Genomic DNA, 111,777 nt, shown 5'->3' with positions numbered 1-111,777 from the left:
GAGTAGATGCAACTCTGTTGAGTGAGGTTTCCGGGTGGGCGCCGGATTCGTCGATGATGGACGCGAAGATTCCGTCGCGAACTCGCTGTGACAGCGTCGGATCGGGGTACTGTTCCGGCCTGACGACGAGCATCAGAGCGACGCCCGCATTGGCGGACATCACCATCTGCGTAGCCACGTCGACCGATACGGTCAGAACACCTGCCGCAGCGCATCGTTCGAGAACGGATCGAAGTAGCGCCTGAGCCTGCAGGGCGGTGTCGGCGCTCTGGGCGGAAGGTGAGTGCATCAAGCGGTAGTGAGCGGGATGCGCGAGCGCGAAGGCGGTGTGCGCATCCCAGCCGGCCCGTAGATCGGCAACGGGGTCATCGGAAGGTGTCGCAGCGCGTTTACCTTCGAGGTATTCGAAGAAGCCCGCCTCGACGACGGCTGCGAGCAGACCGTCCTTGTCGCCGAACTGACGGTAGAGCGCGGGGGCGCCGACGCCGGCCATCTCGCACACGGCGCGGGTGGATATGTCGCCGTTGGGGGAGGTGTTGAGCAGCTCGGTTGCCGCGGCCAGAATCTTTGCTCTCGAACCCATGGAAACAACGCTAACACAAATATGTAATCGTTGCTATCGCCGGTTTGGTCGTGCGAACGAACTACAGACACAGGCGCCAGAACTTGATCAGATGAGTGAGCCGGTCCGGCCACGGTTCTGTGTGGAGTGACAGCTAGAGCCGTTCTGTTCTCACACTCTGAACGAAGGAATCCTGGTGATCGACTCGGAAACTACTGTTGCGCAGAATAATTCGCATTCCGGTTATCTGGGGTGGATTCTGCGGGTCATCAGTGTCGTGGCGTGCGCTGCGGTTGCAACGGTCGTTGTCTCGCTGACGCTCGGGCCGCCATTCGCGCGGGCCTGGGCACAGTGGGTTGCTCGTCATCTAGGTGGGGACTTCGAGACGGGAGTCGTTGTCGGATTTGTGACTGGGCTTCTGGGCACCGCTGTGACTTTGTTTGCAGCGCTGATGAGTTCGTTGGCGTGGCGGCGACGCGGTGGCCCGGCATTGTCGCTTGGTGTCGGTGCCATTGCCATGCTTGCCGTTATTCCTGGCGCAGTGAATTTGAGTATCGCGGTCGGTGCAGCAGGATCCGGTGTGAGGGCGGCGGGGAGGATCCTCGACGTCGACGGGCCGGCGTTTCGTGGAGCCTGGATAGCCGGATCTGTGGCGGGGCTGTTGCTGTATATGGCCGCGGCGCTGCTGTTAGGGAGGAGCCTTCGTTCGACGTTCGGGCCTGTCAGGCAGGTGGCGGCACCGCTCCCTGGGGTGGTCGGCTACACCGCCGATGGCCAACCCGTTTTTGCACAAGTGGGCTTCACATCGGACGGGATTCCGGTACTCGCAGATCAACTTGCAGCGCGCTATCCAGCGCGACCAGCGGTCGGCACGAATGCCTTGGCCATCGTCGCACTTGTACTTGGAATCTTCGGTGGAGTTCTTGCTATTCCAGTGGGGCATGTGTCGTTGAACCAGATTCGCCGTTCCGGCGAAAGTGGGCGCGGATTGGCAGTGGCCGGACTCGTTCTCGGCTATCTGTCCCTGGTCGTCGTCGTAGGTGTCGTATTCGTGGCTGTGTCCGCGGCCTATCGATAATTTGGGTCGCGCGTCAGAGTTGGGTGGGCTGGAGTGGCTCGATGTCGGAGGTGCGAGGTCCGAACAGGCCCATAGCCCGGGTGCGAATGGACGGTAGTGCTTCGTGGATGCTCCCGCCGAGGCGGTGGAGAGAGTTGAACGAGCGTGATTCCCAAACCGGAAACTCTCCGTCGGTGTCGCGTGATGCTGTGTCCCACAGGAGGGCGTCACCGTTTTCGCTCCATCCGAAAACCTGCAGCGAGTCGGGGAGTGACCAATCGCCGTCGGGTTCGATCATCCAATCGAACTCGTCATCCTGTCCTTCTCTGTAGACCGAATGAAGATGGGCGGTGAGGTTGCGGGCGCGCCCTTGCCAGCCGTCCGCAAATCCGGGAAGGACGGGCGGATAGATGAGCCAGAGTCCGAATGTCCGTGCCCAACCTGCGTGCCTGATGAATGCGCGATATGAATCGGGGAAGCCCTGCCGGTCGGGAAATCGATAGGAATCCATAAGGGCAAAATCGATATGCGCGAGCGTCGGTCGGCCGTCTACCGTCAGCGCGTTGGTTCCCTGTGCAAACACACCCTCAACGCTAGCAATAGGGGATACCGTGCCGCCCTTTCCGGCTATCGAAGCACGCCGGAATGGGTCACCGAGGCGTTTGCTCGGTGACCTCCGGGTTCAGAGTCGTGTGGTGGAGCGGAGGGGTTTCCGGTCGGGGTCGATGCCCGGTGGTGGGATGAACCAGGGCAGGTGATCGGTGCCCATTCGGATTTCCCATTTGCCGGTGAATCCGGGTTTTCGGTGCATCAGGGTGTGGTGGGTTCGGCAGAGTAGGACCAGGTTGTCCATGACGGTTGGTCCTCCTTTGGCCCAGTGTTGGATGTGGTGGGCGTCGGTCCAGGCGGGGACGCAGTCGCAGCCGGGGAAGGCGCAGCCTTTGTCGCGGGCGATCAGGGCGGTGCGTTGTGCTGCGGTGACAAGCCTTTTGAGTGGGGTGACGTCGAGTGGGGCACCGTTTTCGTCGAGGAGGACGCTGGAGAGCATGCAGTCGCAGGCGATCATGCGGGTGCGGCCGACGCTCAGTGGTCCCATCCAGGGCATGTGGCCGACATCGAGATCTTGTTTGTCGAGATCGTGAAAGTCGAGATCGAGCATGCCGGGATCGTCGTCCTCGGAGGGGACAGGTGTTGAGCCATCACCCGTTGTGGCGCATTCACGGTGGTAGGCCAGGTCTTTGGCGTTGATGTGCACGTTCAGGTGTGGGCGTTGGCCGCCGTCGATGCCGGTGGCAGCGTTGTCGAGGTAGCGCCGGATGAGTTCTGCCATGGCGTCTGCGTTGCGTGTGGCGGCGGGTCGTTTGTCGGGTGTGCCGTCTTCGGCGGGGGTGGGCATGGAGAGGTTGGAGAGGGCGGAGAGAAGCATTTCGCCGGTCACTCCGTCGAAATCGCCTCGGACGGCGACTCTTCCGTTGAGGGTGGGGGAGATGCGCAGTTCGTTGCGGTCGGTGTCTTCGCTTGGTGGTGGGTCGTCGGATTCGAACATGTGCTCGAGGACGCTGATGGCGTAGCGCAGTTTGACGGTGGTTGCTTCGGTTCCCGATGCTGCGGCGAGGAGTGTGTCGCGGCAGTACGGTAGTGCGGCGTCGGGCATTGCCTTGGGTGGGGATTCGCAGAACGCCACGATCAGTGCTGCGTGCTCGAAAGTGAGGTCACCGGCATCGAATTGGTCTTCGATCTCGGGAAACGACCGTAGCGCTTTGCCCAGGGCTGCGATTCTTCTGCCGGTGGAGATCTGCAGCATGGTGTGGTTCGCGAGCCATTGTCCGGTGCCGCGGTAGCAGAGTACTTGTTCGTCCGGGTTCAACGTCAGGGTGTCGACAGCGGCCACTCGAATGGCTTCCAGGCGAAGGATTTCCGCTGACGCGGTGATGGCGATCTCGCGGACGTCGCTGGGGTGAAGCCGCCACAATCGTCCGCGCACACCCACGGCGGAGTTGTTGACCACGTCGGTGACAGTATCTTCGTCGGTGATGTTGATCGTCATGAGAACCCCCCGTTCCACCTCCCATCATACTCGAACATACTTTCGAGTCAAGGGCTTTTTCGAGAAGGTGAGGTGGGCCCGGCCGTCGTGATTCTATTGTCCGAGAACAGGTTCCGTCGCTACTCGACTCGTTGGAGGAAGGGGCGAGGCCAGGCGCCGAGTGCGAGAACGGCGAGGATCGTCTGGACTAGTCCGGTGGTGAAGAAGATGCCCTGCAGTGGCGACCAGGCGAGAACGATGGCGATCTCGACGAAGATCCAGATCATCATGGTCAGGCCGGCGGCCGCGTGCAGGCCCCACGTCAGACGGAACCTGTTGTGCTGAGCGAAGAGCGCGGCGGCCTGGATGCCTCCGACGACAACGCCGAGGAGGATTCCGGGCCAGAAATATGAAGGGAAGACGGTTCCCTCGATCCACTCAGGAGGCAGGCCCATCCCGCCGCCGATCGTCAGGCCCGCCATTCCTACGAGCGCAGAGAGCAGGTTTAGCCACGCGATGGCGGACAGACCGATCCGGAGACCGCGTGGAGGGAGCGATGCGGACGTCATGCCTGACAACGATAGAGAGGGTCAGTCGAGCCCGTCCATGTTCCTGCGCGTTGCCGCGCTGGCAGCGTCGGCATCACCCGCGACGATGGCTTCCACTAGATCTCGGTGGGCAGCGGCTTCGTCGTCGATCGATTCGGGGTCCCGCGCCGCGACGTCGGTGATCACGTCGAGGGCCGAGTTGCGGAGCGTTTCGATGAATGAATCGAACACCATCGACAACACGCTGTTGTGCGCAGCATTCACCACGGCGCGATGTAGTTCCATGTCAGCGTCGACAAATTCTGTTGGTGTCGAAGCATTTTCACGGGCTTCGAGTGCTGCCTGTAACAGATCGACGTCGGCGGAAGTCCGGCGCATGGCAGCCAGGCGGCCCGCTTCCACTTCCAGAAGTCTGCGTACTTCGTAGACTTCGCGGCGGTCCGAGCGTTTGAGTTCTCTCTCGAGCTCTGTGACCGGTGTCGAGGACATGACGTAGGTGCCGGACCCTTGATGCGAGTAGAGCTGGCCCGACGCAATCAGTGCGCGAACGGCCTCTCTGCCGGTCGAACGCCCGACTCCGAGGAGTGTGCTCAGATCCTGCTCGTTCGGGATTTTGGTCCCGACAGGCCACTCGCCGTCGCCGATGAGGCGCGCAAGTTCGTCCGCGGCTTTCTGTACCAGCGACTGCTGCTTGATCTGGCGCACTGCCATGTGACTGCTCCTGACTGACTCGGTGAACCGCAATGGAGCGGCTCACCGAGTAATACTTCATGTCCTCCGATGAATCTTCAGACTACGGGGCCGTCTTTCGGTTTATCGAAGGGCGATGCTGTCCAGTTCGCGCTCCGTCTCGTCTTCCGGGTCGAGTCGTCGATCGCGCAAGGTGAATGCGATGACGGCGCCGACGAACAGCACTGCAGTTGTCGCCCCGATCGCCATGCGCGGTCCGAAGTGATCTGCCAGGTAGCCGAACAGCGGAGATGCGATGCCCCCCACGGACATCGCGAGTCCGAGCGTCACCCCACTTGCTGTGCCGGGGCGATTCGGTAGGTAGTCCTGCGCCAATGTCACCTGTGGCGCGAAGGGCAGGAACATAGCAAATCCGAGACAGACGATTCCCAATTCGGCAACTGCGACGTGCGGGGCGGCAGCGAGCAGTGCCAGTGAAGGTACCGCAAGCAGGTAGCCGAGTCGGATGGATGCGCGTCGACCACGACGGTCCGCGAGGACTCCTCCCAGTAGCGTTCCGGCCGCTCCTGCCAATGTGAAGGAGGACAACACGATTGCAGCGCTCGAGGACGATCCGTTCAGTGCGTTGAGCACGAACGGTGAGACCAACGACAGAGTGGTCACGTACGGAATTGACCAACAGACCGTTACCAGCACGAGTCGTGTGAACGAGCGCCAATCGTCTGACACGGGACCGTTCGCTGCCAGTTGCGCACTCAACGACTGGGCTGACTCGGCCGCACCCGTGTTGGCCGATCGCGACTGGGCGACCATCCACCAAATAGCCGCCACCACTGCAGGAACTGCGAGTAGATAGCCGCCGGACAAACCGAGTGAGCCAACCACGAGCGTGACAAACGGTGGCGCCAGCGAGGCGCCCAACGTACCGCCCACGGAGAACACGCTCATGGCTTTCTGTGAATGACCTCCAGCCGCGCGTGCCAAATTTGTGGCGGGAGGATGGTATGCGGCGATGCCGATGCCGGCCACGGCAATTGCCAGCCAAGTGACGATGTAGGTGGTGCTCATCGCTGCCACGACAATGCCTGCTGCGGCCGTCACAAAACCTGTGGGTACCAGCCAGTTTCGGCTCTTTCGATCGACCAGCATGCCGAATGCAGGTTGCACGACACTGGATAGTCCGGTCGCGGCGAGCGTGATTCCGGCGACCGCGGAATAGGAATATCCGCGTTCGAGCATCATGAACGGCAACAGCGCAGGCACAGCCCCCTGGTACAGATCGTTCACGACGTGTGTGCCGGTGAGAAATGCAACTTGCCCCTTCTTCATCTCCTTGGGCATCCCTTCGTTCAGGTCTTCAAGTCCTCAGGTCCTCTGAGGACTTGAAAGCTATCACGAACCCGCGGGCGCACGGTTGCGTTGGAGACCTGGATCTCATTCGAGACGACTGACTAACTCTCAGCAGTCGCGGCGTTGCGGGCGGCGAGTTGCGCGAAAGCGTGGGTAAGTTCTGGCGGGCCGACGACATCGATGTCGGTGTCGAATTGGTTGAAGGAGGCTGCCAGCGCCGTCCAAGACCATGATCCGGCTTCGAGACTGCACTGCTCGGGGCCAAGCTCTTCGACGATGCCGTCCCCGACAAAGGGAAGAACATAACTGGCTGGTCGATGGAGAACGACCTTGCCGTGGCACGGCCAATTGTTGATATGTTCCGATCCTTTGAAGCGCGCGGACACGTATTCGCTGACGTCGCCGCCGGGGATTTCCTTCGGCGTGAACCGGGGACCGTTCGGGGTGCGTGGGGTGATGCGATCGGCGCGGAAGATTCGCCAGTCGTCTCGCGCGAGATCCCACGCGACGAGGTACCAGCGACGCTTGGAGGTCACCAGATGATGCGGCTCCACTCGGCGCGGGGGTGTTATTTCGCTGTTGTCGGTTGAGTGGTCGTTCGAGTAATCGAAGCGGAACACCTCGCGAGCGCGGACTGCAGCGGAAATCGCTACGAGCACCTCTGGGGACACGGAGTCTGCGTCGCCGGAACCGGCCGAAATCGTGGTGAACGTGAGCGCGTCGAGGCGATGGCGCAGACGCGACGGCATCACTTGCCGCACAGTGGTCAACGCTCGAACCGCATCCTCTTCGATACCGACGCCGGTCAGCGTCGCCGCCTGCAGCGCAACTGCCAGTGCGATGACCTGATCGTCGTCGAACAGCAGGGGTGGCAGCTCGCTGCCGGCGTCGAGTCGGTATCCGCCGTCCGGGCCCATGGTCGCCGCAATGCGGTAACCCATCTCCCTGAGCCGGTCGATGTCGCGGCGGACCGTGCGATGGCTGATGTCGAGCCGCTCGGCGAGTAGAGCGCCCGGCCAGTCGCGTCTCGTCTGCAAGAGGGACAGCAGATTCAAGAGTCGAGTGGTGGTCGCCATGCGGTGAGACTACGACGAGTCTAGGACGAAAACAGTCCTATACGGCTGTGAGAGTCGACGTTGTCAGGGAAAACCCGAGCGACGTTCGTACCAGGAGCAGACATGAGCATCAAGACAACGACCCACCTCAACTTCCGCGGAGACGCCCGCGCGGCTCTGGAGTTCTACCAGTCCGTCTTCGGTGGCCAGGTCACGATCGCAACCTACGGCGACTTCGGGATGCCCAAGGAGGTGCCCGGCGCTGAGAACGTCGTGTTCGGCCAGGTGGAGACAGAGGACGGCTTCTGTGTGATGGCATACGACATCCCTGGACAGTCGGGCGGCTCGGCCGGCAACGCAGGCTCGACACACCGCGAGAACGGCACCACGATCACCGACCAACCGTTCTTCGTCTCGGTTCGCGGTGAAACCCTCGAAGAGGTGCAGAACTACTGGGCCGAACTCTCTGCTGGTGCATCGATCATCGAGGGTCTTGCCGCCGCGGCGTGGAGCCCCGGTTTCGGCATGCTCACCGATGCGTTCGGGGTGACGTGGATCCTCGACGTCGCTGCCGGCGAAAACCCGGCCTGATCATTCAGACGACAAAGCCGCTGGCACCAAAAGGTGTCCAGCGGCTCCGGCGCGTCGGTGCCCGTCTTGCGCCTCTCGGCAAGTGGCCACTCGAAGTGGCAATTCTGGGGTGGTACCCGGGGCAAAGAACCGAACACCGACACCATCTCCAACGAACCTCCACACGGAGTTATTCCATGCTGACTTGTGCCGCGGTCAATCGTGGTCCTGCTCATCGCTCAGCTCCAGCAGAGCTGGCGACAACGGCTTCGATTCTCTGAGGTGCGCGTCGTAGCACCTCGGGGATTGCCTGGGTATGAGATTCCCTGGTCAGTAGGCGAAGCACGAGAACGGCTCAGGCCCTCATCTCGGTGTGAGATGGGGGCCTGAGGTGAGGATCTGAATCAGCCGGTGACACCGGTCAATTCGTTGGGGGCGTGATCGAGAGTGGTCTCGGTCAGGATGCTGCCGTCCTCGAGGTCGACTGCGATCAGCTTCTTCGACGCTGGGTCGGTGACGTAAGCGGTGTGATCTTCTACGAAGAGCGCGGGCCTGGGCTCTTGCCATTTGGTGGGCTCGGTCCATGCGTCTATGACGGCGATCTTCTTGGTGACGACGCCGGTGTTCGGGTCGATGACGTGGATGGCGCCGTCGGTGCCGAGCACCAGTGCCTCTCCGTGTGGTCCGCGGCCGAGTGAGCGGAAGGTGTAGCTGGTGCCGAGGTCGACGAGCTTAAGTTCGGACGTCGTCGTGTTGGTCAGCGAGACCCGTTGCGGACGTTCGAGTTCGGCGTCCTTGTCGGTCTTGTAATCACCCAGCACGATGTCCGACTCCTCCGAGCCTGCCTGATTTCCGATGCGGCCGTATGCATCCGGACTCTGGACCTTGGTGATCGCTCCGTTCTTGTACACGAGCAACCCGTCCTGGCAGCCCAGCACGATGGCTTCGCCGGCAGCGACTGCTTCGCCGTGGACACCGGGGCACTGTTCGTTGCGCAGGATTTCCTTGCGGTCGGCATCGAGGATGGCAATGCCGTTGCGGGACTCCGAATTTCCGATGGTCGTCAACAGGCTGCCGTCGGCAAGTGCGACCGCAACGCCGTGATGGGGTTCTGGCGTGGTGTACGTCTCGACGCGGGGTTGGCGTTTTGCCAGTTGCGCCGGATCGAAGATCTCGACGAGTCCCGAGCCGTCGTTGAAGAGAACGGTTTTTCCGGCATGGCGTACGACGTGTCCGGGTTCGTTGGCTGCGAACTCGACCTCGGACATCGCGGGATCGGCTGTGTAGTAGTGGGAATGGTCGCCGTGGGCTGAGGACCACGTGCCGGTGTCGAGCACCTTGAACGCCTCACCCGACGAGATCATGACGTGGCGACCGTCGCCGGCCGGGTTGAGTCGCGTGAAGCCGTCGATCTTGGTCTCGCCGACCACGTCGAGCGAAGTTGCATCCAGCACCAGGACGCCACCGTCGTAGGAGACTGCGAGACGCGGTGTTGCCGAGGCTTGTTCGGTGGGTGCGGACGCGGTTGTCGTGGTGGTCTCCGACGGGGCCGAGTCCTTGTTGTCGGACGAGCAGCCCGTGACGAGGGCGAGTGAGAGGCCAACTGATGTGGCAAGGGTGAGGCGCCGCGACATGCGGGTGTTGAGGTGCATGGCTATAGATCTACTGCTTAATGTAAATGATTGTCAAAGTCGAGTATGCGAATGTTCGCATGTCGGGCGTGGGCACCGCGCTCGAGCATTCGCGAGCCGATGACCCCGAACACGAGTTCCCAGAATGGGCGTTCCGATATTGAGCGGTTGAGAACATGCCTGCGATTCTTTTGCCGCGTACGGAATCAGCCGCGTCGAACGCCTCGACATTGGATCATGGCCGTCGGCGTCAGTCATGACCCAGGATTCCAGGGCTGGCAGCAGGCCTGGGCATAGTGTGTATTTCCGCCCAGGTCGGCCGGTGTTCGAGTATGTGGGTCCTGATGTCGGACTGATACCGAGGACTCCGAATTCGGTGTTGATCAGGAATCCGGAACGCTCAGTATCAATCCGAAGGTCTCCGTCAGTGAGTGCATGGTCGAAGGGCATTCCATGCGCCACAGCGTTGTTGGCTGCCGCGCACGCGTAGTAGCCGAAGGGTTGCGCCCGAAGGATGACGCGTACGCGACGTAGCGACGGCTTCAAGGACCATGTCTTTGGCCCACTGATCCAACTCGAGCAAATTGGCGCCGACGGCGCTTCCGCTTTTAGTTCCAGTGCAGGTTAGGCGGCGTGGTCTTCATGCACCGGTGGGCCCGTGCCTCGCGACGGGGAAGCCGGTTTGGTGGCTTGAATTTGAGGTTCGTCTACTGCTCTCGGGCCGTCGCTCGTTCCGAGTTCAGGTGAGGTGGCGGCTGGGAGGCGTCAGCGTGGCTTCGACGCCCCATCAGGTAAAAGGCGATAGTGGCCGGCGTGATGGTTGCGAGCGCAACGTAGGACATGGCACTGACTGGAGACGGTGCGGGGAAGAAGATTCCGTTGAGATAGATCCATGAGGTTGCGACGGCACCGGCGATCAGTGCTGCGATTGTCACGGCGGTGGCTGCGCGCTCGCGGAAGAGGAGCATCACGGCGCCTATGCTGATGACGACGTATGGGCTCACCCAGAAATAGACGACCAGAGTTGACACTGCGTTATAGATGGAAGGAAGTGGGCCCGTGACGCCGATCACCAAAGTGCAAATGCCGAAGAGGCCACCGAGAATGATCAGCAGGATTGCGGAAACAGGGCTGTGAAATCGGGAGTGTATGCGTGTGAACCTTTGTGGTAGAAGCTTTTCGGCTGACAGAGTGGCGACGAAGCGGGATCCGTAGTTGACGAATCCGATCAGTGCGGCGAAGGTCGCTACGGCGACAACGAGGTCCGTCATTTGTCCCATTGCGGTCGGTAAGCCCGCATTCTCGGCCAGGGCGGCGGGGGATGATGTGCCGGAAAGGATTTGGTCGGACGTCTCCGTGATTCCTGGTGCCTGTAGGAAGGTTGCGATCACGTACAAGGTTCCAAGCACGATGGGGACACTCATCACGGCGGCCGGCACATTCTTCTTCGGGTCGCGGGTCTCCGCGGCCAGGGCCGCGCTCCCCTCGAAACCGACCAGGAACGCAGTTCCGGATGCGATGCCGGCCACGATCCCGCTGACGGACGCGCCCTGAAGAGTCAGTTGTTCCTGCAGATGTAGACCAGTGTGAATCGCGCTCGCCCCGGTAATGGCCAGCAAGAGTGGAAGACAAATCGCGGTGAGTAGGACCGCGATTACGATCGAAACATCTAGGCCGCGACAGGTGATCGCCGCGACAATTGCTGCGGAGGCGAGGTAGATCGCGATTTGTGCAGGGCGATCGAGGCCGCCGTCGATGCCGATAGATTGCAGGAAGCTACCGCTGTACGCGCCGATGACCAGCAAAATGCTTGCGACCATCGCCAGATACCCGAGGAACAACGAGGCTGCGATCAGTGACTGTGCCCATCGCCCGAATACTTCGCCGGCGTAGGAGTAGAGCGATCCGGAGGCGACATACCGGCTAGCGAAGACGGTTACTGCTCTGCCGACGCAGATGACTGTCAGCGCTGCGAGCAGAGCAGCTACCCAACCACCGAGTCCTGCGTTGAGGACCAGCAGCATTGGAAACGACGCCATGCCGACGGCAGGGATCATTGACGAGATGGCCAGCGAGGTCAGTTGAAGGCGGCTGAGATGGCCGGATTCAAGGTTGATGGACTCCGTATCAGTTTGTGCTACAGCATTATTCGACGAGTGATTCATATGTGCGTCCTTGAATTTGTGCACTGTCGAGTGCGGGCAGGGGCTATATGCCGGGATCGGCCGCGATCGCGCGTGTGAGGATCGGGATAGCCCTCAGGAGATGGTGATGTCAGTCACATGACTGAGTCGATCGACTGAGATTAGCTTCGCCCTTGCTGTTCGTCAATGAGTTCCGGGAAATTCCTTGAATGCAGCTGCGGGATTCGGATGATGACGGGCACGACTGCGGCCCGGCGCTGTCGATTGCAACGCCGGGTGGGAAACGGGAAAACTCTAGTGGGGCGGGTGGATCGAATCGATGATGCCGACGATTGCGGACGAGATGGCGTCGAGTTCGGGTGCGCTCACTCCGGTCGCGCCAGTTGCGAGATTTTGCATGTAGATTCCGTCGATTGCGCCGATCGTGTAGCGGGCGAGCAGTGTGGCGTCGCTGCCGGCGATGTCGGTTGCGTGCCGAAGCTCATCGGCGAAGGCGGATATGTACGTCGTGTAGCTGGCTCTGGCGAGTTCGGCCTTGTCCGGATTGCGCAGCGCCCACAGCAGCAGCTCGTATTGGGCGATCGGGACGTCCCGATCGGCGTGGAGAAGATCTTGGAAGCGTTCGAGCAATGAACGGATGATCTCTTGACGTGTCCAGCCAGTTGTCGGTACCAGGCGTGATCCCACTGTGGTGGCACGAAACATGTCGTCCACGGCGGTATAGATCTCTCCTTTGCCGTCGAAACTGTAGTGCAACGCAGCGAGGTTGACTCCGGCTTCGTCGGCGATGCGGCGGGTGGTCGCCGCGGCCAGTCCGTCGCGAATGATGACTCGGGCGGCGGCCTTGACGATCGCAGTCCGCCGCTCGGATGCTGTCAGATACGCCATTCGCTTTACCGTTCACCTTCTCGTTGTCGTGGGACTCCAGGGGTCGAGCGTATCGATGTCACTCAGCGTGCGTGACACCCTGGTCGATCCTTTATCCGCCCGGTGCGTTCCGGGTGCGTCGTTGCCGCTCTTCGGGATCTCTTGCAGTTTGCCTATTGACGCTAGCTCCGATCCGCCATAATCTCAGTCACATGAGTTAGTCACGTGACTGACTTCATTGCTCGACTATAGCGCTTGGCAGATCACACCAGGGCGAGAGCTGCGACATCGCACAAAACCGCGTCTCTCTGACGCGCAACCAAATCGCTTGCCCCATGCCCCGAAACTGGAGGGACCACCCCATGACCGACATCCGAGAGCGGGTGGATACAGATCCACCGCGACCCGATGAATCCCATACCCGGTGTGCGCCCGACGTCGCCGTCACGATGGAGTTCGACCCACCCCCGTTGGTACGAGCTGTCGTGACCCGCCTGCGCGTTGCTCTCGATTCCGACTCAGGCAGGAAAGCTCTCGAGGCAATGCCCCCCGAGGTCGACCTGCAGTCGACCAGTGATCCGCAAAGCGCGCGATTGACTCGAACAGCAACCGGCGTGCACGTCAGTAGCCCCGAGGGGTCGACAGTTCCTGTTGTCGGAATCAGCGTCGACGAACTGGCGATATCCGAGGACGAGCCCCTGGCGGGCACTGCGAATGTTGCCGCGTTAACCCCTCTTATCGAACCAGAGCCACCGACGCTGGACATCGCAGCGTGTGAATTCTGGGAGAAAGCTTCGGGCCTGCCTGGAATGCCCGGATTGTCATTGGCTGCTCTCGACACGGGCGCAGCCGTGCACGTGGGGCCGACAACGGATGCGTATGAAATTCACGGGCTCGAGATGGATCTACGTCGACTGCTAGCGGGTTTCGAGTTGTTCGTCTATTCCCTGCGCGCAGGGAAGTTCTACATCAAAGGCACGAACCGACAATTGTCGGTCGTCGCGGGAGCATCAATGAAGGCGGTCCTCCATGTTTGACACGACGAACCTCGGTGAATGGATCGGCAACAATTCCGTTCGCACGATTCGCGCACAAACCGTGACGTTGGATGGTGCCTTGGTCGGAAAACATCTGTCACCCAAAAAGTTTGAGTCCGGAGCGCAATCGGGCTGGGGATTCGCTGATATCGCCCTCGCAGTCGATCTCGGGAACACCGCTCAGCTCGGATTCGATTTCGGTGATTGGCGCGGTGAGATGCACGACGTCTTCCTTCGTCCCGATCTTACGACTCTGTCAACCGACGCATCACTACCAGGTCTCGCCACGGTGATGTGTGATCTGGTCGATCAACACGGGGCACCGCTTCCGGTGTGTTCGCGATCCACGCTCGCACGTGTGGTCAAAGAGCTTGCCGAGCTTGGATTTACAGGTAAGGCGGCCGTGGAGATCGAGGCCACGGTGTTCGAAGAGTCGATCGAGCAGGCCCGCGAACAGCGTTTCACGAACCTGCATCCACTCGGCGGTACCCAGGGCGCGATCTACCTGTTGAGCAGATCACGGGACTACACGACGCTCATGGACGCAATAGCTGACCGCATCGAACGGGCCGGAATCCCTTGGGAAGGCTGGGCAGACGAGTCCGCGCACGGCCAAATCGAAGTAAATCTCCCACCGACCGACATTCTCACCGCAGCGGACTGGTACGTACGAACGAAGCAGATCATGCGGGAAGTCGCCTACGAGCACGGTCGCACCATCACCTTCATGGCTCGGTGGTCGCCGGACCAGTTCGGGCAGGGCGCTCACATCAACCTTTCGCTTCAACAGGACGGACGGAACGCCTTCTTCGATGAAGTTGAGCCCTCGCGCCCGTCGGAGACGATGCGGAACTTCATCGGTGGCGTCCTCGACACAATGGCGGCGGCCAGTTCTTTCCAGTATCCGACCGTGAACTCATACCGCAGAATCGCAGAATTCGACGGACCTCCCACCACCGTCACGTGGGGTGTTGACAACAAGAGTGCGGCCGTTCGAGCCGTCTGCACGACCGAGAAGCTCTCTCGTGTCGAGTATCGCGTCCCGTCGGCGGACGTGAACATCTATCTGTCGATGGCATCGTTCCTTGCCGGCGGTCTGATCGGTCTGCGCGATCACAGCGATCCTGGCCTCGAATGCACCGTCATGGCCTGGGGATTGCCGCCGGGAACCCCGAAGTTGCCAGCCAGCCTCTCTCGAGCGATCGCGGAATTGAGTGGCGATGTAAACCTGACGGAGGTTTTGGGGCGAGAGCTGGTGGAGTACTGGATCGGCACGCGCCGGTGGGAATGGTTGCAGTTCTTCACCACTGGGGGAGACCCGGCCGCAGGAGTCTCCGACTGGGAGCTCGAACGCTACTTCGAGCACGTCTGACAACGAGGACAGGTCTGAAGATGAAAGCAGCAATACTGAACGCTGCCCCTGGTCGGCTCGAGTTCGAAGAACTCGACATCGACGTGGCCGGACCTCGAGAAGTTCGCATACGTACAGCAGCCGTCGGGCTGTGTCATACCGATCTGCACTACGTGGACGCGCTCTGGCGAACAGAACTTCCGGAGGTGCTCGGTCACGAGGCATCGGGCATCGTCGAATCGGTTGGGTCAGACGTCACGGCTGTAGCGCCTGGCGACCACGTCGTGACGTGCATGACAGCTTTTTGTGGCCGATGCCGATACTGCATTGCAGGTCGACTCACCCTCTGCTCCAATCATTCCCGCCTCCGCTCGCGGCCCCAGCCGGCGTTGACGACCAAGGCCGGGCGCGCAGTGGGACGAATGGGTGGCATCGGTGGATTCGCCGAACAGATGCTCGTGCACGAGAACAGCGTCGTCCGCGTCGACGATTCGGTACCTCTCGATCGCGCGAGTTTGCTCGGGTGCGCCACCATCACTGGCGTCGGGGCGGTCTGGCACAGTGCTCGCATCGAACCAGGGTCGTCGGTTGCCGTCATCGGTTGTGGAGGCGTGGGGCTTTCGGTAATTCAGGGCGCCCGGCTAGCCGGCGCGGCCCGGATCATCGCGATCGATGTGGACCAGCGAAGTATCGATCAGGCTCTTCGAGTCGGGGCGACTGCGTCAGTGAACGCGGCTGAGATCGAACCAGTCGACGCCGTACGCGCGTTGTGTCCGGGTGGGGTGGACTACTCATTCGAGGCGATCGGCCGCAGAGTCACTGTCGAGCAGGCATTCTCGATGCTCGCTCCCGGCGGAGTGGCCACGGTCCTCGGCATGGTTCCTGATGACGAGCCGCTGCGGATCACAGCGTCGGAATTGTTTTTCCAGGAGAAGCGATTGCAAGGCTCCCTCCTCGGGTCGAACCAATTCCCGACCGATATTCCGCGATTGGCCGAGCTGTACGTCCAGGGCCGACTCGAACTCGACGAGATGATCTCGTTGCGAGTCCCCTTCGGCGAGATCAACACAGGAATCGCAGCGCTTCGTGAAGGAGGGGTGAATCGTGTCGTCGTCGAATTCGCCTGAGCGTGCGCGTCGCCCATTGATCGGAGTGACCGGTCGGCGCTCGAGCGCGGAACGCCTGGCCGTCGAACCTCGGTACCGCCATCTCGAGTTCGACATGCACTACTCCGATTTTCCCACCCGGCTGTCGTCCGAAGGCGCCCTGGTCGTCCAAATTCCCTATGAGGCAAGCGGAATCGACCTGATTGAGCGGCTCGACGGAATAGTCATCTCTGGTGGGCAGGATGTTCACCCCGAAACACTGGGTATCGACGCCGCGCCCACCGACCCGGACAGTGACCCGCGTCGAGATGCGTATGAGATCGAATTAATATCGGGTGCAGTAGAACTCGGTACTCCACTGCTGGGTGTCTGTCGCGGGATGCAGATGCTGAATGTGGCATTGGGAGGCACGCTCGTGCCTGATCTTCCGACCATAGACATCAACCACAAGTCACCAGGACTGGGCATAGCCGAGGAGACCCACCCCGTACGGATCGCCACTGATTCGACGGTGTTCGAGATATACGGCGCACACGTAGAGGTCAACTCCTTGCACCACCAAGCAGTGGACCGGCTCGGCCCGGGCCTCACTCCCAGCGGGTGGGCTCCGGACGGTGTCGTCGAAGCGGTGGAGATGCGCGGGAGACCGATCGTCGGCGTCCAATGGCATCCGGAATGGCGCCGGAAGGACCCCGTCTTCGCATGGTTGGTCCAGGTCGCTCTCGCGCGAAAGGAAGTGCTCGATGGAGTTGCATGAATACTCGGACATGGACGCCACGGATCTGAAATGTCGACTCGACCGGAAAGAAGTAACCCCTGCTGAAGTGCGCGAAGCCGCACTAGCTGCAATCTCCCACGTCGACACGCACCTCGGTGCCACCGTCGGTCCTCCACTCGACCCACCACCGACGTATTCCACATCCGGTCCTTTCAGCGGAGTTCCGTTCGCGCTCAAAGATCTCCTGTGCACTGCGGCGGGGATAGCGAACGAGAACGGTAGCGCAGCAACCGCAGGCTATATCGCCACACGTGACTCCGATCTGATGGCTAGGTGGCGCGCTGCCGGACTGTCCGTGACCTGTCGCACTGCCACACCAGAATTCGGATTCAGCGCAACGACGGAATCGGCAGTGAACGGTCCTACCCGCAACCCCTGGAACCCACAGCGGGTCGCCGGTGGATCCAGCGGTGGCTCCGCGGCGCTCGTTGCCGCCGGGGCCTTGCCGTGGGCGCACGCCAACGACGCCGGCGGATCCATAAGAATCCCTGCCGCACTGTGCGGGGTGGTGGGACTCAAACCGACCCGCGGGCTCGTTCCACCCGGCCCGGATTCGGATGAACCGCTCTTCGGCCTCACGACTGAGTTCGCGGTCACCCGGACAGTTCGCGACGCCGCCGCGTTGATGGACGTAGTGCACGGCAGCGCACCGGGGGACCGGTACTTTCAGCCGCGTCGAAGCCCCGGCCACTACAGCCGAGCAGTCGGCCGGCGACCGAAAGGCCTCCGGATCGCTGTGTCGACCGAATCACCTGGCAGTCGTCACGCTGCGGACCCCGCCGTGACAGCCGAGGTGATGCGCATCGCGCGCTTGCTCGAACAGTTCGGCGGCCACGTCGAGAATGCGGCACCAGATGTTGACCCCGAACTGTTTCGGGATCTCAATCTCACTTTCTGGTCTGCGTCGATCGCAGAGTCCATGCGCGCACTGACCGGAGTACGCGCCATCGAGGACATGTACTCCTCGCTGGAGAGCTCGACTGCCGCCATGGTTCGTCACGGATTCACCGTGGAATGGGCGGACATCGCCCGCGCCCGCCGCTACCAGAATCACCTGACCCGTGGCACGGCGAGCTTCTTCGAATTCTTCGACCTCACTCTCACGCCCACCACACCGACGACCGCCTGGCACGTCGGCGAACTCGACTCCAACCGGCGGGGTATCACCGCCGGCGAGTGGGTGGACACCTTGGCGAAGTACTCGCCCTTTACTGCCATCTACAACGTCACGGGCCAACCGGCTATCTCCATCCCCACAGGAATGTGTGACGGACTGCCGATCGGAGTGCAGCTCGCCGCAGCTCCCGGCCGTGACGATCTGTTGCTTGCCGTGGCCGCGCAACTCGAGGAAGCCGTCCCATGGGCAGGCCGCGTCCCACCGATTCATGCCGGCAAGCCGCTCCTCCCAGAAACGGAAAAAATGCCGACCCTCTACTCGGAAACGGAACGCACATGAACACCCGCGAGGAATGGACACGATTCGCGACGTCAATCGAAGCACCATCGGCTATGTGGCTGAACGGTCAATGGTTCAACGGTGACGGGAGTGAGCGCCACTATGTCTTGTCCCCGCATAACGACACCGTCGTAACCAGCGTCCCGCTGGCCACTCACGCCGACGTCGACAGAGCCGTCGAAGGTGCTCGCGCGGCGTTTCTCGATGGCCGGTGGGCGAGGATCAGTGCGCACGAGCGTGGTGCGGTACTGCAGCGGTGGGCAGAGCTCGTCTACGAGCACCGCGACGAACTCGCTGCGCTCATCACACTCGAGATGGGTAAGCCGATCCAGGTGGCACGTGATATCGAGCTGCGCGCCGTCGAGAACACCTTCCGCTGGTATGGAGAACTGGCTGACAAACTCTACGACGAGTCGCCACGCGGCCTGATCGATGCGGTCGCGTTGGTGAGCCGTGAGCCGGTGGGGGTGGTCGCGGCGATCACCCCATGGAACTTCCCACTCACTCTCAGTAGTTGGAAGATCGCCCCTGCGTTGCTTGCAGGCAACAGCATGGTCATCAAGCCCGCTACACAGTCACCGTTGTCCTTGCTTCGCTTGGCTCAGCTGGGTTCGGCTGCAGGACTTCCCGACGGCGTGCTGCAAGTTGTCACAGGTAGCGGTGGACAGGCCGGAGCTGCCCTTGCTCGCCACAACGGCGTCGACTGTCTCACCTTCACCGGATCACCGGATGTCGGCAAACAGCTGCTGATCTACGCGGGTGAGTCGAATGCGAAACCCGTTCATCTCGAACTCGGCGGCAAGAGCCCACAGTTGGTATTCGCCGATGCTCCGGACCTCGCCGTTGCAGCGCGCACCGTGGCGTGGGCAATTACCTTCAACGCCGGACAGATGTGCACTGCAGGTGCTCGCTTGTTGGTCGAGGAAACGATCGCGGATCAATTCGTCGCCGAGGTGGTTTCGGAAATCAAGCGCTGCACTGTCGGTGACCCTTTCGATCCCGATACCCACATCGGGCCCGTCGCGAGTCGGGCGCATCGCGCGGACGTCCTCGAACACGCGAGAACTGCTCACACAGAAGGCGCAACGCTCGCCCACGGTTCGCTGCAGGAACGAGCAGGTTCGGGGGCGTACCTGGATCCGATCGTGTTCACCGATGTTCAGGCCGAGCACCGCCTGTTCATCGAAGAAGTTTTCGGACCGATCCTCGCAGTCACCCGTTTCACTGATGACGCTGACGCCGTCAGGTTGGCTAACGCCACACCGTTCGGTCTCGGAGCGGGGGTGTGGACGTCGAATCTCACACGAGCCCACCGGCTCACGCGCGAAATCGACGCAGGTCTTGTCTGGGTGAACTGCTACGAGGAAGGGGATCTCTCCGTCCCCTTCGGCGGTCGCAAACTCTCAGGCCACAGTGTGGACAAGAGCATCCATGCACTCGACAAATTCACGTCGACGAAGTCGACGTGGATCCATCTCTGAACAAAGGCACAGCACATGTCATCACGGGTCAACGACGGCCACATCGCGATCATCGGAACCGGGTTTTCCGGGCTGTGCATGGCGATCGAACTGAAGAAGAAGGGCATCGACGACTTCGTCCTGTACGAACGCGCCGACGATGTCGGCGGAACCTGGCGCGACAACACATACCCAGGGGCAGCCTGCGATGTGCCCAGCGTGTTGTATTCCTACTCCTTCGCTCAGAACCCGAACTGGACCCGTATCTTCCCGCCATGGTCGGAACTGCTCGACTATCTCAGATCTGTTGCTGCGCAGTATGATTTGCTGCCGCACATTCGCTTCGGTGTCGAGGTCTCCGAAATGCGGTTCGACGAGGACCGGCTCCGGTGGAACATCCAGTTCGCATCCGGCGAATCAGTGACGGCGGCCGTTGTCGTCAACGGCTCAGGGGGCTTGAGTAATCCGTACATCCCGCAGCTACCCGGACTGGAATCATTCGAGGGTGCCGCATTCCACTCCGCCAAGTGGCGACATGACCTCGACATGTCGGGAAGGCGTGTCGCGGTGATAGGTTCCGGCGCCAGTGCGATCCAGTTCGTCCCCGAAATCGCCCCGCACACCGAGACCCTGCATGTGTTTCAGCGATCACCCAACTGGGTCATGCCACGTGGTGATGCCGCGCTGTCGCCCGCCACCCGCGAAAGATTCTCACGGCGTCCTTATCGTCAACGGTGGCTGCGATGGCGGACCTACTGGGCATTCGAAAAGCTCGCCAGCGCCTTCCTCGGAAATCGCAAACTCGTCGAACAGTACCGATCCCAGGCGCTCGCCAATCTTCAACAGCAAGTGCCGGATTCGGACTTGAGGCAGAAGGTCACCCCAGATTACGATCCCGGCTGTAAACGTCGCTTGATATCCGACGACTGGTACCCCGCGCTGCAACGGGAAAATGTGCACTTGAACACCTCGGGGGTTTCCGAGATCCGCCCGCATTCGATCATTGACTCAGAGGGAGCGGAACACGAAGTCGACACCCTGATCTTCGCGACCGGATTCCAGGCAACCAGCTTCCTGGCACCGATGAAAGTATTCGGCCGCGAAGGAGTCGAACTCTCCGACAGTTGGCGCGAGGGCGCCGCAACAAAGCTCGGGCTTGCATCCGCCGCGTTCCCGAACCTGTGGTTCCTCAACGGCCCGAATACCGGTCTCGGTCACAACTCGATCATCTTCATGATCGAAGCACAAGCCAGATACATCGCTTCGGCAGTGCAGTACATGCGCCGAAAAAGTATCTCTGCCCTCGAACTCGATCGCACCGTCCAGACAGGCAGCTACGCCGCCACCCAAGAACGCATGCGCCGAACTGTATGGGCATCGGGTGGCTGCGACAGCTGGTATCAATCCGCTGACGGTCGAATCGACACCCTGTGGCCGGCCAGCACAATCGAATACTGGTTGCGCACCAGGCTATTCCGCAAGTCCGACTTCCGTGCACTGACGACAGGCAAAGGATGAACAACATGGACGTATCAATACTCGGCACCGGCTTGATGGGAACAGCTCTCGCTCAGGCGCTCATACGCAGCGGGACAAAGGTGACGGTGTGGAATCGAACCGCCGACAGAGCGTTACCCCTCGCTGCGGCTGGAGCCACAGTCGCCGAATCTCCACAATCTGCGATTGCGGCCAGCCCGCTAATCGTCATCAGTCTCCTGAACTACGAGATCGCCAAAGATGTCGTTACAGAAGCAGATTCGATTGCCGGAAAAATCATCGTCAACACCGCAACCGGTACGCCGGAGGAAGCGAACCAGTTCGCCGAGTGGATCGCAGGGCGAGGCGCTCGGTACCTCGACGGAGCCATAGCTGCATACCCGGAGGACATCGGAACCGAAAGTTCAGGGATCAACTATTCCGGAGACGAGGACGTGTGGGAGGACGTCCAGAGCCTTCTGACACCCATCGCCGCCCAATCACGATATGTCGGAGCCCGTCCCGGTGCCGCCAACGTGATCGACGCGGCCATGGCAGGCGCATTCTTCAACGTCGCGCTCGGTGCCTTCCACGAAGCAGCAGCGTACGTGCGGTCCGAGGACGTCGCGATCGCGGAGATGCGCCACAGTTTGCACCTGTGGACCGACAAACTTCTCGAACTCCTTCACGAAGCACTCAAAGCGTTCGAATCCGGAGAGTACGAGACCGATCAGGCAACCTTGAACGTATACGCAGCCGCAGTAGAAGCCTGGCAACAATCGATGCAGCGAGCAGGCCAACGCGCCGCTCTGATGACGGCGAATCTCGACAACTTGCAACGTGCATGCGCAGCCGGGCACGGGGACAAGGGCATCTTCGCCCAAATCGAAACACTCTCCGCCAACCCTCAATCCGCAATCTAAGGAGACATCAATGACAACCATGGCCAATCACCTCACCGCCCTGCCCTCGACAACAACAGTCGACGAGATCGTCGACGTGATCCACCGCGACGGCGGTGTCATCGTCGAAGATTTCCTCGACACCCCCCAGCTCGACGAGCTGCGCGCCCAACTTGGCCCCGTCCTTGAAAGCACCGGCTACGGAGAAGACGAATTCTTCGCCGGAACCCAAACGCGAAGAGCAGGAGGGCTGTTCGGTCGGATCGACCTCATGCCCGAGATCGCGCTCCACCCGCTCTACTACGGGGCCGCCAAGAAGATCCTTCAGGTGCCCCTGTCCGTCTGGGTCGGAGACGACCAGATCGAAATCACGCCTGATATCCAGATCGGTGTCACTCAGGCAATCGAAATCCACCCAGGGCAGGGTGCCCAGCGTCTCCATCGAGACGACACGAGCTTTCTGTGGCGCCACCCCGACTACGGACGCGAGGGCCGACTGCAGATCATGGTGGCGGTCAGCGATTTCACAGCAGAAAACGGCGGCACCCTCGTCATACCCGGAAGCCATCGGTGGGACGACCAACGGGGCCCGAAACAAGCCGAAGCGGCGCCGACCGTAATGCGGGCCGGTGCTGCCCTCATCTGGACCGGTTCTACGTACCACGGCGGTGGTAACAACTCGTCCGAGGCGCCACGGACCGGCTTGACGATGGCATTCGACCTCGCCTGCTTACGTCAGGAAGAGAACCAATACCTGTCAATCCCGCGTGAAAAACTGCTTGATCTTTCCGAAGAGGTACAGCGACTGCTCGGCTGGGGGTCCGGAGCGAACCTGATGGGTTACGTCGAACGGGGCGGTCAGATGATCGACGCACACGTTCTCCTCGAAAACGGCGCCGTCGAACTCCCGACTGCCCGCTGAACCCTCGATCCTGCACGTCGCTTGCCACCCGCAACCCAACTCGCACAGTAGTTTCTGGGTTTCGAATCGAGAAACATATCCGTCATGGGCGTACTCCAGCTGATTCACCTTGACATCGTGTGTCTCAGGTCAGGACTAGGCAATTGCCTAGTCCTGACCAAGGGTGCAGTATTCGTACCGCGTGAGCTACCGGTTCTTGAAGAACGAGACGTCGTCGTTGCCGATGAGGTCAGGGACCGTCCAGCCGTCGAGGTCGTATTCACTCAAGCACTGCTCGGCCAGTCCCTTCATGGAACTTGCGTGTCCACGATTCTGGGCTGCGAACAGCAGTTCGGCTTTGACGTTCTCGTGATTGCCGGAGTAGTTGCGCTCGTAGAGTTCGTGTCGGCCGCCGAACTCGGTCCCGATCGAATCCCACAGCGCCTTCATGACTTTCACGCGGTCGACGGCGGTGATGCCGTCGGAACCGCGAACGTACTTGTCGAGGTACGGACGCACGTCCGGGCTCTTGAAGTCGAGTGAACTCGAAGGCAGGTAGATCAAGCCCGACGCGACGTCCTGTTCGATGATCTCCTTGATCCGCGGGTACCCCTGGATCATGAACATTCGATAGGTGAGGCCGTACTCGAGCTTCGGGATCACCGAATCGCCGACCCACTGTTCGGGATCGCGTGCCATCGATTCGGTCAACGACCAGAAGAGGTTTCGCCACCCGATCACCTCACCGACACGGGTCTGGACTCCGCGGAAGCCGCCGGCGCCGGTGGCTTCGAGTGCCTTCATCAACAGTCCGGCGATGAAGTCGAGCTTGACGGCCAGGCGAGTGCAGCCCTGAAAGGTGAAGCGCGGCAGGAAGCCTGATTGAGGGAAGAATGCGTTGATCCGGTCGACGTCGCCGTACATGAAGACGTTTTCCCACGGAACCAACACCTTGTCGAAGACGAAGATGGTGTCGTTCTCGTCCATGCGACTCGACAGCGGATAATCGAACGGACTGCCCATCACCGCAGCATGTTCGGTGTACGAGGTGCGGCAGATCAGCTTCACACCCGGCGCGTCCATCGGTACCGTGCAGATCAGGGCGAACTGCTTCTTCTTGATCGGCAGACCGTAGTGAGCGATGAAGTTGTAGTTCGTGATCGCCGATCCGGTGGCGACCACTTTGGCGCCGCTGACGATCAAACCTGCGTCGGTTTCCTTCTCCACCTTCATGAAGACGTCACCGACCTCGTCCGGTGGAAGTTGGCGATCCACCGGGGGATTGATGATCGCGTGGTTCCAGTACAGAACCTTCTCCTGCGATTCGCGGTACCAGCGTTCGGCGTTGTCCTGGAACGGTGCGTACAACTCCTTGTTGGCGTGGAGGGTGCCCAGGAAACTCGCCTTGTAGTCGGGGGAACGGCCCATCCAGCCGTAGGTCATACGAGCCCACGTCGCTATGGCATCGCGTTCCTTGAGCAGATCGGCCGAGGACGTCGGAGTGCGGAAGAACGGCATGGTGACACCGCCGTTGCCCGTGTCCGTCGGAACGGTCAAGGCGTCCACGTGCTCGCCCGTATGCAGAGCGTCGTACAGCCTCGCGGTCATGCGGATCGGATTCCGGAACGCGGGGTGTGTCGTGACGTCCTTGACGCGATCACCGTGAAGCCAGATCTCGCGACCGTCCTGCAGGCTCGAGATGTACTCGTCACCGGTCATCGGTCGGGTGGCGAAGTTCTTCGTGCGGTTGGCTTCGCAATCGGCGGCCGGATTGACCTGTGGCGCTCCGGAATCTGCGGGATCGACGCCGGTGGGAGGAATTTCGGTGGTCGTCATGGCAAAGCCTTTCAGATCGTTTGGGGTGCGGGCTGAAGATGAATCGGGGTGAACGAAGTGGTGGCGTCGAACCAGCCGCTGTGGGGGTCGTCCTGACTTCCGTTCCAGACTGTGGTCGACGAGGTAGCGCCTAGATCGTGAAAAGTGCTTCGGTAGAACAGAAGCGGATCCTTGCCACTCGACTGAGCGTCGACGATCTCGCCGATGAAGATGATGTGGTCACCGCCGTCGTACTCCCTCCACGGGACGCACGAGATGGTTGCTGCGGCGCCGTCGAGCAGGGGAGCGGTCGGTCCGTCGATCCACCTCGGTTCGGTGCGCTGCGGTCGGCCGGCAAAATGCATGGCCGTGTCCACTTGGTCGGAGGCAAGGATGTTGACCGCAAACGGCGCGTTGCCGAGGTAGCCGCACGCCTTGGACTTGCGAGTCATCGTGATCTGGCACAGCCGTGGTTCCAGGGAAATGGCCGTGAATGCGGTGACCGTGGCTCCGTGTGGTTGACCGTCGGCATTGGTACAGGTGATGACGGTGACGCCGCTCGCGAATTGACCGAAGATTCCTCGAAGCTGATTTTGTTCCATGACCGGACCTCCTTGTCGGATGGCGGTTGAGTGAGAGTGCCGCGAAGTGCGGGAGGGAAGTAGTGGGCGACTCGCGCCGGGAGTGAAGACGAACGTACGGCGGGCGCAGGCTTCGGTCGATCCGTACAGCGCGGTGGCTATCCGGATTGCGCACCCGATCGCGGCCCGTACCCGTTTTCTCTTGGAAGTGACCGGGGACACAGTGTTCAATGATGTTCAGCGCCCTTGCTCGGCAATGTGGCTGGTCACGGGTCTGGAAGGTGAAGAAGGACGATGGTCGACTCCATGATCGGTACAGCTCCCCGCGACTGGGACGAGGCGTGTCATGCGGTTTCGGACGCCTATTTTCCGCACACGCTGACGCCGTTGTCTCGGCATGCGGCCAGTGGAGTCGGGGTGTGCACCACCGAGTTGGGACCGCTGAGGATCGCTCATATTCGGTGGGGAGCTGACGTCGCCGTCGAATCCGATCATCCCGGTGCCTATGGGGTGAACATCCCGCTCTCGGGCGAGCTCGAGTCGGTGTTCGCGGGCTCGCACGTGCTCTCGACGCAGGGTGTTGCGACGGTATGTCCACCCGACATCACGACGAGAATCACGCGGTGGAGTGCGGACTGCGAGATCGTCGGAGTCCGGATGGACCGTCAGTACCTCGACCGTGAGATGGAAAAGGTTCTCGGTCGACCCGGAATGCACTTGCCTGATCAGGTGGATCTTCGGGGCGACGACGGAGCCAGATGGCTGAAATTTGTTCGCTCACTGTCGGATCAGATACTCGGCCCGGTCGGCGTGCTGCACAACGAACTGGTGGCAGGTCAGCTCTCCGGCGCCGTGGTCACGGCATTCGTCCTTGCCGCAATGCCCGAAAGCGAGGACGCGGTGCGACACGCCAGGCCACGTATCGTCAAGCGGGTGCTCGACGAGATGCACGACGACCCGGCCCGCGTGTGGACCGCAGCCGAGATGGCGGAGGTGGCGGGCGTCAGCGTACGGAGATTGCAGGAGGGATTTCGGCAGTACGTGGGCCGGAGTCCGTCGGAATGCCTGCTCGACATCCGTCTCGAGCGGGTCCATGCAGATCTGGTGGATGCCGACGACTCGACGACGGTCACCGATGTCGCTGTGAGATGGGGTTTCACGCACACCGGACGGTTCGCGTCGTCCTTTCGGCGTAAGTACGGATTGCTGCCTTCCGAGGTGTTGAGGCGCTAGCTCCGGTACCCCATGTCCGCGCTGAGCTGATTCGCCTTCTCGACAAGGAACGGCGCGACGTCGGCGCGGAAAGCTTCCGGGGATGTTCGTCCGGCCGAGGTCGAACACGCTGTCACTCCGACGACGCTTCCACCGGCGTCGCGGACGGGAGCAGCGAGGGAAATCAGGCCGTCTTCCAGTTCCTCCGATGTGAGCGCGTATCCCTGCTCGCGCACCACCCGGAGGGCGGTATGGAATGCGCCTTCGTCGGTGATCGTGGTGGGTGTGAGGGCGTCGAACGTGGAGTTCGCGATGACGTTGTCGACGATTTCGGTTGGCGCCCAAGCTAGCAGGGCTCGACCCATGGAGGTGGCATATGCAGGCACTCTGGTGCCGACGCTGACGTTGATGCTCATGATCCGCCGGACGGGTACACGCGCGGCGTAGACCACGTCGACACCGTCGAGCACCCCGAGCGACGCCGACTCGTGGGTGTGTTCTGCGATCTCCAACAGACGAGGGAGCGCCGCCTCCGTCAAGGCATGTGATGCCGAGAAGTGCTGCCCGATGCTCAGAACGCGTGGGGTGAGCGACCACCGACTGTTGTTGCCGGTGACGTATCCGAGCTTCTGCAGCGTGAGGAGGATGCGCCGGACCGCTGGGCGGGAGAGACCCGTTTCGGCGGCAAGATCGGCGAGCGACGGGTTGGGGTTCTTCTCGTCGAAGGCCGTCAGCACAGCAAATCCACGCTCGATGCTCTGGATGTAATCGCGATCGTTCTCGCTCACGGAATGGCCTTTCATCTGCGGGTATGCCCGATCGGCGCCTTCGAAGGTTGACAAACCTTGTGACTGGGCGCACAGTACAAGCGTACGCACAGCGTAACCGATGTACGCAGAGCGTACAACCCAAACTTGGGGAGCCGACGCAGCCCAGCAGTACGGCACCCACCCGGTAACAGCCACATACGGCCCCGAGGAGGACCACATGACCACTTCCGAGAGCCCCACCGCAGTAGGTTCGGGTACTGCCGCCACCGACAAGTTCCTCCAGGAACGAGTCAGCGCGGACACCCCGCCCGAACGCGTCTCGGCCATCGCCAAGGACGTGCTCGAGGCACTCGCAGGCGTCATCGACAAGCACGGCATCACCTACCCCGAGTACCGCGTCCTCAAGCAGTGGCTCATCGACATCGGCCAGTTCGGCGAGTGGCCCCTGTGGCTGGACGTCTTCCTCGAGCACAACGTCGAGGAGGTCGCGTACCGCGGCCAGCACGGCACCAAGGGAAGCATCGAGGGCCCGTACTACGTTGCCGATGCCAAGACGTTGCCTGCCAAGTGTGAACTTCCGATGCGTGACAACGAGGTTGGATCGAAGCTGGTCTTCGAGGGCCAGGTTCGCGATCTCGACGGCAAGGGGTTGGGCGGTGCAACCGTCGAACTCTGGCACGCGGACGACGAGGGCTACTACTCCCATTTCGCGCCGCACATCCCCGACGGCAACCTCCGCGGAACGATCGTCGCCGACGACGAGGGACGCTTCGAGATCACCACGATTCAGCCTGCGCCGTACCAGATCCCGACCGACGGCCCCACCGGCTGGTTCATCGAGAAGGCCGGCTGGCACCCGTGGCGTCCGGCTCACCTGCACCTCATGGTGAAGGCTCCCGGTAAGCGCACCATCACCACCCAGCTCTATTTCAAGGATGGAGAGTGGATCGAGAACGACGTGGCAACGGCGACGAAGCCCGAACTGATTCTCGATCCGAAGCCAGGTGCCGACGGAACCAACCGGGTCACATACGACTTCGTGCTCGATCCGGCCTGATCCACAACTGCTCTGAAGAAAGTGATTTGATGACAGACCTGTCGATCGTCTCCATCGAGACGACCATCCTCGACGTTCCGCTGGTTCGCCCCCACAAGTTCGCCACCACGTCGATGACGGCGCAGCCGTTGTTGCTGGTCGCGATTCGCACCTCCGACGGGGTGATCGGATACGGCGAAGGAGTCGTTCCGGGCGGGCCGTGGTGGGGTGGCGAATCGGTGGAGACGATGCAGGTCATCATCGAGAAGTACATCGCGCCGGTGGTGGTCGGCAGGCGCGTGGATCACATCACCGCGATCATGGCCGACATCGAAAAAGTTGTTGCCAATGCACGATTCGCGAAGGCCGCAGTCGACGTGGCGTTGCACGACGCCTGGGCGCGTAGCCTGGGAGTCCCCGTGCACACGCTCCTCGGCGGGGCTTTCCGCGAGAGTGTCGACGTCACGTGGGCACTGGGTGCTGCGCCGGCGGACGAGATCATCGAGGAAGCTCACGAAAAGCTCGAATCCCGGCTCAATTTCAGCTTCAAACTCAAGATGGGAGCACTCGATCCAGCAGTCGACGTTGCGCGCATCGTCAACATCGCGCAGGCGCTGGACGGCCACGCCGGAGTCCGTGTCGACGTCAACGCACGGTGGGATCGCTTCACTGCCCTGCGGTACTTGCCGCAACTCGCCGAGGGTGGAGTCGAACTGATCGAACAACCCACTCCGGCAGACCAAATCGAGGTCCTCGCCGAACTCAGTAGGCTTCTACCGATTCCGATCATGGCCGACGAGAGTGTGCAGACCCCACACGACGCTCTGGAAATCGCCCGCCGGAGCGCCGCCGATGTCATCGCCCTCAAGACCACCAAATGTGGTGGCCTCCAGCGCAGCCGCGACATCGTCGCGATTGCCAAGGCCGCCGGTATCGCGTGCCACGGTGCGACGTCCATCGAAGGCCCGATCGGCACCGCCGCTTCGTTGCACTTCGCGTGCGCCGAGCCCGGAATCAACTTCGGAACAGAGCTTTTCGGCCCACTGCTCTTCAGTGAAGAGTTGCTTCAGGAACCCCTGAAGTATTCCGAGGGTCAGTTGCACCTCCCCGCCGGACCTGGCCTGGGAGTCGAACTGAACATGGACGCCGTCAAGACCTGGACCAGGAACTAGAGGATAGAAGAACATGGCACTCTTTCACGTTCGGATGGACGTCGATATTCCGCGCGACCTGGATCCGGAAGTACGCGCCGATACCGTCGCAACGGAGAAGGCGTACTCGCAAGACCTTCAGCGACAGGGAAAGTGGGTGCATCTGTGGCGAATTGTGGGACAGTTCAGCAACATCAGCATCTTCGATGTCGAGTCGGCTGACGAACTCCATGAGATTCTCTGGAACCTGCCCCTGTTCCCGTACATGACCATCGAGGTCATGCCGTTGACGCAGCACGGATCTTCGATCAAGTAGCCCGCCATGTCTGCCGTGTCTGCCAGGCCTCCGAGCCTGCCGGAATCTGTGCAGCAGTGGCACTGCGAGATGTCGGAGACCTTCGGTGGCCTGTGCCCCGAGAGTTCCGTCGATGCCGCGCCTGTCGGTACGGTCAGCGGCGTAAGTCTCGGGGATGTAGGCGCTTTCGACATCTCCGGTTCACCGCAGATACTGCGGCGGAGCGCACGCGCAGCAAAGCGACACGGTAGTGATCTGCTCAAGATCTGCACGGTCCGAACCGGGAGCGCGATACTGCGCCAATCGGACCGCGAGTTGACGGCCCCGCCCGGCGCGATGATTCTCTACGACGTCGAGCATTCGTACGCGCTGCGTTTCGACGGTCACTGGTCGTGCACCGTCATGACCCTACCGCGCAGTGCGGTGAGTCTGACCGAGCGAGAACTGAATTGCGCGCTCGAGCGCACCCACGACGGTCGGCGTGGGTCCGGTGCATTGCTGGAAAATTTCATCTCGGGCGCTGTTGCATCCCAGGTCGACGGCAGCGCAGCCGGGCTTCTCGGAGATGCTGGAGTCAATCTCGCTTCGGCAGTTCTGATGCAAGGATCTGCGCCCGCGACACCCGGACGTTCGACGCGAGAGGAGATCTTGCGATATGCGCTTCGGAATCTCGACTCACCAGACCTCTCGGTCGCGTCGATCGCCGGTGCGTTGCACCTGTCGCCGCGAACCGTTCAGCGTCACTTCGGTGACGGGGATCTGACCCTCAGTGCGCTGATTCGCCGCGAACGGTTGATCCGCGTACGCCGCGATCTCACCGACGTCTCACTGCGGGGTCATTCGATCTCCATCCTGGCCGCACGATGGTGTTTCCATGACGCACCAGCGTTTTCGCGTGCATTCAAAGCGGAATTCGGTGCGGCGCCGTCGGAAGTACGTAACTCGCCTGATCCGAACGCCCGCGAACGTCACTGATCTGTCGCATCCGAACAACAAACGTGTCCGATCACGACAACTGGGAGCCCGAATACCGGGGCAGAGTGTGTTCCAGATCGCTTTTCAGGCTCGCGAAGAGCTCAGGTCCACGAACAGCGAGGACCGCAGCGAAAGCTACGAATCGAGGAACGCATGACGAATCTGCTCGCTCATCAGCAATGGCACGGAAAGATTTTCGACGGCCAATGGATCGACGGAGGCGGTGACACCGTCGAGTCGCTCGAACCGGCTACCGGCGAGGTGCTCGGTGTGATCGGCACGGCGACTGCTGCGGATATCGATCGAGCGGCACACATCGCGTCGGCCGCGCAGCCGGCGTGGGCGGCGACGATCGGGCAGGCTCGCGCTTCGGTGATCCGTAAGGCAGCGCAGATTTTGGAAGCCGAGCGAGCCGAGGTGGAGCGCTGGTTGATCCGTGAAGGTGGTTCCGTACCAGGGAAAGCCGCATTCGAAGTTGATCTTGTCATCTCCGAACTGTGGGAAGCCTCGGCGCTGCCGACACAGCCGTTCGGGCACCTCCTGCCCGCCAGCCAGGAGGGGCGCACGAGCATCGGTCGCCGGGTGCCCCTGGGTGTGGTCGGCGTGATCAGCCCGTGGAATTTCCCGCTTCTCCTCGCCATGCGCGCTGTCGCCCCCGCCTTGGCACTCGGAAATGGCGTCGTTCTCAAGCCGGATGTTCAAACCGCGATCAGCGGGGGTGCGGTCATCGCGGAATTGTTCACGTCCGCAGGTCTTCCCGAAGGCCTCCTGCATGTGCTCGCCGGTGACGCGGCACCTGGTCAGGCATTGTGCGAGAGCCCGAGCATCGCGATGGTGTCCTTCACGGGTTCGACCGCCGTCGGCCGTCAGGTCGGGGCAACTGCCGGTCGCACGCTCAAGCGTGTCTCGCTGGAACTGGGTGGGAACAATGCGCTGATCGTCCTCGACGACGCAGACCTGGATGCCGCGAGCTCGGCGGGCGCGTGGGGTTCGTTCCTGCATCAGGGGCAGGTCTGCATGACCGCAGGCCGCCACATCGTGTTGGAATCGGTCGCCGATCAGTACCTGGACCTGCTGGCCAAGCGCGCAGCGGTCCTGCCGGTCGGGGATCCCAATACAGGCGACGTCGCTCTCGGACCGCTCATCAACGCGCGGCAGATTGCGAACGTCGATCGAATCGTCCAGGGCACCAAGGCGGCCGGCGCCGAAATCCGCGCCGGTGGAACATACGAAGGGCTCTTCTATCAGCCGACCGTCCTGGCCGGAGTCACCTCGGACATGCCCGCGTTCCGTGAAGAAATCTTCGGGCCCGTGGCGCCCGTCGTGATCGTCAAGGACGAAGACGAGGCAGTCAGGACGGCCAATGACAGCGAATACGGTCTGGTTGCTGCCATTCAAACACGATCGGTTGAACGCGGCGAGCGGATCGCGGACCGACTGCGTACCGGCATCGTGCACATCAACGATCAGACTTTGAACAACGATGCCTATGCACCATTCGGTGGCACGGGTGCCTCCGGAAACGGCGCGAGATTCGGAACTCAAAGCAGTTGGGACGAATTCACCACCTGGCAGTGGCGAACCAGCCGGCCAGCAGCGCAGACCTTCCCCTTCTGAAGCCGAAAGGCACTCCGATGCACACCATCTCGGCTCACGATCTTCCCATCGTGTTGCAGGACGGCGAATTCGAACTGCGGATGCGAGAAGAAGGCGACATGATCGTCAACTTCGTCAAAATCCCTGCTGGTGCAGACTTCGCCGAACCGTTCGCGCAATTGGAAGGCGGGCGCTGTCAATGTCCGCACTACGGATACGTCTTGAAAGGAAGGATCTACACAGATTCCGAAGCAGGTCGGCAAACCTACGATGCCGGCGACGTGTTCTACTGGGGCACCCGGTCACGTTCCCGGAGCGATCGACGACTCGGAGTATGTCGACTTTGCTCCCAAGGCTGAATTCCTCGAACTGATCGACGGAGTGCGTAAGGCGATGGGCGGCTGAGCTGTTCGGCCGCCGCCGAGGTCAGCGTATTCCGTCGCGACGTAGTGCGACGGACACTGCGGCAGAGCGAGTATCGACACCGAGTTTGGCGTAGATGTGCCCGAGGTGTGTTTTCACCGTCGCTTCGCTGATGAAGAGTGCTTTACCCAGCTCGCGGTTGGTCATCCCCTCGGCGAGCAGGCTGAGCAGTTCGGACTCACGGGCGGTGAGCGCTTCCTGCGGGCGCTGCATCTGCTGGACAAGACGAGAGGCCACAGTGGGAGAGAGAACGCTGCGCCCGGCTACCGCGCCGCGCACCGCGCCGAAGATCTCGTCGGGCGTTGAGTCCTTGAGTAGGTAACCGATGGCACCGGCGTCCACGGCCCGCACGACGTCGGCGTCGGTGTCGTACGTCGTGAAAACCAGTACGGGAACATCGACACCGTCGCTTCGCAGGCGTTTGATCGCTTCTGCACCGTGCATGCCGGTGCCCATGTCCAGATCCATCATCACCAGATCCGGTAAGGCCGACGGTATCGCCGTGGCCGCCTCCTCGCCGGACGATGCTTCGCCGACTACTTCGACGTCCGGCTGAGTGTTCAGCAGCGCTCTCAGCCCGGCTCGCACGACCAGATGATCGTCGACGAGGAACACGCGAATGGTGGTGGTCACCGGATCCTCCGTTCGAGAGGGAACTGGGCCGCGACGACGGTGCCGTCTCCCGGTGCACTTTCCACGGTGAACGATCCGCCGAGCTGTGCGACGCGGCTTCGCATCGCACGCAGGCCGTATCCACCGTACCGAGAATGGTCGGCGAGCTTTCCCGGATCGAAGCCGACGCCGTCGTCGAAGATGTCTACGGAGACGGAGTGGTCGAGATACGTGATCGTCACGCCCGCCGTTTCGGCGCGAGCGTGGCGGGCGATGTTGGAGGACGCGCTCGAGACCACTCGCACGACGGCATGAGCTACGTCCGAGGGCAAGATGACGGCTTCACCGACGGTGCGGATCCGAACGGCCGGGACGAACTGGCGGGCGGCGGCCACGACCAAGGCGTCGAAGTCGCCCGTACCGCCCTTGGTCGGCGCCAGATCGTGGACGAGGTCGCGACTCTGCATCAAGCTCGTTCGGATGTTCTCTGCTGCGGCATCGACATCGGCTCGAGACGGCGAACCCGTTGTATTCCACGTTTGTTCGGCTGCCTCGAGCCGTAGAAGGGCGCTCGCCAGTCCCTGGGTAACGGTGTCGTGGATTTCGCGCGCGAGGCGCTCTCGCTCAGCGGCAACGCCGGCAGCGCGTTCGGTATCTGCCAATGCAGATTGCGCTTCTGCTACCTGACGCAGAAGCCGAAGGCGTTCTCGGGCATCTCGTTCCATCTGCCCGTACGCGGCCGCGACCAGTGCCGCGGTGCACAGCGGCCCGAGAAGTGTCACCAATTCGGCACGACCGGTGACCCGGTAGAACGCGATACCGGCGAGGACGCCCAGGATCCCGACGAGGGGGTAGGCGATCTTGCTCGGATACAGACGAATGCAGAGGAAGAGAACGGGAAACGCACACCACGCGAAACTCGGGGCAAGCCAGACCAGCGCTGCCCATGCGCTCAGTACCGGCCACATCCACAGCCGTTGGCGAACCACATCTCGCGAGGACACCGTGGCCATGACGGCGTAGAGCAGGGCGAGGACCACGGCCAGGACGAGTACAACCCCGAACCGACCGCTGGTCCCGTGGACTGTGACGTACCGAACTCCCGATGTAGACAGCAGTACGAAGAACGACGCGTGGATCGCATACGCCAACGGGCCGCGTAGGCCGCGTTCGGCGTCGGCGTTCATGGCTCCGTTACTCATCCCTCGAATGTTACGGAGGGCACCAGACCGTCGTATCAACCATTCGGATGATATCCGGGTAGCCGTAGGGGGCACGGTTCGTCACCCGAGCGCCCGATGTGCGCACCCGCCCCCGGACGCGACGCTGTAGTGGACGGTTTCGAACCATTCGATTGAAAGTGTGCCCGACATGAACCACCGCATTTACACACGACTTCCCCGTACGCTCGCTGTCGCCGTTCCGGTTGTCGCAATCCTTGCCAGCGCCGCATGCTCGACCACCGACACACCGGTGGCGAACGCATCGAGCACGACGTCGATTACTGCCACGCAGCAGCCTGCCGCGACCGGTGATTCGGCGATTGTCACTCAGAATCGACTCAGTGCCGACGCAGCAGTGAAGGCTGCTGGTGCGGCCCTGGCGAAATGCCGCGCCGACGGTCTCGGCTTCGTCACCGTCTCCGTCGTAGACCGCGCGGGAAATGTCATCGCCATGGTGCGCGGCGACAACGCAGCCCAGCACACGGTGGAAGCCTCACGCGAGAAGGCATACACCTCTGCAGCTTTCGGAGCCGACACCAGTGACCTCTCGCAGCGTACCAAAGGCGAAGGATCAACCATCGCCGACCTTCCCGGCACTCTCTTCCTTGCAGGTGGAGTCACATTGAAGGCTGGAGCCGGGTCGATCGCCGGTATCGGTGTCGGTGGCGCTCCAGACGGAATGCAGGACCAAGCGTGTGCTGCCGCAGGTCGTGATGCGATCGCTTCGTCACTCGGCTGAGTGAGCGCATTCAGCGTGCTTCGTGAATTGTGCTTTTCACCACCTGGATTCGCTCGGCACGACAGTTGTCCGATTGTTGCGATGACCTCGACTTTGTAACACCGGAGCCCCAGGAAAGGGACAAACACGTCGACAGTGGAACCGACGATGCACTTACCGAAGCGAGTTTCTTGATGCGCAGTTTCGGGGAAAGACACAACCTTGCAGAGAATCAGATTCACGTTGCCCGAACGCAATACACGGCGGGTGCGGGTGCTCGTAGCGGCGTTGTTGTCGATATTCCTGCTCGGCGGTATGTTAGGTCCGACCGCTGCGAGTGCTACTCCGGCGCGCTCGGCGCCATGGGGTGGGTACGACGAGTTGTGGGTCCCGTCTTCGATGGGAAACATCAAGGTTCAGGTGCAGTGGGCCGCGCGCGGTGGCAACGCCGCGTTGTACCTGCTCGACGGTCTTCGCGCGCAAAACGACAGAAATGCTTGGAGTTTCGAAACGAACGCACTCGATCAGTACCGCAATGACAACATCACGTTGGTGATGCCGGTCGGCGGTGAGTCGAGTTTCTACACGGATTGGTACGCGCCGTCCAATTTCAACGCTCAGCCGATAACGTACAGGTGGGAAACGTTCCTCACCCGCGAGCTTCCGGACTTCCTTGCAGGGTATGGCGTTTCACCAACCAACAATGCGATCATCGGGTTGTCGATGGGCGGCAGTGCCGCGTTGAACCTGGCGGGGCATCATCGGGATCAGTTCAAGTTCGCCGGCTCGCTGTCCGGCTACATCAATATCTCGGGTCCGGGTATGCGTGAAGCGATCCGCGTAGCCATGTTCGACGCCGGCCGGTACAACGTCGATTCGATGTGGGGCCCGCCGTGGTCATCCGGATGGCTTCGCAACGACCCGTTCGTCAACGCGGAATCGCTTCGCGGACTGTCGATGTACATTTCGTCGTCCAACGGCATCCCGGGACCGTACGATCATCCCTCTGCGCCGATCGATTACTTCCACACGGCGACGGGCATGGGGCTCGAGGCGCTCTCGTGGGTGCACGCGCGTGCATTCGAAATTCGCCTGAAATCCTTGGGAATCCCAGCGACGTACAGCTTTCCGCCCGCCGGAATTCACTCGTGGCCGTATTGGTCTGCTGAATTGTGGATGGCCAGAGGACAAATCCTCGACACCATGAACGCCTGGTGAAGCTGTAGTTAGGATCTCTCCGGACTTGCTCTCGATCGAAAGTCCGGAGAGAACTCGCTCAGAAGGCGATGATTCCACGGAGGTTGCCACCGGCATGCATGTCGGCGAAACCGTCGTTGATCTGGTCGAGGGTGTATCGGTTGGTGATCAGTCCGTCGAGTTCGAGCTTGCCGCTGGTGTAGAGATCGATCATCCAGGGAATGTCGGCGGTGGGATTGGATGCACCGAACAGGGATCCCTGAATTCTCTTCTGGTACAGCGTGAGTTCCATCAGGCTCACGGGAATTCCGACGTCCGTCATCTTCCCGAGGCCGGTGACGACGCAGGTTCCTGCCTTGCGGATCGACGAGAATGCCTGCGCGACATGTTCTCCGGTGGTGACACCGACGGTGACGATGGCCGAATCCGCGCCCTGGCCGTTGGTGAACGAGCGCGCTATGTCGGTGGCTTCCTCCATGGTGGCCACGGCATGGGTGGCGCCCAACTTCAATGCACTGTCGCGCTTGAACGCAACCGGGTCCACCGCGATCACGTGGGCGGCGCCGGCATGCGAGGCGCCCTGCACCGCGTTGATTCCGATTCCGCCGACGCCCATGACGATGACCGTCTGCCCGGGATACACCTGAGCGGAGTTGACCGCGGCGCCCCAACCGGTTCCGACGCCGCAGCCGAGCAGACACAAAGCGTCGAGTGGCAGGTGCTTGTCGACTTTCACAGCCGAGAGAGTGCTGACCGTGGTGTATTCACTGAAGGTGGACAGGCCGCAGGTTTGTGCGACGGGCTGACCGTCGAGAGACATTCTGTAACTCGAGGTTTCGCCGGGTCTGCTGCCAGTCATGATGGCGGCGCCGTTGTCGCAGAGGTTCTGGATTCCGCTTGCACACCAACGGCAACGGCCGCAGGCGGCGAGGAACGAGAACACGACATGATCGCCCTCGGACCATCCTTCCGTGTTCGGCCCGACCTCGACGACGATTCCGGCGCCTTCGTGTCCGCCGCAGATGGGGTAGCGGCCGACTCCGTGGTCGCCGCTGGCGATGTGATCGTCCGAGTGGCACAGGCCTGAGGCGACCATTTTGACAGTGAGTTCGCCGCTGCGGGGTGAATCGAGTTCGAGATCGACCACCTCGTATGTGCCTGGTGCTTGGCGAATGACGGCTCCACGAGTGCGCAAGGTATCTCCTGAGGTCAGAGTTGTTCTTCGGCTTCCTCAGTTGTCTACTCGAGAGTTCAGGACGGGCTCGAGGCCTATCTCACTGATCGGACGTTTCGTATCTTTCAGACTCGTCCGGGGTGCGTCCCAAGATGGCGAGTTGCAGTTCGGTGAGCAGTCGCGTATCCGGCTCGTCCAACGAAATGCCCATGATCTGTTCAGCGCGCCGAATGCGGTAGCGCAGCGTGTTCGGATGTACTTTCAGAGACGAGGCGGCCTTCTTCACATCCCCGAAAGCTGTCAGGTAGGCCGTGAGCGTGAACTGCATGTCAGAGGTGTTCTTGTCGTCGTAGGAGACGAGTCTGTCGATACGAGGGTCCCGCAATCGCTCGTGATCAGCAACGAGGTCGAGTATCTCGCCCAGCAACACCGCGGTGCGTGACGCCGCGAGTGTGGTGACCTTCGAGGTTTCGTGATCATCGGTGGTATCGAGCACGCGGTCCACTTCTCGACGCGCCTCGGGTACGCCGTGCAATCGCGCGATCGGGACCGCGACGGCGGCGCGCACGCTGATGCCCGCACGGGCCTCGACTACTCCCACGGTGTCGTAAGCCCAGTCGCTGATCGCGACCTCGTGTTCGGCCTGAGGAAACAGCACGTAGATCCGGTTGTCGATGATCGTTGTGACCGCGTCGCTGCGGAATGCGCTGGCGCGCAGGCGCAAGGCGTTGGTGATTCGATCGAGATTCGATCCGGGCGCGAGTGATGTCGCAAATCCGATGACCGCAGACGGTCCGTCGGTGTTGATGCCGAAGGAGCCGGCCAGCGAGTGCATGTCGACTCCGCCGGAGCGAACGCCGAACAGCCTTTGCAATTGGGCATTCTCGCGGCTGGAGGCGTCCAAGGTTCGCATGAGAATGCGTGCGGCGACTGCCGCTGCACCCCGCAATACCGCTTGGGCGTCGTCGGAAAGAGGTTCAGAGGCGCGCTGCACCCAGATGCTGCCGAGATTGTGTTGGTGTGCAACAGAACCCGTCGGCGCTGACAGGTCCGGGCGGGTGATGCTCACAGCCAACCTGTGCGCGGCTCCGATGCTCGGCTCGGAGGGCAGACTGATGACCTCGTCCGATCGCCTGAGATGCTCGAACACGCCTCTGCGCTCTATCCATTCGGTGTATTCGATCGGCCACTCCCGGCCCAGTATGGAGAGCTGACGGAGTTCGTCTTCACCTTCGTGAGCAGCTGAATATGCGATGACATGGAGTGCCGTGTCGTCGATCGTCACGAGTCCGCCGGTCAATTCGGCGATCGTCTCCGAGAGCGCGAACAGATCCGAATCGCCACCGGCCACAGCTCCTGAGACGGCCCGCGAACGGTACATGCTCTGTGTCAGAAGTCGTTGTACGAGTGAATAGACGTGTCCGGAACTAGCCTGCGGATGTACCGCGGCCACTGCGATTCCGATGTTGCGTGCGGCGGTGAGAAGCGTCGTCGCCTCGCGCGCATTCTTGACGAGCAAGAGCTTCGGACGACGCCTCGCCGGCCTGCCTTCGAACTTTCGCAACCACTGCGTCAACGTCGATTCGGGAACCCCCACGGGGAGGTAGATGTCGGAGATCGCACCACGGCTGTCGGTGCCGTCGATATCGGAGGACTCGACGAGGGCGATCGAACGGATTTCGACATCGAGTCCGTCCGGGCTTTCCAGAAGCTCGATCACGGACTTGTCCGTGGAATGCATGAGGGCGCCGAGGGTGGTGCCGACACTCGGCCCGTTATTCCTCGGACCTGTCGACGCTTGCGGGAGGGCTACAGAAAGTGGCTGCACATTTGCTCCTCGGCCGGTGGGTCATTACAGGCTAACCCCGACAGACGAAATGCAGAATAAGGAAATAGGGGACAAATCTATTCGTCAGGCATGGTGATGCCGAGTTCCTGCACCTTTTCGGCGACTGCCTCTGGAAAAACGTTCTTGAACAGATAAAGGTCTTGTCCGATCACCCAACCAGGTGCCAACGCTGTCGCATATCGCTCGAAGTATCCGAGTTGTTTACCGAAAAGAACCAATTCCTCGGGACTCGCAACACCCCACTGCTTGCCCAACTGAATCAGTGCCATGATCAATTCACTGAGCTTGAGTTCACCGAGGTCACGGCCGAGAATCGGGGCCAGAGCCGTTGCGACCTGCATACCGAGCTGATCGTCGTCGACTTCGTAGTCGGTTGCATATCCCAAGGATCGAATTCCGCGGGCGACACGGGCGAAATCACCGTCGATGAGGGTGGCTCGGAACATGTCGGAAAGAATGGATCTCCAGGTCTCGGGAAGGACGCCGACGATGCCGAAGTCGAGCATCGCTATCCGGCCGTCGTCGAGGACCCACAAATTTCCCGCGTGTACATCTCCGTGGAACGGACCGTGAACGATGACTGATTCGAGCCAGACCTTCACTCCGCGTCGGATCAGCATGCGGGCTTCGTCGATGCCGTCCGGACCGGCGACGAACCGATCCAGTGGAACGCCGCGCATGCGTTCCATACAGATGACGCGGGGACCACAGTAGTCCCAGTACACCTCCGGTGTCGTGACTCCTTTGTTGTCACCGAATGCACTGATGTTGTTCCGGAAAGTGGTTTGCCGGTCGGCCTCGACCGCGCTGTTCAACTCCGTCATCGTTGCGTTGTGTAGATCGCGAATGATGGCGGTGGCATTGGCAATTCGAAGGAACTCGACAAACTTCTCGAGGATGTTCGCGCCCCAGTACGCCGCCCTCAGGTCGATCAGCATCCGCGCATAGATGTCCGGACGCTGGATCTTGATGACCGCCTCTCGGCCGTCGTGCAGAACGCACGCGTGTACCTGCGCTACCGATGCGGCCGCGAGAGGTACGTCGTCGAATTTCGCGAACAGGTCGTCCACGGAGTATCCGAGGTCTTCGTGCACGACGCTTCTGGCCTGCTCGGCCGGGAAAGACGGAACGTCGTCGAGGCAACGTAAGCATGCATTGGCGACGGGGGCGGGGAACAGGCCTGACGACGACGCGACCAGTTGCCCGAGTTTGACGAAGGTGGGACCCAGCGCGATGAAGCCGTCGACCATCCCGTCGGAAGCAGCGTCCGCCCAGGTGCGTCCACGCTTGCGGAAAGGCCACACGATCAGTGCCAGCATGATCGACGTGGACAACACGACGGCGATGATCGCGGAACGCCACAACTGGGCGAGGCCGAAGCGTTCGAGGTCCGGCATGCGGACTTCGAGGGCAGTGGCGGGCACTCCTGACGAGTACGGCCCGACAGGTCGCGTTGGATCCAGCACAGCTCTCCCTCGTTCAACGAGCGCATCCAGCATTTTGCCGTGAGATCACTTACGCGACCCCTTCCGTTAGTCAGTATGCCAAGTCACACATAACTGCCGGAACCGCCTACGCGTTCAGCCTACGATCGGTGAATGCGTGAGCACTTGATCCCGATCGGTGAGGTTGCAAAATCGTTCGGAATTGCGGCGTCGACCTTGCGTTATTACGAGGACGAAGGACTGCTGTCCGCGCGGTCGCGAACTGGCGGTAAACGCTGGTACGGGCAGCGTGAGCTGCGCCGGCTGGCATTGATCCGGATGTACACCGAGACGGGAATGTCCTTGGAACAGGTGCGGTCCTTCATCGAAACCGACACCACGTCCGACCAGTTCTCCACGGTTCTCGCAGATCAAGTGTCGACACTCGAGGCACAGATCGCCGCTGCTACGCGAGCGAAGCTGATCCTCGAGCATCACCTGACGTGTCGGCAAGAGCGTCCGATGCAGTGCCCGTGGTTGCTCGAGCAGCTCGACATTCGTGTCGAAGCGGCGCTTGACTTCAAGTTCACTTGAACCTTCATAGTTAGGGCGCACTTACCGCCCTACCCGGAGGTTGACCATGTCGGCACGACGATGGCTGCCGCTCATCGCCGCATGCATCGGAACTTTCCTGTTACTGACGTACGCCACGATCACAACGATCGCGGTGCCGGCCATCGCAGTCGGTTTGGACGGCAGTACGGGCGCGATGTCATGGGTCGTCGACGCCTACACGCTGGCTCTTGCCGCGCTTCTTGTGGGCATGGGCGCACTCGGCGATGCGTGGGGGCGCAAACGCCTCTACATCTGCGGACTGGTCGTGTTCCTGGTTGCAACGGCCGTGTGCGCGATTGCTCCGGACGTCACGGTTCTGGTCGTTGCTCGCGGCGCGCAAGGAATTGCCGGTGCGGCGATGTTCGCGACGCTCCTGCCTCTGCTCGGCGACGCATATTCGGGCCGCGATCGGCACGTGGCATTTGCCGCGTGGGGTGCCGTCGCTGGATTGGCGGCGGGAATCGGCAATGTTGCAGGAGGGCTGCTGACGCAGTTCTTCGACTGGCGTGCGGTCTTCTATTCCGGAATCCCCGTGGCCGCAGTCGCGCTCGCAATGGCTGTGTTCTGTTTCGCCGACAGTGAGCGCGGCGACGACAACATCGACTGGGCCGGAATCGTTTTGTTCACCCTCGCTGCCGTTGCCGCGGTTCTCGGCGTGACGTGGGGCGGCGACATCGGGTGGGCTTCGTCGTCGACAGCTCTTGCCTTCCTGATCGCAATCGGTGCGCTGACGGCGTTTGTGTTCTGGCAGCGTCGAGGCAGCAGTCCGATGCTCGATCCGGCATTGTTCCGATCCCTGAAATTCGACGGCGTCCTCGTCGCTGCGTTCGGGTACTACCTCGCGGCCTACGGCCCGCTCGTAGTCCTTTCACTGTGGCTGCAGAACGGGCTGGAACTGTCGGCATCGGCGGCCGCACTCGTGCTCTCGATTCAACCGCTCGCTTTTGTCTTCGTATCGGCCTTGTGTGGATCACGGCTTCAGCGAGTCGACCTTCGACTGTCGCTCGGATTCGGGACGATCCTTTGCGGAATCGGTTGCGTGGCCATGCTGTACGTTCTCACCGAGCCGGTCTGGCCCGCACTGATCGCCGGGCTGATTCTGACCGGTGTCGGTTCGGCGATGGTGTCGCCGGTGCTGCCGGGTGCCGCGATGTCGGACGCCCCGGCAGAGCGCGCCGCGACGGCTTCGGCAACAGCCAACTCGTCGCGTCAACTCGGGCTTGCCGTCGGAATTGCGTTGTGCGGCTCGCTCTTCGTCGGTCCGGACGAGTTCGCCTTGCTGTGGCCGTTGGTCTTCTGTGCCGGCGTCGGAATGCTCACGGGTTTGGTGTCGATCCTTCTCTTTTCTCGTTCGTCAACTCCTGCAACAGTTCAACCAATCGCCGAAAGGGCACACACATGACCACGCTGTTCACTCCACGACCGCACCGGCGTATCGAGATGGACTGGAATCGCCGCAGGTTCCTCGGCGCTGCAGCAGGATTGGCTGCTGCGCTGGCAGCGACCGGTTGCTCGCGTTCGGACGCAGACGCCGGGGGCGAAGGCGATGCAGGCTGGTCCTTCACCGATGATCGCGGCAATCTGATCGAATTGGATTCACCACCAAGGAGATTTGTCACCTACACCGGTATCGCGGGTGCTCTGTGGGATTATGGACTGGTGCCTGTCGGAGTTTTCGGGGCACTTACACGATCGCCGGGATCAACGGACACCAGCATCTCCGGCAATTTGGATTTCTCGAAGACCGAGATGGTCGGGCAGCTCTGGGGACAAGTGGAACTCGAGAAGATCGCTGCGCTGGAGCCGGACGTCGTCATAGTCCCTCAGCTGCGTGGTTCGGCACTACTCGACGAGGCGAACTTGGATGCGGTGAAAGGCTTGTCGACAGTACTGTTCGTGGAAACGGCAGCAGGAACCATCGACCGAGCCGTGCAAGAGATCGTGGAACTGGCCGTGGAACTCGGGGCGGACCAGGATATGGAGGCTCAGCGAAAAGACTACGACGCTGCGCGTGCACGGATCTCCGAAGTTGCTTCTTCGCTGAATAATTCACAGGTTTTGTTCGCGTCCGCAGATCCGGACACGATTCGTGTCAGTCGTTCGGGCTTCCCGATCCTTGCAGATCTGGCGGGATTGGGCCTTGCCGTCGTCGATCCGGCCGAGGGATCGTCGGTCTACGTCGAGAAACTGGCTTGGGAGATGGCGGACCACTATCCGGCCGACATGATCTTCCTCGACGATCGCCCGTCCAGTTTGCAACTGGATACGCTCGGCGCCAATCCTGCGTGGTCCAACTTGTCCGCGGTGAAGGGGGGGAAGATCGGCACCTGGAATCCGGAACCCGTGCTCAGTTATGCCGGGATCGCCCGTACGTACAACGATCTGGCTGACCAGCTGCTGGCATTCTCACATTCCTGACCGCCGCGTCGTCTACGACGTATGGACCTCTTCACCGATCTGTCTGCTCGAGTTGATTCCCTCGATTGGCCTGCGCTGATCGAGGGAATCGACTCCAGTGGGTGTGCCCAGACGACGCCGATACTCGACGAGTCGGAATGTCGCGAAATTGCTTCCTGGTACTCGGAGGTCGACCGGTTCCGGAGCACCGTCGACATGGCTCGATACCGCTTCGGTCAAGGGGAGTACCGGTACTTCGGTGATCCCGTACCGGAGCCGATCACGGCTATGCGATCCGCCTTCTACCGACACCTCCTGCCCGTGGCGCGGGAGTGGGCGTTCAAGCTGGGCGAGGGTGCACCGTGGCCGGATTCTTTCGAAGAATGGATCGATCAGTGTCACGACGCCGGTCAGAATCGCCCTACCCCGATCCTTCTGTCCTACGGACCTGGTGACTGGAATGCATTGCATCGGGACTTGTACGGAGAGTTGGTGTTTCCCTTGCAAGTCGTGATCGGGCTCGACAGACCTCGCATCGACCACGTCGGCGGCGAGTTCTTGCTCGTGGAACAGCGGCCGCGCGCCCAGTCGAAAGGGACGGTGACAGTTCTCGAGCAAGGTCACGCGTTGATCTTCACCACGCGGGATCGACCGGTGCAGAGTTCTCGCGGGTGGTCGAGAGCCCCTGTGCGACATGGTGTCAGCGTGGTGCACTCGGGTACGCGTCGAACATTGGGATTGGTGCTTCACGATGCCGAGTAAGACGTACATTCTCCGCGACGCTCGCAACAAACCCTACGAGAGTTCGACGCCCGGTGTGCTTGGCGGGCACCGGAAAACGAAGATCTACGGGCGACTCGACTGTCGAGGGGCCGCGCAGGCAATCGCGCGTGGCGGGTATGTCGCCAGTCGGGTGTTCTTCGCGGACGAGCCGACCGCGATTGCGGCCGGCTATCGCCCCTGTGCCGTCTGCATGCCCGAAGGTTACGCAGCCTGGAAGGTAGTTGCTACGCGCCGAAGCGGTCGCGGTACTCCTTCGGAATGAGCGGCTTGTCGCCGCGGACCTTCAGCTGCTGGACAGCCCAGGTATTGCCGTCCGGGTCGGCGAATCCGAAGAAGGTGCCCCCGTCACGCTCGTCGAAGACGGTGACTTCACTGGCATCGACGCCGCGGCCGATGAGCTCTTGGCGAGCCGCTGCAGCGTCGGCCACGACCAACTGCAATCCCTTCAACGAACCAGGGGTCATCTCGGTCTGCGACGGCAGGTTCCCGATGACGATCGAGCAGCCCGAACCACGCGGAGTGAGCTGGGCGACCGTCATGTGTTCGTTGACGGTGTGGTGGTCGAGATCGAAACCGACCTTGTCACGGTAGAACTCGATGGAGCGGTCGAGGTCACTGACGGGAACGATGACTACTTCGAGGGTCCAGTCCATGAAACTGCCTTTCGCTGAGGAGGTTCGGGCAAACAGGTGGTCAGAGTTGCGCGACGATCTTGTCCAGGCGTTCGTAACCTTCGGTGACGCCGAGCTCCATATTGCTCTCGATCATTCCGTCTCGCGCTTCGAGGCTCGGATATACGGAATGGCCGGAGAGGCGGGTGCGTCCGTTGCCCAGATCCTCGAACGTGATCGATTCGATGCTGACGACGTCGGGAAATCCCTCGTATTCGAAGGTCTGGATGGCAAAGTCGTTCTCGCGAACGACGTGAAATACACCGTTGAACCGGAACTCTTCGCCCTCGGGGTTGCGATGGACGTACTTGTATCGACCGCCGCTCACGAACTCGTATTCGTCGATCTCCATCTCGTATCCGTTGGGGCCGAGCCACTGCTTGACCAGATCGGGATTCGAATGAGCTGCGAAGACGGCACTGACGGGTGCGTCGAATTCGCGGGTGATGTCGATGTACGGCACGCCCTCAGGAGCCGTGATGGTGACGGGATTGGTGGTAGCCATGGCTAAGTCTCCTTCTGTGTGGTGCTGAGTAGGTGATCGAGCTTGCGGAACTGTTGTTCGTGGATCAGTCGATAGCGGTCGATCCAGGCGGTCAAAGCCTCGAGAGTTGCGGCGTTGAGATGTACCGGCCGCCTCTGGGCTTCGCGGCTGCGAGTGACCAAACCCGCGGCTTCGAGTACCTGAATATGTTTGGAGATGGCCTGTTTCGTGATCTCGAACGGCTCGGCCAACTCGTTGACCGTTTGGGGGCCGGTGCTCAGGCGGGCGATGATCCGCCGTCGTACCGGGTCGGCAAGCGCCATGAACGCTTTGTCGAGACGCTCGTCTGCCCCTGGATCCACGATCACTTGTCAACCATCTCCTTTATCAACCAACCTGTTGATTACGATACGAGCCCATGCCGAGGGTGTCAATGCTTCGAAACCGATTAGCGTGGAAACCATGAACGCTCTGATTCCTCGGCCACGATTGGAAGTGGCGCCGGGGGCGATCCTCGTTCCGGATTGGCTCAGCGTCGAACAGCAACGCTTCTTGGTGGCCGAGTGCCGACGGTGGGCGACCGCACCCGTACCGATGCGCTCCGCTGTTGTCCCTGGTGGGCACAAGATGTCGGTGCAAACAGTCTGTCTCGGTTGGCATTGGCAGCCGTACAAGTACACGCGCATCGCCGACGACGTGAACGGTGCGCCTGTCGCAGCGGTGCCTGACTGGCTCGTCGATCTCGGCCGGGCCGCAGTTGCCGCTGCCTATGATGATCCGACTGCGGGGGAGCGGTACACGCCGGACACCGCGCTGATCAATTTCTACGACGAGGGCGCTCGGATGGGAATGCACCAGGACAAGGACGAGCGCTGCGACGCTCCCGTCGTCTCACTGAGTGTCGGGCAGAGTTGTGTCTTTCGATTCGGGAATTCCGAGAACCGGAACAAGCCGTACACCGATGTCGAACTCCATTCGGGTGATCTCTTCGTCTTCGGTGGAGAGTCTCGGTTCGCATATCACGGAGTGCCGAAAGTTATTGCGGGAAGTGCAAGTCCCGACATAGGTCTGCCGTCCGGACGGTTGAACATCACGCTGCGCGATACCGGAATGTCGTGACTGTCTCACCCCTGCTGTGCCACTGGTGCAGCAGGGTCGAAGTCTGCGCTCGAAGGTCCGTCCCCGACCATCTCGATCAACTCGGTCGACGGTGGAGTTGGCAGCGTGCGCCAGCGCTCTCGTTCGAGGTTGTGGGGTTGTGTCTCGTTCATGCCCTCATTATCGACTTCCGGCTCCGATCCACCAGTCGGGGATGGGCCGGGTGCAATTCGGTAGGCCGTTGAGCGCCCCGCTCTCTCGTCGACATCCTCGGACCTCAGCACGTCGACGACAGTTCGGGTCGCGGCACGGGTCTGGGGAGGTTGGTGGGTGGATTCGAGGCGACCGTGGTTCGCTTATCCCAGTGTCTTGTTGCGGCCGGCGAGGGAGCCGAAGACGAGTTGCACGGCCAGCAGCACCAGCAACGCGATCAGCGGAGTCGTCCAGGAATCGACGGCGTCGTGCAGTGCACCGAAAACGAGGGGACCGGTGGCGGCCAGAAGGTATCCGACGGACTGTGCCATACCCGAGAGTGCCGCTGCTTGACCGTGATTGACAGTGCGTATTGCGAAGAAGGACAAGGCAATGACAATCAATCCGCCGATGCCGATGCCGAGGAATGCATTCCACAGCAGGGCCCAGGAGGGGAGGAGGAGTTGGCCGAGAACTGCCACTGCGGCGACCGACACCAGCCCGAGGACGGCTCCTCTCTGATCCTTGGGCAGTTTGTGCAGGAGCACTGCTGTGAGGAGGCTGCCGACGATCGAGAATATTTGCATGATGCCTTGATGCAGTCCGGCTGTAGCCGCGGTAGTGCCGTGTGATTCTTCAATGGTGGGCCACCATGTCAGAACGGTGTAGAAGAAGAGAGATTGGACGCCCATGAATATTGTGATCTGCCACCCGAGTGCTGAGCGCCAGGGGGAGCGATGGCCGCCTGGATGGGGATCCAAAGCCGCAGCGTGATCGTGTTTCGGAAGCGTGCGTCGGCGAAGTTGGGGAAGGAACACCCCAAATCCTATGAGAGCCATAGCAGCCCAGATTCCGAATGCGATCCGCCAACCGTGATCGGTGAGACCGGCGATCGGCACGGCAAGTCCGGATGCGGTTGCGGCGACGGCTGCAGAGACCGCCGAGAAGATGCCGGTCAAACGGCCGGCTTCGGTCGGGAAGTCTCGTTTGAGGAGCGCCGGCAGTAGAACGTTCATTGTTGCGATGGTCATGCCGAGCGATACGGTACCGATCCACAGCGCAGGCATCCACGGAACAGAGCGGATCACGATCGCTAAGGCGAGCATGCCGAGTGCTGCTGCGAGTGTCCGTTCCATTCCCCACCGAGCTGCGATGACCGGGGCAACGGGGGAGAACACTGCGAAGCACAGCAGTGGAAGGCTGATCAGCGCTGATGCTGTTGTCGACGAGATATCGAGATCGGTGCGTACCTCACCGAGTAGCGGGCCGACGACTGTGATTGAGGCTCGAAGATTGGCTGCGATGAGAAGAATGCCAGCGATAACGAGTCCTCGGCGCATTATCGGTATCGCGCTCGGGGCAGACGCCACGTTTTCGGTGTCGGAGATGACGTTAGCCATAGGTGTGCCCTTCTGAGATTGTCTGTGCGCTGAACCTCTTGTGTGTCAGCTACTTCGGCATGTTTTGCAGAAAGAGGGATCGGCTGTGGTCCATCAGTCGGACCACTGCGGCGGCTGCGCCGTCCGGATCGCGGTCACGGATGGCCGCAAGCAGCTGCCGGTGTGGGTCGTCGTCGGTCCAAGGTCCGATGAACAGCTGTCGAGTCTCCTTGTCGGACTTACCTTGTGGGATGCTCATGGTGTCAGAGCGATCGAGACTGCGGTAGATGTCCGTGATCAGTTGGTTCCCGCTCGCTGCGAACATCTCCAGGTGGAAGTCGAGGTCGTACTCGACGGATTTGGCGACGTCGGGCTCAGCGTCTCGGCCATCCAAAGCCCGAGTCATTCGGTCGATGTGTTCGGGCAGGGCTCGTTCGGCAGCGAGTCGGGCGGCGTAGAGCTCCAAAGCTTCACGGGCTTCGAAGATTTCGAGCACGTTCTCCGCCGCTGCACGTCTTTGAAGTGCAATTTCGAGTTCTGAGCTCGCGCAGACGTAGGTTCCGTCTCCCGGGCGTGCTTCGAGGAGGCCGGCATGGACGAGGCCACGAATGGCCTCCCGGACTGTATTGCGGCTCGCGCCGGTCATTTCGACAAGTTGATGCTCGCCGGGGATCTTCTCCCCTAATTCCCAGTTGCCAGAAGTGATCTGGGACCGCAGTTGTTCCGCGATCTGCACTGAAAGTGGGATGTTGCGTGCGGTGGGTGCGATACGGGAATCCGGCATGAGTCAAATGTAGGACATTTGGCGATTTGTGGATAGGTTTACCTTTGTGATCTAGGGCACTCGGGTTCGGATCGGCCTGGGCGGGTACCGCCCTTCTGCATGTCTGCGTGCACGTGAGTGCTCCTGCCGACCGCGCACGGGGCAGTTGACTCGACTCGGAGGGCAACTGCGATCGATTCCTCGCGGAACCTCATACCTAGCAGGCCCTCACGTGCGGGTCATTGCTGCGATTCCAGCGTCCACGCGGGCTGGTCGGTCACTTCCGGGCCGTCGTGCAGCACCCAAACACACGGCTCGGGGATGTAGGTGGCAGCATCGGTGAACCAGTATGTTTCGTCGGGTGCCCAGCCCGCGATGACGCTCGCCGTGTCGGTATCGACCTCGATCGCGGTCCCTGCTGCCGCGAGGTATCCCGTCACGGTAAGGTGCACTCCCTCAAATCTTTCCGCGACTTGCACCCAGTCGGGGATGACCCACCTGCCTGATCGGCCGGTAGTCCGGTACCAAACCTGCCGCGTTTCTGCGGTGACCTCGAGCGGGAACCGTCTGCACAGCTCCGACCAGGCTTGCGCGCTGTCGATCTCGTAGATGCGTGCGCCAGTCGGTGGCCGCAATGCTCGCACGACGACCCGTTCCCATCCCATGCTGTCTTCGACGAACCACAAGCCCGCCGGAGTCCCGTCGAACAGCGCCCTCGTCGAACCCTTAGTGGGTGGATTCGACCACCAATAACCTGACCAGTTCGCCGCGGGATCCACCGGGCGGTCACGTTCAGCTCTCGCTTCAGATTCCAGGGTGCTCGTGCGCCACTCGCTGAGGAGTTGTTGCGCAGCAGGCACTTCGTCTGTGTCCGGAGATTCCTCACCTCTGCTCATAATCGACCATTGGTCGGATGAGGCGAGCGAGGTTGACCACCACCGCGCGCATTCGGAGCCGGCGATGTGCTCGGCGACGCGTCGAAGCTCATCGCGCATAACTTCGGTGGCGACGAGGACGTCTTCTCCGTCGGGATCCTGCCAGTAACGCGCCGCATCGACCGCTTCTGCGAGGGCGGAGCGTAGATCGACGGCGGTGACGTCGGGGAGCGATATTTCCGTGAGGCTGCGCGCCACGTCCTCCGCGGTGACTATGGTCTGCCGGGCCTCTTCGGCGCCCGGGCCGAACAACACTCGGGAGGTTCCTTGTCCGACGTCGAGGTGATACGCCGCCCGGTGAGCGCTGATGCGGAACATGTCGTCGCCTGACTCGGGACGCAGGGCGCGTTCGGCGTCGATCGCATACGCGAGCAGCATCCGGCGCCCGCGCGGGCCCGACAGCAAAATATCCGCAGTGAGCATCTGTTCTCCCGTTTTCTGGTTCAGATGACGGTAGTCGAGGTCAGCGAGATGGAGAGCCTTCTCCCGTGATGTCAGAGCTCCTGGCCGTTTCGTCGCGCACGACATGATCGCCACACACTGCATTCGGTGGCGAAGGCGGACGGAAGGGAGCCCCAGGCTGCTGCCAGTTGCGTGAACGCCGCTTCTTCGGTGTGCGCGATCACTGCCGTCTTTGTGCAGCCGTGGTTTTCGTCGATCAGAGCTCTCTCTGTTCGCCTGTAGTGACTGCGAAATAGGTCCTATTGATTGCTGAGGCTGAACAATAGGGAGGGCTGAAAAGGTTGGGAGACAGGTATTTTGGCGAGAGTGATCCGTGTGCCATCAGTACAGTCTCGACCGGAACCAGTGATCGAGGCTGATCATGTCGATCTGGTGCATGTCGAGACTCAGCTGGGCAGCAGCTTTCACCGCGTCGGCGCGGGGGATAGAGTTCTGGGGCAGAGTCCAGTTGGTCTCCCGTGCATGTTGCTCGAGAAGGTCGATGACTGTCCGCGGGACAGGCTCGTTGACGTGAAGTGTTGAGCCGTAGCGAAATTGCTGTTCTATCGACAACTCGTAGATGGATCGGGCGAGTAGGTCTACGTCGACTACCGACAGGACAGCGCTACCGCCGTCGATGATCGAGTCGAGGCGAGAGACAATTCGCGTCAGTGTCGGAAGAAACCATCTGTCGCCGGGTCCGTACACGAGATGCGGCCGGACGACCAGGCCTCCGGCGTCGCGCACGAACTTCTCGGCGAGAGCGCGCGTGCGACTGGCAGGTGAGAAGGGGCTGAGAGGTGCGCCGTTGACCGGCAAGTCTCGAAACGGTCCCGGCCCGTACACGGCCGCGGTACTGACGTAGAGCAAGCGTTCGACGCCGACGTCGGCGGCCATCGACGCAACGTTCTGTACGCCGTGTTGGTTGACGTGAACGCACTGTTGTTCGTCGTCGCCCACGTACGACACGCAACAGATGACGGTCGACGCCTGACTCATTGCAAGTCGTAGAGAAGCACTTTCGTTGATGTCGCCGATCACGGTGGCGATTCCTTCACGGCCGAACTGTTTGGCTGCGGTGGCCGTGCGAACGAAACCGATTGCAGCGTTTCCGTCGCGGGAAACCAGCTGTTTCATCACTGCGGAGCCGATGAAACCAGTGGCCCCGAGTACCAGAGTCGTCACGGTGTGTCCGTGTCGAGAGCGTTGCTGCGGGCTCTTTCGACGTATCGTTGAGATTCATTCCGTCGGCAACGAGAGCTGGGTAGATCATGCAGGAGCGTGCTGTCCTGACGCGCCAGGCCGTCATTTTGGGTGCTGCGAAGAGCTTCGAGAAGTTCGGGTACTCCGCCAGTTTGGGCACGATCTTGCAGCACGGGGGTGTGTCGAAGGGGGCGATGTATTTTCATTTCGCGTCCAAGGAGGAGCTTGCGCACGCGGTCATCGCAGCGCAGCACGGTATGGCGATGGAGGGTACCCGGCGGGTTGCTGCGCACTCCGACATCGCGGTCGAAACCCTGGTGCTCGTTTCGCAGGAGATGGCTCGGCAGCTTGTGACCGAGCCCATCGCGCGAGGTGGCATGCGGTTGACGATGGAGATCGGCAGTATTCAAGGCCCCATCGAACAGCCGTACCTCGATTGGATCGAGGCTATCAAGCAGGTGGCAACCCAAGCGGCCGAAGCCGGCGATATCGTCCCGGGCACCGATATCGACGCGTTGGCTCGATTTGTGGTGGGGTCGTTCACCGGAGTGCAGATTCTCTCGGAAATGCTGACGGGCAGAACCGATCTGTACGAGCGGTTGAGTCAGATGTGGAACCTGGTGCTGCCAACGATCGTCCGCGAGGACAAGTTGGCGCACGTCATGCAACTGGCGGCGCTTGCACCGAGAGAGTGGGAAGCACCGAGCGCTTGACGTGGTAGACGCGACGAGAAGAACGTGTTCGTTCCCTCTCATGATTGGTCCGCAACTGTAATTTCGAGTTCAGCGGTGGTTTCCATTTCTTGAGTGAACCGAACTCGGTGCACATGGCCCGACGCGTCAAGGGGGATCGTTGACACCTCGCACGGCGTTTCCCATTCAGTGAACCTCGGAAAGACCGCCGAGAGTGAGGCGATCTTTGTTGCTGGGTTGCCGATGTGAAATCGGAGCGCTTGTCGGGCGGCCTCGAAAAGAATCATTCCTGGGATGTGGTCGACGGGGTGATCGAAAAGGGAGTGGTTGCGCGGATCGGGAGCGCAGAACATCGCGTGCCGAGCAGGATCAGTGCTGATGAGCACATCTCCATCGGTTAGGCGTCCGACTCGCTCCGATCCGACCGCCGCGGCTCCGGAAGGAAGGATGCGTCGGCTCGGGCGGTGGTCTTCTCGTCCTTGCCGAATTCGACGGTATCCCTCGGGGCTGACTCCTCGCGCAACAGCGTTGCATCTGGCGACGTGCCGGTTGCCCTCGCTGAGGATCCCCGATACTTCGACCCCCGAAACCGCTCCGTCGCGATGAGTGAGGTTGTCCACTGTCATCGAGAAACTCAACGGCTCCGCGACTGATTGCACGTCGAGCGCGTCCAGCATCTCGAAGCTGAACGTTTCCATGAGGAACTTGTAGTGCAGTGGAATCTCGTATCGGGTGTGGCACAGAAGCACCACTGCCTGTCGAAATGCTTCTGCCACCCCGAGCGGATCGTGTTGCTCGCTCGATACGTCGAATATCCGGTGCGAGACCGGGAGTTGCACAGCAACCTGGTACGCCGAGTCCGATTCGATCCGGTAGTCCGTCAAGAAAACCTCGGCAACAGCATGTCTGTGGACGAGATGCCGCGGCACTGTGCGTGTGTATTCCATTGATTGAATGCACCTTTCGATGTTCACTCGTGTCTTCGGTGTCGTGTAGGACCTAATATTCGACGTCCGGGCGCGTCATCGAATCGTCAAAATTGACGATCTTTTCGAAGGTCGAGTTCGATCAGGGGCGGCACCCCATCTCGGCGAGTGTGTCTGGGGCACTTCCTGCTAGAAGCGTCCGATCCGAAGTTCCAGTGGGTGTCTGCGTGCGTCGTGACCAGAGCGGCGGAGCATCGCGCATGCCTCCAGCTGGGAATGCACCCCCAGTTTTTGCAGGATGCTTCGGATGTGGGCGCGAACCGTGGTCGGTGCGATGTGGGCGGTTCGAGCAATCGAGTCGACATTCGAGCCTCCGTAGAGAAGGCCCACGATCTCGAACTCGCGATCGGTGAGACTGCTGATTCGTGCGAATTCTTCGGTGCGCAACCGGATGCGTTGTACGAGCGAGGACTTGTCGTGTGCAGACCGAGCGGAGTTGGGGTTGATCGCGGCCTGCAGCTCATCGAGCAGGGATGCGAATGGCAGTTGAGAGTTGAGCACGGCGTGGGCGCCCGCTGCGAGCCCCCGAATCATGGAGTTGCCGCTACTGAGATCGCCGACCAGGACCGATCCCTCGAGCGCGGAGAGCTCCTTCACCTGCCAATCGACGCCCCCGAGTGGTAGGAGAACGAGCGCTCTACCGTGATCGCTGGTGTGATGCCTTAACAGGCTCATGTCTGCGGTTTGTGGCTCGGAATAAGCCCTGGCGCTGATTCCGGCAGCGATTGCATTGGCGAACTCTCGATCGCTATGAGTGGTGTACAGGGTGACTGTGCTGGAGAGTGTCATAGCGACTACATCTCCGGTGGAGGTCCACTCCGCCCGCTCTCTTCGCTGCGGAACCAAAACCGTTGCTTTCAGCGTGGTTTCGTCAGCAGGTTAGCTATCGCAGTGACCTTTCCGCTGATGCGCACGAAGGTTACGGCGATATCGCAGTTGCCCGTCCTCCCATGGAAACTCGCGCGTTCGACACCTGATCGTGGACCTTCGAATTATGCTAGGGCGCTGAATATTTGGGCGATGAGTATCCCGCGTAGACGAGCCATTAGGCGTTCCGTCGACGACGTGAACGACTCCCCAATGGCTCGAGGCATTCAGGCGTCTCGATCGAGTTTCCGCGAGGCCGGTGCGTCGCGCCTCAATGTTCCGTACGCGGCCGGGTCGAGATATTGACTGTTACCGTCAGTTGCACATACCCTGTTCATTGGCGCTGACCTTAGGGAACCCGGCCTGAACCGGCCGATCGTTCTCGGTCACTGCCGACGCCAGAAGTAGCTTCGCGACGACCGACGAAACGAGTTTCCTCATGACACAGCATGTCGACGTACTGATCATCGGCGCTGGCTTGTCCGGAATCGGCGCGGCTTGCCACCTCATTCGTGAGCAGACCGGAAGCACTTACGCGATCCTCGAACGCCGCGAGAACATCGGTGGCACCTGGGACCTGTTCAAGTATCCCGGCATCCGTTCGGATTCCGACATGCTCACCTTCGGATTCGGTTTCCGTCCGTGGATCGGAACCAAAGTGCTCGCAGACGGCGCCAGTATCCGTGACTACGTCGAGGAAACCGCCAAGGAATACGGCGTCACCGACCACATCAACTTCGGCCGCAAGGTCGTGGCAATGGACTTCGATCGCGCGACTGCTCAGTGGTCCGTGACCGTCCTGGTCGAGGCGACGGGGGAGACCGAGACGTGGACCGCGAACGTCCTCGTCGGCGCCTGTGGTTATTACAACTACGACAAGGGATACCGCCCCGCCTTCCCCGGTGAGGACGACTTCCGCGGTCAGATCGTGCACCCGCAGCACTGGCCGGAGGATCTCGATTACACCGGAAAGAAGGTAGTGGTCATCGGTTCCGGTGCCACCGCGATCACGCTGATCCCGTCGATGGCCCCCACTGCCGGTCACGTCACCATGCTGCAGCGCTCGCCCACGTGGATCCAGGCGCTACCGTCCGAGGACCCTGTGGCCAAGGGTCTCAAGCTTGCACGCGTTCCCGATCAGATCGCTTACAAGATCGGTCGAGCCCGCAATATCGCACTGCAACGCGCCAGCTTTCAGCTCTCACGCACCAATCCGAAGCTGGCGAAGAAGCTGTTCCTCACCCAGATCCGCTTGCAACTCGGCAAGAACGTGGACCTGCGTCACTTCACTCCCAGTTACAACCCGTGGGATCAGCGCCTGTGCGTAGTTCCCAACGGGGACCTGTTCAAGGTGCTCAAGAGCGGCAAGGCCGACATCGTCACCGACCGTATCGCCACGTTCACCGAGAAGGGCATCGTGACCGAGTCGGGTCGCGAAATCGAGGCCGACGTCATCGTCACGGCGACCGGCTTGAACGTACAGATCCTGGGCGGGGCGACCATGAGCATCGACGGCGAGCCGGTCAAGCTCAACGAGACTGTGGCCTACAAGAGCGTGCTCTACTCCGACATCCCGAACTTCCTGATGATCCTCGGCTACACCAACGCGTCGTGGACGCTCAAGGCTGACCTGGCCGCGTCCTATCTGTGTCGCGTACTCAAGATCATGCGTAAGCGCGACTACACGACTTTCGAGGTTCACGCCGAACCTGAGGACTTCGCCGAAGAATCTCTCATGGGCGGAGCCCTGACCTCGGGCTACATCCAGCGCGGCGACGGAGAGATGCCGCGTCAGGGTGCCCGCGGTGCGTGGAAAGTGGTCAACAATTACTACCGCGACCGCAAGCTGATGCACGACGCCGAGATCGAAGACGGCGTGCTGCAGTTCAGCAAGGTCGATATTGCTGTCGTGCCTGATAGCAAGGTCGCCAGCGCATAGTCGGCTCCACCGGGGGATGGACCGGTCGCACCACCCAGACGTCGGTCCGACGTCTGGGAAGGCTGAACGTGACGCTGCAAGATGTCGGTATGGCGTGACTGCTCAGGCTGATTCTGTCCGCTTGACCCGCGCGTTATGCACAACCATCGGGACAGTTATTGCCAGGACCATCGCTATCAAGAACACCGATATGAAGACCCAGGGGCGCGCTGCTTCGGACGCTCGCACGGTCAACACAGCTCCACTCGTAAGCAGGGGCATCCCTGCTGCCGCGAGTAGATCGACGTGCCGCGGGGCGACGGGAGGTCCGGCGAAGTATGGAACTCGAACCCCTGAGTTCTCCCGAAGCATCCGTCGCTCCGACATCGCGTAAGTGGTCGCGCCGACTACGAAAATGGCCAGTCCGAGTACGACAAGACCAATTCCCGTTCGGGTGGTGAGCGCGGCAAACATGAACACCGATGTCACTGCCGGATAGAGCACCACCATCTTCCAGAGTGGAGTCTTGATCCGCGTGTCGACTGCAACACTGACCGGGCGCATCGGTTCGAGAGGCTCCATCAGCTCAGCGTGCCATGCGCCGCTCGGGAAACAAACTGCCTGTGCCGTTTCTGGCAGACTCCGGCTGCCTGGCCTGGATGTCGGGGCCCCTCACTACGATTCTCATCGTGACCGATTACGACGATCTCGACATGTTCGGTGGCCTCGACGCCTCCTCCCTGCCGCTCCGCCAGCAGCAGATTCTGATGACCATCCGGGATCTCGTGGCTGCCAACGGGTGCACGCCGAGCACACGGCAGATCGGAGACGCGGTTGGTCTGCGCTCGACGTCGACGGTGTCCAAGCACCTCAAGAGTCTCGAAGAGAAGGGCTTCCTCCGTAGGGGAGCGGCCATGGCTCGGCAGTTGGACGTGCGGCCGTTCCTCGTAGGCGCGAAGGAACAGTCGTCGTCGAATACGGTGACGGTTCCGGTCGTCGGTGACATCGCGGCCGGCGCGCCGATCCTCGCGGAGGAGCACGCCGACGAGGTGCTTGCGCTTCCTCGCGAGCTCGTCGGCTCTGGCACGGTGTTCGGACTTCGGGTGCGTGGTGAGTCGATGGTCGACGCAGCGATCTGTGACGGTGACGTCGTCGTGGTGCGCCGCCAGGACGAAGCTCATTCCGGTGAGATCGTCGCCGCGATGATCGACGGCGAGGCCACGGTGAAGGTGCTCCGGCGTCGCGACGGTCACGTGTACCTCGAGCCTCGCAATCCCGCGTACAGCGTCATCGACGGCGATCACGCGGTCATCCTGGGCAAAGTTGTTTCCGTGATGCGCCGTATCTGAGAGGTGTCCGGTCTCAACGACGTTTGGCGCGGGGACCGCCGTATTCCTCATCGGTGACTTTGTCGCCCCATGTAGTTTCGGTGCCTCCGTCGCCGGGTCCTTCCCACAGTGCGAGGTGGCTCATGAAACGGTCGGGTGCCGCGCCGTGCCAGTGTTCCTCTCCCGCTGGGGTGTAGACGGTCTCACCCGGGTGGACTTCGACGATCTCGCCGCCGCGAGCTTGAACCAGCGCGGTACCGGAGACGATGTGGAGGGTCTGTCCGACTGCATGGGAGTGCCAGTCGGTTCGCGCGCACGGTGCAAAGCGAACCATGTTGGCGCGCATCCTCGACGGCTCCTGTCCGGCGTAGATGACGTCCCACCAGACGTCGCCGGTGAACCAGTCGCTGGGTGCTTTGCTGGTGGGCTGGGGCTTCAAGATTTCCATGAGGTCTCCTCGGAATCGAAAGGGGCGGTTCAGTTCTGCGTCAGCGGAACAAGTCGAATGGTGTTGGGTGCGGCGGCGCGGCCGGTGACGGAGCCGACGATCTGCGGGCCGTAGCGGTCGTACTTGGTGTGATAGGCGGAGTCGATCGACGAGTGGGCATCCGGTGCGGCGGACTCGAACGCCACGTCCCGCTCGATTCCTCCTGCTCGGATTCGGCCCGTTCCACTTGCCGTTGCTCGGACGAACCACGGGTTGTCGGTTCCGTAGGCCGAGCGAACGTACAGTTGGTTGTCGGTACGGACAACCCAAATCGTGACGTACGGCCTTGCGGTTCCGTCTCGGCGGTACGAGGAGACCTGCAACTCCTCGGCGTCGCCGATCTTGGTCAGTTCAGCCTCGGTCCACGAGTGCGACATCTCGGCTTCCTTTCTCCTGGTCGAATTGCTTTGCGGTACTTCGCGTTCTCGTAACCGGGACGATCAGTGCGAGGACGATGACGAGACAAGCGGCGAGCAGGGCGGTGCCTGCGGTGAGAGCCGTTGATACGTGATCGGTGAGTGCCGTTGTAGCGTCGTCGGCAGAGGATCCGGCGCCCGCGGAGACTGCGACGAGGATGCCGAGTCCGAGAGCACTGCCCAGTTGGTGTGCAGTGTTGACCAATCCTGATGCGGCACCGGCATCCTCGGCCTGTACCCCGGAGAGGCCGGCAGAAGTCAGTGGGGCGAAAGCCAACCCCTGTCCGGCGCCGATCAAGATCATCGGAAGTGCTATCGCAGTGAGGTACGTGCTGCCGGGATGGACCAGACTGAGCCACGCCATCCCGGCCAGGGTGACGGCAATGCCAACCGACAGAATTGCGGAATTTCCGAATCGCGGTGTCAGTCGCGGAATAAGCATCGCCACAGCAAAATTGACGATCGTCATCGGGAAGAAGGCGATGCCTGCTTGGAACGCGCTGAAGCCCATGACGCCTTGGAGTAGCTGAGTCGTGAAGTAGAAGAATCCGATCATGGCACCCAGATAGAGCATTCGGGCGGCGTACGCCCCGGATCGCTCCCGGCTACGGAACAACCGCAGTGGCATGATCGGCTGCTCCGCTCTCGCTTCGTTGAGGAAGAGCAAGGTCAGTAGTATCGCCCCGGCCGCCAGTGTCGCAACGGTGATCGGTGAGGTCCACCCCGCTTCGGCCGAGTTGACGGTGCCGAAGACGATCGCGGTCATCCCGAGTGTGGCGAGAACAGCGCCGGCCACATCGAAACGTCCGGAGTGGGGCTCGGTTTCCGGAATGAACCGGGGAGCGAGAGCGATCATCGCGATACCGATCGGAACGTTGATGAAAAAGCCTGCGCGCCAAGACACCCAGTCGGCAAGGGCGCCGCCGATCACGAGTCCGAGGCTGGCGCCTATTCCCGCAGCAGCGCCGTACCAGGCAACAGCGCGCGTTCGCTCCGGGCCGGGCGGGAAACTGGCGGTCAGCAGTGACAGCGACGCCGGGGCGACCACTGCTGCTCCGACGCCTTGGAGAGCGCGCGCTGCGATGAGCCACCAACCGTTCGGCGCGACCCCGACGAGAAACGACGCAATCGCGAAAATCGCGAGACCGGCCACGAATACGCGACGACGGCCGAAGATGTCCCCGAGACGAGCACCCAGCAGGAGAAGCCCGCCGAACACCAGGGTGTAGGCGTCCTGGACCCAGGACAGCCCGGTTGCCGAGTAACCCATGCTGCTTTGGATGCTGGGTAGCCCGGTGAAGATGATCGAATTGTCGAGCAGGATCATGAAATAGCTGATCAGAATGATCGCCAGGATCGCGGTGGGATTGATGCGACCGGCAACAGGACGGGTGGCAATGTGGGTCACGCGCATCTTCTTCGCAAGTGGTGGACTTTCGCAAGTGGTGGACTACGGGCGGACGAGGACCTTCAACGATTCACGGGAGTCCATGGCTCGGTAGCCTTCCGCTACGTCGTCGAGTCCGACGGTGTGGTCGAAGACCTTGCCCGGCTCGATCTTTCCATCGAGCACATCCGGCATCAGCTCTTCGATGTACGCGCGCACCGGGGCCGGTCCACCGGTGAGTGTGATGTTGGGTCCGAAGAGTGTCCCGAATCCGATTGGAGCTTCTTCGTATTGTGGTACCCCGACTCGGCTGATGACGCCGCCCGGTCGGACAACTCCGAGCGACTGCTCGTAGGCAGGCATGTGACCTACCGCTTCGAGGACGACATGAGTGCCGTCGCCTCCGGTCAGTTCGCGGACTTTCTCGATGCCCTCATCTCCACGTTCGGCAACCACGTCGGTGGCTCCGAACTCGAGACCGAGATCCGTGCGGGTCTTGTGGCGCCCCATGAGGATGATGCGCTCGGCGCCGAGGCGTTTGGCGGAGAGCACTGCCATCAGCCCCACGGCTCCATCGCCGATGACCGTGACCGTCGTGCGTTGGTTGACGCCACCCTTGACCGCCGCGTGATAGCCGGTGCCGAAGACGTCGGAGAGTGTGAGCAGTGACGGTAGGAGTTCGGAATCCTCACCGACCGGCGCCTTGACCAGGGTGCCGTCTGCCAACGGCACTCGGATGGCCTCTGCCTGACCGCCTCCGATCCCGTTTCCGGCCCAGAATCCACCGTGTCGGCAAGACGTCTGCAAGCCTTCGCGGCAGAAGTCGCACGTCCCGTCGGACCAGGCGAAGGGGGCGATGACGAAGTCGCCCTTCTTCAACGTGGACACCTCGCGACCGGTCTCTTCCACCACTCCGACAAATTCGTGGCCCATCGGGGAACCACCGGGCGTGGCCGGCATGTTGTGGTAAGGGTGCAGGTCAGAGCCGCAAACGCACGCCCTGACGACCCGCACGATCGCGTCCGTCGGCTGCTGCAGTGCCGGATCGGGCACGGTCTCGACTCGAACGTCTCCGGCGCCGTACATGATGGTTGCTCGCATGGTGTCCCCTCTTGCTTCTGGTGTCGCGTGCTTCGAAGTCGACGTTTCGGCGTGGACCGGTCGACTGCAATCAGTCAACGCCACGCCTCGCGGGCGCGGGAGTGTCTGTTGTTCCAGGTAACGGCAGTACCTCCCTCGGTCTTCTCCGCTCGAGTAACGTGAACTGCATGGACAACCGAGCCGAGATCCGCGAATTCCTCAGCTCCCGTCGTGCTCGCATCACACCCGAGCAGGCAGGGCTGCCGGCCTACGGCGGAAACCGTCGCGTCAAGGGGTTGCGCCGTGAGGAAGTCGCTCTGCTCGCCGGTGTGAGCATCGACTACTACGTGCGCATGGAACGCGGAAATCTGGCGGGAGCGTCGGACTCGGTGCTCGAAAGCCTTTCCCGAGCACTGCAACTCGACGAAGCCGAAACTGCCCACTTGTACGACCTCGCGAAGGCGGCCAGTGCAGGCGCACCGAGTAGAAAGCGGCCCGCCCCCAAGGGCGTGAGCCCGGCGATTCAGCAGATACTCGACGCCATCACCGACGCACCGGCGTGGGTACGTAATGCCAGGCACGACATGCTGGCGGCCAATCGTATGGCGCGCGCGTTGTATTCGCCGGTGTTGGCCGATCCACGTAGGCCGGCGAACAACGCCCGCTTCGTGTACCTGGACCCGGCATCGCAGGACTTCTTCGTGGATTGGGAGCGCGCGGCAGACGACATCGCCGCGATGCTCCGCTCGGAAGCGGGGCGCAATCCTCATGACAAGGCGTTGACCGAGCTCATCGGCGAACTTGCCACTCGCAGTGAGGTATTCCGCACCCGATGGGCGAAACACAATGTGCGCTTTCATCGGACGGGATTCAAGAAGGTTCGTCACCCCGTCGTCGGAGACCTGGAGCTGAACTTCGAGGCGATGGAACTGCCGTCCAATCCCGGGCTGACACTGCTGGTCTACACCGCGGCGCCGGGGACGCCCACGGCTGACGCACTCAAACTCTTGGCGAGTTGGGCGGCAACCCAGGATCAGCTGGATCCGGCGAACGACAGCGAAGCGGCGCTCTGAATTCGATCGACAGGTAATCGTGTCGATTCAGCTCAGATGCGTTACTGCCCAAGCTACCTGGTCTCCACCTCGTCGTTTCGCCCGATACATCGCGTTGTCGGCGTCGGCAAGAATCCGATCGATGGTTCCCGAAGCGTCCGGGATTGTCGAGGACAGCCACACGCTGGCTCCGACGCTCACGGAAATCGACTGCCGGCCGGCGGGCCGCGATATCGAATTGTGAATGTCCACCACGGTTTGTTCGATGCGACGTGGCTCCACGGGCATGAGAATCACGAACTCGTCGCCGCCAGTCCGCGCAACCAGCCCGACCTCTCCGACCACCGAGTTCAGGCGCCGGCCGACTGTCACCAGCATCCGATCGCCTTCCGCGTGACCCAGTTTGTCGTTGACGCTCTTGAAAGAATCGACATCGATCACCACCGCAAGGACTACGTGTCCTTGGAGTTCGCCGACACCGAACAACTGTTGCCAGACATTGTGCAGCCCACGTCGATTCAGGGCAGCGGTGAGTGGATCGCGCCAAGAGTGTCGTGCGTCGTCGGTCAAATACAGGACGAGGAAATGCACGGTCATCGAGGCTGAAGCGATAACACACCCGATGACGAATCCAGTGGACACCGACAGCGAAGAGTCGGTATCCGGATCGGTTACAGCTCGAATTGTCAGTAGCGCGACGACGAACAGCGCGCCGGTGATCTGTGCTGTGACTATTCGAGGGCTGTGGAATACCGACGAATAGTTCGCGACGACCACGAACAGAACGGTGCCGGTCAATGCCAGGAAGCTCGAATGGATTCCGGCGAGAAGTATCAAGGACAAGCAGATATTGGTGAGCGAAACGAAACGAACGGATTGATGGTGACTCGGCCAAGACCGTCCGAGTGACCAGCGAATCATGCAGTAGAGCGCGATCATGCATGCTGCGCCCGCCGCGAGCCGTTCAGGGAGCTCGGTTGCGCCACCCTTCACGAATTGAGCCAGTACGGCGAGTGCCACGAACACAGCACACCAAAAGGTGACGACCACCCTGGCTGTCCCCAACATCGATCGAGCAGCCAGGAACCTCGGGAACCATTCGCCGTCGTACGCAAGAGACCACCAGCGACTCAACAGTCCAGTTGTTTGACGAATGTTCTGCCCCAACCCCGCAGCGCCACTGACTCCCATGAAACCCCCTCCGAGATCTTGCGAAAATTCCCGGAAGATTCTTCGTCAAGATTTGATCCCCGAACAAGGTACCCGATAGTTGAACGATGGATTGCCGTCTCGTGGGGTGTGGGCTGCTCTAGGGTGTGATCGGTGTGATCAGGATCTTTCTGAGTGCCGGAAGGTCCAGGGTTGCAGCAAGATCTGCAATAGTGACCCCCGACAGCGATGCGCGCCAGGCTTTTTCGGCGTCGGCCATGACCTTGGCGATTCCGCAGGCGGAACGGCACTGTTCCGGTGGGGCGGCGAGGATTCCTTGCTGTCGAATCTCCGTGCACCGGAACGCAGGTTCGGTGCCGTCAACGGCCTGTACGACGTCGAGAACGGTGATCTTCTCGGGAGCCCGGGTGAGAACGTACCCGCCGTCTCGGCCCTCGGTCGGATTGACCAGACCGGCGTGCGCGAGCGCTCGCAGATGCTTCGCCAGGTATGTCTTCGACACCCCGTGAAGTTCGGCGAGTCTGGCTGTGGGTACCGGCCCCTCGGACTGGCTCAGAACCACGCAGCAGTGGAGTGACCACTCCACGCCTCCGGAAAGCTTCATGATTGGACTCTATCGACGCCGCGGAAAGCGGTGAGGGCCGGACGTCGCTCGAGTTGTCGACGTCAGGCCTTCTCGGCAAGCCACGCGTCGTATGTTGTCGGCGCGATCCATGCATCTGCACCGGGTGTCGGGGTCAGTGCCGAGTTGTCGAGTTTCGCGCCGAAGTAGCCGGCTTCGGGATCGGAGATCACCGAACGCTTGTCGCCGGTGACGAGGAACAAGCGCCGGACCAGTTCGTCGATGCCCAGCGGTTCGGGTCCGGCAATCTCGACCGTGCCGTTTCGCGGCGCGGCGGTCACTACCTCGTCGACGTGGGACACGACGTCTCGAGACGCGATGGGTTGCAGGTGTCCCGGCGTTGCGTGGACGGCGCCGTCGGTGGTTCCCGCGTCGGCGATTCCGGCGACGAACTCGAAGAATTGGGTCGATCGGACGATCGTGTAGGGGGTCGGGCCCGCTTTGACCAGGTCTTCCTGGGCGACCTTGGCTCGCATGTACCCGGAATCGGGCAGTCGATCGGCACCCACGATGGACAGGATGACGTGGTGCCCGACGCCTGCCTTCTCCTCCGCGGCGAGGATGTGGCCGGTTCCGTCGCGGAAGAAGGCCAAGACGTCGTCGTCCGACCACGAAGGGGAATTGGTCAGATCCACGACGACGTCGGCACCCTCGACTGCCTCGGCGATACCTGCGCCGGTGGTGATGTCGATCCCGTCTGCCCGACCGAGCGCCTTCACGTCGTGCCCGGCGTCAGCGAGCTTGGCGGCGACCTGGCTTCCGATGAGTCCGCTTCCGAAAATGACGATCTTCATGTTTTTCTCCTTTACTCGGATAAGTAGTGTCCAAGTATACTTGGACACTACTTATCCAAGTCAAGGGTTGCCCGGTCAGTCGAAGAGTTCGGCGGCCAGTGCTTCGTAGGTCGCGATCGGATCACCTTCGGCGGGAAGTGCTTGGATCGCAACGTGATCGGCACCCGCCGCGACATGCTCGCGAAGTCGATCCGCGATGGACTTCGCGGTACCGCGTGCAACCAGGGCGTCGATGACGCGATCGTTCCCCTCGTTGGCCAACTCTTCGGGCGCAAAACCGAGGCGCTCGAGATTGCTCGTGTAGTTGCGCAGATACAGATACGGGTTGGCGACGGCGGGGCGACCGATTGCTCGGGCCTTCTCCGGATCGGTTTCCAGGACAACCTTGTGCTCGGGGGCCAGGATCTTCGAAGGGCCGAGGATTTCGCGAGCTTCGGCCGTGTGTTCGGGGGTGGTCAGGTACGGATGCGCGCCGGCGGCGCGAGCGGCGGACAGTTTCAACACCTTCGGCCCCAGTGCGGCGAGGACGCGCCGCGATTCCGGGACCTGGGCCGCGTCGAGTTCGTCGAGGTACGACACGAGTGAGGCGTACGGCTTGGTGTAGTCGCCGGTAGCCTCCGGATGTCCGACGCCTACGCCGAGCAGGAATCGACCCGGGTGCGCGGCTTCGAGTCGGTGATAGGACTCCGCCACCTCAGCCGCAGGTGAGGACCAGATGTTGACGATTCCGGTTGCCACGGTGATGTGCTCGGTCGCGTCGAGAAGTTTCTCGGCGATCCGTAGATCGGCGCGTGGGGAGCCGCCGATCCAGATGGTGCCGAAACCGAGTTTCTCGATCGCAGTTCCCAGCTCGGGCGGCAAACCAGCCGCTCCTCGCCAGATTCCGTAGGTTCCCAGGTCAGGTGTTTTCGTAGTCTCCGTCACAGCGGGTGCAACTCGGCTGCTGCCGGGATCTATTCCTTCCGTCGTCATTTGCCCGGCGCGCGGTAGTCGGTCGGTCGCTTGACTGCCTCGTCGATCTGCTCCGGCGTGAGCAGTGTGATCGACTCCGAGCGTGCTGCACCTGCCGCAGCCGTGCGAATGCTCAATGCGGCTGCCGCGACGTCGTCCGGCAGGTTGCCGATCACGAACATGTCGCGACCGCCCAGTGCGAAGTGGCAGGATTCGACAGTGCCACCGATGCTTTCGACCATTCGCGTTATCGCGTCGCGCCGCGCAGTGCCTCCCTCCTGCTGTAGACCGGCGGCGCCGGAGGGTGAGTACGTCACTTGCCAGAGGTATTTCGGCATTTCCACTCCTAGCTCGGGATGGGTACTTCGATCGTGTACCCGTAGGGCGCTCGGTGGCAATGGGTAGGGGACAATCACGGCATGGTTGGAACTCCGGTGATCGTGACTATCGTGTCCGTGTGTGTAGGTTTTGTGATCTTCATGCTCGCTGCCAGTGGTGCACGCGGAAAGTGGGACCGTCGCCTCGTGATCGCGTTGTTCGTCGGTGCGGTGGTGTGCCTGACCGTCGTACCGGTATCCGTCGCGCTCAGCGCCGGAGTTTGAAACACGGAGTGCCAAAACGCTCGAGTGCCGCTTAGTCTGAATCGATGGCAGATATTCGGGTAGGTATCTCCGGGTGGACGTATCCCGCGTGGCGCGGAGATTTCTATCCGAAAGGTCTTGCTCACCGCAAAGAATTGTCTTATGCCGCAGAGAGATTGACGTCGATCGAGATCAACGGCTCGTTCTACGCGCTGCAGAAGCCGGAAAGCTACACCAAATGGCGCAGCGAAACTCCCGAAGATTTCGTGTTCGCGATCAAGGGCGGCCGGTACATCACACACATGAAACGGCTGCTCGACGCCCGTGACGGACTCGCCAACTTCTTTGCCGCCGGAACGCTCGCCCTCGGCCCCAAGCTCGGGCCGATTCTGTGGCAACTACCTCCGACGCTGCAGTTCGAATCGCAGCGATTGGCCGACTTCTTCGACGGTCTTCCCCGTACCACTCAGGCTGCAGCCGATCTGGCAGCACAGCACGACGACAAACTCACCGAAGACCGAGTGTTCGCCCAGACCGAGAGGGACGTGCCGATTCGCTACGCGGTGGAAGCGCGGCACGCCAGCTTCGAGACCGACGAAGCCGTGGACCTGATGCGCGAGCACTCCATCGGTTTTGTCGTCGCAGACACAGCCGGCAGGTATCCCCGCATCACCACTCCTACTGCCGATTTTGTCTATGTGCGGATGCACGGGGACAAGGAACTGTATGCGAGTGGGTACACCGACGAAGCTCTGGACAAGTGGTCCAAGCGCTTTCGGGATTGGATGGACGAGGGCCTCGACGTGTACGTCTACTTCGACAACGACATGAAAGGCTTTGCGCCGCACAACGCAATGTCCTTGTTGGAGCGGCTGCGCTGACGGATCGCCTGGCCTGTCGGTGGGATGTGGAAGGCTTCCGCATGAACACGAGGACCGAGGAGATACCACGATGACGCCAGAACAGCGGACGCCAGAACAGAGCTGGCCGACGCATTGGCCGAAGGTCGCCCGTGACATCGCCGATGCCACGGCCGACGCACTCGCCGCGGTGCGGGCGGCAAATCGTGACGGACTACTCGTGGCTGTCGAGGAACTGCGCGGGCTCTCTTTCGAGCAGGTCAGCTCGGTTCACGCGGCGATCGTGCGCGAATTGCTCGAGGACACGCATCCGGACGGCTTGTCCAGCGAGGACGTGCAGGATGCGCTCACCGCCTGCGCCAAGTCCACGATCGTGTGGCTGCCGGATCTGGACGTGCAGGCGCTCGCTGCGGTCTACACCGGGGCGCTCGGGATCTCGGATCTGGAAGACGATTCGTTCCGTATCGGGCACGGCGCGTACCTGCGTTCGGCGGTTCTGGTCATCGGGAGTTTGTCGACCGGAGTGAAGAAAGCTCAGAGCGCGTACATCATTCGTGCAATCGGCGAAATCGCACGTGCTCAGACCATCGAGATGCCCTGAGCGTCAGTTCGTAAATCGAATTAGGCTGAGGTCATGTCCAAGATCGCCAGCGCAGATCGTGTGTCGTTTGCCGAGCTCCTCGAATTCGTCAGGCCGCGCCATCGGGCCACGTTCGTCACGGTGAAGAAATCCGGCGAGTTGCAGATCTCTCCGGTGACGTGCGGGGTCGACGACGAGGGTCGGATCGTCATCTCCACGTACCCGGAACGGGCCAAGGCCGCGAATGTCCGCCGCACCCCGGCGGTGTCTCTGTGTATCCACTCCGACGAGTGGAACGGCCCGTACGTCCAGGTGAACGGAACCGCGGAGTTGATCGACCTCCCGGACTCGGTGGAACCGTTGGTCGACTACTACCGATCCATCGCCGGTGATCATCCCGACTGGGACGAGTACCGCGAAGCCATGCGCAAGCAGGGTAAGAGCCTGATCCGCGTCACCGTCGACTCCTGGGGTCCGATCGCAACAGGCGGGTTTCCGCCCGGACGCTGACGCTATCGAGCAGGCGGCGAGAGTTCGACTACATGCGCGTCTTTGGCGGCCAGCGGCTCTTTGCAGTGCGCGCACACAACTTGGGCGTGCAGGATCTCACCGCAACGGTGTTCGACGACGGTTGGCGGTGGACCCGTCGTCGCAAAGGCGTCCCCCCATTCCATGAGCGCCATCAGAATGGGATAGAGCGCCTTCCCTGATTCGGTGGCGACGTATTCGTAGCGCGGTGGATGGTCTTCGTAGCGTCGCTTCGCGAGGACGTCGGCGTCGACAAGGGTGCGTAGACGCGCGGCGAGGATGTCGCGGCTCGCACCCGTGCCCGCGGCGATCTCGTCGAACCGTCGTTGCCCGAGGGCGATTTCTCTGAGCACCAACAGTGACCACTTCTCGCCGACGACCTCCAAGGCGTTGGCGATGGAGCAGTTGCGTCCTTTTGTCGCCGTCATTTCTGGGCCCCTGTTAGTTGGAAATGTTAGTTGGGAATTCCAACTTAGCACTTGACGGCATGTATTCGAGGGCGGAAGGTAGGTCGAGAAATCCAACGGAGCAGATGAGGGGTCGTCATGACGGAATTGAATCTCGAGGCAGCAAGCGGATTTGTCAGCGCTGCCGGATTGCAACTGGACGAGGTGTCCGGCACGAAGGTTGTCGGGCACATCGATCTGTCCGAGGAGCATCACACGCCGTGGGGCGTAGTCCACGGCGGTGTCTACACGACCGCCGTCGAGTCCGCCGCGAGCATCGGGGCCAGCACTGCAGTGGCGGACCGTGGCGAATTTGCCGTCGGAGTGCACAACGGAACGGATTTCCTGCGGGCGCGTACGGGTGGGCGCGTGGACGTCGTGGCTGTGCCGATACAGCAGGGCCGGGTTCAGCAGTTGTGGTCGGTGGTCATCACCGATCCGGAATCGGGCAAAGAGGTGGCGCGCGGTCAGGTGCGTTTGCAGAACGTACCGCTGCCGAAGTAGGTCAGTCCCAGATCCCCGAGTCGATGTTGAGTGAGATGCGTTTGAGCAGTGCCGTCAGTTGGGCACGTTCGTCCTCGTCGAGTCCGGTGAGTACTTGACGGTCGCGCTCGACGCGTCGGGGAAACTCTGCCTCGACCAATGCGCGACCGGCATCGGTGAGTTGAAGCAGAACCACCCGCCCGTCGTGTTCGAAACGTTGACGCTCGACAAAGCCCAGCTTGGCCAGGCGGTCTGCGTGTTTTGTGGTGGCGGCGCCGCTGACCATCGTGACGGCGGTGACCTCGCTCGCCCGCAGGGGACGGTCACTGCGAGCGAGTGCGCTCATCACGTCGAATTCGGCTCGAGAGACCCCGCTGGACGCCAGCGCCCGGTCGAGCTGGTGAAGAGACTGCGCGTTGATGCGGGCGATCCGGCCCATCACTTCGACGGGAGCAGTGTCGAACTCGGGGTAGGCGCGCTTCCATTCGCGACGGACTTTGTCGATGAAGTCGTCTTCGGATCTGTTCGCCGCGCCCATGGCCCCATCTTAGCGACAGATTTCACATTACTTCACAAGTAATTTACTAGTGAAATAAATGTATGCTGGGTGGGTGACTCGAACCGAAACCGCAGCCAGGACGCCCAGCCGTCTCACTCATTCGAGTGGGGCCATTGCACATACCGTCTCCGGGGCGACGTGGCGAGCGGCTTTTCGTATCGGATCCGCGGACGCGACCATCGCCCCGGCGATCAGAGTCGGACTCGCCACCGCCGTAGTCCTCGTGGTCGGCGGACTGCTCGGGCATCGGGAATTGGCCGGCTTCGCGGCCTTGGGTGCGCTGTGTGCCGCGTTCGGCAGGTACGAGGCGTATCCACGGTTGGCCGGCAAGCTGGCAATGGTGGGTGCTGCACTGGTGGTTTCGATTGCCTTCGGCGGCGCCATGGGTGTCGCGGGCGTTCCGATGTGGTTGCAGATCGGCATCCTCTCTTTGCTTGCGGGTGCGTCGTACTGCTTCATGTCGGGCTTCCGGATCACCGGGCCAGGGCCCGTCATCCTCGTCTTCGCGGCGACCGGTGCAGCCGGATATGCCTCCAGCGTTAATGATTTGGCGCGGTTGGTCACTGCCGGTGCGCTCGGAGTTCTGGTCGGTTGGGCGGCCGCGATGCTCCCAGCGCTCGTACTGCCGATGGGACCTGCCCGCCTGGCAGTTGCCCGTGCAGTTTCTGCGGTGGGGCGTCTCGAACAGTCCGGCGCAGACGGAGTGGAACCGGCGCTCGGATCGATTGCCAACGCCCGCTTGGTTATTGCGTCGAGTGGCCGGATCAAGTCGACCGTCGATCACGGACGCGAACTGGTGGCGGTGCTCGACGAAGCAGAAGCGGCAGTTCAGGAGTGGCAGTTGCACGGCGACGCCACCCTGATTCGCAGCATTGCTCGGCACGAGAAGGAGCTTCGGAAGCTCAAGCGTTCCAGCATGATCGAACACGATCTCGCACCGGCAAAGAACCTGGCCGCGCCCGAAGGCTATTTTCTCGAAGGATTGAATCGGCTGTATTCGCGCCCGGTGCGGATGAATGCTCTCCGCATCGTGGCAGCGTCGGCTCTGGCCGGTTGGCTCGCGGCGGGAGCCGGGTTGGAGCATCCGCTCTGGGCGTCGATGGGTGCCATCGCCGCGATGCAGGGGCTGAACTACAAGCAGACCGTCCAGCGTGGGATTCAGCGGTTGGTGGGAAATGTCGGTGGCGCCGTCGTCGCTGCTGCTCTCATCGCATTGACGCTCGGCTACTGGCAAGCGGTTGCCGTGGTCGTGATTCTGCAGACTGCTGCTGAGCTGCTCGTGATCAAGAACTATGCACTGACATCACTGGCCGTCACCCCGATGGCACTGCTCCTCATCGGTTTCAGTGCTCCGATCGGGACCGAAGCGGCAGTGGCTCGCGTCGCGGACACTCTCATCGGCGTGGTGATCGGTGTTGTCGTCGCCGCTGTGACGATCAGTCGATCGGATCGCCACCACGTCACCGTGTAACCGGTTCTGCCGTGTTTCCGGTACTGCCGTGTTTCCGGTACTGCTGTGTTTCCGGTACTGCGTAGGCTCCTGCAGGTGGAGGACAGCACGCCGGTCGACGGCCGGAAACTGCGTTACCAGCATCGCCGTGCCGAATTGCTCGAGCAGGTAACCGCGTACGTCACGGCGAACGGCGTCGGTGAACTGTCCATGCGGCCATTGGCCAAGGATCTGGGGATCAGTCATGCGACACTCATCCATCATTTCGGTTCGAAGGAACAACTGCTCACTGAAGTGGTTGCCACCCTGCGAGACAGCTCTTCTCTCGACATCTCTTCCGGGACCGACATCGTCGAGATGTTGACGAGTTACTGGAATGGGCGCACATCAGCGGAATCGTTGCCGAACTTTCGCTTGATGTTCGAGATCTACGGACAGGCGTTGTTGCATCCGGAGCGGTATCGCGAGTTTCTCGACCATGTGGTGGGGGACTGGTTGGGTGGTTTGGCGGAAGCTGCGCTCGCGCACGGATGTCCACCCGATCGCGCTGATCGCTACGCGACGATCGTGTTGGCGCAGATTCGCGGGTTGACGCTCGATCTGGTGACCACCGGTGACCGCGTCAGAATCGACGCGGCGTTCGCCGAATTCGCGGCTGCGATGGGCGCTCTGGCCAGCTCCTGGAAGGCGATCTGACGCTCCGAATGCCGTGACGCTTCAGGCGATCTGCTCGAACAGGGACACGATGATCCCTTCAGGCCCCCGGACGTAGGCCATGCGCACGCTGTTCTCGTACTCGCCGATCCCGCCGATGAGTCCGTAACCGTCCGCAGCCACCGCGTCGACCGCAACCTGGAGATCGCCCACCTCGAAAGACACGTTGCGTATCCCGATCTCGTTGGCCATCGGAGCAGGCGATCCGGGTACGTGCTCGGGCGTGACGAAGGACGAGAGCTCGAGCCGTGATCCTTCGCCCGGCGGGCGCAGCATGGCGATTTCGCACTTGGCTCCAGGGATACCGCAGACGGTTTCCACGAACTCACCCTCCACGGATCCGGTGCCCTCCACCTCGAGACCCAGACCGACGAAGAATGCCGTCGCTGATTCGAGGTCCGCGACGGTGATGCCGATGTGGTCGAAACGCTGTACGTGTGCCATGGACACATCCTCCTACTGTTTTTTCGTGCGGTTCGATGCTAGGTCGGAGTTGGGGCCGGAATCTCGACATATACGTTTCACGAAGCTGCAAGATTTTGCTTGACCGATCGGTTAAACAAAATCTACGATAACGTCCAACGAGGTCGCCCACCGCACGAACCGGAGTCGTCAGACGTGAAATTCCAGTCGAAGTCGTTTGCCCGCATATCCACCGCAGCCCTCTGTGCTGCAACGATCGGCTCCGCCGTTGCTGCGCCCATCGCGTCCGCACAGGCACCGAGCGCGTCGCAAGCCACCGGCACTGTGGTGTCGAGTGAGCCGCTACCGAAAGATCTGTGGATTCCGGGTACCGCCGACGCCAAGCGATTCACGTACTGGACCATCGGTTCCAACGGCGGGCCTGCGCTGAGCAGTGGCGCGTACTACGTCCCGGCCGGTCCGGCACCGGAAGGCGGGTGGCCCGTCATCGCCTGGGCGCACGGCACCACGGGACTCGACGATTCCTGTGCCCCTTCGCTGGTCGGTCCTGGCCTGCCCGAGCGTGACTACCCCTACCTGGGGCGTTGGCTCTCCGAGGGCTACGCCGTCGTCGCCACCGACTACGTCGGTCTGGGTACACCAGGGCTGATGCCGTACCTCGACGGAAAGGTGGAGGCGCACAGCGTAGTCGACTCGGTCAAGGCGGCACGGGTCATCGACTCCTCGATCTCGAATCGGTGGGCAGTGGTCGGGCAGTCGCAGGGCGGCGGTGCGGCCATCACGACGGCCCGCTACGCAACCGAGTATGGAGGGGATTCGCTCGACTACCGCGGTGGCGTGGGTACCGGAGTGCCGGCCAACATCGAGTTGACCCTCCTGCCTGCCGGTCCGGGCTTCCCTCCCATCGCCCTCGGCGGCGGGTTGACGTCGTACGCGCTCTACATCCTCGCGGGCTTGCGGGAAGCGCACCCCGAGATCGACTTGAATTCCTACCTGAACGACTTGGGAAGGGAAAAGGTCGACTCGGCCGAAAAGCTCTGCGCCGCAGACCTGGACGAGGCATCCAAGGATCTGGTCCTCGGTGACATCTTCTCCCGCCCGCTCAGTCAGATCCCGAACTTCCAGGGTCTGCTGAACGATTACATGGGTGTACCGACCAGTGGATACGATCGCCCCATCTTCATCGGCCAGGGCTTGCTCGACGTGGATGTCCCTGCACCGTCTGCGCTTTCGCTGGTTGCAGCGTTGGTGGCCAACGGTGAACCGGTCACGTTCAAGACATACAACACCGACCACAGCGGCGCTTTGGTCGAATCACAGGCTGACACGATTCCGTTCGTCGCGAACCTGTTCCGTTAGACATATCGAGAATCCAACTCATCCGAGGGTTGCTGTCGCACAACTGCGACAGCGACCCTCGGTCATTTCTGTGACTCCTTGATTGCGTTCAGCCGCGCCTCGAGGCCGTCGAGGACACGGTCGAGTGTGTAGCGATAGTGTTCTGCCCGTGTTGCTTCCGCAGCATCCGGTGGACCGGCGAACTTCCCGATCAGTGTCTCCATCGATGAACGAGGATCTGAGGGTCCGTCGTTACTCAGTCGTTCCAGCATCGCGCTGTGATCGGGTGAAGGCTGTCCGCTGGGAATGCGCCTGGCGTCGTTCATGGCGATCAGAGTGATTGTCGAGGTGAAGGCGACGGTGTAAGCCTGAGCGGCTTCTTCCCCGAACCCGGCGTCGATCAGCGATGCCAATCCGGCCTCCATGAGTTCCCGGCTGCGCTGGGTGGCAACTCCGTTCATCAGCAGCCACTGTGCCGCGCCTGGACACTCGATCAAGGCCTCTCGCATCTGCAAGAGCAGATGCGTCAGCCATTGACGCCAATCTTCTTGTGCAGATGGCACGTTCACGGCCGACACCGCACTGTCGACCACCGCAGCCGAGAGTGCGTCCCGATCTCCGACGAGTCGATAGACGACGGAGAACGACGTATCGAGTTCGCCGAGCAGCTGCCGCAGCGACCAGCCCTCGACTCCGTGCTCGCGACTGAGCCCGAACGCCACGGTCAGCACCGCGTCCGCAGTGATCCCGGTGTTGTAACTCCGGCGGCGCTGTGATTTCGCGGCGGACTTCTTGTCAGGTGATGGCGCAGTCATGGTCCGACCGAGCTTAGTGGCGTCGGATCGGTGTGCGTAGTCGACGCAAGCGATTGACGGATGTACTTAGGTGAGGTTTACTTGCCAAATCCGAGCAGTGCTCGGATTTATGCGAACCCCCCGATTTTTCGAAGCTGAAGGACACCATGAAGTTGAAAACGCGACCCGGTTACCTATCGAGGCTGGGTGCTTCGCTGCTGGTCAGTGTCGTTGCCCTGACTGCGGCCGCCTGTAGCTCGAGTGAGGCGGGACCGACGACGGAACCTGCCGAGGGAACGCGTGTTGTGTCCCACGAATTCGGTGAGACGTCGGTTCCGGGCGACCTCGGGCGAATTGTTTCCCTCGACGAATACGCCGCACTCGGTCTCCTTGCCGTCGGCATCACCCCTGACGTGGTCTTCACGTCGTGGGGATCGGAGATCGGCCAGGATATCTTGGCGTCAGCGGGTACCGAGGTGGTCACGGTGCCGCCGCTCGGTGCACCCCCGATCGAGCAGGTCCTCGCCCAGGATCCCGGACTGGTCATCTTCACGTCGATGGGCGATCGGAGCTACTACGACTCCCTTGCGTCGACCGTACCCACAGTGCCGGTCCCGGCCGTCACCACTCCGTGGCGTGAGAATCTTGCCTTCTTCGGACGCGCTTTTGATCGTCAGTCGGTTGCCGACAAGCTGACTGTCGCTTTGGAGGGCAAGATCGCTGACGTCTCTGCTCGGTCCGGTGGTGAAGTGAACACCGTGTCGGTGCTGATGAGCAGTTCTGGAATCCTTGCCACCACCACCGAGCAGGCGCCGCCGTCGTTGCTGTTGGCGGAGAGCGGCTTCGGGCGTCCGGAATCCCAGCGAGCGAATGCCGCTGGAGGACTGCCGTATGCGCCCCTGTCCGACGAGGCGATCCCGGCGCAGGATGCTCGGATCATAGCCGTGTTCGACGAGGGCGTGTACGAGTTCGGCAAGGTTGCCGGTGTTCCCGGGTTCTCGAGTCTTTCAGCGGTGCAGGAGAACCGAGTGGCCAAGGTCAACGGAGACATGTGGCTTGCCACTCATCCCTTCGCCACCTTCTGGATGATCGAGGACATGGATGCCATGGCTGCCGGCAATCTGACCGGCACCGGAACCGAAGCTGTTGCCGCGAAGCGCTATCAGGAATTCACGGCGCTGACGGCATGAGTTCGAGTGCGTTGAGTCGGCGCCTGGCTCTGCGATGGGGAGCGGTGACGCTCGGCTCTGCGGCTGTGGGTTCTGCGGCTTTGGGTTCTGTGGCATTGAGTGCGTGCAGCCGTGGTTCGGCGAACGAAACCGGTTCTGAGATTTCACCGTTCGACGACGAAGTTCGTGCTGCCGAACAGGCGAGATTTCATAGCGGGCGCACAGTCGAACGGAATCTGACAGCTGCACCGGCTCGGGTGAGTCTGGGCGCCAGAGAGGTCGACACATGGTCGTACGGTGCGGAAGCAGTTGGCCCGGAGCTTCGAATCTCCAAGGGAGACCAGCTCAACGTTCTTTTGCAGAACGACCTTCCGACGGAGACCTCGGTGCACTGGCACGGCATTGCGATCCGCAACGACATGGACGGCGTCCCGCCGGTCACCCAGGAACGAATCCAACCAGGTGCCGAGTTCACCTACGACTTCGTGGCCCCGGATCACGGAACATATTGGTACCACTCCCATTCAGGCTTGCAGGCCGATCGAGGGTTATTCGGTGCACTCGTGGTCGAGGACCCGAACGACCGGACCGGAGCCGACGAGGACGTCGTCATCGTGATCGACGACTGGCTCGACGGGCTGGGAACAACCCCGGATGCAGTGCTTCGCGCATTGTCACCGGACGTGCAGGGAGGACACCACGGGCACGGCGGCACTCCACCGGAAGTCGATGGTGCAGAGATTGATTCTGCCGCAGAACTTCTCGGCAGTGGTCACGGAAATTCCGAGGCGCTCGGTGGAATGGCAACGCACATCACGTATCCACTGCACCTGATCAACGGACGGCCTGTGGAAGATCCCTTCGTCGTCAGTGCGACGGCCGGAACTCGGCTTCGATTGCGGGTGATCAATGCCGGGGCGGAGACTCCGTACCGTTTCTCGGTCGCCGGGCACGAGATGACCGTTGTCAGTGCTGACGGGCAGGACGTTGCCTACACAGCCGGAGACGAGATTCTGATCGCACCCGCGCAGCGATACGACGTATTGGTGACGGTGCAGTCCGGCTCGTGGCCCATCGCCGCGAAGGTGGAAGGGAAGTCAGGTGGCGTCGCGTGCCTGCTTCGGACGCCGGATTCGGTAGCGGTCGTCGACCTGACTTCGCCTGCAGTGCTGTCAGGTTCCGGCGGTCGGCTCGTTCTGGAATCGGAGCTTCGCCCGTCAGGAGCGCTGGAGCAGAGGGCACCGGATCGTGCGTATTCGGTGGATCTCATTCAGGCCGGCGATCGATACCTCTGGGGAATGGCGGGCGCCGATGCAGGTCGGTTGAGAATGAAGCAGGGCGAGCGAATACGAATCGTCATGAACAACGACACCGACATGTGGCACCCGATGCACACCCATGGGCACACCTTCTCGGTTCCCTCCTACGGCGGGCTTCGCCGAGACACCCTGATCGTACTTCCGCGTACACAAATGGCGATCGACTTCGACGCCGACAATCCAGGACGGTGGATGTTTCACTGTCACAACGCGTACCACTTCGAGGCCGGGATGACTGCCGACCTCCACTACGTTCGATGAGGAGAGCAGAATGTCAGTTCGCACCGGATTGACCACATTGATCGCTGTTGCAGCGGTATTCACACTGACGTCGTGCGGCAACGATTCGACGGGATCTACCGAGCAAGCGCCGGTCGAGATCTCGGTGAAAAACCTTGCGTACACACCGAACTCCGTCACCGTGCACACAGGACAGACCGTCACGTGGATTTTCGAGGACCAGGGAATGCCGCACGATGTCGTGTTCGCCGAGTTGGGGATCAAGAGCGATCTCCAAGGAAGCGGAACCTACAGTCAGACCTTCGACAAAGCCGGAACGTTCACCTACACGTGCACACCACATCCGAACATGACCGGCACGATCATCGTCGAAGAGTGAGTGCGGCAATGAAAGTGAACGAGTCCGCAGCCCCGGAAGACTCGCCTGGACTCGTCGACCGAGACGCTTTGGGCAGGATGATCGCGCCGGTGAGAAATCAACTCCTCCTAGGGGCGGGTCTGTCGGCACTGTCGGTGCCACTGCGATTCCTGCCCTACGTTGCGGTGGTCGAGATCGCGCGGGTGCTCCTGACCGGCTCGTCGTTGAACCTGGTCTGGATGTGGGCAGCAATCGGTGCAGCGGGCACAATTCTCGGTTTTGTCGTCTACAACGCAGCACTGACCGTGTGTCACACCGCCGACGCGCATTTCAAATACTCGATCCGCTCGCGTATCGCTCGGCATCTGTCCCGAGTTCCTCTGGGGTGGTTTGCAAATGGTGGCACCGGTGAAGTGAAGCAGGCGATGACGGACGACGTGAAGCGGATGCATCTTCTCGTCGCTCACCTTCCCGCCGACGTGGTGCCCGCGATCCTGTCGCCGATAGTGGCCCTGATCTATCTGGTGGCGATGGACTGGAAGTTCAGCCTGGTCCTGGTCGGCTACATCGGAGTGTGTCTCGCTCTCGCCGCGCCGTCGATGCGCAGAGCCTATCGAACGAACGTCGACTCCTGGAATCTTGCAATGTCGACATTGACCTCTGCGACAGTAGAACTGGGCGACGGTATCGAGGTTGTCAAGACGTACGGGAGTGGGAGTCGCGCATTCGCGCGCTACTCGAGCGCTGTCGATTCGATGGTTGCGGTGTGCGTGCGATGGATGTCGGGGATGGGAAGGCCGGTGGTCGCGATGTCGATCCTCCTCTCACCGGCGGTACTCATCGTGGTCATCACGGCGACGGGAACTGCAATGTTGTCCGGGGGTTGGATTACCCCGGTAGCTCTTGTTGCCTTTCTGGTCGTCGGAATCGGTGTTCCGTCGTCGGTTCTGCACATGGGAACGATGGCCAACCTCTACCGCGAAGGCCAACTGGGAGCGACTCACGTCGAGAGCATCCTCGGCGAACCAGAGTTGGCCGAACCTCAGGATGCAGTGCCTGCTCGCAGCACTTTGGTCGAATTCGACAGCGTCGGCTTCGAGTACACCACTGGGCAGCGCGTCCTCGAGAACATCTCCTTCGAGATGCAACCGGGCACCGTGACCGCGATCGTTGGCCCCTCCGGCTCCGGAAAGACCACTTTGGCACGTCTACTTCCGCGGTTCTGGGACGTCACGGACGGGTCTATTCGACTGGGCGGAAGCGATTTACGAGATCAGTCCAGTCGCGAAGTCTTGAGATCAATGGCCATCGTCTTCCAAGATGTTGTGCTCCTGCGGGACAGCGTGCGCGAGAATATTCGGCTCGGTCGACCGGATGCAACGGATCTGGAAGTGGAGACAGCGGCGAGGCGGGCGCAGATTCACGACGTGATCATGCGACTGCCGGACGGGTATGACACCGAGATCGGTGGTGGTTCGGGCGGTGAGCTGTCGGGTGGGGAGAAGCAACGCCTGACGATCGCCCGCGCCATCCTTCAGAACCCGCCGATCGTCATCCTGGACGAGGCGACTTCGCAGGCCGATCCCCACAGTGAATCGGCCGTTCAACGCGCACTGGGCGAGATCAGTGCGGACGGCGGCACCCTGATGGTGATCGCTCATCGACTGCACACCGTCCGATACGCAGATCAGATACTCGTTCTCGACGCCGGACGGATCGTGGAAAAGGGTACGCACGAACAGTTGTCGGCGCTCGGCGGAACCTACGCGCGGATGTGGGCGCTCCAGAACCCCCTCGTCGAAGACATCTCTCCGCGAAAGGCGCCGCAATGATTCGAGACCTGGACGAAATCCTCGGGCGCGACAATGGGATGCGAGGTCAGATAGCAGGTTTCACGCTCGCCGGGATACTCGAGGGTGTCGTCTTTGCACTGATGATTCCGATCCTGAAAGCGGTGGTTCGCGGCGATTACGACGCCGCAGTGCCGTGGGTTGTCACGGCTGCTCTCGTGGCGGTGGCCTGTGGCGCCGTACGGTGGATCGCCGAGAATCGGGCATACCGCATCGGAATCGAGGGTTTTGCCGGTGGAATCATGCATCGCCTCGGTGATCACTTGGTGCAGGTTCCGCTCGGGTGGTTCAGCAAGGCAAACCGTGGAGCGTTCACTCGCCTGGTCACCGAGGGCACGGCTATCTTGATGAGCATCCCGGGAATGATCATCGCGCAACTCGTCACCGTCACGGTGACTCCAGCGACAGTGGCGATCGCTGTGTTGTTTGTGGACTGGCGACTGTCCCTCGCGATGGTCGTCTTCGTTCCACTGGGGATTCGGGCTTACCGCAACGTGCAGCGTGCGGTCGTTCCCGAATACGAGGCGATCGGCAAGAGCGAATCCGAGTTGGCATCGCGCGTCGTCGAATATGCACAGGCGCAGCAAGTTCTACGTTCGGCCGGTAAGAGTGGCGAAGGCTGGACTCGGTTGGACGAAGCTCTTGTGTCCAACCGGGACGCACACCTGCAGGAAATCGGATCGGTCGACAAGTATCTGCTGCGCTTCATGATCGTCGTTCAGGTTGCCTTTCTCACCGTCCTGGTTCTGGCGGCACTGCTGGTCACCACCGGGTCCATCGACACAGCAAGCGTGATCGTTGTTCTCGTGTTGGCCGTGAGGTTCGTGGAGCCGATGCAGATGCTCGCAGGATTCGGTGAAGGTATCTCACTGGCCCGGGTGTCGCTCAGATCTGTCCGCGAGATGATCGATGTACCGGTGCTGGCGGAACCTGAGGTGCCGAAAGAGCCTACGTCGTATGATATTCGGTTCGATTCGGTCTCCTTCGGCTACGGCCCGGATCGCGTGATTCGTAACGTGAGTCTCGAATTCCCGGACTGCTCGGTCACTGCTCTGGTCGGTCCTTCCGGTTCCGGAAAGACAACTCTGGTTCGGCTGATCTCCAGATTCTGGGACGTAGACGAAGGTGCGGTAACCATCGGGGGAGCCGATGTTCGCGAGATCGGAACGAGAGCATTGATGTCTCGGATATCGACTGTCTCACAGCAGGTTTACCTGTTCGACGGAACCATCCTGGAGAACGTTCGGTTGGCGCGTCCGGATGCCACCGAGTCGGAGGTCCGTCAAGCAGTGGTGGACTCCAGGCTAGGCGAAGTGATCGACCGTTTGCCGAGCGGTGAGGAGACCAGGGTAGGTGAAGGCGGATCACTGCTGTCCGGCGGTGAACGTCAGCGGGTCTCGATTGCGCGGGCATTCCTCAAGGACACTCCGATAGTTCTTCTCGACGAAGCGACTTCCGCCCTCGACGGAGAGAACGAAGTCGCCATCACCGAGGCAATTCACCGATTGGCCCGTGGTCGAACGGTGGTGATCATCGCTCATCGCCTGTCGACTATTGAGGGAGCAGATCGCATCGTCTACCTCGAAGACGGTGGGGTGGAGGAGGTCGGCTCCCACGAAGACCTGATCGCGCGAGGTGGGAAGTACTCGGATTTGTGGGCCGAGCGCAGTGGCGCGGAGGGATGGAGGATCGACCGAGCGCCTAAGCGGTGAAGAAACCTTGTGGTTTGATCGACGAATGGACGAAGCCGCTGCAGATCCAGTGAAACCGCCGCGCAAGCGTCGGTGGCCTCGTTGGGTCGCAGGCATTGCGGTGCTCGGAGCGGTTGTCTACGCGGGCTCGATCGTGTGGATTTCCGTGGCGTCGGCCGGCCACACGTCGGACGCCGCCGATGCTCCCGATGCTCCGGTCGTGATCGTGCTGGGCGCGCAGATCAAGGACGGTAAGCCGATGGCTTTCCTGAAGGGGCGGCTGGACGCAGCAGTCGAACTGGTGGAAGCGGGAAAGGCTAAAGCGGTCCTGGTCTCCGGCGACGCGAACGGCGGCTCGGGTGACGAGATCGCGGCGATGACGAACTACCTGGTGGAGCAGGGAATCGATGAGCGTCGCATCGTGGGGGATCCGTACGGCCTCGACACCTATGACACCTGCTACCGGGCCATACATACGTATGGGGTGACCAAGGCGTTGATCGTCACTCAGGGGTATCACGTGCCACGCGCCGTGGCATTGTGCCGAGACGTCGGCATCGACGCAGACGGGGTGAACAGCGATTGCGGGTGCGCAACTCCGACGCTGATCAAGAACGCCGCCCGGGAGTGGGTCCTTGCCAAGCCCAAGGCAGCGCTCGACATGCTGTGGAGCCGGGACGCAAAGGTGACGTCGCCGTCGGAGGACTCGGTCCAGGTGGCGCTGTCGATTCCCTGACACGGGGTGAGTGTGCACGGTTTCTGTCGAGTGAACACACGCTCCGGAGAGTCGGAGTGTGTGTTCACTCGAGGTGAATGGTGCTAGCTCGACAGTCAGATCAGTGCTGCGGCGGCGAATGCACCCAGCGCGATCAATGCCGCACCGGTGACGCTCTGCACGCGACGGTCCACGACGCACATGATCGAGAGGAATCCCGGCATCGAGCCACCACGCTTGGTGTGCACGATTGCCGCGAGGCTGGGCATGCAGCGGCCAAGGGATACGACCGTGAACAGCGCCGCCCCGAGAGCCGGTGTACCCGAAGCCATGACGCCGAGTGCCAAGAGGTAGTACGCACTCGAGCGGATGAAGATCAGAAATCCCGGACCGATGATCGCGCCGAAGATCAGCGAGACCTTCCACGGCGCCATCGTGCGGCGCAGATGGCGCGGAAGCTGTTGGCGCCGCATCGGAGTCGGCATGCTCACCGCACCCAATTCATGCAGCCCGTATGCAACCGCGACGACGGCCCAGACGCCCAGCGCCCAGCCGACCGGCACGTACCCGGACATCGCCGCACCGAGAGCGCCGATCAATGCCCCGGTGACGGCTCCCGTCGTGACCGAACCCAGAGCGTGCCAGCCGAGTCGGCGGACGGGAGTCGAGGATCCCTTCCGGTCGACTTGCTTCGGCGCCGCAACAACTCCGGCGACGGACATTCCGCAGGTCGACCAGTTCGCGGCCAGCGACGTAACCAGCCCGGCGCCGATAACAGCTGTGGTCAAAGCTGTTGTCGCAGATGGCGCGGCCACGAGTGCGAGGCCGGCACCCGCAGCGGCGCCCGCCGCGACGAGGCTGACACGGGTCGCGGTGCTGACCGATCCTTGAAGGGTCGGCCGGATGTCAGGGACGTCGGTCTGCAGTGGGCCGTGTGAGAGAACAGTAGTCATCAGATCCTCCGAAGTGTTTGTGGTTCAGGAAAAGTGTCGAGTCGAAGTCGCAGCGAAAAGTGATGAGCCAGTGTTCACAGCACTGTGATGACTCCGATCATGTACGGGTGCACGGAGCACGAATACTCGTAGACGCCGACGCTCTCGAACGTGTGCCGGAACGTTCCGTCTCCGGTGATACCACTGTCGAACAGGCCGGGTGATTCCACATGATGCAGGAGTCCACCGTCGTCGAAGCGCCACTCGACGGTGCCGCCGTGTTCCACGGTGACGTCCATCGGGCTGAACTGAACATTGCTGATCTCGACCACCACGTCGGGGACGGGATCTTCTGTGCCGCAAGCTGGGACACACGTCGCCGCGACAGCGAGGCCGAAGCCGGCGATCCACCTCCTCACTATTGAACGATCACGGTGCCCACCATCATCGGGTGGGGCGTGCAGTGGTAGGTGAAGGTTCCGGCGTCGTCGAACGTGTACGAGAAGGTTCCCTCGGTGAGCAACTCGCTCTTCAGTTTCCCGTCGAGATCACCGTTGCCGACCACGTCGTGGGGGAGTCCGCTGTCGTCGAACTTCCATTCGACGGTCTGTCCCTTCTCGATGGTGACCGATGCCGGTGTGTACGCCATGTTCTTCACCTCGATCACGACTGCAGGTTCGTCCGACGACGCACCGGCATCACTACTGCAGGCGGTGAGGCTCAGGGCAGCGCACGCGGCCAGGAAAGCGGGAACGAGTTTCTTCATGAGGTGTTCTCTCCATTCTTCGACTTGTCAGCGGACGTAACGCAGATTTGCCGTCATGCCGGCCTCGAAGTGGTAGGCGTTGTGGCAGTGGAACATCCACTCGCCGGGATTGTCGGCGTCGAACTCGATGGCAAGCTCGGTGCCGGGTAGGACGTTGACGGTGTCGCGGCGAAGTCCGCCGTAATCCGGTACCGCAAACGTGTGGCCGTGGGTGTGCATGGGGTGCCACATCGTGGACGCGTTCTTCATCGTGATCCGGACCCGTTCGCCCTGTTTCATGACGAGCTTGCCTGCATCGGCCCCCGCCATTCCCCAGACGTACCGATCGCCGGCCTGGATCAACTCGATGCGGTAGTCGCGATCAGGCGATTTCGTCTCGAGCCGTGCGGATTCCGTGGGCCGGAGTTCGCTTTCGGTGACCAGTCGGCCGGCCAGTTCCGAGAGGTTTCCGCCGACATCCGGGTTCGCCAGCGCCAACGCGTCGGTGCTGCGTAGGACGGTCGACGCATAACCATCTCGGCCCTCGACCTTCGCCACCACCGGCCATGTTCCCGACTTCACCGTCACCAGCACGTCGTAGCGCTGCGCCATTCCGACGATGATGGTGTCGGCGGGAGTTGGTGCCACGTCGTAGCCATCGGTAGCGACAATTGTCATCTCGTGACCGGCCACAGCAAACCGGTACGGAGTTTCGGCGGCTGCGTTGATGATTCGCAGTCGCAGGGTCGAACCGGGCGCTGCAGTCACGACAGCAGGATCGTTGGGTGGCCGCCCGTTGATCAAGTGCAGTGGATACGCGATGTGTTGAGTCATCCCGCCGAGTGGTTCGGAAGAACCGTGTCCGCCGCTCACCAACTGTTGCGCGACGGACATGTCGGCTTCCGAGTGTTCCGCCGGAGTTGTTGCCCCACCGCCGTGTCCGCCGTGCCCGCCCGAAATTGCCGGGTTCAGGGCCATCAGGACGGAATCCGGTGTGGTACCCAATCCGTCGAGCCAGTCGTCGAGCACCAGAACGGCATCGATGTCGGCCCCGGTGATGTCGTTCGGGTTCTCGACGATCAAGGCGCCGAACAGCCCCCGATCGGCTTGTAATCCGCTGTGCGAGTGGTACCAGTACGTTCCCGGATCCGGTGCGATGAAGTTGTACTCGAAACTCGAACCGGCGCCGATGGGAGCCTGCGTGGTGGGTGCCGCGCCATCCATGTCGTTGCGGATTCGAATTCCGTGCCAATGCAGTGTTGTTTCGGCGTCGAGGCCGTTCTGGACGCTGACGTTCACCCGGTCACCGGACTTCAGGCGAAGTTCCGGAGCCACCGCAGCGCCTCCGTACGTCCACGTGTCCACGAGGCGTCCGCCAAGATCTACCGTCGAGAATCCGGCGGCAAGGGCAAACGCAGCGGTGGTCCCGTTCCAGGCTCGCGCCGATTCTGCGGCGGCAACTTCCGGGTCGGTGGGCAGGATGTAGTCGAGATCGGTCGTCGGCGTCGGAGATGCTGCAGTGGAACTGCATCCGGCAATCGTCCCCATTGCGCCGAGCCCGAGTGCTCCGGCGCCGAGTGCTCCCAAACTCAGGAAGCGGCGCCGGCCCATCACCACACCGGATCCGGGACGACTCATCGGAGTACTTCTGGTGTGATCAACCCGCTGACATCCCCGACGTTGCCCGAGACATCGACGGAACTGACCTGCTCGCCGGTGCTCGCGTTGTAACCCACGATCTTCTGCGGAGCGGAGCCTTCGACCTCAGGTCCCGAACCGAGCACGTAGAACGTGGCGCCGTCGACGGAAAAGGTCATGCTCTTGATGTCTGTCAAGCCGAGGTCTGCAAGCGTCAAGCTCTTCACCGGGGCGAAGGTCGTTGCATCGGACAAGTCGATCTTGACCAGTGAGCCTCCCCGAGCAGAGTCCGGATGAATAGCCGTGTCCGTGTACGCGATTGCGAGCCGGGTTGCGTCGGCGTTGATGACGTTCTCCGAGAATCGACCGGAGTCCTGCCCGCCGTTTCCGATCGGCTTGACACCTTCCTGAGGCAGTCCGTTGGAGAAGTCGAAGACGTACACATCGCCGTTCTCACTGACCAGCAAGGCTTTATTCGCTTTCGATGCCCACGTGACCTTGCGGGTGGAGACAAAATCCTCGGGTAGGACCTTGCTTCGGGCGGTTTCCTTCGGAACACCGTCGTCACCGATCGTGACGTGCAGCAGTTCCCGGGTGTCCTCGCAGACGCTGTACAGCTCGTGATCGACCATCCACGTGAACGGACCGCAGCCGACTATCTGGAGTGCACCGGTCGCTTCCTTCTTCTCGAGGTCGACCACTCTGATGCCGTACAAACCGTCGTCCCACGTGACGAAGAACTTGCCGTCGGAGGTCACGGCGTTCGAGCCGGGACGGGAATGTACGCGTGCGACGTCCGGAAGCATGACCTCGGCTGGTTCCAGTAGGTTCCCGGAGTAGGTGCTGACCGTGAAATCTGCCGCGCCGCGGGAACCTCGGGGCCGCCACACCTCGGCAGCGAGCACCGCAGGATCCTCGGCGGAATCCCCGACGAATCCGTGAATGACCGGATCCCAGATACCCGGGCCGACGGTGATCCGGCTCTCGGCCACACCGGTTTTCGGATCGATGACGTTGACGCTGAGCTCGAGTTGGCCGAATCCACCTTCGACGCCCAGCAAGCGGTCAGCTGCGATCGGGGTGATCGAACCGACGTGCAACGGCTCGGGAATGGTGTCGCCGATTTCCTGGTCGTCGTGACCGAGGGAGATTCCCTCGCCCGGTGCAGTGAACGGAACTGTCGGATAGGTGACATCACCTGCGCTGGAGGGTTCGTCGTTGTCGGACGAACTGCAACCGGCCAGCGCGAGTACGACGGTGAGTGGGATGACGGCAACGGCGGGTCGCGCCAGTTTTCGGGTTCGCGGACTGCTCATGATCCGGCACCGACCTTGGGGCGCTCGGCCGGTCGAGTCTGGCAGTCCTCACCGATGATGGGCGCCATCGTGCAGGTGTATGCCTGGGACTCGTCGGAGACACACCAGATGATTTCCTGGTCGTAGCTTCCGGAGACCGGGTTGTACATCACGGCCTGCATGTCCGGTTCGCCGCAGAATGCGTTGGAACACGAAGGCGCACCGCAGCAGTCGTAGTAGGCGATCAGATAGGTCTTGCCGGTATCAGGGTTGGTGCAGCATCCGACCCAGAACTCTGCGCCGGGCTTGCTGCCGGGGGCACAGGTGGTGACACCGCCGCCGTTGCATGCGGCACAGGACGTTCCGTCCATGTTGCACCAGCGCCAGTACTCGCACTCGGCCGGATCTTTACCGTCGTAGACAGGGACAAGAGGTTCGGGGCCAGGTGCCGGCGCAGGAACCTCGGGCTCTTGGGCGAAGGCACTACGTGTCACGGGAAGTGTGCTGATCAGTGCCACTCCTGACACACCCATGGTCCACTTGCCGATCCGACTGATCATGGATCGCCGCGAAACTCGTTCGGAGAGTTTACGTCCGGTTCGGCTGGTAAGCGAACCGCCCTGGCCCGCCATCCATTCGGCCTGGGCCTGAACTGTCGCCTCGTCGACGGGATATCGATTCTCCGTCATGTTGTGCTGCGGGAATTCATTGTCGTCCAACGATTTTCTCCTGATTCGTGAAGAGGATCGAACTGTGCAGGAAGATCAGGCCGCGCTGCCGGATTTCGCCTGGGCATGAAGGTGCTGGAGTGAGGGGGTGCCGGATTCGAGCGCATTGAGGAGGCTTTCCACCTGAGCCATGTGATTGCACAGGCCCTTTCCTCGGATCTTGCCGTGCTCGTCGAGAATCACGCCGTACGGAGTGGTGCCCACCTGGTATGCGATACCGACGTCTCGAGCGTCGATGTAACTGAGCTCGGAACCGATCCCGCTGCCGGCCAGGAACTCGCGATGCTCTTCGGGTGTTCCGTCGGAGATGATGATCACGTCGAGATCCGATTCGGCTCGGGCCATTGCCCTTACGCCGGGAAGAAGGCTCTTGCACGTCGAGCAACTCGGTGCTGTGAACAGCAGGAGTTGAGGTTTGTCGCGGTGACCACCGACTCCGACGGTCCGTCCTTCCTGATCGATGAGACCGGCAAACGACGGGCCGGCCTGTTCGACCTTGGGGCCGGTATCCATCATCCGGGCACCGAGAGGTCCGAGACGTACTTGTACGCGGCCGATTTCACGAGCCAGAGCAAGAACCATCAAGAACAGTACGGCTACGGCGATCACCAGGATCACTGTCGCGACAAGGAGGAAAGTGGTCATCGTGGTAGTCCTGCCTTCGAGTTTTCAGTGGTGGGGATGTAAGTTCACGAGCCGTACCGGGACGCGGTTTCGGCGGTTCGGAGGCGGATGGAGGCGCTCGACAGATAGTCGTCGACTGGGCGTCGTCCGAGGTGGACCACCGAACGAATCTGTGCGAGAGCAACTCCAGCCAGGACGAGGAGGAATCCGAAGGTCGCCGCCACGACCTGGACGCCGATCTCAGCCTGTCCGGCGGTGACCGACAGTGCCACAGCGATCACCGCGAGTGTTCCGGCGCGAACGGCGTGGAACCATCCGATACGCGGAATCTCGCCGACTCCGAATGCAAAACATCCGCAGTCCAGATCGCGTCGCCCACGCAGGAGGTTGATCGTGAGGCCCGTGAAGAACGACGCGAACATGACGGCAGCAACCAAGGCGGCGAGGCGATGGGCCACGCCGAGAACCAGAAGGATGCCTACGACGGTTTCCGCGACGGGAAGGATGCGAGCGATCGGTACTTCGAGTCGCACGGGCAACACTTTGTATCCGCGCACCGAACGAAGCACCCCATCGTGGTCGTTCAGCTTGGGAATGCCGGCGAGCAGGAGAACAAATCCGATGATCGCCGAAGTGGTGGCGCTGACCAAGTCCATGCTTCCTCCGTTCCTCTCGGGTAGTGCCGGTGGTGTGTGGGACACATCCTGTACGGGCGATGCTGCGAACCCGCGTCGACCGCGCTACGCCTGGACGAGGTGCAACTGAGAGAGCAGTTGTCGTGTGAGAATCGGAGAACTTGCAGTTCAAGGTGCTGCCGGAGGGGCCGGATACCGTCGGCCGCCCTTGATCCGGCATGACGCTGGGTGGGAAACAGAGTCGGATTCTCACTTGAAAGTTCTGTGCGCGCCATCGTGGAAACTGCGCGGAAACATAAGCGGACTAACTTGACCGAATTCTGACAATTCGCTCGTAGGTTCGGGCCTGGACGCGACGGACGGTGACACATGGCCGTGAGTGCGGCACTGCGTGCAGCGATCACGCGAGCGCAGAATGCGGATCAACACAGTGAGCCCGTGTTCTCCCCGCTCCGTGGTCTCGGACGAGGACGTTTGACCCCGATCGACCTGTTGGGGCAATCACTTTCCACGATCGCTCCGGCAACGGGAATGGTGTTCATCGCCCTGTGGATGATCACCTACAGTCCCGGCTACGTCGGGTTGGCTGCGATTGCTGCGACAACTTCGGCGGTGTTTCTCGTTGCGTTCTGCATCACTCAGTTCACGCGGAGACTGGCCGCAGCAGGATCGTTGTACAGCTTCGTCTTCCAAGGCTCCGGTATCCGGGCGACACTGACGGCGGGTGCCGCACTGGTACTCGGGTATCTCGGAATCTCGGTTTCGGTTTTCTCGCAGGCAGTTCCGAGTCTGCTCGATACCATCGCCATTGTCGGCCCCGACGTGCGAGGGCCTGCCGCGACGGTGATCACGACGGTGGCGATTGCCCTGGCCGTCGCGTGGATTGCAGTGCGAGGCGTCCGGTTCGCCACCCGAGCGATCCTGGTCGTCGAAGCGTGCTCGTTGATTCTCATCGTCGTGGTCATGCTGGCGACGCACAGTGACACGACAACTGCTGTTGCCCTGCCGAATCCGTCGCTGAGTGCAGTTCCGTTTCTCGCGATGCTGACGGTGCTCAGCATGGCGGGCTTCGAAAGCTCGGCCTTCTTCGGCCCGGAAGCGAAACGACCACTCATCAGCGTCACACGCACGGTTCTCATTTCGCCGATCATCTGCGGGGTCCTCTTCGTTTTTGCGGCCTGGGCGGCGATGACCGGCCACGGCGCAACGATCGTCGGAGCGTACTTCGAAGGAACGGCATCCGGAGCCAGCGCGGAAGTGGTTCTGGCAGTCAAGATCGGAATGACGTGTTCCTGGTTCGCATCCACTCTCGGTTGTGCGCAGGCGGGTTCGCGGTTGTTGTACTCGATGGGGATCGAACGGGTACTGCCTGCGCCGCTCGCTCGCGTGCACAGACGGTTCCGCACCCCGTACGTTGCGGTACTTGCGTTTGTCGCGGTAAGTGCGGCGGGCGTATTCGTCTATTCGGATACGGTTCGCGACGATTCGGGATCCTTCGACGGCGTGGTGGAGACCGCGTTGGTCTGCGCTTACACGCTGGTGGCCTTTGCTTCGTGGAAGTTCTTGCGCCGAATCGGGGAACATACGCCGCTGACCCGGATTTGCACCCTGTCGGTGAGTACCGCCGGTGCCGGTCTACTGGTCTACATCGTTCTCGACGGTGCGGTTCACGGGATGTGGGCACTGCCGATCGCTGCTCTTGCTGTTGCTGTGTCGGGGACAGTGTGGAGTTCATTGCTCCGTAGAGCCAGACCGGAAAGCCTTCTGATGGTTGGCGCTTTCGACAGCGTCGAGACGGCGGACCTGTTGCCCGGTGCTGGCACTCTGCTGATCGACGGTGACGGGCGAAGGCGACTCGTTCCGGATCGTGGGACCGCCGAGGGTGACTCGCCGGAGCATGGGCGGTGACCGCGGACCGTGCAACCGCTGGTCCACGATCAGGAAAACAGATCGGCGACGAGACCCACTTCAGTGGACAACAACCGCGTGCGGTCCAGAAGGCGCTGGGGATGCTCGAGGCGGTGGCTCATCTGGGACCGGGAACAACCGCGAAGGAGATCGCCACTTTTGCAGGCGTTCCATCGGCCACGGCGTACCGGATGCTGAATCTGCTGGTGGCGGAGGGCTTTCTCGTGCGGGTGCCGGACCTGTCAGGGTTCGCGTTGGGACGTCGGACTGCCGAGCTCTCGCATGCGGCGTCGTCGAGTGGTCCGGCGCCGACGCTGCACGAGCGCGTCGAGGACATGCGGACACACACGAGGTTCGGATTGCACGTCGCGTCATTCGCCGGTGGGCGCTTGCGGTTCGTCGACAAGGATCCGGACCACGAGATCATCGGAATCGCCGCACTGGCCAAGAACCTTCACGCGAATGCGCTGGGGAAGGTTCTGTTGGCGCACGATGAGCGGTTGCTTTCGGGTTTAGAACTTCGCCGGGTCACGGAGTTCACCCTCGGTGATTTCGATGCGTTGTATGAGCAGTTGAGGTCTGTTCGCCTGCAGGGTTTTGCATTCGAGAACCAGGAATGCCGCCTGGGTCGATCCGCGGTGGCAGTACCGGTTCGAGATCACGCAGACCAGGTGGCAGGCGGGTTGTGTGTTCAGGGAGCGAGCGGGCGAGTGACGGACGAGGATCGAGAGTTGGTCGGTTTCCTACTCGATTGTGCGCGTCAGCTCACCGGATTGCTCTGACGTCACACGCGCAGGCTCAGGGGGAGCCCGGCGGTCATCAGGACCACGGACTCCGATTCACTGGCGATTCGGCTGTTCACCAGACCGAGTAGATCGCGGAACAGCCTCCCGGACTTCGTGTCCGGGACGACGCCGCTTCCCACTTCGTTCGTGACGGCGACAATCGGAACCGGACAGGCGGTCCAGGCGTCGGCCAACCGGTCGATATCTGCGTGGACGGCGCTGAGATCTTTTGTCGCCCACGCCTGGTGTCGATCCAGACGTGCGGTCAACCACGTGCCTAGGCAATCGAGCAGGACCGGTGTTGTTGCGCCTGAAAGAATTTCGGCCACCTCGGAGGTCTCTACCGTCGTCCACGTCGACGGCCTCCGCGCGCGATGCGACGCAATTCGTTCGATCCAGTCGGGATCGTCGTCCTGCGGATCCCCGGTGGCGATGTACGTGACGTTCCGGTAGCCGGCAAGCAGGCCCTCCGCGTAAGTGGACTTGCCCGAGCGGGCGCCACCGGTGACCAGAGTTCGATGGCTCTGTCCTACCCCGATCTCGAGCACAGCTCCATCCGGAACCGCTCGCGCCCCGGACACGCGAAGTGCTTCCGCGAGTTCGTTTTCGACCGGGTTGTGGTGTCCGAGGTGTACGGCGACCACGTCGGTTCGATCGGTGATCGCGTCGCAGTTGCGTAGTCGGCTCACCGTCTCCGCGAAACTCGACAGATCGTGGTGCCCGGTGCCGTGGTCGGTCTTGTAGCCGAAGGTCTCTTCGAGAAAGACGGCGTCGAAACGCGCGTCGGCAAGGGCGTCGACAGTTGATTCGGGCAAAGGCCCGGTGTCGGTGGCCCAGAAGATTCGGGTTCCGGATGCGTCGGTCATGTCGTAGAGAAGGGTGGGTACTTCGTGCGCGGCTTCGAGTGCGCGAACACGATAGGTGCCCAACATGATCGACTGGCCGGTCTCGAGCGGTGTGAAGGTCACCGGGTCATCCGGGCCTACCCAGTCTCGGCAGAGATCGAGCGCGTCGGGTGGTCCGAGAACCTGTAGTGGTTCGGTGCGCGAGGCCCAGGACCGGAACAGCAATGCCATCGGGCCGAGGTGATCGGGATGAGAATGCGTCAACAGGATGTGTTCGACGTGTGCCAGCGTGCGACCGAATCGCGACGCGGCACGCGGTACTTCGGGTCCACAGTCCAACAGGATTCTGTTGTCCACCAGGGCGGCAGTGTGCCCGCGGATGGTTTCACTCGACAGGGCGGCCAGGCAGGAAGGGCAAGTACAGAACGGGTTCGGCCAACCGTCGGCAGCACCGGTGCCGAGCATCACCAATTCCATCAGCGGGTGCCTTCCTGCCGAATCGGAACAACTATGGGACCGCTGGGCCGGTCCAGGATTTCGACCCGAGCGCCGTACACGCGGCCGAGGATGTCTGCCTTCAGCACCGATGAGGGAGTGCCGTCGGCAACCACGCTGCCCTTGTCCAGCAACACGATTCGTCGACCGTACTGACCCGCGAGAGTGAGGTCGTGCATCGCGGCGATGACCGTGATTTTGTCGGCTTCACGCAGTTCCTCCACCAAGTCGAGAACCTGCTGTTGGTGACCGATGTCGAGCGCGCTGGTGGGTTCGTCCAGGAGCAGTACCTGCGGTTCTTGAGCCAATGCCCGAGCCAGGACCACGCGCTGCAATTCGCCACCGGAAAGTTCGGTGGCTCGTCGATCTGCGAACTCGGTGAGGTCGAGCCTCTCGATCACCGAAGAGATCACCGAACGATCTGTGGCGGTTTCGGTTCCGAAGCGTCGTAGATACGGTGTACGGCCGAGCGCAACCAGTTCGGCAACCGTCGCGCCCTCGGGTACCACCGGGCGCTGAGGCATCAGCGCGACGACGGCTGACATGGCCTTGCGGCTCGAACTGCGTGGGTTGAGTCCCCCGACGGTGAGTTCACCGGTGGACGGAATCAATCCAGCGAGGGCATGCATCAAGGTCGTCTTGCCGGCGCCGTTCGGCCCGACCACGGCAACCCAATCGCCGGGTGTCACATCGAGATCGATGCCGTCGACGACGTCTTTGCCGCCGAGGTTGATTCGGAGGTCGCGGCATCGCACTGCGGTGTCGGTCATGCGGAAACTCGACTGCGGCGCAGAACCAGAAGGAAGAACGGAGCGCCGATCATCGCGGTTACAACCCCGATGGGGAGTTCGGCCGGTGCCATGACCGTGCGGGCGGCAACATCGGTGAGGACGAGAAACGCCGCACCCAGCATGAGTGACAGGGGGAGAAGCAGTCGATGCGACGGGCCGACGACCAGTCGAACCGCATGGGGAACAACGATTCCGACAAAGCCGATCAGTCCACTTGCACTCACGACCGCCGCCGTTCCCAGAGTTGCGGCGAGCACCAGCACCAGGCGTGATCTGGCCGGGTCGACGCCGAGGCTGGCGGCTTCGACGTCACCTACCGCCATCACGTCGAGTACGCGCCGGTGTACCAGGATGACGGCAGATGCCAGCGCAACGTACGGCAGGACAACCAGAACTTCCGACCAACCGTCGGTGGACAGTCCGCCGAGTAGCCAGGAATAGACCTCGCGCAGTGAATCGTCGAACCGCTGCTGAACAAAAGTCTGTGCTGCATTCGTGAACGCCGCGACTGCGACACCGGCGAGGATGATGACTACCGCGTTCTGCGGCCCGCCAATGCTTCGGCCGAGCGAATAAGTTGCGAACACTGCCAGCACACCACCGACGAAGGCGGCCATGGGAATTCCGAACATGCCCAGCGCTCCACCCGAAACGATGGCGAGGGTTGCGCCCAGTCCGGCTCCGCTGGAAACTCCGAGGAGATACGGATCCGCCAAGGGATTTCGGAACACGCCCTGGTAGGCGGCGCCGGCTACCGCCAACATTGCTCCGACCAACGCGCCCAGGACTACTCGCGGAAGCCGGATCTGCCAGAGAATCGCCTGCTGTGTTGCGGTGAGGCCGGAATCGAGGTGGATGCCGGGTATTCCGTCCAGAAGTTCGAGAATGGTCCGATCAGGCGTCAATCCGGCCGGCCCCACCAGAACACCGATCAGCAAGGCAGCGCACAGAATGAGCGCGGCGCCGAGCAGAACGGCGGTCCGATGTTGGGAGATACCGGCTTTGATCATCGAGTGCTCAGGCCGCGGGAACTTGGGCAACGATGGCCGCGACGGCCTTCACCTGGTCGGCGACACGAGGTCCCCAGCGGCTGGAGAGGTCTTCGTCGAGCACATGGATCTGGTTGCCGGTAACCGCTTTCATGCCGCTCCACCCGGGTCGAGCAGCGACGGATTCTGCTGTCACTCCACAGCATTGGGAGTCTGCGAGAAAGATGAGATCGGGATTGGCCTGTACCACGAATTCGGCGGACAACTGCGGATAGTCACCCTGCCCCGCGGCGTCGGCGATGCTCTTCATTCCGAACAGCGAGTAGATCTGCCCGACGAAGCTCGAACTCGTGACGGTGTAGAGCGAGGAGTCGAGTTCGTGGAAGTACGTCAGCGGCTGTTGGCGCGCAGGAACACTGGCGACAGCGGCGTCGATGTCCGAGCGCATGGTGTCGACAACTTCGGTGCCCTTGTCCTCGTGGCCGGTGGCCTTCGCGACGCGCTCGATCTGGGCGTAGACGTCGTCGATGCTTGTGGCTGCGGGTAGTAGGAGGGTCGGCACCTTCGCCTTTTGCAGCCCGGAGACAAGATCGTTCATGTCATCCGATGCGATCACCAGATCCGGTGCGTAGCCGAGGATGGCTTCGACGTTCGGTTGAAAGCCCGAGAGATCGGTGACCGGGATACCGGCCGGGTAGTCGGACTGATTGTCGACGGCCTTCACCTGATCGCCCGCGCCGACGGCCCACAGGGTCTCGGTGGCGCTGGGACTGAGTGACACGATCGACTGAGGGCGTGACTCGATGGTGATGTCCGTGCCGGAATCCGTGGGACCGGAAACAACAGTCACCGGGAACGAGCCGTCCGAGGCGGCTGTGGTTGCGGGTGCATCGGACGTCGAGCTACTGCACGCACCGGCAAGCAGTGCGGTGCTCATCGTCAGTGCTGCAAGTACAGATCTGAATTTACGTGTCGGCCGAGTACTCACAGCCACCCCTCCGCTAGTGGTGAAGGGTCGCGAGCAGCGCGGCCGCGAGGCGAAGCGCCACGAGCGGTCCTTCGTCCGAGAACCATCGTGTCGCCACGAGGCCGGTGACCTGACTCGTTCGCCTCGAGTAGTGACGGGCGAATTCACAGTTGCGTCGACAGTGCCGGGGTTTCACCGAACTTCACACGAGCAGCGTGGCACCCCGGTGAACCGGGGCATCTGCACTTTACAGGGGTCGTCTGGCTTGACCCGGGAGGTCAAGGCAGGGTAAATATCTATTCCACTAATGAACTAGTGAAAGGGTTCGGATGATCGACTTCCGTATCGACCGCCGATCCGGCATTCCCACTTACGTGCAATTGGTCCTTCAGGTGAAGCAGGCGCTCAGGCTCGGTGATCTCCAAGTCGGGGATCGGCTGCCCACAGCCAAGGACGTCGTGGGAGCGCTCGCGATCAACCCGAACACAGTCCTGAAGGCCTACAAGGAACTCGAGCGCGACGGACTTGTTGCTCCGCGGCCCGGATTGGGCACGTTCGTCGTCAAGTCCCTGGCCAAGCCCGGTATGGCGGAAAGCTCTGCGCTACGGCGCGAGTTGGCGCGTTGGGTGGCAGATGCCGTGGCCGCCGGACTCGAGCGCACGGACATCGAAGCATTGGTGAGTTTGGAGCTCGAGAAGACGTTCATCGAATCGGATCCGCCCGGAAAGCAGGGGGAGACATCATGACTGAGCAAGAATCTGCGCTCACGATGCAGGACGTGGACAAGCGCTTCGGCAAGAAGAAGGTGCTCGACGCCTGCACATTCGAGGTCGCGACAGGAAGCATCACTGCCCTGGTCGGGGTGAACGGAGCGGGCAAGTCCACACTGATGTCCTTGGCGGTCGGGTTGACGATGCCTGACCATGGTTCGATCTCCGTCCTGGGCAGCACGCCGGATCAGGACGGCATCTGCCCAGGCCTGTCGTACCTCGCTCAGCACAAGCCCCTGTACCCCAAATTCACTGTTGCAGAACTTCTTCGATTCGGCGCATACACCAACGACGAGTGGGATGCGAAGTACGCTCTGGATCTGGTGGAGCGCGCTGGGATTTCTCTCGATGCAAAGGCGAAGACTCTGTCACCAGGTCAACGAACTAGGGTTGCACTGGCTTTGGCGCTCGGACGCAGGCCGCAGTTGCTTCTACTCGACGAGCCTCTGGCAGATCTCGATCCCGTGGCGCGGCGGTCTGTGGCGACCACTCTGCTCGAAGACGTTGCCGAGTACGGCACCACAGTTCTGTTGTCGTCACACATCGTTTCCGAATTGGCAGACGTCTCGGATCGACTTCTTCTGCTGGGCGGCGGAAACGCGAGATTGTCCGGTCCGTTGGATGAATTGATCGCTGCCCATTACGTATTGATCGGGGACGGCGATCCCTCGGACGTGGTCGGCGCCGGTGCGGTCATTCATACCGAGAAGGGGGTGCGGTCGAATTCTCACGTGGTGGAGGGAATCCGTCCGAGCCCTCGGGCCGGCTGGGTGATCGACGACGCAACTCTCGACGACGTGGTGCTCGGGCACCTGAGCGCAGAAACGATGGTGGCGGCATGATCTGGGTTACGTGGCGGCACCACCGGACATCGCTCGTTGTGTCGTTGGGATTCCTCGCGGCATTAGCAGTCATTGTCTTGTCGAGTGGTGCGATCATCAAGAGCGGCGGACAAGCCCAACTCTTCGGATCGCCTCTCAGTTGCTTCGATGACATCACCGCTATCTGCACGGCAGAGACTGCTCTCACACTGACGACAGTGGTTGCTACTGCTCTGCCGGTGTTCCTCGGCGTGTTGATCGGTGTCACCGTGTTTTCGCGGGATGTCGAACAAGGAACACACGTATTGGGGCTTACTCAATCGGTCAGTCGGACTCGTTGGTTCTGGACCCGGGTGTTAATCGTCTTCCTGCCGATTTCTGTGGCTTCGTCATTGCTCGGATTTGCACTGCAATGGGCTCGATCTCTCCCGGACAACTCCCGGTATGCATTTGTTGCCGGGCGTTCGACTTTCGTCGAGATATCGAACCTGTCGTATCCGCTCTTTCAATCCAGCGGACTGGTCTTGGGTGCATACACATTCATGGCACTCATGCTCGGAGCAGCACTGGCTTTGCTGGTGCGTAGTTCGATCGGCGCAATGGCGATCACGATGGTCGGTGTTGTTGCGATCCTGGCAGCATTTCAGTTGGTTGCACGACCCGATTACGCCGAGCCGAGTGTCCGAACGTCACCCGTCGCCGGATTCAGTTCCTACTATTCGAGCGATACCAGTATCCCCGCGGTCAATTGGGAACTCGCGCAGGGATATGTCGACCTCCGAGGTAACTGGGTCGACGTCAAATACGACGAGTGCACGTGGGGTGGATCAGGCGATGAGGACCCGTACGACCAGCGCCCGGAGGAGACCGGCGCCGAGTACAACCTCCGCATGGATGTGCTCTCAGCGCAGCAGAACAGAGAGATGGAGATCTGTTTGCGGGAACACGGCGTCGACCACTACGAAGTTCGCTACCACTCAGCTGATCGGTTCTGGCGTTTCCAGTTCACGGAAGCTGCACTCGTCCTGTTCCTTTCGGGATTGTTCCTCCTGCCGGCGCTCTGGGGTCTACGACGCCTCAAGCCGTGACTCAGCGGGCGACCGGCGCGACCGTCAGCTGGTTGATGTTCGCGCCGGTCATCGAGCAACCCTTGGTGGGGTAGGCGAGGAAGACCGAGTCGTAGCTGTTGGGTGGGTAAACCCTCAGTCCCGCAACGTCGGTCACGCCGCACTGATCTGCCGGGTAGTTCTCGACGTTCGTAGCTCGCACCAAAGACGTTGCGGCAGAGCCAGGGGCAAGGGAGACGAGTGAACCGGATCCGGAGCGGCCGGCTGCAGCACCCACTTCGCTTCCGGACGCTCCCGTGACATACGAGACGCCGGGGAAACCGTCGAGTGTGCACGTGCGGCCGCCCGTGTTGGTGAAGACCACCGGAAGCTCCACAGAACCGGCGGCGCCACTCGACTCGCCGAGGGTGACGTTCAGTTCCCCGATCGTGCAACCCTCGGGATTGGGTGCCGTCGAGGTTGTCGTTTGGGTGTGGTCGGTATGGGTCGTCGAAGGTGAAGCGGTGCCGGTCTGGGTCGTCGGCGCAGAGGCGGTCGTTGTTGAGGCGGGTGCCGGTGAACTCTCGGCCGTTCCCGTTTCATCCGAGCCGCAACCGCTGAGAAGGGCGAGAGCAGCAAGTGGAGCCGCCAACAAGCCGACGTTGCGCATGCGGTTCGAATTCATCGCTCTGTACTCCTCAGGCTGGTCGACAACTGTTTCCGAACATCCGTGTCCGGTATATCCGAATCCGAGGCCGGATGTGCAGAAACGAATCAGGCTCGCCGGTGATCAGGACCTACTTCCCGGATGGATTGCCGCTGCGGATCTAGCATGAGAAATGACCTGTCCGGATCGCGACCACCGGGAGTAGCGCATGTTCACCTTCACCAGCGACGACGGAGTGGTCATTCATGTCCACGAATGGCCCACCGAGCAGGAACCTCGAGGGGTTGTTCAACTCGCGCACGGTATGGGTGAGCACGCAAAACGCTACGCACACGTTGCCGAAGCCCTGAATGCTCGCGGTTTCCACGTCTACGCGGCGGACCACCGCGGCCACGGTGAGAGCATGCACGCCGGCCCAGGCAACATCGGCGACGACGGCTGGAACCGCTTGGTGGCAGACATGGTGACCCTCACGGGCATCATCCGCGACAAACACCCCGGCCTGCCCGTCGTACTGCTCAGCCACAGCCTCGGTTCGTTCGCTTCGCAGCAGTACATCCTCGATCATTCGCACCTGATCGACGCCGTCGCACTGTCGGGGACCACCGCGGTCGATCAACTGATCGAGAGCCTCGTCAACGACGGCCCGGACGTCCTCGCCCAGTTCAATGCGGAATTCGAACCGGCCCGTACTCCGCACGACTGGCTCAGCCGTGACGAAGCGCAGGTGGATTTGTACATCAACGATCCGCTGTGCGGTTTCAGCCTGGACGACGCCGGCATGGGTGGACTTATCGCAGCGGGACCGAGGTTCGTCGACGTCGAGGGCGTGCGACAAGACCTTCCGATCCTGGTCTTCGTCGGCACCTCGGATCCTCTCAACGCCGCACTGAGCCGTACCGACGTCGCAGTCGAACGGTACAACTCGGCGGGGATCGAAGACGTCACCTACTACACCTATCCGGGTGCCAGACACGAGATCTTCAACGAGACCAACCGCGACGACGTCATCAACGATCTGACGACGTGGATGGACCGCGTACTCGAAGCGTGACCGCCTCACCGGAAAGGGGAACACGATGTCCACAGTTCCGGCCGCACGACCCGATCCAGACCCGCGAGATGTCAAGCGCTGGAGACGATACCTCGCCGACGAACAAGCCGAGGCCGCCGTCTACCGAGACCTCGCGAGTAGGCGCAGCGGCGAGGAGCGCGAAATCCTTCTCGCACTGGCCGACGCGGAGGGGCGACACGAGGCGCACTGGCGAGCGCTACTCGGCGATCACGTCGGCAAACCACTTCGCGGCGATATCCGCACTCGGATACTGGGCTTTCTGGCCAGGCGCTTCGGCTCCGTCTTCGTGCTCGCTCTTGCGCAGCGCGCGGAGACGCGATCCCCGTATCCCAACGACGCCGACGCGACTGCATCGATGGGCGCGGACGAGAAGATCCACGAAGAAGTGGTGCGGGCCTTGGCCACTCGGGGTCGGAACAGACTTTCGGGGACGTTTCGTGCCGCCGTCTTCGGAGCCAACGACGGCCTCGTCAGCAATCTCGCTCTCGTGCTCGGCATCAGCGGTAGCGGCGTCTCCAATCAGATCGTTCTGATCACCGGCATGGCCGGGCTTCTGGCCGGCGCCCTGTCGATGGGCGCCGGCGAGTACGTTTCAGTCCGCTCGCAGCGAGAGTTGTTGGAAGCGTCCAATCCTGGTCCGGCTGCCAGCGAAGCTGTCGGACTGCTCGACGTCGACGCGAACGAATTGGCCCTGGTCTACCGGGCCCGCGGCATGTCCGCCGAGGAAGCGGATCAGCGCGCCGCCGAGGTCCTCGCGAACAGCACCTTCGGCGCCGCCGACGTTGTCGACGACCATGAAGCTGTCGGAACCGGGTTGGGCGCAGCGGCGGCAAGTTTCTGCTTCTTCGCCTCGGGCGCAATCATTCCGGTGCTGCCGTATCTGTTCGGCCTGGAAGGCATGACGGCTCTGATCGTCGCATCTGTTCTCGTGGGGATCGCGTTGCTGACGACGGGCGTTGTGGTCGGGTTGCTCTCGGGCGGGCCGCCATTCAAGCGGGCGCTACGCCAACTTGCGATCGGCTACGGCGCTGCCGGCGCGACGTATCTGCTCGGCATGTTGTTCGGGACTTCGCTCTGAGCGTCGGCTTACGCGCGTAGGGCGGGATCGCGGTGAGCCGGATCGATCCGAACCGGAATCTGGCACACCACGGCCTCGGTGTGTTTGCGCAGTGCATGAGCGATCTCATCGGTCCGTTGGCTCGGGAGGAACCGGTGCCATCTGGTCGCCGGGTCGATGGTGGCGACGACAACAAAGGTCTCTCGGTGGGGGAAGTGTGTGCGGATGTAGCGGGCGAGGGTGTTCCCCACGGAATTCTCGGTGTCCTCGATGACGATCAAACGCGAATTCGGGTGTCGGGCTTGCCATCGGCGTGTGAAGTCCGTCGTCGATTCGTGGGCCAGGCAGACTCGAATTGCGATGGGCTGTGACGACATCGCCGTTGCCGCGGCCATCGCGCGGGTGGAGAGCGACGTAATTTCGGACACCGGTACTAGGACCGCTGGTTTGTATCCGATAGACAGAGAATCGTTCTCACCCTGAACGGTTAACCGCGTACCGATATGTGTGTACGCACCGCGGATGCGTTCCATACCGAGGACGAGCGCAGGGAGGGCGAGAGCGATCAGCCAGGCTCCCTCGGTGAACTTCATGGCGGTGGTCACCACTGCTGCGATCGAGGTCAACACTGCGCCGAAACCGTTGAGCGCTAGGCGCCACTTCCAGCCCGGCGTCTGTTCGGCGAGCCAGTGGCGCACCATGCCGAACTGCGCGAGCGTGAATCCGATGAACACACCGATGGCGAACAGCGGCACCAAGGTGTTCATGTTTCCGCCGGATCCGATGAGCAGGAGAGCACCGACGCCACCGAGCGACAAGACGCCGTACGTGAAGACGTCGCGCGTCGACTTCCGGCTGAAGCGGTGCGGGAGCACGTTGTCGTCGGCGAGGATCCGCATCAGGTTGGGAAGTCCGCCGTACGAGGTGTTCGCGGCCAACGCCAACAGAATCACGGTGGAGAATTGGACGACGTAGTAGCCCACACCATTTCCGAGGGCAGCGGAAGTGAGTTGCGACAGGACCGTTGTTCCAGGGACCGGTGCGAGTGAGAACTTCTCGATCAACACGGCAAGGCCGATCAGCATGGTGCCCAAAAGGATTCCCAGAGCTACTTCGGCACGCTGAGCGCTACGCACGCGAGGCTTCTTGAAGCTGGGTACCGCGTTGGCGATGGCTTCGACTCCGGTCAATGCGGCGCAACCACTCGAAAAGGCTTTGAGCAGAAGGAGAATGCCGATCGTGTGTGCGTTGTCGACGACAAAGGGAGCCGTTGCGGCGGCAGGGTTTTCCCGAAGCAGTCCGGCACCGATCACCGTGAAGATGCTGACGACAAAAACCACGGTGGGCAACATGAATACCCGCGCGGAATCTGCGATGCCCCGCAGATTCAGTGCCGTGATGCCGCCGAGTATGGCCAGTGCGATCCAGACCGTATAGGGGAGAAGTGCGGGGAAGGCGGAGGTCAGAGCCGCGACACCGGCTGCGATCGATACCGCGACGTTGAGGGTGTAGTCGACGATCAACGACGCGGCGGCGGTCAAACTTGCCCGCGGGCTCAGATGCTTCTTTGCGACGGCGTAGGCGCCACCGCCTTCGGGAAATGCGGCGATCACTTGGCGGTACGACGCCACCAGGACCACAAGCAGCACTGCGATGGCGATTGTCACCGGCACGGTGAACCCGATCCCTGCGCCGCCGGCGAGGGCCAACACCAACACGATGGCCTCTGGACCGTACGACACCGAGGCCATCGCGTCGAGCGAAAGCCCTGCCAGTCCGGTTGCGACGGAGAGCTTCTGATTCTCTGGCCCACGGGCCGGGCGGGTCGTCGACGATATGACTCCACGGTGTCCGAGTATCACTGCATGTCTCACCGAGTCAGTATCGTCATTTCCCGTAGCTCTGAGACTGATCTTGACGATGCTTTGACGCGATGGCCCGCAAATCTGTACGGGTTCACAACGGGGGTTCGAGTCGCGGGAAGCCTTGTGACAGCTGATCAATCCAGCGAGCGCGCTTGGCGAGAATATCGCGGTTCCGAGACTCCGATTGGGCGGCGACGTGCGAAAGTAGGTCGCGAAGTCGGCCCAGAACGAGTGGCGAGTTCGATGCCGAGGCTATGACGTCGTCCAGTCCGGTTCTGACGAAGCTCGTGAAGTCGGGCAGTGGAATCACCACACGCAGATCACCACGCTCGTCGACGGCCCGGATCGAATCTGCGCGTACGGAGGCCACCAGAGAGAGGAGGTCCTCGATCTCGTCCAGAGCCTGCACGGCCGTCGCAGGATCGTTGATAGCGGGTGAGAGCGCTCTGAGCGCGATGTCAGCCAACAACCGAATCGCGAGTAGGGGGTCCTGGGTGAAGGTCCGCTCACTCCCACTGACCAAGGCGTCAAGGATCGTGTTGGCGGGCATGGGTCCGCCGTAGACGTCGGCGAGCGGCAATCCGTCTCGCAGCGTGCTACCCGGCGACACTCGGAGGACCACCATGGATCGGCAGTTCCGAGCGTTCTGCAGCAGATCTTCGACGAGGATCTGCTGCAGAACGGCCGGCGGTCGATGCCACTCGATTGTCGTGATCACCGGAAGTGTTGGTAGAGGAAGCAACTCCAGATCAGTGGTGGGGTACACGGCGGCGAAGACTGCTCGGCCACGACTCGAGATCGAGGTCAGTACAGGAGCCAACTGGATGGCCGAGAATGCGCGCAGCTGGAGCAGTCTGATCAGCGTCAGCGTGGCCAAGAGTGCCAGCACTGCGAGACTTGGCACAACCACGGACACATCCGTTTCGTTGCTGATGGCGAGCGCCGCCGTGATGTCGAAAACCGACTGGCCTATCGCGAAGGCAAACGTCCGCCACACGATGGGGTCGTCGCGGAACAACAACAAGCGAGGAGTGAAGGTGGTCGCGGCCCACTGGACTACAAGGAACAGCAGCGAGAAGATCACTGCCACTACACCCAATAACCCCAGTCCGAGGGCAACGAGCATCTCGCTGACCTGACGGGCGGGAATCATCGGGCCGCTCCGGACATACGGCATCCCCAGTCCGGCAGCCAGTCCCACGACGACGCACAGGATCTGGGTCAGGCCGGCACGTACACGGCGCCGGGGGACGAGGAAGGCATGCCCGATCGGGGTGGGAGCGAAACGTCCGGGCTGATCCACACTTCAAGCCTCCACGCTGCGGCAATGGTGCGCCTTCACCCGAAACGGATGATGTCGACGTCGTCGTGATCCTGAAACGCTTGAAAGAGCCATGTGAGAGACAGAAGGCGAGACGTCATGACGGATCCGACAGACCAGAGCCGCGCCGTGCTACCGATTCCGGATCGACAACATCTTGGTCTGGTGACGTACGACGCGAAGGATCCGGACACCGAGTTTCCACCGATCACTCCGCTACTACCGCCGGCCGGCGCACCCAATGTTCTGGTGGTCCTGTTGGACGACGTGGGATATGGCGCGAGCAGTGCCTTCGGAGGACCAGCGGACACACCGACTGCTGAGCGATTGCAAAGTAATGGGCTCACGTACACGCGGTTTCACACGACGGCACTGTGTGCTCCGACCCGCGCCGCTCTTCTGAGCGGGCGCAACCATCATTCGGTCGGCATGGGATCGATCACCGAAACCGCTACCTCGGCTCCTGGTCTTTCCGGCCTGCGGCCGAATACCAAAGCCGCACTGCCGATGACGTTGAAACTCAACGGATACTCGACGGCGCAGTTCGGCAAGTGTCACGAGGTTCCGCCGTGGCAAACATCCCCGGTGGGACCGTTCACGTCGTGGCCGACGGGAGAAGGCGGATTCGAGCATTTCTACGGATTCATCGGCGGGGAGAACAACCAGTATTACCCGGCGCTGTACGAGGGCGTCGCGCCTGTCGAGCCGGACAAGACACCGGAGGAGGGTTACCACCTCACTGAGGACCTTGCCGATCACGCGATCGACTGGGTTCGGATGCAGAAGTCATTGGCTCCGGACAAGCCGTTCTTCGTCTACTTTGCACCCGGCGCTACCCATGCGCCGCACCATGTTCCGATGGAGTGGGCCGACAAGTACGAGGGCCGGTTCGCAGGAGGTTGGGACGCTCAACGCGAATCAATTCTCGAGCAGCAGAAACAGCGGGGGGTCGTTCCCGCGGATGCGGTCCTCACCCCGCGTCCCGAGGCCATCCCGGCGTGGGAGGACATGAGTGAGGAGATGAAGCCCGTCCTCGAACGCCAAATGGAAGTCTATGCAGGATTTCTCGAACACACCGATTTCCATGTCGGCCGGCTTGTCGATGCGATCGAAGAACTCGGAGCTCTCGACAACACCCTCGTGTACTACATCATCGGAGACAACGGAGCGTCCGCAGAGGGGACGATCAACGGCGCTTTCAACGAGATGGCCAACTTCAACGGACTCGCCGCCATCGAGACGCCCGAGTTCATGGCGGAAGTGAAAGACAAATTCGGTACCAAGGACGCATACAACCACTATTCCGTGGGGTGGGCGTGGGCAATGTGTACCCCGTACCAGTGGACGAAACAGGTTGCGTCGCATTGGGGTGGCACTCGCAACGGGACGATCGTGCACTGGCCTGCAGGGATTCGGACCAAGGGGGAGACGCGGTCGCAGTTCACCCACGTCATCGACGTTGCACCGACGATCCTCGAGGTCGCGAAACTACCGGAACCGACCTTTGTCAACGGCGTCCAGCAATCACCCATCGAGGGGACCAGCATGGTCTACACCTTCGACGACGCCGAAGTCGCCGAACGTCACGATCTGCAGTACTTCGAGATGGCCGGCAACCGTGGAATCTATTACAAGGGTTGGAGTGCGGTCACCAGGCACAGCACTCCATGGCTTTTCGCGGAGGCACTCCCCGCACTCGACGACGACGTGTGGGAGCTCTACGACGGGTCTCAGGATTGGACGCAGTCCAAAGACTTGGCGGCTGAGATGCCGGAGAAACTCGCTGCACTGCAACGCTTGTGGTTGATCGAAGCGGTCAAGTACAACGTGCTTCCGATCGACGACCGAAGATTCGAGAGGCTCAACCCTCACATCGCGGGGCGTCCGCAGTTGGTGTCCGGGAACCGACAGGTTCTGTTTCCCGGAATGAAACGGCTGAGCGAGCACAGCGTGCTGAGTATCAAGAACCGATCATTCAGTGTCACAGCAGCAGTCGACGTCGCGGATGGCATTACTGCCAACGGTGTGATGATCGCGCAGGGAGGCAGATTTGGTGGCTGGGCACTTTACGCGCGGGAAGGCCGCGCCAAATTCGTCTACAACCTATTGGGCATGACCGAGTTCGTCATCGGTTCCGACGTTGACATTCCGGCAGGATCACACCAGATCAGAGCTGAGTTCACCTACGACGGAGGTGGTCTCGCGAGAGGCGGTGGGGTCACGATCTATCACGACGGTCGCGAAGTGGGCTCAGGTCGCGTCGAGCAGACGCAACCGATGGTCTTCTCCGCGGACGAGACCACCGACATCGGGGATGACTACGGCATGCCTGTCAGTGTCGATTACAGTGGCGCAACCACATTCAACGCACGTATCGACGTCGTGCAGATCGATGTCGGTGACGACGACCATACCCACCTCATCGATCCGGAGGAGGTGGCGCGAGTGGCGGTGTCCAGACAGTGATTCCACAGGCAAGAGCAGCAGTCACAATCTCCTGAGGGAGGGTCGCAATGCCGACCGTCATCCGAACTGTTCACGATCTGGTCCGCCACGCGCGCGGGCCGACGCACCATCACCACCATCAATCCGTGCACGAGGCGCGGCGAATGCGTGCCCACCACATTCTGGTCACGCATTCGCTCGCCTGATTTCGGGGCTACAGGTCGCGCGCCAATGCTCGTCCGGCTGCGCGGCCCGAGAAGATGCAGCCGCCGAGGAAGGTCCCCTCGAGTGCGCTGTAACCGTGGACTCCGCCGCCGCCGAAGCCCGCGACTTCACCGGCTGCGTACAGGCCGTCGAAGACACTGCCGTCGGCCTTGATGACCTGCGAATCCAGGTTGGTTTCCAAGCCGCCGAGAGTCTTGCGTGTGAGCAGGTGCAACCGGACCGCGATCAGTGGGCCGTTCTTGGGGTCCAGGATCTTGTGCGGTGCAACGACGCGCACGATCTTGTCTGCCAACAGATTACGGGCACCGTGGATGGCGGTGACCTGGAAGTCCTTGCTGTACTTGTTGTCGACTTCGCGGTCGCGGGCGATCATCTCGCGCTCGATGTCCTCGTAGTCGAGGAGCGGTTCGTCGGTGAGGGCGTTCATGCCGTCGACCAGATCACGAAGGTTGTTGCGCACAACGAAGTCGGCGCCCTTCTGCTTGAACGCCTCGACCGGTCCCGGCGCGCCCTTCTTGATTCGTTCGAGGAGGAGCTTGAAGTCGCGGTTGGTGAAGTCCGGGTTCTGTTCCGATCCCGAGAGTGCGAACTCCTTCTCGATGATCTTCTGGTCGAGGATGAACCACGTGTACTCGTGGCCGCTGTCCAGGATGTACTTGAAAGTTCCCATCGTGTCGAAGCCCGGGAAGTTGGGGACCGGCAGACGCTTGCCGGTGGCGTCGAACCACATCGAGGACGGTCCGGGAATGATTCGGATTCCGTGGTTCGGCCAGATGGGATTCCAGTTCTGGATGCCTTCGGTGTAGTGCCACATGCGGTCGCGGTTCACGATGTTTCCGCCCGCGGATTCGGTGATTTCGAGCATGCGCCCGTCGACGTGCGCCGGTACTCCCGTCAGCATGTGCTTGGGTGCCTTGCCGAGTCGCTCGGGCCAGTTTTTCTTCACCAGTTCGTAGTTGCCGCCGATTCCACCGGATGTCACTACGACGGCCTGTGCGGCGAACTCGAATTCGCCGATGGGGGTGCGCGAGCTCTTCACGCCGCGCAGATCACTGGAAGGTTCGAGGACGGTTCCGCGTACACCAGTGACCGCACCATCGGTGACGACGAGTTGATCGACTTGGTGGCGGTGCTTGAACGTGACCAGTCCACGCTTCTGAGCGGCGATCACTTTGGTCAGAAAGACATCGACGACGCCAGGTCCGGTGCCCCAGGTGAGGTGGAAGCGCGGCACCGAATTTCCGTGTCCGAGAGCCATTCCGCGGCCGCGTTCGGCCCAGCCGACATTCGGCATCAGGCGAAGCCCCAGATCGTGCAGGTACTGACGCTTGTCGCCGGCCGCGAACTCGACGTACGCCTTGGCCCACTGACGCGGCCAGTGATCTTCGCGGTCGCGGTCGAATCCCGCTGTGCCCATCCAGTCCTGCATCGCCAACTCGAGGGAGTCCTTGATGCCGAGTCGGCGTTGTTCGGGGCTGTTCACGAGGAAGAGTCCGCCGAGAGACCAAGATGCCTGCGCGCCGAGGTTGGCAGCGTTCTCCTGTTCCACGACAAGGACTTTGCGGCCCGCGCGCGTCAGTTCGTAGGTGGCGACCAGTCCCGCCAGCCCTGCCCCGACAACGATGACGTCAGCTTGTTCGCTCACGACAACTCCTCTTCCGATTGGTTGTTCTGGATTATTTCGCTGTAGGACAGCAGAATTCGAGTGAAGATATCGCGGCGCAGTGCAAAGGCGGCGTTGGTGTCGGTATCGACGAGGCACTGCACGCTGGTGCCGTCGTGCACTGCAACCAATGCCCGTCCCAACGCCGTCGGGTCGCCGACGATTGTTCGCCCGACGTCGCTGAGTGCGGACTCCACGATGGGCAACAGGGTGCGAAGGATCGCGTCTTCACGGTCGGCAAGGGCTTTGCGAAGTGCCGGGTTGCGGAGCGCGTGGGCTGTGAATTCCGCGTTGATCCGGTACCACTGCGGGTCGACCGGAACCACCGCCACGATCCGGGCGACAGCGGCATGGATGTCGACGGTGTTACCGGCGGTGATCGACTCCGTCGCCAACCGCAGATCGGCGAGCATTGCTGCGGATCGCTGCTCCCACATCGCGAAGAACAATTCGTCGAGTGAATCGAAGTTGGAGTAGAACGCGCCTCGGGAGTATCCGGCGCGTTCGCAGATCTGCTCGACCGTGGCGTGCCCGAACCCGGCTTCGGAGAAGACATCTGCAGCCGCGTCGAGCAGGCGCTGCCGGGTCTGACCACGGCGTTTGGTGACACGCTTGGCCGGCGAGTTGTCCGTTCCAGTCGTCATCGGCGCCTCCGTCAGGGTGGGACCCCAAACGATACACCGATGTATCCGATGCGTAGGCGTATCTCGATCTGTTCTTCTTCGCAGGTATTTCTATGGGTATCTAGTAAATGTCCAAGAGAAGTGAATATTCAGGTGTGATCGCTACAGATGCAGATCACGCTTCCTGATCGCCGCAGTGGCGACGACGCTGATCGCCGAGGTGGCCACCAGATATCCACATGCCAGCCAGGGCGAACCGCCACTGGCGCCGATCAGTGCCGTCAGAATCAGAGGTGTGACGCCGGAGGCGTAGATACCCGAGAACTGGTAAACGACCGACAACCCGGTGTACCGGATTTCTGTGGGGTAGAGGCTCGCATACAGCGTTCCCTGGGCGCCGTAGAACAAGGCATGAATCACTCCGAAGACCACGACCATCGCGACTCCGAAGAGCAGGAGATTCTCGGTACCGAACAGTGCGAAGGCGGGGAAGATCGCGAGGCCGTACGCGGCGATGCCCACGATGTAGACCCGTTGCGGGCCGAACCGATCAGCGAGTGAACCGGAAAACGGCAGCAAGATCGCCATCACTACTGCGGCCACGGTGACCACAAGAAGTACCGGAACCTTTTCGAAATGCAGAGTCTTGGTTGCATACGTGATTGCAAAGACGCCCCAGGTGTTGAACGCGGCGCCCTCGCCCCAGCGAGACAGCATGCCCAGTACGGTGTTTCGCGCGACTCTTCCTTGAAAGACTTCCCTGAGCGGGGCGGATGAGCGCTGTTCGAGGTCGCGAACGGCCTGAAATGCCGGCGTCTCGTCGACCTTCAAACGGACCACCAACCCCACGATCACGAGTACCAAGCTCAGAACAAAGGCTATGCGCCAGCCGAAACGGAGAAACTGTTCGTCGTCGAAGACCGTTTGAAGTAGTGCGAACATTCCTGTGCCCAAAGCCAAGCCGAGAGCCAGTCCGATCTGCGGGATGCTGCCGAACAGCCCGCGCTTCTTCTCCGGACTGTGTTCGACCGCCAGAAGAACGGCTCCGGCCCACTCACCACCGAGAGCAAATCCCTGCAGGATACGAAGCAGCAGAAGCAGAATCGGTGCAACGACCCCGATTTGAGCTGCGGTCGGAAGGACACCCATGAGCGCCGTCGCGATACCCATGATGAACATCGTGAGGGCAAGCGTTTTCTTGCGCCCGATGCGATCGCCGATGTGACCGAACACCACTCCGCCGATGGGGCGAACGAGAAAGCCGACCGCGAAGGTCGCAAAAGAAAGCATGGTCCCGACAAAGGAACTCTGGTTGGGGAAGAACAGTTGGTTGAAGACGAGGCTCGCGGCCGTCGCATAGAGGAAGAAGTCGTACCACTCGACCGTCGTGCCGAGCAGGCTCGCGGCGACGACGGTTCTCAGTCTGGATCGCCGCTCGTCGTCGGTCTCGTTCGAGAACGGTGAATTGTGCTCGACTTCGGCAAACGTGGTCATCGGAGCCCCCGGGTCGCGGTGCAAATTCACGAAGGTATCGCCGGAGCCGAAAGTGGGCACCCGTAGCGATCAGGGTGATTTCAACCCTGTTCTTCGAGGTGGACTGTGGTTGTAATGACAGAAGAGTTCTGCCTGTTCGTCGACGAAAGGAATCACCGTGTCACTGCGCTTCCACTGGTTCTTGCCTACTTACGGTGATTCCCGGAATCTGATGGCGGGTGGGCACGGCAGCTCGATGTCCGGTGATCGTCCGGCGACGCTGAAATACCTCAATCAGATCGGTGCGGCCGCCGAGACGAACGGCTTCGAGGCCGTCCTCACGCCGACCGGCGCGTGGTGCGAAGACGCATGGCTGACGACTGCGATGATGCTCGAGACCACCGAGACGCTCAAGTTTCTGGTTGCTCTGCGACCGGGATTGCTCAGCCCCACGCTGGCCGCCCAGATGGCCGCAACCTTCCAATGGCAGTCGGGCGGTCGTCTGCTGCTCAACGTCGTGACCGGCGGGGAGGACCACGAGCAGCGCACGTTCGGTGACTTCCTCGACAAGAACCAACGGTACGCACGATGCGGCGAGTTCCTCGACGTGATCCGCCAGTTGTGGTCCGGTAACGGTCCGGTTGATTTCTCCGGCGAGTACGTCAACGTGGAAAAGGCTACGCTGCAGCGTATTCCGGACCCGGTGCCGCCCATCTTCTTCGGCGGATCGTCGCCGGCGGCCGGAACCGTCGCATCGCGTTACGCGGATACGTATCTCACCTGGGGTGAGACGCCGTCCGCTGTTGCCGCCAAGATCGCCTGGATTCGCGACCTCGCGGAAGTCCAAGGTCGTCACCTCGACTACGGAATCCGTCTGCATGTCATCAGCCGGGACACCTCGGAACAGGCATGGGTAGAAGCGGATCGGCTGCTCAGTGCGCTCGATCCGGCGACCGTCGAGCAGGCTCAGGCGAGTCTTGCGCGATCCGGCTCCGAAGGTCAGCGTCGAATGCTCGAATTGCACGGCGGCGGTTCGGCTTACAAGGAGGGCGTCGGAGCGAGGTCGCTGGAGATTGCGCCGAACCTGTGGACCGGCGTCGGATTGGTGCGAGGGGGTGCAGGCACCGCATTGGTCGGTTCGCACCAAGAAGTGGCTGATCGGATTGCCGAGTACGCGGCGATCGGCCTGGATCACTTCGTATTGTCGGGCTATCCCCATCTCGAAGAGGCGTATCAGTTCGGTGAGGGTGTGCGTCCGATCCTCGAAAAGCGTGGATTGGTAGCACCGCACGGTTCGGTCGGCGGACCGGTGCGGACGCCCTTCGTCTCCAGTGGGAACTGAGTCGAAAGCAAGCTCTTCGAGAAGGGGACGTTTGTCCCGATCTTTCGGGCACGGCCTCCCTCCGGGACTATTCACGCAATTCGGTCAGTAGATCCGTTCTAGGCTGCGCACTGTTGCCGAACTCAAGGCGCAGTACGAAAGGATCCTCGATGAAGCTGGGCACGAGTGGAGTACGTCGCG

At 61.7% G+C, this 111,777-nt stretch carries 115 protein-coding genes (2 of these 115 cut by a window edge); 55 read left to right on the top strand and 60 right to left on the bottom strand.

The genetic code is table 11. From position 1 onward, the window contains the following. Window positions 1–583: the 5' portion of a TetR/AcrR family transcriptional regulator gene (locus tag RA302_RS26525; RefSeq protein WP_030536009.1), read on the bottom strand. It extends 122 nt beyond the left edge of the window; only the first 583 of its 705 coding nucleotides appear in the window; its start codon is at window positions 581–583; its stop codon lies off the left edge, out of view. Between the two features lie 175 nt (window positions 584–758). Between RA302_RS26525 and RA302_RS26520 the strand changes: the two genes are divergently transcribed. After that, the gene (locus tag RA302_RS26520; protein ID WP_030536008.1) at window positions 759–1,640 is read left to right on the top strand and encodes a DUF4190 domain-containing protein; all 882 of its coding nucleotides are present in this window, start codon (window positions 759–761) and stop codon (window positions 1,638–1,640) included. Between the two features lie 13 nt (window positions 1,641–1,653). Here the strand turns inward: RA302_RS26520 and RA302_RS26515 are convergent, their stop codons facing one another. The 6 genes from RA302_RS26515 to RA302_RS26490 form a co-directional block, all read right to left on the bottom strand. After that, complete coding sequence (locus RA302_RS26515; protein WP_228401412.1) at window positions 1,654–2,202, bottom strand: SMI1/KNR4 family protein; 549 nt, start codon at window positions 2,200–2,202, stop codon at window positions 1,654–1,656. A 99-nt stretch (window positions 2,203–2,301) separates the two neighbouring features. Beyond that, window positions 2,302–3,666, bottom strand: coding sequence for an HNH endonuclease signature motif containing protein (locus RA302_RS26510; protein ID WP_070159787.1), 1,365 nt, complete (start codon window positions 3,664–3,666; stop codon window positions 2,302–2,304). A gap of 119 nt (window positions 3,667–3,785) precedes the next feature. Further along, window positions 3,786–4,214, bottom strand: a complete 429-nt coding sequence (locus tag RA302_RS26505; protein WP_230587573.1) for a hypothetical protein — start codon at window positions 4,212–4,214, stop codon at window positions 3,786–3,788. Window positions 4,215–4,235: 21 nt separating this feature from the next. Then, window positions 4,236–4,904, bottom strand: a complete 669-nt coding sequence (locus tag RA302_RS26500) for an FCD domain-containing protein (protein ID WP_003939850.1) — start codon at window positions 4,902–4,904, stop codon at window positions 4,236–4,238. Window positions 4,905–5,006: 102 nt separating this feature from the next. Next, on the bottom strand, window positions 5,007–6,212 hold the full coding sequence (locus RA302_RS26495; RefSeq protein ID WP_051720855.1) for an MFS transporter: 1,206 nt from the start codon (window positions 6,210–6,212) through the stop codon (window positions 5,007–5,009). 122 nt (window positions 6,213–6,334) lie between these two features. Then, window positions 6,335–7,309 carry a WYL domain-containing protein gene (locus RA302_RS26490; RefSeq protein WP_030536455.1) on the bottom strand — a complete coding sequence of 325 codons (975 nt, stop codon included), beginning with the start codon at window positions 7,307–7,309 and terminating at the stop codon, window positions 6,335–6,337. A 102-nt stretch (window positions 7,310–7,411) separates the two neighbouring features. Here RA302_RS26490 and RA302_RS26485 point away from each other — a divergent pair, with 102 nt between their 5' ends. Continuing rightward, complete coding sequence (locus RA302_RS26485; protein WP_030536456.1) at window positions 7,412–7,879, top strand: VOC family protein; 468 nt, start codon at window positions 7,412–7,414, stop codon at window positions 7,877–7,879. Between the two features lie 383 nt (window positions 7,880–8,262). Here RA302_RS26485 and aztD read toward each other — a convergent pair whose 3' ends face one another. The 3 genes from aztD to RA302_RS26470 form a co-directional block, all read right to left on the bottom strand. After that, window positions 8,263–9,510 (bottom strand): zinc metallochaperone AztD, encoded by a 1,248-nt coding sequence (gene aztD / locus RA302_RS26480; RefSeq protein ID WP_037126444.1) that lies wholly within the window; start codon window positions 9,508–9,510, stop codon window positions 8,263–8,265. 686 nt (window positions 9,511–10,196) lie between these two features. Then, entirely contained in the window at window positions 10,197–11,654 is a 1,458-nt protein-coding gene (locus tag RA302_RS26475) for an APC family permease (protein ID WP_037126447.1), read from the bottom strand. A gap of 273 nt (window positions 11,655–11,927) precedes the next feature. Beyond that, window positions 11,928–12,521, bottom strand: coding sequence for a TetR family transcriptional regulator (locus RA302_RS26470; RefSeq protein ID WP_019745642.1), 594 nt, complete (start codon window positions 12,519–12,521; stop codon window positions 11,928–11,930). Between the two features lie 341 nt (window positions 12,522–12,862). Between RA302_RS26470 and RA302_RS26465 the strand changes: the two genes are divergently transcribed. The 9 genes from RA302_RS26465 to RA302_RS26425 are packed head-to-tail and all read left to right on the top strand — an operon-like array spanning window position 12,863 to window position 22,988. Next, window positions 12,863–13,537, top strand: coding sequence for a hypothetical protein (locus RA302_RS26465; RefSeq protein ID WP_019745641.1), 675 nt, complete (start codon window positions 12,863–12,865; stop codon window positions 13,535–13,537). Next, the gene (locus RA302_RS26460) at window positions 13,530–14,909 is read left to right on the top strand and encodes a glutamine synthetase family protein (protein WP_030536459.1); all 1,380 of its coding nucleotides are present in this window, start codon (window positions 13,530–13,532) and stop codon (window positions 14,907–14,909) included. Before RA302_RS26465 ends, RA302_RS26460 begins: the two co-directional genes overlap by 8 nt. Window positions 14,910–14,929: 20 nt before the next feature. Next, on the top strand, window positions 14,930–16,015 hold the full coding sequence (locus RA302_RS26455; RefSeq protein ID WP_019745639.1) for a Zn-dependent alcohol dehydrogenase: 1,086 nt from the start codon (window positions 14,930–14,932) through the stop codon (window positions 16,013–16,015). Further along, window positions 15,993–16,751: a gamma-glutamyl-gamma-aminobutyrate hydrolase family protein gene (locus tag RA302_RS26450; protein ID WP_029256441.1), complete on the top strand. Its 759-nt coding sequence runs from the start codon at window positions 15,993–15,995 to the stop codon at window positions 16,749–16,751. The genes RA302_RS26455 and RA302_RS26450 overlap by 23 nt, the downstream gene beginning before the upstream one ends. Continuing rightward, on the top strand, window positions 16,738–18,228 hold the full coding sequence (locus RA302_RS26445) for an amidase family protein (protein ID WP_064688363.1): 1,491 nt from the start codon (window positions 16,738–16,740) through the stop codon (window positions 18,226–18,228). Before RA302_RS26450 ends, RA302_RS26445 begins: the two co-directional genes overlap by 14 nt. After that, window positions 18,225–19,709, top strand: coding sequence for an aldehyde dehydrogenase family protein (locus RA302_RS26440; RefSeq protein ID WP_030536461.1), 1,485 nt, complete (start codon window positions 18,225–18,227; stop codon window positions 19,707–19,709). Before RA302_RS26445 ends, RA302_RS26440 begins: the two co-directional genes overlap by 4 nt. Before the next feature lie 15 nt (window positions 19,710–19,724). Further along, on the top strand, window positions 19,725–21,206 hold the full coding sequence (locus tag RA302_RS26435) for an NAD(P)/FAD-dependent oxidoreductase (RefSeq protein WP_029256439.1): 1,482 nt from the start codon (window positions 19,725–19,727) through the stop codon (window positions 21,204–21,206). Between the two features lie 5 nt (window positions 21,207–21,211). Next, window positions 21,212–22,087 (top strand): NAD(P)-binding domain-containing protein, encoded by an 876-nt coding sequence (locus RA302_RS26430; RefSeq protein ID WP_020971038.1) that lies wholly within the window; start codon window positions 21,212–21,214, stop codon window positions 22,085–22,087. A 10-nt stretch (window positions 22,088–22,097) separates the two neighbouring features. Then, complete coding sequence (locus tag RA302_RS26425) at window positions 22,098–22,988, top strand: phytanoyl-CoA dioxygenase family protein (protein WP_030536462.1); 891 nt, start codon at window positions 22,098–22,100, stop codon at window positions 22,986–22,988. A 186-nt stretch (window positions 22,989–23,174) separates the two neighbouring features. On the opposite strand, the gene RA302_RS26420 is transcribed toward RA302_RS26425, so the two are convergent. Beyond that, window positions 23,175–24,803 (bottom strand): 4-hydroxyphenylacetate 3-hydroxylase N-terminal domain-containing protein, encoded by a 1,629-nt coding sequence (locus RA302_RS26420; RefSeq protein WP_003939685.1) that lies wholly within the window; start codon window positions 24,801–24,803, stop codon window positions 23,175–23,177. Between the two features lie 11 nt (window positions 24,804–24,814). After that, entirely contained in the window at window positions 24,815–25,384 is a 570-nt protein-coding gene (locus RA302_RS26415) for a flavin reductase family protein (protein WP_007729773.1), read from the bottom strand. A 273-nt stretch (window positions 25,385–25,657) separates the two neighbouring features. Here RA302_RS26415 and RA302_RS26410 point away from each other — a divergent pair, with 273 nt between their 5' ends. Next, on the top strand, window positions 25,658–26,596 hold the full coding sequence (locus tag RA302_RS26410) for an AraC family transcriptional regulator (RefSeq protein ID WP_007729772.1): 939 nt from the start codon (window positions 25,658–25,660) through the stop codon (window positions 26,594–26,596). On the opposite strand, the gene RA302_RS26405 is transcribed toward RA302_RS26410, so the two are convergent. Next, window positions 26,593–27,363: an IclR family transcriptional regulator gene (locus RA302_RS26405; protein ID WP_003939932.1), complete on the bottom strand. Its 771-nt coding sequence runs from the start codon at window positions 27,361–27,363 to the stop codon at window positions 26,593–26,595. The genes RA302_RS26410 and RA302_RS26405 overlap by 4 nt on opposite strands. A gap of 199 nt (window positions 27,364–27,562) precedes the next feature. Between RA302_RS26405 and catA the strand changes: the two genes are divergently transcribed. The 6 genes from catA (at window position 27,563) to RA302_RS26375 (ending at window position 32,803) form a co-directional block, all read left to right on the top strand. After that, a complete protein-coding gene (gene catA, locus RA302_RS26400; RefSeq protein ID WP_003940427.1) occupies window positions 27,563–28,402 on the top strand; it encodes a catechol 1,2-dioxygenase in 840 nt (279 codons plus the stop codon). 29 nt (window positions 28,403–28,431) lie between these two features. Then, on the top strand, window positions 28,432–29,553 hold the full coding sequence (locus RA302_RS26395) for a muconate/chloromuconate family cycloisomerase (RefSeq protein WP_003940572.1): 1,122 nt from the start codon (window positions 28,432–28,434) through the stop codon (window positions 29,551–29,553). Window positions 29,554–29,566: 13 nt separating this feature from the next. After that, window positions 29,567–29,848 carry a muconolactone Delta-isomerase gene (gene catC / locus RA302_RS26390; RefSeq protein ID WP_003940264.1) on the top strand — a complete coding sequence of 94 codons (282 nt, stop codon included), beginning with the start codon at window positions 29,567–29,569 and terminating at the stop codon, window positions 29,846–29,848. 6 nt (window positions 29,849–29,854) lie between these two features. Further along, entirely contained in the window at window positions 29,855–30,802 is a 948-nt protein-coding gene (locus tag RA302_RS26385; RefSeq protein ID WP_030536464.1) for a helix-turn-helix domain-containing protein, read from the top strand. A 153-nt stretch (window positions 30,803–30,955) separates the two neighbouring features. Next, on the top strand, window positions 30,956–32,419 hold the full coding sequence (locus tag RA302_RS26380; protein WP_030536465.1) for a benzaldehyde dehydrogenase: 1,464 nt from the start codon (window positions 30,956–30,958) through the stop codon (window positions 32,417–32,419). Between the two features lie 249 nt (window positions 32,420–32,668). Next, entirely contained in the window at window positions 32,669–32,803 is a 135-nt protein-coding gene (locus tag RA302_RS26375; protein ID WP_256261881.1) for a hypothetical protein, read from the top strand. 21 nt (window positions 32,804–32,824) lie between these two features. Here RA302_RS26375 and RA302_RS26370 read toward each other — a convergent pair whose 3' ends face one another. Beyond that, on the bottom strand, window positions 32,825–33,454 hold the full coding sequence (locus RA302_RS26370) for a response regulator transcription factor (RefSeq protein ID WP_030536466.1): 630 nt from the start codon (window positions 33,452–33,454) through the stop codon (window positions 32,825–32,827). Further along, on the bottom strand, window positions 33,451–34,620 hold the full coding sequence (locus RA302_RS26365) for a histidine kinase (RefSeq protein ID WP_030536467.1): 1,170 nt from the start codon (window positions 34,618–34,620) through the stop codon (window positions 33,451–33,453). Before RA302_RS26365 ends, RA302_RS26370 begins: the two co-directional genes overlap by 4 nt. 184 nt (window positions 34,621–34,804) lie before the next feature. On the opposite strand from RA302_RS26365, the gene RA302_RS26360 reads away from it, so the two are divergent. Next, window positions 34,805–35,395, top strand: a complete 591-nt coding sequence (locus RA302_RS26360; RefSeq protein ID WP_003940245.1) for a heme-binding protein — start codon at window positions 34,805–34,807, stop codon at window positions 35,393–35,395. A gap of 294 nt (window positions 35,396–35,689) precedes the next feature. Beyond that, window positions 35,690–36,592: an alpha/beta hydrolase family protein gene (locus RA302_RS26355; RefSeq protein WP_228232592.1), complete on the top strand. Its 903-nt coding sequence runs from the start codon at window positions 35,690–35,692 to the stop codon at window positions 36,590–36,592. A 58-nt stretch (window positions 36,593–36,650) separates the two neighbouring features. Here RA302_RS26355 and RA302_RS26350 read toward each other — a convergent pair whose 3' ends face one another. The 3 genes from RA302_RS26350 to RA302_RS26340 form a co-directional block, all read right to left on the bottom strand. Beyond that, window positions 36,651–37,766: an NDMA-dependent alcohol dehydrogenase gene (locus RA302_RS26350; RefSeq protein WP_030536469.1), complete on the bottom strand. Its 1,116-nt coding sequence runs from the start codon at window positions 37,764–37,766 to the stop codon at window positions 36,651–36,653. A gap of 79 nt (window positions 37,767–37,845) precedes the next feature. Further along, window positions 37,846–39,486: a helix-turn-helix domain-containing protein gene (locus RA302_RS26345; RefSeq protein ID WP_030536470.1), complete on the bottom strand. Its 1,641-nt coding sequence runs from the start codon at window positions 39,484–39,486 to the stop codon at window positions 37,846–37,848. Window positions 39,487–39,650: 164 nt separating this feature from the next. After that, window positions 39,651–41,060, bottom strand: coding sequence for an AarF/UbiB family protein (locus RA302_RS26340; protein ID WP_030536471.1), 1,410 nt, complete (start codon window positions 41,058–41,060; stop codon window positions 39,651–39,653). Between the two features lie 132 nt (window positions 41,061–41,192). Here RA302_RS26340 and RA302_RS26335 point away from each other — a divergent pair, with 132 nt between their 5' ends. The 5 genes from RA302_RS26335 to RA302_RS26315 are packed head-to-tail and all read left to right on the top strand — an operon-like array spanning window position 41,193 to window position 45,075. Then, window positions 41,193–41,612: a MerR family transcriptional regulator gene (locus tag RA302_RS26335; RefSeq protein ID WP_021345761.1), complete on the top strand. Its 420-nt coding sequence runs from the start codon at window positions 41,193–41,195 to the stop codon at window positions 41,610–41,612. 46 nt (window positions 41,613–41,658) lie between these two features. Further along, window positions 41,659–43,035, top strand: coding sequence for an MFS transporter (locus RA302_RS26330; protein ID WP_030536472.1), 1,377 nt, complete (start codon window positions 41,659–41,661; stop codon window positions 43,033–43,035). Beyond that, on the top strand, window positions 43,032–44,051 hold the full coding sequence (locus tag RA302_RS26325; RefSeq protein ID WP_030536473.1) for an ABC transporter substrate-binding protein: 1,020 nt from the start codon (window positions 43,032–43,034) through the stop codon (window positions 44,049–44,051). The genes RA302_RS26330 and RA302_RS26325 overlap by 4 nt, the downstream gene beginning before the upstream one ends. A gap of 21 nt (window positions 44,052–44,072) precedes the next feature. Continuing rightward, complete coding sequence (locus RA302_RS26320) at window positions 44,073–44,792, top strand: 2OG-Fe(II) oxygenase (RefSeq protein WP_030536474.1); 720 nt, start codon at window positions 44,073–44,075, stop codon at window positions 44,790–44,792. Then, complete coding sequence (locus RA302_RS26315; protein ID WP_030536475.1) at window positions 44,782–45,075, top strand: Ada metal-binding domain-containing protein; 294 nt, start codon at window positions 44,782–44,784, stop codon at window positions 45,073–45,075. Before RA302_RS26320 ends, RA302_RS26315 begins: the two co-directional genes overlap by 11 nt. On the opposite strand, the gene RA302_RS26310 is transcribed toward RA302_RS26315, so the two are convergent. From RA302_RS26310 to RA302_RS26300, 3 genes are read right to left on the bottom strand one after another with little or no spacing between them, the layout of a single operon-like run. Further along, window positions 45,038–45,466, bottom strand: coding sequence for a VOC family protein (locus RA302_RS26310; protein WP_007729747.1), 429 nt, complete (start codon window positions 45,464–45,466; stop codon window positions 45,038–45,040). The two genes, RA302_RS26315 and RA302_RS26310, sit on opposite strands and share 38 nt — an antisense overlap. 40 nt (window positions 45,467–45,506) lie before the next feature. After that, window positions 45,507–45,989: an SRPBCC family protein gene (locus tag RA302_RS26305; protein WP_003940319.1), complete on the bottom strand. Its 483-nt coding sequence runs from the start codon at window positions 45,987–45,989 to the stop codon at window positions 45,507–45,509. Between the two features lie 2 nt (window positions 45,990–45,991). Then, a complete protein-coding gene (locus RA302_RS26300) occupies window positions 45,992–46,336 on the bottom strand; it encodes a metalloregulator ArsR/SmtB family transcription factor (protein ID WP_003939956.1) in 345 nt (114 codons plus the stop codon). Between the two features lie 94 nt (window positions 46,337–46,430). On the opposite strand from RA302_RS26300, the gene RA302_RS26295 reads away from it, so the two are divergent. After that, complete coding sequence (locus tag RA302_RS26295) at window positions 46,431–47,087, top strand: alpha-ketoglutarate-dependent dioxygenase AlkB (protein WP_030536476.1); 657 nt, start codon at window positions 46,431–46,433, stop codon at window positions 47,085–47,087. 5 nt (window positions 47,088–47,092) lie between these two features. On the opposite strand, the gene RA302_RS26290 is transcribed toward RA302_RS26295, so the two are convergent. The 5 genes from RA302_RS26290 to RA302_RS26270 all read right to left on the bottom strand — a co-directional run bounded on the left by RA302_RS26290 (window position 47,093) and on the right by RA302_RS26270 (window position 51,961). After that, window positions 47,093–47,239, bottom strand: coding sequence for a hypothetical protein (locus RA302_RS26290; RefSeq protein ID WP_020723613.1), 147 nt, complete (start codon window positions 47,237–47,239; stop codon window positions 47,093–47,095). 183 nt (window positions 47,240–47,422) lie between these two features. Next, window positions 47,423–48,658 carry an MFS transporter gene (locus RA302_RS26285; RefSeq protein ID WP_338478492.1) on the bottom strand — a complete coding sequence of 412 codons (1,236 nt, stop codon included), beginning with the start codon at window positions 48,656–48,658 and terminating at the stop codon, window positions 47,423–47,425. A gap of 49 nt (window positions 48,659–48,707) precedes the next feature. Beyond that, the gene (locus RA302_RS26280; RefSeq protein WP_030536478.1) at window positions 48,708–49,421 is read right to left on the bottom strand and encodes an FCD domain-containing protein; all 714 of its coding nucleotides are present in this window, start codon (window positions 49,419–49,421) and stop codon (window positions 48,708–48,710) included. Window positions 49,422–49,639: 218 nt separating this feature from the next. After that, window positions 49,640–50,758 carry a hypothetical protein gene (locus RA302_RS26275; protein WP_030536479.1) on the bottom strand — a complete coding sequence of 373 codons (1,119 nt, stop codon included), beginning with the start codon at window positions 50,756–50,758 and terminating at the stop codon, window positions 49,640–49,642. A gap of 360 nt (window positions 50,759–51,118) precedes the next feature. Next, complete coding sequence (locus RA302_RS26270) at window positions 51,119–51,961, bottom strand: NAD-dependent epimerase/dehydratase family protein (RefSeq protein ID WP_030536480.1); 843 nt, start codon at window positions 51,959–51,961, stop codon at window positions 51,119–51,121. Window positions 51,962–52,047: 86 nt separating this feature from the next. On the opposite strand from RA302_RS26270, the gene RA302_RS26265 reads away from it, so the two are divergent. Continuing rightward, window positions 52,048–52,692 carry a ScbR family autoregulator-binding transcription factor gene (locus RA302_RS26265; RefSeq protein ID WP_003940238.1) on the top strand — a complete coding sequence of 215 codons (645 nt, stop codon included), beginning with the start codon at window positions 52,048–52,050 and terminating at the stop codon, window positions 52,690–52,692. Window positions 52,693–52,730: 38 nt separating this feature from the next. Here RA302_RS26265 and RA302_RS26260 read toward each other — a convergent pair whose 3' ends face one another. After that, window positions 52,731–53,618, bottom strand: a complete 888-nt coding sequence (locus RA302_RS26260) for a ScbA/BarX family gamma-butyrolactone biosynthesis protein (RefSeq protein ID WP_030536481.1) — start codon at window positions 53,616–53,618, stop codon at window positions 52,731–52,733. A gap of 168 nt (window positions 53,619–53,786) precedes the next feature. Next, window positions 53,787–54,446, bottom strand: coding sequence for a LuxR C-terminal-related transcriptional regulator (locus RA302_RS26255; RefSeq protein WP_003939969.1), 660 nt, complete (start codon window positions 54,444–54,446; stop codon window positions 53,787–53,789). A gap of 517 nt (window positions 54,447–54,963) precedes the next feature. Here RA302_RS26255 and RA302_RS26250 point away from each other — a divergent pair. Continuing rightward, a complete protein-coding gene (locus tag RA302_RS26250; RefSeq protein WP_030536482.1) occupies window positions 54,964–56,463 on the top strand; it encodes an NAD(P)/FAD-dependent oxidoreductase in 1,500 nt (499 codons plus the stop codon). Window positions 56,464–56,565: 102 nt separating this feature from the next. Here RA302_RS26250 and RA302_RS26245 read toward each other — a convergent pair whose 3' ends face one another. After that, complete coding sequence (locus RA302_RS26245; RefSeq protein ID WP_030536483.1) at window positions 56,566–57,024, bottom strand: hypothetical protein; 459 nt, start codon at window positions 57,022–57,024, stop codon at window positions 56,566–56,568. 77 nt (window positions 57,025–57,101) lie between these two features. Here RA302_RS26245 and lexA point away from each other — a divergent pair, with 77 nt between their 5' ends. Further along, complete coding sequence (lexA, locus tag RA302_RS26240; protein WP_172403444.1) at window positions 57,102–57,791, top strand: transcriptional repressor LexA; 690 nt, start codon at window positions 57,102–57,104, stop codon at window positions 57,789–57,791. Between the two features lie 13 nt (window positions 57,792–57,804). Here the strand turns inward: lexA and RA302_RS26235 are convergent, their stop codons facing one another. Genes RA302_RS26235 through RA302_RS26220 form a run of 4 tightly spaced genes read right to left on the bottom strand, consistent with a single transcriptional unit; the run spans window position 57,805 to window position 61,161 of the window. After that, window positions 57,805–58,218: a cupin domain-containing protein gene (locus RA302_RS26235; RefSeq protein ID WP_007729736.1), complete on the bottom strand. Its 414-nt coding sequence runs from the start codon at window positions 58,216–58,218 to the stop codon at window positions 57,805–57,807. Window positions 58,219–58,247: 29 nt separating this feature from the next. Then, window positions 58,248–58,634 carry a DUF2255 family protein gene (locus tag RA302_RS26230; protein ID WP_007729735.1) on the bottom strand — a complete coding sequence of 129 codons (387 nt, stop codon included), beginning with the start codon at window positions 58,632–58,634 and terminating at the stop codon, window positions 58,248–58,250. Next, window positions 58,609–60,087, bottom strand: a complete 1,479-nt coding sequence (locus RA302_RS26225) for an MFS transporter (RefSeq protein WP_238054088.1) — start codon at window positions 60,085–60,087, stop codon at window positions 58,609–58,611. The genes RA302_RS26230 and RA302_RS26225 overlap by 26 nt, the downstream gene beginning before the upstream one ends. Window positions 60,088–60,123: 36 nt before the next feature. Then, window positions 60,124–61,161, bottom strand: coding sequence for a zinc-dependent alcohol dehydrogenase family protein (locus RA302_RS26220; RefSeq protein WP_030536486.1), 1,038 nt, complete (start codon window positions 61,159–61,161; stop codon window positions 60,124–60,126). 167 nt (window positions 61,162–61,328) lie between these two features. Between RA302_RS26220 and RA302_RS26215 the strand changes: the two genes are divergently transcribed. After that, on the top strand, window positions 61,329–62,213 hold the full coding sequence (locus RA302_RS26215; protein WP_007729733.1) for a helix-turn-helix transcriptional regulator: 885 nt from the start codon (window positions 61,329–61,331) through the stop codon (window positions 62,211–62,213). A gap of 27 nt (window positions 62,214–62,240) precedes the next feature. Here the strand turns inward: RA302_RS26215 and RA302_RS26210 are convergent, their stop codons facing one another. From RA302_RS26210 to RA302_RS26190, 5 genes are all read right to left on the bottom strand, one after another. Next, entirely contained in the window at window positions 62,241–63,383 is a 1,143-nt protein-coding gene (locus RA302_RS26210) for a GGDEF domain-containing protein (protein WP_007729732.1), read from the bottom strand. Between the two features lie 118 nt (window positions 63,384–63,501). Next, entirely contained in the window at window positions 63,502–63,966 is a 465-nt protein-coding gene (locus tag RA302_RS26205; protein ID WP_030536487.1) for an Rrf2 family transcriptional regulator, read from the bottom strand. A gap of 62 nt (window positions 63,967–64,028) precedes the next feature. Beyond that, window positions 64,029–64,778: an SDR family oxidoreductase gene (locus tag RA302_RS26200; RefSeq protein WP_030536488.1), complete on the bottom strand. Its 750-nt coding sequence runs from the start codon at window positions 64,776–64,778 to the stop codon at window positions 64,029–64,031. A 75-nt stretch (window positions 64,779–64,853) separates the two neighbouring features. Beyond that, window positions 64,854–65,702: an LLM class F420-dependent oxidoreductase gene (locus RA302_RS26195; RefSeq protein WP_030536489.1), complete on the bottom strand. Its 849-nt coding sequence runs from the start codon at window positions 65,700–65,702 to the stop codon at window positions 64,854–64,856. Window positions 65,703–65,746: 44 nt separating this feature from the next. Then, window positions 65,747–66,067, bottom strand: coding sequence for a GYD domain-containing protein (locus RA302_RS26190; RefSeq protein WP_030536490.1), 321 nt, complete (start codon window positions 66,065–66,067; stop codon window positions 65,747–65,749). Between the two features lie 81 nt (window positions 66,068–66,148). Between RA302_RS26190 and RA302_RS26185 the strand changes: the two genes are divergently transcribed. From RA302_RS26185 to RA302_RS26170, 4 genes are all read left to right on the top strand, one after another. Next, a complete protein-coding gene (locus RA302_RS26185) occupies window positions 66,149–66,331 on the top strand; it encodes a hypothetical protein (protein WP_007729726.1) in 183 nt (60 codons plus the stop codon). Window positions 66,332–66,375: 44 nt separating this feature from the next. Then, on the top strand, window positions 66,376–67,191 hold the full coding sequence (locus RA302_RS26180; RefSeq protein ID WP_030536491.1) for a DUF72 domain-containing protein: 816 nt from the start codon (window positions 66,376–66,378) through the stop codon (window positions 67,189–67,191). 70 nt (window positions 67,192–67,261) lie between these two features. Next, window positions 67,262–67,771 carry a hypothetical protein gene (locus RA302_RS26175; protein ID WP_030536492.1) on the top strand — a complete coding sequence of 170 codons (510 nt, stop codon included), beginning with the start codon at window positions 67,262–67,264 and terminating at the stop codon, window positions 67,769–67,771. Window positions 67,772–67,804: 33 nt separating this feature from the next. Then, entirely contained in the window at window positions 67,805–68,260 is a 456-nt protein-coding gene (locus RA302_RS26170) for a PPOX class F420-dependent oxidoreductase (RefSeq protein WP_030536493.1), read from the top strand. A 2-nt stretch (window positions 68,261–68,262) separates the two neighbouring features. Here the strand turns inward: RA302_RS26170 and RA302_RS26165 are convergent, their stop codons facing one another. Beyond that, window positions 68,263–68,706, bottom strand: a complete 444-nt coding sequence (locus tag RA302_RS26165) for a helix-turn-helix domain-containing protein (protein WP_030536494.1) — start codon at window positions 68,704–68,706, stop codon at window positions 68,263–68,265. A gap of 117 nt (window positions 68,707–68,823) precedes the next feature. Between RA302_RS26165 and RA302_RS26160 the strand changes: the two genes are divergently transcribed. Continuing rightward, window positions 68,824–69,228, top strand: coding sequence for a PaaI family thioesterase (locus tag RA302_RS26160; protein ID WP_003940256.1), 405 nt, complete (start codon window positions 68,824–68,826; stop codon window positions 69,226–69,228). A gap of 1 nt (window position 69,229) precedes the next feature. Here the strand turns inward: RA302_RS26160 and RA302_RS26155 are convergent, their stop codons facing one another. After that, window positions 69,230–69,745: a MarR family transcriptional regulator gene (locus RA302_RS26155; protein ID WP_003940222.1), complete on the bottom strand. Its 516-nt coding sequence runs from the start codon at window positions 69,743–69,745 to the stop codon at window positions 69,230–69,232. Window positions 69,746–69,803: 58 nt separating this feature from the next. Between RA302_RS26155 and RA302_RS26150 the strand changes: the two genes are divergently transcribed. After that, window positions 69,804–71,237, top strand: a complete 1,434-nt coding sequence (locus tag RA302_RS26150) for an FUSC family protein (protein WP_051720854.1) — start codon at window positions 69,804–69,806, stop codon at window positions 71,235–71,237. Window positions 71,238–71,312: 75 nt separating this feature from the next. After that, window positions 71,313–71,912: a TetR/AcrR family transcriptional regulator gene (locus tag RA302_RS26145; RefSeq protein WP_030536496.1), complete on the top strand. Its 600-nt coding sequence runs from the start codon at window positions 71,313–71,315 to the stop codon at window positions 71,910–71,912. A gap of 21 nt (window positions 71,913–71,933) precedes the next feature. On the opposite strand, the gene RA302_RS26140 is transcribed toward RA302_RS26145, so the two are convergent. Further along, a complete protein-coding gene (locus RA302_RS26140; protein WP_007729713.1) occupies window positions 71,934–72,374 on the bottom strand; it encodes a VOC family protein in 441 nt (146 codons plus the stop codon). Between the two features lie 174 nt (window positions 72,375–72,548). Between RA302_RS26140 and RA302_RS26135 the strand changes: the two genes are divergently transcribed. After that, window positions 72,549–73,712 (top strand): lipase family protein, encoded by a 1,164-nt coding sequence (locus tag RA302_RS26135; protein WP_030536497.1) that lies wholly within the window; start codon window positions 72,549–72,551, stop codon window positions 73,710–73,712. Window positions 73,713–73,774: 62 nt separating this feature from the next. Here RA302_RS26135 and RA302_RS26130 read toward each other — a convergent pair whose 3' ends face one another. Beyond that, on the bottom strand, window positions 73,775–74,506 hold the full coding sequence (locus tag RA302_RS26130; protein WP_030536498.1) for a TetR/AcrR family transcriptional regulator C-terminal domain-containing protein: 732 nt from the start codon (window positions 74,504–74,506) through the stop codon (window positions 73,775–73,777). A gap of 146 nt (window positions 74,507–74,652) precedes the next feature. Between RA302_RS26130 and RA302_RS26125 the strand changes: the two genes are divergently transcribed. Genes RA302_RS26125 through RA302_RS26100 form a run of 6 tightly spaced genes read left to right on the top strand, consistent with a single transcriptional unit; the run spans window position 74,653 to window position 81,848 of the window. Continuing rightward, entirely contained in the window at window positions 74,653–75,675 is a 1,023-nt protein-coding gene (locus RA302_RS26125; RefSeq protein WP_030536499.1) for an ABC transporter substrate-binding protein, read from the top strand. Next, window positions 75,672–77,234, top strand: coding sequence for a multicopper oxidase family protein (locus RA302_RS26120; protein WP_030536500.1), 1,563 nt, complete (start codon window positions 75,672–75,674; stop codon window positions 77,232–77,234). Before RA302_RS26125 ends, RA302_RS26120 begins: the two co-directional genes overlap by 4 nt. Window positions 77,235–77,244: 10 nt before the next feature. Continuing rightward, complete coding sequence (locus RA302_RS26115; protein WP_003940254.1) at window positions 77,245–77,592, top strand: plastocyanin/azurin family copper-binding protein; 348 nt, start codon at window positions 77,245–77,247, stop codon at window positions 77,590–77,592. Beyond that, window positions 77,589–79,403, top strand: a complete 1,815-nt coding sequence (locus RA302_RS26110) for an ABC transporter ATP-binding protein (protein WP_232508899.1) — start codon at window positions 77,589–77,591, stop codon at window positions 79,401–79,403. Before RA302_RS26115 ends, RA302_RS26110 begins: the two co-directional genes overlap by 4 nt. Beyond that, window positions 79,400–81,133: an ABC transporter ATP-binding protein gene (locus RA302_RS26105; RefSeq protein ID WP_003940464.1), complete on the top strand. Its 1,734-nt coding sequence runs from the start codon at window positions 79,400–79,402 to the stop codon at window positions 81,131–81,133. Before RA302_RS26110 ends, RA302_RS26105 begins: the two co-directional genes overlap by 4 nt. Window positions 81,134–81,158: 25 nt before the next feature. After that, window positions 81,159–81,848, top strand: a complete 690-nt coding sequence (locus RA302_RS26100) for a YdcF family protein (protein WP_030536502.1) — start codon at window positions 81,159–81,161, stop codon at window positions 81,846–81,848. 95 nt (window positions 81,849–81,943) lie between these two features. Here RA302_RS26100 and RA302_RS26095 read toward each other — a convergent pair whose 3' ends face one another. From RA302_RS26095 to RA302_RS26060, 8 genes are all read right to left on the bottom strand, one after another. Beyond that, window positions 81,944–82,780, bottom strand: coding sequence for a hypothetical protein (locus RA302_RS26095; protein ID WP_030536503.1), 837 nt, complete (start codon window positions 82,778–82,780; stop codon window positions 81,944–81,946). A 74-nt stretch (window positions 82,781–82,854) separates the two neighbouring features. After that, a complete protein-coding gene (locus tag RA302_RS26090; protein WP_080712742.1) occupies window positions 82,855–83,178 on the bottom strand; it encodes a cupredoxin domain-containing protein in 324 nt (107 codons plus the stop codon). Further along, on the bottom strand, window positions 83,178–83,525 hold the full coding sequence (locus RA302_RS26085; protein ID WP_003940240.1) for a plastocyanin/azurin family copper-binding protein: 348 nt from the start codon (window positions 83,523–83,525) through the stop codon (window positions 83,178–83,180). Before RA302_RS26085 ends, RA302_RS26090 begins: the two co-directional genes overlap by 1 nt. A 27-nt stretch (window positions 83,526–83,552) precedes the next feature. Continuing rightward, on the bottom strand, window positions 83,553–85,142 hold the full coding sequence (locus RA302_RS26080) for a multicopper oxidase family protein (protein ID WP_030536505.1): 1,590 nt from the start codon (window positions 85,140–85,142) through the stop codon (window positions 83,553–83,555). Next, window positions 85,139–86,458 carry a hypothetical protein gene (locus RA302_RS26075; protein ID WP_030536506.1) on the bottom strand — a complete coding sequence of 440 codons (1,320 nt, stop codon included), beginning with the start codon at window positions 86,456–86,458 and terminating at the stop codon, window positions 85,139–85,141. The genes RA302_RS26080 and RA302_RS26075 overlap by 4 nt, the downstream gene beginning before the upstream one ends. Beyond that, entirely contained in the window at window positions 86,455–87,126 is a 672-nt protein-coding gene (locus RA302_RS26070; protein ID WP_029256402.1) for a methylamine dehydrogenase light chain, read from the bottom strand. Before RA302_RS26070 ends, RA302_RS26075 begins: the two co-directional genes overlap by 4 nt. A 75-nt stretch (window positions 87,127–87,201) precedes the next feature. Continuing rightward, entirely contained in the window at window positions 87,202–87,810 is a 609-nt protein-coding gene (locus tag RA302_RS26065) for a redoxin domain-containing protein (RefSeq protein WP_019745575.1), read from the bottom strand. Between the two features lie 44 nt (window positions 87,811–87,854). Next, complete coding sequence (locus tag RA302_RS26060; protein WP_007729691.1) at window positions 87,855–88,445, bottom strand: MauE/DoxX family redox-associated membrane protein; 591 nt, start codon at window positions 88,443–88,445, stop codon at window positions 87,855–87,857. A gap of 348 nt (window positions 88,446–88,793) precedes the next feature. Between RA302_RS26060 and RA302_RS26055 the strand changes: the two genes are divergently transcribed. Together RA302_RS26055 and RA302_RS26050 are read left to right on the top strand one after the other, a co-directional pair. Beyond that, window positions 88,794–90,332 carry an APC family permease gene (locus RA302_RS26055; protein ID WP_030536507.1) on the top strand — a complete coding sequence of 513 codons (1,539 nt, stop codon included), beginning with the start codon at window positions 88,794–88,796 and terminating at the stop codon, window positions 90,330–90,332. Beyond that, window positions 90,329–91,114 carry an IclR family transcriptional regulator gene (locus RA302_RS26050; RefSeq protein ID WP_020909339.1) on the top strand — a complete coding sequence of 262 codons (786 nt, stop codon included), beginning with the start codon at window positions 90,329–90,331 and terminating at the stop codon, window positions 91,112–91,114. Before RA302_RS26055 ends, RA302_RS26050 begins: the two co-directional genes overlap by 4 nt. 2 nt (window positions 91,115–91,116) lie before the next feature. Here RA302_RS26050 and cobU read toward each other — a convergent pair whose 3' ends face one another. Genes cobU through RA302_RS26030 form a run of 4 tightly spaced genes read right to left on the bottom strand, consistent with a single transcriptional unit; the run spans window position 91,117 to window position 95,174 of the window. Beyond that, complete coding sequence (gene cobU / locus RA302_RS26045) at window positions 91,117–92,439, bottom strand: bifunctional adenosylcobinamide kinase/adenosylcobinamide-phosphate guanylyltransferase (RefSeq protein WP_030536509.1); 1,323 nt, start codon at window positions 92,437–92,439, stop codon at window positions 91,117–91,119. After that, window positions 92,439–93,227, bottom strand: coding sequence for an ABC transporter ATP-binding protein (locus tag RA302_RS26040; RefSeq protein WP_030536510.1), 789 nt, complete (start codon window positions 93,225–93,227; stop codon window positions 92,439–92,441). Before RA302_RS26040 ends, cobU begins: the two co-directional genes overlap by 1 nt. Then, window positions 93,224–94,258 carry an iron ABC transporter permease gene (locus RA302_RS26035; RefSeq protein WP_019745569.1) on the bottom strand — a complete coding sequence of 345 codons (1,035 nt, stop codon included), beginning with the start codon at window positions 94,256–94,258 and terminating at the stop codon, window positions 93,224–93,226. Before RA302_RS26035 ends, RA302_RS26040 begins: the two co-directional genes overlap by 4 nt. A 7-nt stretch (window positions 94,259–94,265) precedes the next feature. Then, complete coding sequence (locus RA302_RS26030) at window positions 94,266–95,174, bottom strand: ABC transporter substrate-binding protein (protein WP_021345722.1); 909 nt, start codon at window positions 95,172–95,174, stop codon at window positions 94,266–94,268. A gap of 359 nt (window positions 95,175–95,533) precedes the next feature. On the opposite strand from RA302_RS26030, the gene RA302_RS26025 reads away from it, so the two are divergent. The 3 genes from RA302_RS26025 to RA302_RS26015 are packed head-to-tail and all read left to right on the top strand — an operon-like array spanning window position 95,534 to window position 97,883. Continuing rightward, the gene (locus tag RA302_RS26025; protein ID WP_030536512.1) at window positions 95,534–95,950 is read left to right on the top strand and encodes a GntR family transcriptional regulator; all 417 of its coding nucleotides are present in this window, start codon (window positions 95,534–95,536) and stop codon (window positions 95,948–95,950) included. Then, window positions 95,947–96,816, top strand: coding sequence for an ABC transporter ATP-binding protein (locus RA302_RS26020; RefSeq protein ID WP_030536513.1), 870 nt, complete (start codon window positions 95,947–95,949; stop codon window positions 96,814–96,816). Before RA302_RS26025 ends, RA302_RS26020 begins: the two co-directional genes overlap by 4 nt. Further along, window positions 96,813–97,883, top strand: a complete 1,071-nt coding sequence (locus RA302_RS26015; protein WP_037126448.1) for an ABC transporter permease — start codon at window positions 96,813–96,815, stop codon at window positions 97,881–97,883. The genes RA302_RS26020 and RA302_RS26015 overlap by 4 nt, the downstream gene beginning before the upstream one ends. A 1-nt stretch (window position 97,884) precedes the next feature. Here the strand turns inward: RA302_RS26015 and RA302_RS26010 are convergent, their stop codons facing one another. Beyond that, window positions 97,885–98,526: a DUF4232 domain-containing protein gene (locus RA302_RS26010; protein ID WP_037126450.1), complete on the bottom strand. Its 642-nt coding sequence runs from the start codon at window positions 98,524–98,526 to the stop codon at window positions 97,885–97,887. Between the two features lie 190 nt (window positions 98,527–98,716). Here RA302_RS26010 and RA302_RS26005 point away from each other — a divergent pair, with 190 nt between their 5' ends. After that, window positions 98,717–99,562: an alpha/beta hydrolase gene (locus RA302_RS26005; protein ID WP_003939910.1), complete on the top strand. Its 846-nt coding sequence runs from the start codon at window positions 98,717–98,719 to the stop codon at window positions 99,560–99,562. A gap of 25 nt (window positions 99,563–99,587) precedes the next feature. Continuing rightward, window positions 99,588–100,661 (top strand): VIT1/CCC1 family protein, encoded by a 1,074-nt coding sequence (locus RA302_RS26000; RefSeq protein WP_007729922.1) that lies wholly within the window; start codon window positions 99,588–99,590, stop codon window positions 100,659–100,661. An 8-nt stretch (window positions 100,662–100,669) separates the two neighbouring features. Here RA302_RS26000 and RA302_RS25995 read toward each other — a convergent pair whose 3' ends face one another. Further along, a complete protein-coding gene (locus RA302_RS25995; protein ID WP_030536516.1) occupies window positions 100,670–102,502 on the bottom strand; it encodes an APC family permease in 1,833 nt (610 codons plus the stop codon). Window positions 102,503–102,596: 94 nt separating this feature from the next. Further along, a complete protein-coding gene (locus RA302_RS25990; protein WP_030536517.1) occupies window positions 102,597–103,808 on the bottom strand; it encodes a DUF2254 family protein in 1,212 nt (403 codons plus the stop codon). A gap of 117 nt (window positions 103,809–103,925) precedes the next feature. Here RA302_RS25990 and RA302_RS25985 point away from each other — a divergent pair, with 117 nt between their 5' ends. Together RA302_RS25985 and RA302_RS25980 are read left to right on the top strand one after the other, a co-directional pair. After that, window positions 103,926–106,292 (top strand): arylsulfatase, encoded by a 2,367-nt coding sequence (locus RA302_RS25985; protein ID WP_030536518.1) that lies wholly within the window; start codon window positions 103,926–103,928, stop codon window positions 106,290–106,292. A gap of 47 nt (window positions 106,293–106,339) precedes the next feature. After that, entirely contained in the window at window positions 106,340–106,477 is a 138-nt protein-coding gene (locus tag RA302_RS25980; protein ID WP_153211511.1) for a hypothetical protein, read from the top strand. A gap of 8 nt (window positions 106,478–106,485) precedes the next feature. Here RA302_RS25980 and RA302_RS25975 read toward each other — a convergent pair whose 3' ends face one another. The 3 genes from RA302_RS25975 to RA302_RS25965 all read right to left on the bottom strand — a co-directional run bounded on the left by RA302_RS25975 (window position 106,486) and on the right by RA302_RS25965 (window position 110,276). Then, complete coding sequence (locus RA302_RS25975) at window positions 106,486–108,141, bottom strand: FAD-binding dehydrogenase (protein WP_030536519.1); 1,656 nt, start codon at window positions 108,139–108,141, stop codon at window positions 106,486–106,488. After that, entirely contained in the window at window positions 108,138–108,803 is a 666-nt protein-coding gene (locus tag RA302_RS25970) for a TetR/AcrR family transcriptional regulator (RefSeq protein WP_003939987.1), read from the bottom strand. The genes RA302_RS25975 and RA302_RS25970 overlap by 4 nt, the downstream gene beginning before the upstream one ends. Window positions 108,804–108,944: 141 nt before the next feature. Beyond that, the gene (locus RA302_RS25965; RefSeq protein ID WP_030536520.1) at window positions 108,945–110,276 is read right to left on the bottom strand and encodes an MFS transporter; all 1,332 of its coding nucleotides are present in this window, start codon (window positions 110,274–110,276) and stop codon (window positions 108,945–108,947) included. A 157-nt stretch (window positions 110,277–110,433) separates the two neighbouring features. Here RA302_RS25965 and RA302_RS25960 point away from each other — a divergent pair, with 157 nt between their 5' ends. Both RA302_RS25960 and RA302_RS25955 read left to right on the top strand, forming a co-directional pair. Next, on the top strand, window positions 110,434–111,597 hold the full coding sequence (locus RA302_RS25960; RefSeq protein WP_030536521.1) for an LLM class flavin-dependent oxidoreductase: 1,164 nt from the start codon (window positions 110,434–110,436) through the stop codon (window positions 111,595–111,597). A gap of 149 nt (window positions 111,598–111,746) precedes the next feature. Next, window positions 111,747–111,777, top strand: the beginning of a protein-coding gene (locus RA302_RS25955) for a hypothetical protein (protein ID WP_338478450.1). The gene runs 506 nt beyond the window's last position; only the first 31 of its 537 coding nucleotides appear in the window; it begins with the start codon at window positions 111,747–111,749; its stop codon lies off the right edge, out of view.

Source organism: Rhodococcus sp. DN22 (assembly GCF_036669995.1).
GTDB lineage: Bacteria > Actinomycetota > Actinomycetes > Mycobacteriales > Mycobacteriaceae > Rhodococcus_F > Rhodococcus_F erythropolis.
Note: the sequence above shows the minus strand (reverse complement) of the source record. Positions and strands in the feature narration are given on the sequence as shown.

Bases quoted from the DNA above. Each gene is read 5' to 3' on its own strand.
- RA302_RS26510 (WP_070159787.1), bottom strand. From the start codon at position 3,666: ATGACGATCAACATCACCGACGAAGATACTGTCACCGACGTGGTCAAC.
- RA302_RS26505 (WP_230587573.1), bottom strand. From the start codon at position 4,214: ATGACGTCCGCATCGCTCCCTCCACGCGGTCTCCGGATCGGTCTGTCC.
- RA302_RS26500 (WP_003939850.1), bottom strand. From the start codon at position 4,904: ATGGCAGTGCGCCAGATCAAGCAGCAGTCGCTGGTACAGAAAGCCGCG.
- RA302_RS26495 (WP_051720855.1), bottom strand. From the start codon at position 6,212: ATGAAGAAGGGGCAAGTTGCATTTCTCACCGGCACACACGTCGTGAAC.
- RA302_RS26490 (WP_030536455.1), bottom strand. From the start codon at position 7,309: ATGGCGACCACCACTCGACTCTTGAATCTGCTGTCCCTCTTGCAGACG.
- RA302_RS26485 (WP_030536456.1), top strand. From the start codon at position 7,412: ATGAGCATCAAGACAACGACCCACCTCAACTTCCGCGGAGACGCCCGC.
- aztD (WP_037126444.1), bottom strand. From the start codon at position 9,510: ATGCACCTCAACACCCGCATGTCGCGGCGCCTCACCCTTGCCACATCA.
- RA302_RS26475 (WP_037126447.1), bottom strand. From the start codon at position 11,654: ATGAATCACTCGTCGAATAATGCTGTAGCACAAACTGATACGGAGTCC.
- RA302_RS26470 (WP_019745642.1), bottom strand. From the start codon at position 12,521: ATGGCGTATCTGACAGCATCCGAGCGGCGGACTGCGATCGTCAAGGCC.
- RA302_RS26465 (WP_019745641.1), top strand. From the start codon at position 12,863: ATGACCGACATCCGAGAGCGGGTGGATACAGATCCACCGCGACCCGAT.
- RA302_RS26460 (WP_030536459.1), top strand. From the start codon at position 13,530: ATGTTTGACACGACGAACCTCGGTGAATGGATCGGCAACAATTCCGTT.
- RA302_RS26455 (WP_019745639.1), top strand. From the start codon at position 14,930: ATGAAAGCAGCAATACTGAACGCTGCCCCTGGTCGGCTCGAGTTCGAA.
- RA302_RS26445 (WP_064688363.1), top strand. From the start codon at position 16,738: ATGGAGTTGCATGAATACTCGGACATGGACGCCACGGATCTGAAATGT.
- RA302_RS26440 (WP_030536461.1), top strand. From the start codon at position 18,225: ATGAACACCCGCGAGGAATGGACACGATTCGCGACGTCAATCGAAGCA.
- RA302_RS26435 (WP_029256439.1), top strand. From the start codon at position 19,725: ATGTCATCACGGGTCAACGACGGCCACATCGCGATCATCGGAACCGGG.
- RA302_RS26430 (WP_020971038.1), top strand. From the start codon at position 21,212: ATGGACGTATCAATACTCGGCACCGGCTTGATGGGAACAGCTCTCGCT.
- RA302_RS26425 (WP_030536462.1), top strand. From the start codon at position 22,098: ATGACAACCATGGCCAATCACCTCACCGCCCTGCCCTCGACAACAACA.
- RA302_RS26420 (WP_003939685.1), bottom strand. From the start codon at position 24,803: ATGACGACCACCGAAATTCCTCCCACCGGCGTCGATCCCGCAGATTCC.
- RA302_RS26415 (WP_007729773.1), bottom strand. From the start codon at position 25,384: ATGGAACAAAATCAGCTTCGAGGAATCTTCGGTCAATTCGCGAGCGGC.
- RA302_RS26410 (WP_007729772.1), top strand. From the start codon at position 25,658: ATGGTCGACTCCATGATCGGTACAGCTCCCCGCGACTGGGACGAGGCG.
- catA (WP_003940427.1), top strand. From the start codon at position 27,563: ATGACCACTTCCGAGAGCCCCACCGCAGTAGGTTCGGGTACTGCCGCC.
- RA302_RS26395 (WP_003940572.1), top strand. From the start codon at position 28,432: ATGACAGACCTGTCGATCGTCTCCATCGAGACGACCATCCTCGACGTT.
- catC (WP_003940264.1), top strand. From the start codon at position 29,567: ATGGCACTCTTTCACGTTCGGATGGACGTCGATATTCCGCGCGACCTG.
- RA302_RS26385 (WP_030536464.1), top strand. From the start codon at position 29,855: ATGTCTGCCGTGTCTGCCAGGCCTCCGAGCCTGCCGGAATCTGTGCAG.
- RA302_RS26380 (WP_030536465.1), top strand. From the start codon at position 30,956: ATGACGAATCTGCTCGCTCATCAGCAATGGCACGGAAAGATTTTCGAC.
- RA302_RS26375 (WP_256261881.1), top strand. From the start codon at position 32,669: ATGCCGGCGACGTGTTCTACTGGGGCACCCGGTCACGTTCCCGGAGCG.
- RA302_RS26365 (WP_030536467.1), bottom strand. From the start codon at position 34,620: ATGAACGCCGACGCCGAACGCGGCCTACGCGGCCCGTTGGCGTATGCG.
- RA302_RS26360 (WP_003940245.1), top strand. From the start codon at position 34,805: ATGAACCACCGCATTTACACACGACTTCCCCGTACGCTCGCTGTCGCC.
- RA302_RS26355 (WP_228232592.1), top strand. From the start codon at position 35,690: ATGTTAGGTCCGACCGCTGCGAGTGCTACTCCGGCGCGCTCGGCGCCA.
- RA302_RS26345 (WP_030536470.1), bottom strand. From the start codon at position 39,486: ATGCATTCCACGGACAAGTCCGTGATCGAGCTTCTGGAAAGCCCGGAC.
- RA302_RS26335 (WP_021345761.1), top strand. From the start codon at position 41,193: ATGCGTGAGCACTTGATCCCGATCGGTGAGGTTGCAAAATCGTTCGGA.
- RA302_RS26330 (WP_030536472.1), top strand. From the start codon at position 41,659: ATGTCGGCACGACGATGGCTGCCGCTCATCGCCGCATGCATCGGAACT.
- RA302_RS26325 (WP_030536473.1), top strand. From the start codon at position 43,032: ATGACCACGCTGTTCACTCCACGACCGCACCGGCGTATCGAGATGGAC.
- RA302_RS26320 (WP_030536474.1), top strand. From the start codon at position 44,073: ATGGACCTCTTCACCGATCTGTCTGCTCGAGTTGATTCCCTCGATTGG.
- RA302_RS26315 (WP_030536475.1), top strand. From the start codon at position 44,782: ATGCCGAGTAAGACGTACATTCTCCGCGACGCTCGCAACAAACCCTAC.
- RA302_RS26310 (WP_007729747.1), bottom strand. From the start codon at position 45,466: ATGGACTGGACCCTCGAAGTAGTCATCGTTCCCGTCAGTGACCTCGAC.
- RA302_RS26305 (WP_003940319.1), bottom strand. From the start codon at position 45,989: ATGGCTACCACCAATCCCGTCACCATCACGGCTCCTGAGGGCGTGCCG.
- RA302_RS26295 (WP_030536476.1), top strand. From the start codon at position 46,431: ATGAACGCTCTGATTCCTCGGCCACGATTGGAAGTGGCGCCGGGGGCG.
- RA302_RS26290 (WP_020723613.1), bottom strand. From the start codon at position 47,239: ATGAACGAGACACAACCCCACAACCTCGAACGAGAGCGCTGGCGCACG.
- RA302_RS26285 (WP_338478492.1), bottom strand. From the start codon at position 48,658: ATGGCTAACGTCATCTCCGACACCGAAAACGTGGCGTCTGCCCCGAGC.
- RA302_RS26280 (WP_030536478.1), bottom strand. From the start codon at position 49,421: ATGCCGGATTCCCGTATCGCACCCACCGCACGCAACATCCCACTTTCA.
- RA302_RS26275 (WP_030536479.1), bottom strand. From the start codon at position 50,758: ATGCTCACTGCGGATATTTTGCTGTCGGGCCCGCGCGGGCGCCGGATG.
- RA302_RS26265 (WP_003940238.1), top strand. From the start codon at position 52,048: ATGCAGGAGCGTGCTGTCCTGACGCGCCAGGCCGTCATTTTGGGTGCT.
- RA302_RS26260 (WP_030536481.1), bottom strand. From the start codon at position 53,618: ATGGAATACACACGCACAGTGCCGCGGCATCTCGTCCACAGACATGCT.
- RA302_RS26255 (WP_003939969.1), bottom strand. From the start codon at position 54,446: ATGACACTCTCCAGCACAGTCACCCTGTACACCACTCATAGCGATCGA.
- RA302_RS26250 (WP_030536482.1), top strand. From the start codon at position 54,964: ATGACACAGCATGTCGACGTACTGATCATCGGCGCTGGCTTGTCCGGA.
- RA302_RS26245 (WP_030536483.1), bottom strand. From the start codon at position 57,024: ATGGAGCCTCTCGAACCGATGCGCCCGGTCAGTGTTGCAGTCGACACG.
- lexA (WP_172403444.1), top strand. From the start codon at position 57,102: ATGTCGGGGCCCCTCACTACGATTCTCATCGTGACCGATTACGACGAT.
- RA302_RS26235 (WP_007729736.1), bottom strand. From the start codon at position 58,218: ATGGAAATCTTGAAGCCCCAGCCCACCAGCAAAGCACCCAGCGACTGG.
- RA302_RS26230 (WP_007729735.1), bottom strand. From the start codon at position 58,634: ATGTCGCACTCGTGGACCGAGGCTGAACTGACCAAGATCGGCGACGCC.
- RA302_RS26225 (WP_238054088.1), bottom strand. From the start codon at position 60,087: ATGCGCGTGACCCACATTGCCACCCGTCCTGTTGCCGGTCGCATCAAT.
- RA302_RS26220 (WP_030536486.1), bottom strand. From the start codon at position 61,161: ATGCGAGCAACCATCATGTACGGCGCCGGAGACGTTCGAGTCGAGACC.
- RA302_RS26215 (WP_007729733.1), top strand. From the start codon at position 61,329: ATGGACAACCGAGCCGAGATCCGCGAATTCCTCAGCTCCCGTCGTGCT.
- RA302_RS26210 (WP_007729732.1), bottom strand. From the start codon at position 63,383: ATGGGAGTCAGTGGCGCTGCGGGGTTGGGGCAGAACATTCGTCAAACA.
- RA302_RS26205 (WP_030536487.1), bottom strand. From the start codon at position 63,966: ATGAAGCTTTCCGGAGGCGTGGAGTGGTCACTCCACTGCTGCGTGGTT.
- RA302_RS26200 (WP_030536488.1), bottom strand. From the start codon at position 64,778: ATGAAGATCGTCATTTTCGGAAGCGGACTCATCGGAAGCCAGGTCGCC.
- RA302_RS26190 (WP_030536490.1), bottom strand. From the start codon at position 66,067: ATGCCGAAATACCTCTGGCAAGTGACGTACTCACCCTCCGGCGCCGCC.
- RA302_RS26185 (WP_007729726.1), top strand. From the start codon at position 66,149: ATGGTTGGAACTCCGGTGATCGTGACTATCGTGTCCGTGTGTGTAGGT.
- RA302_RS26180 (WP_030536491.1), top strand. From the start codon at position 66,376: ATGGCAGATATTCGGGTAGGTATCTCCGGGTGGACGTATCCCGCGTGG.
- RA302_RS26175 (WP_030536492.1), top strand. From the start codon at position 67,262: ATGACGCCAGAACAGCGGACGCCAGAACAGAGCTGGCCGACGCATTGG.
- RA302_RS26170 (WP_030536493.1), top strand. From the start codon at position 67,805: ATGTCCAAGATCGCCAGCGCAGATCGTGTGTCGTTTGCCGAGCTCCTC.
- RA302_RS26165 (WP_030536494.1), bottom strand. From the start codon at position 68,706: ATGACGGCGACAAAAGGACGCAACTGCTCCATCGCCAACGCCTTGGAG.
- RA302_RS26160 (WP_003940256.1), top strand. From the start codon at position 68,824: ATGACGGAATTGAATCTCGAGGCAGCAAGCGGATTTGTCAGCGCTGCC.
- RA302_RS26155 (WP_003940222.1), bottom strand. From the start codon at position 69,745: ATGGGCGCGGCGAACAGATCCGAAGACGACTTCATCGACAAAGTCCGT.
- RA302_RS26150 (WP_051720854.1), top strand. From the start codon at position 69,804: ATGTATGCTGGGTGGGTGACTCGAACCGAAACCGCAGCCAGGACGCCC.
- RA302_RS26140 (WP_007729713.1), bottom strand. From the start codon at position 72,374: ATGGCACACGTACAGCGTTTCGACCACATCGGCATCACCGTCGCGGAC.
- RA302_RS26130 (WP_030536498.1), bottom strand. From the start codon at position 74,506: ATGACTGCGCCATCACCTGACAAGAAGTCCGCCGCGAAATCACAGCGC.
- RA302_RS26125 (WP_030536499.1), top strand. From the start codon at position 74,653: ATGAAGTTGAAAACGCGACCCGGTTACCTATCGAGGCTGGGTGCTTCG.
- RA302_RS26120 (WP_030536500.1), top strand. From the start codon at position 75,672: ATGAGTTCGAGTGCGTTGAGTCGGCGCCTGGCTCTGCGATGGGGAGCG.
- RA302_RS26115 (WP_003940254.1), top strand. From the start codon at position 77,245: ATGTCAGTTCGCACCGGATTGACCACATTGATCGCTGTTGCAGCGGTA.
- RA302_RS26105 (WP_003940464.1), top strand. From the start codon at position 79,400: ATGATTCGAGACCTGGACGAAATCCTCGGGCGCGACAATGGGATGCGA.
- RA302_RS26100 (WP_030536502.1), top strand. From the start codon at position 81,159: ATGGACGAAGCCGCTGCAGATCCAGTGAAACCGCCGCGCAAGCGTCGG.
- RA302_RS26095 (WP_030536503.1), bottom strand. From the start codon at position 82,780: ATGACTACTGTTCTCTCACACGGCCCACTGCAGACCGACGTCCCTGAC.
- RA302_RS26085 (WP_003940240.1), bottom strand. From the start codon at position 83,525: ATGAAGAAACTCGTTCCCGCTTTCCTGGCCGCGTGCGCTGCCCTGAGC.
- RA302_RS26080 (WP_030536505.1), bottom strand. From the start codon at position 85,142: ATGAGTCGTCCCGGATCCGGTGTGGTGATGGGCCGGCGCCGCTTCCTG.
- RA302_RS26075 (WP_030536506.1), bottom strand. From the start codon at position 86,458: ATGAGCAGTCCGCGAACCCGAAAACTGGCGCGACCCGCCGTTGCCGTC.
- RA302_RS26070 (WP_029256402.1), bottom strand. From the start codon at position 87,126: ATGACGGAGAATCGATATCCCGTCGACGAGGCGACAGTTCAGGCCCAG.
- RA302_RS26065 (WP_019745575.1), bottom strand. From the start codon at position 87,810: ATGACCACTTTCCTCCTTGTCGCGACAGTGATCCTGGTGATCGCCGTA.
- RA302_RS26060 (WP_007729691.1), bottom strand. From the start codon at position 88,445: ATGGACTTGGTCAGCGCCACCACTTCGGCGATCATCGGATTTGTTCTC.
- RA302_RS26055 (WP_030536507.1), top strand. From the start codon at position 88,794: ATGGCCGTGAGTGCGGCACTGCGTGCAGCGATCACGCGAGCGCAGAAT.
- cobU (WP_030536509.1), bottom strand. From the start codon at position 92,439: ATGGAATTGGTGATGCTCGGCACCGGTGCTGCCGACGGTTGGCCGAAC.
- RA302_RS26040 (WP_030536510.1), bottom strand. From the start codon at position 93,227: ATGACCGACACCGCAGTGCGATGCCGCGACCTCCGAATCAACCTCGGC.
- RA302_RS26035 (WP_019745569.1), bottom strand. From the start codon at position 94,258: ATGATCAAAGCCGGTATCTCCCAACATCGGACCGCCGTTCTGCTCGGC.
- RA302_RS26030 (WP_021345722.1), bottom strand. From the start codon at position 95,174: ATGAGCACCGCACTGCTTGCCGGTGCGTGCAGTAGCTCGACGTCCGAT.
- RA302_RS26025 (WP_030536512.1), top strand. From the start codon at position 95,534: ATGATCGACTTCCGTATCGACCGCCGATCCGGCATTCCCACTTACGTG.
- RA302_RS26020 (WP_030536513.1), top strand. From the start codon at position 95,947: ATGACTGAGCAAGAATCTGCGCTCACGATGCAGGACGTGGACAAGCGC.
- RA302_RS26015 (WP_037126448.1), top strand. From the start codon at position 96,813: ATGATCTGGGTTACGTGGCGGCACCACCGGACATCGCTCGTTGTGTCG.
- RA302_RS26010 (WP_037126450.1), bottom strand. From the start codon at position 98,526: ATGAATTCGAACCGCATGCGCAACGTCGGCTTGTTGGCGGCTCCACTT.
- RA302_RS26005 (WP_003939910.1), top strand. From the start codon at position 98,717: ATGTTCACCTTCACCAGCGACGACGGAGTGGTCATTCATGTCCACGAA.
- RA302_RS26000 (WP_007729922.1), top strand. From the start codon at position 99,588: ATGTCCACAGTTCCGGCCGCACGACCCGATCCAGACCCGCGAGATGTC.
- RA302_RS25985 (WP_030536518.1), top strand. From the start codon at position 103,926: ATGACGGATCCGACAGACCAGAGCCGCGCCGTGCTACCGATTCCGGAT.
- RA302_RS25980 (WP_153211511.1), top strand. From the start codon at position 106,340: ATGCCGACCGTCATCCGAACTGTTCACGATCTGGTCCGCCACGCGCGC.
- RA302_RS25970 (WP_003939987.1), bottom strand. From the start codon at position 108,803: ATGACGACTGGAACGGACAACTCGCCGGCCAAGCGTGTCACCAAACGC.
- RA302_RS25965 (WP_030536520.1), bottom strand. From the start codon at position 110,276: ATGACCACGTTTGCCGAAGTCGAGCACAATTCACCGTTCTCGAACGAG.